Below are 86257 nucleotides of genomic sequence, written 5' to 3'. Positions count from 1 at the left end.
GTCAATTCATCTGTCACTGATCCACCGCATTCGCGAGCAAGCCCGCTCCCACAGTTGACCGCATGCAGTTTTGAATATGAGGTCGGCTGCGGATTTGCATGCACTGAATAGCTGCTTTTCTGTGAGAGCTGGCTTGTCGGGTCGCCGCATCGCTGCGATGCAGACACCTCGGTGTATCAGGTACACGGAGTTGATGCTATCGCAGGCAAGCCAGCTCCCACCTTTGACCGAGTATGGCTCTGCTGTTGCTGTTGCTCCGGCCCTTACATCCTTTTCGATGACGAAGTCAGCGGTCTTTTGATCTGCGCTTGTGATCTTGATCTTGATCTGAAATCGCCCCGTCAAACACGATGGCCGCAATTCGACAGGGATTTGGGGGATAAACCGGCAGAGATGCCGGTTTAGCCGCGCTGGGCCAAGGATGGCCCATCGCGGCGCCCCCCCCCCCCCAAATCACTGGCGGATTGCGGGCATGCCGAGCCTAAGCGAGGCACCGAGTGTTGGGGCGAAGACTTTTTGCTTACTTTTGGCTGGGCCGGCATTCCGGTCTTTACAAAAGTGACCCGCTGTAAGAGCGGAACCATAGGCCGCCGTTACCTAAATAACGGATATGCCCCCAACGCAACACGCCACAATAAAGTGCCATCACTTTGCACCTATCCCCCCGCCCCCGACTAGCGTAAAAAAGTGCCCCTAACTCCGTGAAGTCAGAGGCCTGCTATGCCTGTCGCCGTCATTGATGGACAACCGCTGCACTACGTCGACCAGGGCACCGGCCCGGTCGTTCTGCTGGGTTCAAGCTACCTGTGGGACCGCAACATGTGGGCGCCGCAAATCGAAGCCCTGTCGCAACAGTACCGCGTGATCGTCCCCGAACTCTGGGGCCATGGTGAGTCCGGCGCGCTGCCGGCCCAAACCCAGTCCCTGGACGATCTGGCGCGCCAGACCCTGGCCCTGCTGGACCAGTTGGACATTGCACAAATCAACCTGGTGGGCCTGTCGGTGGGCGGCATGTGGGGCGCACGCCTGGCGTTGCTGGCGCCGCAACGCATCAACAGCCTGGTGCTGATGGACACCTACCTCGGCGCCGAGCCCGAGGCCACGCGCCAGTATTATTTCTCGCTGTTCAAGATGATCGAAGACGCCGGTGCCATTCCTGAGCCGTTGCTGGATGTGATCGCACCGATCTTCTTCCGGCCAGGCATCGACCGCGAGTCGGCGCTGTACCAGGATTTCCGCCGGTCGCTGCAAGCCTTCTCCAAGGAGCGTTTGCTGGACAGCATCGTGCCATTGGGCCGCCAGATCTTCAGCCGCGCCGATATCCTCGACCAACTGCACCGCCTGGACACCGACACCACCCTGATCATGTACGGTGTGCAGGACAAACCACGCCCACCCGCCGAATCCGAGGAAATGGCCGTACTGATCGGTTGCAGCCTGACCCTGATTCCAGACGCCGGGCACATCTCCAGCCGCGAAAACCCGGACTTCGTCAACGAAGCCCTGCTGACCTTCCTCGCCAACAACGCCTGATCGTACGGCTCCGCCTTTGCTCACTGATCAAAGGCGGAAGTGCCCCACCATGCCCTTGAGTTCGGCCCCCAGCTGCGCCAGCTGAATGCTCGACGCGGCGTTGCCTTGCATGCTCAGCGCCGATTGGTCGGCACTCGCGCGGATACTGGTGACACTGCGATTGATCTCTTCGGCCACCGAACTTTGCTCCTCGGCGGCGGCTGCAATCTGCTGATTCATCTGCTGGATCAGGGAGACGGCAGCGGCGATGCTGCCCAACGCGCTCTCGGTTTCCAGCGCATCGCTGACGGCCAGTTTCACCAGCTCGCCGCTTTGCTGAATCTGCTGCACCGAAGACTGCGCCGCACTGCGCAACGTACTCACCAACCGCTCGATTTCCTCGGTCGATTGCTGAGTGCGCTTGGCCAGCGCCCTCACCTCATCGGCCACCACCGCAAAGCCGCGGCCTTGCTCGCCGGCGCGGGCGGCCTCGATGGCGGCGTTAAGGGCCAGCAGGTTGGTTTGCTCGGCGACGCTTTTGATCACCCCCAACACCGTGCCGATGTGCTGGATTTCGGCACTGAGGCTGTCGATGCTGGCGCTGGCACTGGTGCTGGAGGACGCCAGCAACTCAATGCGCTGCAGGCTCTGACGCACCACCTGCTGGCCGCTGTCGACCTTGGCATCGGCGGTCTGCGCCGCTTGCGCGGCTTCTTCGGCGTTGCGCGCTACGTCATGCACGGTGGCGGTCATCTGGTTCATCGCCGTGGCGACCTGTTCGGTCTCCTCTTTCTGGCTGCTGACCTCTACATTGGTTTGTTCGGTGACACTGGAAAGTGATTGCGCAGAGCTGGCCAATTGCTCGATGCCGGCCTGCAGGCCGCTGACCATCTGGCTCAAGCCAGTGCCCATCTGTTGCATCGCTTGCATCAACTGGCCGATTTCATCACGGCGACTGACCTCCATCCGCCCACTCAGGTCTCCTGCGGCAATCTGCTGGGCCACCGCGATCACACTGCGCAGCGGCGCCACGATCAGGCGGGTAATCAGCCAGGCGGCAATCAGCCCCACCAACAACGCCAACGCCGAGGAGCCGATGATCAGCAGCGTGCTTTTGCGCAATTGCGCCTGCATCGACTGGTCTTCGGCGGCATACGCCTGGTTGACCCGGCTGACCACTTGGTCGGCACGCTCATGCAATTGCTTGTAGACGATTTTTTCCTGAGCCAGCAAACCGGTGTACTCACCGAGCTTTTCGCTGAAAGCGGCAATATGCCCGGACACCTCATTGAGCACGGTCTGGTAACCCGCGTCCTTGACCGAGGTTTTCAACTGCTCAACCTGCGCCAGTGCCTGGTCGGCCTGTTCGATCTTGCCCTGCTCGGCGTTGTCGGCATCGGCCTTGCGGCTCTGGTCCAGGCGCACCCGCGCCTCGTTCATGGCTTGCAGCATCAAACGCGAGACCTGGCTGACCTGCCCGGCCTGCTCGATAAACTCGGCGCCCTCCTTGCCCTGGCTTTCCTTAAGGCCATAGGCGCCATCGTCGGCCAGGCCGGCTTGCAGCACATCGAGGTTATTGGCCACGCTGGAAACCGACCAACTGGCCATCTCCAGCGCCAGGTCCTTGGTCTGGGTCAACTCGACAAATTCATCGAACGCCTTGCGATACGCGGCCAACGCCTGCTCAACGTCGCCCATCACCGGCAAATTGGCAGCGGACTGGGCCTTGAGCGTGGCCGCCAGGGCAGCCAGTGCATCGACGCTCGCATGCAAGGCATCGACGGCCTTGGGGTCGGCATGCAACGCGTAGTCCTGCTCGATCAAGCGCACCTTGAGCAAGCCGCTGTTGAGCGAAGACATGGCATTGAGGCCTTCGAAACGCTGGCCAACGGTTTGCAGCGACCACACGCCAATGGCCGCCACCAGCGCCGTCAGCAGCAGCACCAGGGAGAAGCCCAAGCCCAGTTTTTTTGCCATACCGAGGTTGGCGAAACGACGTTGCACGGCCGAAATCATTGCACTTGAGTCCTCTTGCACGGGCACACGCCAGCAAGCCTGGTTGCCATGCAGCGAGATTCGCAACGACACGCCATTGGCACAAGACGTTGGCGTCACAATAATGGCAAAAAGCTACATGCTCGTCGTTTTCAGAATGGTCGAGGTCGATCTGGCAGGCCCCATGGCGCGGAACAACGCCAACGCGCGCTGATCAGCAGCATTGGCCACATTGATGCGCAGCCAGTCACTGGGTTCGCCCCGGGGAGTAAACAGCGCCCCGCTCGAGAGCAGGACGCCGAGTCGACTCGCGCACGCCTGCAGCCGTGAATGATCGCCCAGGCCCGGGCGTGCCCACACAAACATGCCGCCCGCAGGCATGGCAAATACCTCCCACTCTTCATCCTCCAGTACCTGCAGGGTTGCCGCCATTTGCAGGTTCAAACGCTTGCGCAGGCGTTGCACCCACTTACGATAGGTGCCATTGGCCAGCAGCGTGGCGACGACTGCTTCGGCAAACCGCGAGGTGCCGATACCAGTCAGGGTCTTGAGGCTGGCCATTTGCGCAACGATGGCCGTGCTGGCACTGACGTAGCCCACGCGCAAGGCACTGCTCAGGGTCTTGGAAAAGCTTGATACATAGATCACCCGGTCATCATGGGGCAACGCCGCCAGTCGCGTGCAACTGGCGTGCTGCAGGTCGCCATAAACGTCCTCTTCAATGATCAGGAAGCCATCGCGTCGCGAAAGCTCCAGCAACCGTTCAGCCACGGCGCGGCACAGGCTGGTGCCGGTGGGGTTGTGGTAGAGGCAGTTGATGAACAGGCACTTGGGACGGTGCCGTTGCAGCAGTTGCTCAAGCACCGGCATGTCCGGGCCACCCACGACACGCGGGACCTCCAGCAACGTGACGCCATGGCGCTCCAACTGTCGATAGAGGTTGGCGTAGCCCGGCGTTTCAACCACCACCGTGTCGCCGGCCTTGAGCAGCGAGCGTATCAGCAAGTCCTGTGCATGGCTGGCGCCATGGGTGGTGAGGATGCGCTCAAGGCAGGTTGCCACCTTCCTCTGGGTCAGCCGCTTGAGCAGTTGCTCGCGCAATGCCGGCAACCCCAGTGGCGTGCTGTAGTTGAAGAGGCCGGCCGTGTCGGTGCGGCTGATTTCACGTATCGCGTAGCACAAATCATCGCTTTCACGCCACGCGTCCGGCAGCCAGCCGCAGCCCAGTTTCAACTCGCCCAGCGGGCCATCGACATAGGCGCCCCAGCCCAGTTCTGCCCCCTCATACCAGTGGCTTTCCTGGCAAACAGGAGGCTGGGCGACCACAAATCCCGAGCCTTGCCTGGACGCCAGTACGCCCTGGGCCACCATTCGCTCGAAAGCCTCGATCACGCTCGACTGGCTGAGCAGATTGTCGAAGGCCAGTTGCCGGATGGATGGCAAGCGCGTGCCGGGGCTCGCGCCGCTCTTGCGTATCCAATGCGCCACCGCGCTGACGATTTGCTGCACCACCGGTACATGGGCTTGTCGATCGATCCCTAAATCCATGAGCCACTCACTTCAACTGTCTGTTATTCAACCCCAAACAGTTAAGCACAGAAGCTCGCACAAGCCGGTCGCAAACACTTATTAAAGTATTGATTTTATTGACTTATTTACCTGCTGATACACATTCTGACGAGGCCTTGTGCCAGCCGTGGAAACGCCCCACAGCAGCCCAATACTTTTCCAAGAGTGCGTGGCATTGAGTCCTAGATAGCCGTTGCGCCACCGTCCACCGCCAAGGCTTGCCCTGTGGTAAACGCCGCCCCATCACTGCACAGATACAGCACCGCACTGGCGATTTCCTCGACCTTGCCAATACGTCCGACCGGGTGCATTGCGGCGGCAAACTCGGCCTTGCGTGGATCGGCTTCATAAGCACGGCGGAACATGTCGGTGTCGATTACTGCAGGGCACACCGCATTCACACGAATTTTCTTCTTCGCATACTCGATGGCGGCCGATTTGGTCAGGCCGATCACCGCGTGCTTGGACGCCGCATAGATGCTCATCTTCGGCGCAGCGCCCAACCCGGCGACCGAGGCGGTGTTGACGATCGCGCCGCCGCCCTGGGCCAGCAACAGCGGGAGTTGATACTTCATGCACAACCACACGCCCTTGACGTTAACGCCCATGATCGCATCGAACTCATCCAGGCTGCCGTCGGCCAGCTTGCCCTTCTCGATTTCGATGCCGGCGTTGTTGAAGGCATAGTCCAGGCGCCCATAGGCGGCGATGGTCTGTGCCATCAATTGCTGCACGTCGGCGTCCAGCGTGACATTGCAGCGCACGAACAGCGCTTCGCCACCGGCGCTTTGGATTAACGCAACCGTGCTTTCGCCACCCGCCACATCCAGGTCGGCCACCACTACTTTCAAGCCTTCTGCGGCAAATGACAGCGCGGTGGCGCGGCCAATACCGGCGGCAGCGCCAGTCACCAGGGCGACCTGGCCGGAAAACGTCATGCTCATTGAGGATGTCCTATGCGAGAAATAGCCGTGGGCCGAGTCTAGCCAAGCGTACGGCGGGCGCGTCAGCACTATCATATGGCCGGTTGGGGTTGCATGAATCGCAGTGATAAGACGCCCAGGGCAACTATCAGCTCGACCTATCGGCGGGCATTCGCGCCCACCCTTAACCTTGCCCTCACGCGACTGAAGGTCTATCACTCAAAGCTCACTTCCAAAAGAGTCCCTGCCATGACTGCCCAGACCAACCGCCAATTCCTGCTCGCCAAACGCCCGGCCGGCGCGGCCACGCGGGAGACCTTCACCTACCAGGAAGTGCCGGTGGGCACGCCAGCGGATGGGCAAGTGCTGGTGCGCAATGAATACCTGTCCCTGGACCCGGCAATGCGTGGCTGGATGAACGAGGGCAAATCCTATATCCCACCGGTCGGCATCGGCGAAGTCATGCGGGCGCTGGGCGTGGGCAAGGTGATCGCTTCGAACAACCCGAAATTCGCCGTGGGTGAATACGTGAACGGCGCGCTGGGTGTGCAGGACTATTTCCTGGGTGAGCCGCGCGGCTTTTATAAGGTCGACCCAACACTGGCGCCACTGCCGCGCTACTTGTCAGCGTTGGGCATGACCGGCATGACCGCCTACTTCGCCCTGCTCGATACCGGCGCGCCCAAGGCTGGCGATACCGTGGTGATCTCCGGCGCCGCTGGCGCAGTGGGCAGCATTGCCGGGCAGATTGCCAAGCTCAAGGGCTGCCGCGTGGTAGGCATCGCCGGAGGCGCCGACAAGTGCAAGTTCCTCATTGATGAACTGGGCTTTGACGCCGCCATCGACTACAAAAGCGAAGATGTACCCGCCGCCCTCAAGCGCGAATGCCCCAAAGGCGTGGATGTGTATTTTGATAACGTTGGCGGCGATATTCTTGACGCCGTGCTCAGCCGCCTGGCCTTGAAAGCACGGGTGGTGATCTGCGGCGCAATCAGCCAGTACAACAATAAAGAAGCGGTGAAAGGCCCGGCCAACTATTTGTCGTTGCTGGTCAATCGTGCGCGCATGGAAGGGTTTGTGGTGATGGACCACGCGGCGAACTTTGCCGCTGCTGGACAGGAGATGGCCGGCTGGATGGCCCAGGGCAAGCTCAAGAGCAAGGAAGATATTGTCGAGGGGCTGGAGACGTTCCCGGAGACGTTGATGAAGCTGTTCAACGGCGAGAACTTTGGGAAGTTGGTGCTCAAGGTTAACTGACACACTACTGATCCAAATGTGGGAGCGGGCTTGCTCGCGAATACGCAGTATCAGACACACATCAGGTGACTGACACTCCGCTTTCGCGAGCAAGCCCGCTCCCACATTTTAGATCAGTGACAATCAGGCGATTTCGGCGACGACTGCAGCCAATGCCTTGGCCGGATCTGCCGCCTGGCTGATCGGGCGACCGATCACCAGGTAGTCCGAGCCTGCATCCAGTGCCTGACGCGGCGTCAGGATACGGCGCTGGTCATCCTGGGCACTGCCCGCCGGACGAATCCCCGGGGTCACCAGTTGCAGCGACGGGTGCGCGGTTTTCAGCGCCTGGGCTTCCAGCGCCGAACACACCAGGCCATCCAGGCCAGCCTTCTGCGCCAGCGCCGCCAGGCGCAGTACCTGCTCCTGCGGCTCGATGTCCAGGCCGATGCCGGCCAGGTCTTCGCGCTCCATGCTGGTGAGCACGGTCACACCGATCAGCAAGGGTTTCGGGCCGCTGCGCTGCTCGAGCACTTCGCGGCAGGCGTTCATCATGCGCAGGCCGCCAGAGCAATGCACATTGACCATCCACACGCCCATTTCGGCGGCAGCTTTAACCGCCATCGCGGTGGTGTTGGGGATGTCGTGGAATTTCAGGTCGAGGAACACTTCGAAGCCTTTGTCGCGCAGGGTGCCGACAATTTCGGCGGCGCAACTGGTGAACAGTTCCTTGCCGACCTTGACCCGGCAAAGCGTGGGGTCCAACTGGTCAGCCAGCTTCAGTGCGGCGTCACGAGTGGGGTAATCCAGGGCGACGATGATAGGAGTCTGGCAGACGGACATTGGAATGGGCTCTCAGGCAAGTCGAAATCGGCGCGGATTGTAGCGCAAGCAGCGCCGTTACGGGATCCGATGATCGGTAAAATGCTGATCAGGCGCGCAGAACCAAGGATTTCGAGCAATTGTGTCAAGACTGATACATTCCCGACATGCCCTCAACACGCCCCGCGGCTAGCCTCGCGCACATGACCGCTCGCCCAGCACTTCCAGGCATGGAGTTGGGCGCCTATGCTCACCGTAACAACCCAGGCAGATGATCGCACTATGCATACCCCTACCGTCTCTGTAAACGAAGAGCCAAAAGGCGCGGCGATCGCCGAAGACAAGCGGTGGAACACCCGCGCGCTGATCGTCGATGACGACCTGCCGATCCGCGAACTGCTGATCGACTACCTGGCCCGCTTCAATATTCTCGCCACCGGCGTCACCGACGGCACGGCCATGCGCACCGCCATGCAAGCCGAAACCTTTGATGTGGTGGTGCTTGACCTGATGCTGCCGGGCGAAGATGGCCTGTCGCTGTGCCGCTGGTTGCGCACTGAGTCGGACATCCCGATTTTGATGCTCACGGCGCGCTGCGAACCCACCGACCGCATCATCGGCCTGGAACTGGGCGCCGATGACTATATGTCCAAGCCGTTCGAGCCGCGCGAGCTGGTGGCGCGTATCCAGACCATCCTGCGCCGGGTGCGCGATGACCGCACCGAGCAACGCGCCAACATCCGTTTCGACAACTGGCGCCTCAACAGCGTATTGCGCCAATTGGTGGCCGATGATGGCCTGGTAGTGCCGCTGTCCAACGCGGAATTTCGCTTGCTGTGGGTGTTTATCGAGCGCCCGCGCCGTGTGCTGAGCCGCGAACAATTGCTGGATGCTGCCCGTGGCCGCTCCATCGAAGCCTTCGACCGCAGCATCGATCTGCTTGTATCGCGCCTGCGCCAGAAGCTTGGGGATGACCCGAAAGCACCGCAACTGATCAAAACCGTGCGTGGCGAAGGTTACCTGTTCGACGCCCGGGATATCGGTTGATGCGCGCCACCTTCAATACGCTGTTTGGCAGGCTGTTCGGCGTATTGCTGGTGGCCATTGTGCTCGCTCATGTACTGGCGATCTTCTGGTTCCGCCACTACGGCCCACCACCACCGCCGCCCCAGGAAACCTTCGTCGAGCAACCCGACGGCACGATGAAGCCTTTGGCCCGCCATCATCGGCCTTGGTACGGCGGCCCCGTGGTGCCGCTGACCTTTCAGTTTATCTCGCTGATCATCGCCGCCTGGTACGGCGCCAAACTGCTGAGCCGGCCGATCCAGCGCCTGAGCGCAGCGGCCGAACGCTTGAGCCTTGACCTCGACAGCCCGCCGCTCGACGAGTCCGGGCCACGGGAAGCCCGCCAGGCTGCATCGACCTTCAACCTGATGCAAAAGCGTATCCGCGAACAAGTCAGCCAGCGCGCGCGCATGCTCGGCGCCGTCTCCCATGACCTGCGCACGCCGCTGTCACGCCTCAAGCTGCGCCTGGAGCAGATCGAAGACACCAAGCTGCAAGGCCAGATGCGCCAGGACCTGGACGACATGATCGGCATGCTCGACGCCACCTTGAGCTACCTGCACGAACAACGCACCAGCGAGACCCGGCACTGGCTCGATGTGCAGGCGCTGGTCGAGTCCCTCAGCGAAAACGCCCAGGACCAAGGCTCGGACGTACAGTTTTCCGGCTCGTGCGTACCGTTGCAGGTGCAACCGATGGCGCTGCGTTCGTGCCTCAACAACTTGATCGACAACGCCCTGCGGTATGCCGGCACGGCGCGTATTGAGTTGGCGGACAGCCGTGGCGCCCTGGTGATCCGCGTGATCGACCACGGGCCTGGGATTGCAGCCGATAAACGCGAGGCGGTGTTCGAGCCGTTCTTTCGCCTTGAAGGCTCGCGCAACCGCAACTCCGGCGGCGTCGGCCTGGGCATGACGATTTCCAAGGAAGCCGTGGAACGCCTTGGCGGCCACCTCAGCCTGGAGGAAACCCCAGGCGGCGGCTTAACCGCCGTGATGTGGTTGCCGAGAGCTTAAAGGGCTTTGTCTTCGCGACGTTCCTGCGCCTGGGTCGCACTCCAATCCGTCAGCAGGCTGTAGGCCACCGCCAACAAGGTCGGGCCGATAAACAAACCAATAAAACCGAAGGCGATCAAGCCGCCAAACACGCCCAACAGCACGATCACCAGCGGCAGGTTGCCGCCTCGGCTGATCAGGTACGGTTTGAGCACGTTGTCCACGCCACTGATGATGAACGTGCCCCATACACCGAGGAACACCGCATAGGTGTAGTCGCCCTTCCATGCCAGCCAAGCCGTGGCGGGGATCCACACCAGCGGCGGGCCCATGGGGATCAGGCTGAGCAGGAAGGTGACGATGCCCAGCACCAGCGCGCCCGGCACACCTGCAATCAGGAAGCCGATCAGCGCCAGCAGGGCCTGGGCCGCCGCCGTACCAATCACGCCGTTGACCACGCGTTGCACAGTGCCAGCCACCAGCTCGATGTAGTAACCGGCACGCTCGCCGATCAGGCGCTCCAACAGACGATGCACAAACACCGCCAGCCGCGGCCCATCCCGATAAAAGAAGAACACGAACACCAGGCTCAGGGTCAGTTCGAGAATACCGCCGCCAATTTGCGCGCTGCGCGCCAACAGCCAGTTACCCACCTGCCCCAGGTACGGCTTGATGCTGACCATCAACGCCGCGCCCTGTTGGTCGATGCTGTCCCAGGTCGCTACCAGGCGCTCGCCGACAAACGGGATCGAACCCAGCCAGGTCGGCGCCGCGGGCAAGCCGTCAACCTGGATATCCTTGATCAAGCCCACCGCATCGCGCACATGGTCGGCCAGGTTGAACCCCAGCCACACCAGCGGCACCGCCACCAGCAACATCCAGCCCAAGGTGAGGATGCCCGCCGCCAGGGATTCGCGGCCACCCAGCCAGCGCGTGAGCAAACGCATCAGCGGCCAACTGGCAAACGCCAGCACCGCGCCCCAGAACAGCGCCGACCAGAACGGCGCCATCACCCAGAAGCTGGCACCAAACAACACCAGCAGCAGGATTTGCACCAGTAGGCGATCGTTATTGAGCATCGGGTTTCTCGAGAATAAGGCTGTAGGAAGAGAGCTTAGGCGAACGGCGCGGGTCCGTTCGCCTTGATAACGGTCAGCGTATCAGATGCAGGTGCAAACCCTTAGCGTCACCGCTGCCGGTTTCCAGGCGGGCGGCACGCACGCCGCTGTCGATCAGGCCCTGGCGCCAGGCTTCGGCGGTCGGCCCGGTAAGGCTCACGCGCAAGGTGGCGTCGAGGTTCAAGCCACGGGAAATCAAGGTCAGCCAGGTGGCGTCAGGGGCGCTGCCGAGTGCCGGAAAGTCCAGCTCGCCAGTGCTTTTAAGCTCGCGCAGCAAGGTCGCCGACGTGGGCAGCAAGTCACCCAACGGCGCACTGGCGTCCAGTTGCTCCACATGCAGATAAGCACGGCGGTTGCCACGGGTGATGCCGTACAGCGCCACCAACGAATTGCCTTGCGGGGCGGCCAGGCGCAGCAGCAGGTATTCCTGCTGGCCGTCGGCGCCGACCAGCTTGGCATTGCCGAACACTTCATTGGCCCACAGGCTGCTCTCCCCGCAATCACGTGCCTGGCACCAGAACAACAGCTGCGCGCCCTTGGCCTGCAGCGCTTCGCGCGTCGCGGTAAACGCCGCGCTGGACGTGTGCTCGGCAGGCAGTTCATAGGTGATGGCCGTGGTTTGGCCGCGTGCCGTGGCCTGGCCTTCGTAGCGCAGCTGGCCGCTGATCTTGCGGATCGCGCCCATGGGGTAGATGCGTTCTTTTTCTTCAGCGGGGCGGTAATCGACGATTTGCGCATCGACCTGACGGGCCACGGCCGGTAGATCCTGGCTGCCCGGCACGTCGGCGGCGAACACCATAGGGCTCAAACAGCACAGCCCAAGGGCACGGAGACATCCTTTACGCAGGCTCATCGGATGGTTGAGCCCTGGCCATTAGTGGTCGCAGCGGTATTCATAACGTTCATGGTTGACTCCCTTTCAATCCGCCCAGCCTCGGCAGTTGACCCCGCCAAGTCAAGGCGTGGAGAAGAACCGATTGAAACAGTCTGCAACAAGGATCGCACCGGGCTCATCATTCAGGTGTAAATGATGGCCGCCCGGCAGCGTGTTCACCGTAAAGGGTAGCTGAGAAAGCAATTCGGAATGTTTCGCCAGCATGCCGTCAGCCGCGACCACCAATTGTGTAGGGCAACCTACGCGCTTCACGAAAGCCATCGCCTGCTCATCGGTCAGGCGCATCGGCGATGCCAGGGTCAAGCGCGCATCGGTGCGCCAGGTATAGCCGCCCGGCACGGGCATCAAACCGCGCTGGGCCAGCAGTTCAGCGGCTTCACGGCTGACCGCCACCACGCCTTTCATGCGCGCTTCAACGGCCCGATCCAAGGTGCTGTAGACCGGTTTGCGCTTGTCTTGCAGGCTCAATTGCGCCTGCAAGGCCATGCCGAGGCGCTCGGCAGCGTTCTCGCCAGCGGCGGTCGGTGGGATCACGCCGTCGATCAACCCCAGGTGCGTGACGCGTTCCGGCAGCGCCCCGGCCAACACCAGGGAAACGATGGCGCCGAGGGAATGGCCAAGTAATGCAAAACGTTTCAAGCCCAGTTGTTCAGTCACTTGCAGCACATCGAACACGTAATCCCACAAGGCATAACCGGCCCCGGCCGGCCGATGGGCTGAGTGCCCATGCCCGGCCATGTCCAGCGCAACGATGCGCAGGCCCGTAAGCTTGGGCGCCAGCCGTGCAAAGCTGTTGGCGTTGTCCAGCCAGCCATGCAGGGCGATCACCGGCAGGCCGTCTTCGGGCCCGAACAGATGCGCGGCCAATTCTATATGCGGCAGGCTCAGGCGTACTTCTTCGACCGGGTTGCTCATGCGCAACTGCGCTCGCGGGCTTGCCAGCGGGAAAACAAGTTCTTGATCAAGGTCGCGGTGTCCTGAGGGCGTTCAAGAGGGAACATATGGCCGCCCGGCATGGTGAGCATTTCGCCCATGGGCAGGCGGTCGACACCACTGGCATGGTGACGCATCACCACCCGGCTCTGGCGCCCGCGCACCACCGCCAGTGGCACTTTCAGTTGGCGAACCTGACCTGGGCTGGTGTGGGGCACGCCTCGGTAGATACTGATCTCGGTGGCCGGGTCAAAGCGCAAGCGCAGGCGATCGCCCACCTGTTGCAAGCCGTGTTGCAAGTACGCGTCAAAGCACTCCGGGTCGAAGCCGCGAAACAGCGTCTTGCCGGCGAAGTAGCTGCGTGCGGCAGCCAGGTCGCTGAATTCTTCACGCCGACCCAAGGTGCGCCCGGCGGGGGTCAGGCGGTCGATAAAGCCAAAACGTTTGGCGGCGCGAATCACCCAGCGGTCAGCGCGGGTCAACACCGGCGAATCAAGCATTACCACGCCACGGTACAGCTGCGGGCAGCGCATGGCCGCATGCAAGTGCAGCACACCGCCCAAGGAATGGCCCACGCCCCACACCGGCTCCGGTTGCTGTTCCAAATGGTGGATCAGCTCATCCACCAGGTTCTGCCAGTTGTCGTCCACTGGAAACCTGGGGTCGTGACCGTGCTGCGGCAAATGCACCACCGCGTATTCCGGGGCCAGGGCGGCAAACAACTTGCCGTAGGTGGCCGAAGGAAAACCATTGGCATGGGCAAAAAACACGTGCTGCGACATACAGGATCCATCTACAAGAACAGAAGTGAATTGTCACCAGCCTTGAGCCGCAGAGCAATGACTGTAACCGCCAGGAATGATGACACTCACGCCACGCCTATCGTGCCGGCGGGTTCTCGCCCAACGGCACCACGGCCATGGTCAGGCGCGACACGCAGCTGGCCTTGCCATCGTCGCTGGTCAAGCGAATGTCCCACACCTGCGTGGTACGGCCGATATGAATCGCCCGTGCTACCGCGGTCACCCGCCCACTGCGCACACCACGCAAGTGGTTGGCGTTGACCTCAAGGCCCACGCAATAGAACTTGCTGGCATCAATGCACAGGTAAGCCGCCATGGAGCCGACGCTTTCGGCCAGCACCACCGACGCGCCACCGTGCAGCAGGCCGTACGGCTGGTGGGTGCGAGGGTCGACCACCATGCTTGCGGTCAACGACTCGTCGTCGAAGCTTTCGAAACGGATATCCAGCAATTCACCGATGGTGTTTTTCTGGATGGCGTTGAGTTGCTCGATATTCGGTTGGGTGCGCCACAAGCTCATGAAGTTGTCCTTATTGGTTTTATTACGACCCTAATCCTGCCACACAATGGTTTCGCTGCGTTCGCTCCAGGGCGAAAATTGTGCACCGTAAGTCGACTCGATCACGTTGCGTTTTATCTTCAAGGTCGGCGTCAGAAAGCCGTTTTCCACCGCCCAACTGTCTTTGACCACCACCAGTTGGCGCAAGCGCTCGTGCTTGTCCAGCGCGCCGTTGACCTGTTCCAGCCAGCGCTCCAGGCTGCTGCGCAGCGCCTGCCGGTCCTGGCTGCCGGCCGACAGCACGCACAAGCCCATCGGCGCCAACAGGCCATCGCCAACCACACAGACTTGTTCGATGCGTGCATGTTCAGCCAGGCGGTTTTCGATCGGCACCGGGGCCACGTACTTGCCCTTGCTGGTCTTGAAGATCTCCTTGAGCCGTCCGGTCAGGCGCAGGCGCCCATCGGCGTCCTGCTCGCCCTTGTCACCGGTGCGCAGGAAGCCATCCTCGGTGAGGGTTTCGGCGGTTTTCTGCGGGTCCTTGAAGTAGCCGAGCATTGTAGCGCCGCTGCGCACCTGCACTTCGCCCGCCGGGTCGATGCGCACTTCGACGCCAGGGCATGGCAGGCCGATCCAGCCGAGCGTTTGCTGGCCAGGGCGGCATACGTGGGAATAGCCGCAGCTTTCGGTCATGCCATACACCTCCAGCACGTCCAGGCCCAGGCGTTGATACCAGCGCAACAGCGCCTCGGGCACCGGCGCTGCGCCGGACAGCGCGATGCGTAGCGCATCCAGGCCCAGCCCGACCAACACTTTGTGGCCGACGCGCTTGCCGATAAGAGGCAGGCGCAACAGGGTATCGAGGCGTTTTTCCGGGATTTTGGCGTAGACGCCCATCTGGAACTTGGTCCAGATACGCGGTACGCCGAACAAGGCCGTGGGGCGCGCCCGGCGCAGGTCGGTCAGGAAGGTGTCGAGGCTTTCGGCGAAAAACACCGTTTGCCCGGTATAGATCGCCGCCAGCTCGACAAACATGCGCTCTGCCACATGGCACAGCGGCAGGTAGGACAGCAGCCGGTCATCCTCGCCCAAGCCAAATATCTGCGTGCCGCGCGTGGCGGCAAACCCCAGGGCACCGAAGGTTTGCATCACGCCCTTGGGCAAGCCGGTGGTGCCGGAGGTGTAAACAATAGTGGCCAGGCTCGCGGCCTCTGGCAGAGGGTTGTCCTGGATCGGCGAACAGCCTTGCAGGTCTGCCCAACTGAAATCAAACTCACCCGCTGGGCACAACGGCAGGCTGATGGTCGGCAAACCGGCGGGAATCCCCGGCGCCATCGCAGGCCAGTCATCCAGCTTGCCGATTAATACCAGCACCGCCTCCGAATGCGTGAGCACGTGATTGACGGAGTCCGCCGTTAGGTTGGGGTACAACGGCACCGACACATGCCCGGCCATCCAGATCGCCAGGTCGGCAATGATCCAGTGCGCGCAGTTTTTCGAGATCAGGGCAATGTGCGAGCCCTGGGGCAATGCCCGGGCGCGCAGCCAATGCGCGGCGCAACGGGCCTGGTGGCCGACATCGCCCCAGGTGAGCGTCTGCACCTCGCCTCCGCCGATGGGTTGCACCAGAAAGGGTTTGCGCGGGTGTCGCGCTTCACGTTCGAAGAAGACCTGCAACGGCAAACGAAAAGCGACAGGCATGGGACGCGCTCCTTTGTGATCCGATGATAGCCAACCAAGCACTTGCTTGGTTGACTATATAGCACACAAAAAGAAGCGATCCAGCTTATGGGTTTTTTACGCTGACCAGGCTCATCAGCCCCGCCAGCGGAAAATCGCCTTCCAGTTCCGCCAGGCTGGCGGTGTGCATCGGCTCCGGCTGACGCTGATGGCCATGCTGCAAAAAGCTGATCAGGCTGCCCACCAAGGGTTGGTGGCTGACCAGCAGCACGTTGTCATCGGTGTCGAGCTTCTCCAGCACTTGCAGCGGGTTGCCGTCGGGCGTCAGCCACCGCACGGTGCGGACCTGCGGTTCAAAACCCAATGCATCACGCACCAGATGCGCCGTCTGCTGCGCCCGCACATAGGGGCTTGCAAGGATGGCACTGATAGGCTGGCCAATCAGGTGCGCGGCACTGCGCAACACTTCGCCACGGCCATGCTCGGTGAGGTTGCGTTCGGCGTCGGTGCGCGCATGCCCTTCGGCTTCACCGTGACGCAAAATCCATAGCTTCACAGCTTTGGCTCCTCATCACGCGCCGGGTGCGGCGCGGGTGGCACGCTGTGGGCGGCTTCGCCTTCGGGTGCGCGCGGGGTTGGCCAATCGGCAAACGGCCAGGGTTTCTGCTCGGTGTGAAAGCTGCCGAAACGGCCGATCTGCGCCAGGAACTGGCTGAGGCTGTCGCCAACGTTCATCAGGCCCAGGTTCGGCGCGCCGTAGATCAGGCGATAAATCAGCTGCACCACCACCAGCGCACCGAGCAGGAACTGCGCCACTTGCCACACCAGGGCAAACACCAGCATCCACAGGACGCGCAGCAGGATGGACTCGTATTTTGGGCTGTCTTTCGGATCGTTCATGTGCGCGTTCCTCAGTTGAAACCGCTGGTGGAAATAAAGTCGACGTCGGTTTTCGGCTCGGCGCGCATCAGCAGCTCGATCACCTGGTTCAAGGTGCGCCCTTCAAACAGGATCGCGTGCAGCCCGGCGACCAGCGGCATGTACACACCGACTTCCTGGGCCTTGGCCTTCAACACCTTGAGGGTGTTGACGCCTTCGGCGACTTCGCCCAGGCGCGTGACCGCGTCTTCCAGGCTCAGGCCCTGGCCGAGGGCGAAACCGACTTGATAGTTGCGGCTTTTGGGCGACGAGCAGGTGACGATCAAGTCGCCCACGCCCGCCAGCCCCAGGAAGGTCATCGGGTTGGCGCCCTGGTTCACGGCAAAGCGGGTCATTTCCGCCAGCGCGCGGGTGATCAGCATGCTCTTGGTGTTCTCGCCCATGCCCAGTGCCACGGCCATGCCGGCGATGATCGCGTAGACGTTTTTCAGCGCCCCGCCCAGCTCGACGCCAAAACGGTCGCCACTGGCGTAGACGCGAAAGGTGCGGCCATGCAGCACAGCCTGGACGCGCTCGCAGAGTGCTTCGTCTTCGCTGGCAACCACTGTGGCGGTCAGCGCGTGCTCGGCGACTTCCCGTGCCAGGTTCGGCCCGGACAGCACACCGATGCGCGCCTGCGGGGCGATCTCGGCAAGGATCTCGCTCATCAGCTTGAAGGTGTGCGCCTCAATGCCTTTAGTCAGGCTGACCAACAGCTTGCCGGCCAGGCGTTCGGCGTGGGGCGCCAGCACCGAGCGCAAGGCGCTGGAAGGCAGTGCGACGAAGCACAGGTCGCAGTCGGTCAGCGTGGCCAACAGGTCGGTGACCGGTTCCACGGCCGGATGAATCTTGATGCCTTTAAGGTAACGGGGGTTTTCCCGATGCACGCGAATGGCCTCGGCCTGCTCGGGATCGCGCATCCACTGGCGTACCGCGTGGCCGTTTTCAGCCAGCAGGTTAGCCACGGCGGTACCAAAACTTCCGCCTCCCAGGACCGCAATAGGGCGCTGTTCAGTCATATGCAATCCGTTAATCCTTACATGGCGATGGCGGCATTATACGGGGCGACCCGCTTGCGGCCAGCCCCCGCGTCAATTCGTGCGCTTGTCGGAAAATGCCACAATTGTGTGAAGTAATTACAAGTCCCACGACTGGCAAATGGCCCCACCTCAGTTAACATGGGCGGCTATCCGCAATTATCAAGGCTGCACCGTGTATCTGGGCCCTCCTCCTCGCTCATCTCTGTTGCTGATGTTGCTGTGCAGCACACCTGCGCTGGCTGATGACCTGTTCCTCGACAGCCAGCCACTGCCGCAAGTGTTGACCGCCACACGCCTCAAGCAATCGGCCGCGGCCGTGCCCGGCAGCATGACGGTGATCGACAGCGAGCTGATCAAGGCCAGTGGTGCACGCGACATCGCCGAGCTGTTGCGGCTGGTGCCGGGGATGATGGTCGGCTACACCACCGGCAACCAGGCGGCGGTGAACTACCACGGCACCAGCGCCAGTGACGCGCGACGCATGCAGGTGTTGATCGACGGGCGTTCGGTGTACCGCGCGGGCCTGGCCACCGTGGACTGGAGCGACATTCCGGTGGCCATGGAAGATATCGAGCGCATCGAGGTCTTCCGTGGCCCCAACACCGTCAGCTACGGTGCCAATGCACTGATGGCGGTGGTCAATATTCTTACGCGCTCACCGGCCAACAGCCACGGCTCGCGGGTCAAAGTCATCCGCGGCCAGCGCGGCATCAACGACTACTACGCCAGCCAGGGCGTAGGCTGGGAAACCGGTGACTTGCGCCTGTCCTTGTCCGGCCAGCAGGACGATGGCTTTGACAGCAACGCCGTCGGCGCCGACCGTCGCGACAGTCGCCGCCTCAACCGCTTCAGCCTGGCAGTGAGCCAGGCCCTGAACGCGCAGCAGAGTCTCGATTGGCAATTTGATGCCAAGGAAGGCACCAACCAGCGTCCTTATACCTACATGCCGGTGTTTGCCGGGATTACCGAAGGCGGCACCAATTCCGATGTCGTCGCCAAGGACTATGCCGGGTCGTTGCGCTGGAACTTCGATTTCAACCCCGAACACAGCTTGTACATTCAGGGCTCTGCCCAGCAATGGGACCGCCAGCAGGTCTGGAAAGCCTGTGACGCCAAGGTCTCGTTCAGCCCGGAGCTGACGCGGTTGTGGCAGTTGAACCCCAACTATGCCGAACAGCTGGCGCGGCACATGGACACCTACAGCCAGGGTGTCGCACCACCCGGCAGTGCCGCCGAACAAACGCTGGGCAACCAGGTACTGGACCAGTGGCGCAACGGCGCCAACCAGAGCGTCTGTGGCGACATCGACCAAAGCACCCGCGAAAGCCGCTACGACCTGGAGATCCAGGACACCCTGAGCCTGTCCGATAGCCTGCGCCTGGTCAGCGGCATGAACTACCGTTACGACCGCGCCGACTCCGACACCTATTTCAATGGCACCCTCGACGACACCACCTGGCGTTTGTTCGGCCACCTGGAATGGCGCGCCAGCGAGCACTGGCTGCTGCAAGGCGGCGCCATGTACGAAGACACCCACCTGAGCGGCAACTCGCTCACGCCACGGGTGGCGGTCAACTACCTGATCAACCCGCGCCACGGCCTGCGGGCGGTGTATTCCGAGGCGATTCGCTCGCCGGACATGTTCGAGAACAACGTCAACTGGAGCTATCGCGTCACCAATTTGAGCTCCCCGGCCTACGGGCAGAACTCCGGGCAATATTTTGTGGTAACGCGGGGCCCCGGCAACCTCGATAAAGAGTTGATGCGTTCACGAGAGCTGGGCTACAACGGCTTCTTTGCCGACTTCGGGTTGAATGTCGACGTGAAACTGTTCTACGACGAAATCACCGAGATGATCAGCTCACCGCTGCGCAACAACCAATACATTGCCAGCAACGCCAACAGCGCGCGCTTCACCGGCGCCGAATCGCAGTTCGACTGGCGCATGAGCAATACCGACCGCCTGCGCCTGACCTATGCTTACGTCGACGCCGCTTCCAGCAACCCGCTGGACAAGGCGCAAACCGCACGCAACAGCGGCTCGGCCGGTTGGCTGCGCGAGTGGGGCCACGGCTGGTCCAGTGCGCTGTTCTACTATGGCGACGATGCGCTCAACCAATATCGCTTCGAACGGGTCGACCTGCGGGTTGCCAAGCGCATTGCCCTGGGCAAAGCCAATGTGGAGCTGGCCGGCATGTTGCAACAACGCCTCGATAACCAGCCCACCACCTGGGCCGATAACAACTACGACAGTCGCCATGTCCTGTACTTCAGCGCGGAGCTGGAATTCTGACATGGGCGCTCAGTCACGGATGACCCCCTTCTTTATCTTTCAGCTCTGGCGCCGCGCCTTGCTGCTGGTGTGCCTGTTGCTGACCGCGCCAGCGTGGAGCGCCGATATCCTGTTGACCGCCGCCGAAGACGGTGCCGGCGTTCAGGCCTTTACCCAAGCCCTCGCCCAGCAGCGCCCCGCAGACCACGTGAGCTTTGTCGCGCTCAAAGACTTGCCCGCGCCGAGCCAGTTACCGCCCGGCACACGCCTGATCCTGCTGGACTTGCCCGGCCTCGATTGGCGCCTGCAGGATGACCAGGGCCCACCGACCCTGGTGTTACGCATCAGCCGCCTGCAAGCGCGCCAGCGCCTGGGCAGCACCCACCCGGCAAAAATCAGCCTGTTGTGGAGCGACCCGCCGCTGGCGCGCCAGCTCAGCCTGATCGCCAACATCCTGCCGCAGGCCCAACGCGTCGGTGTGCTCTATGGCGCCGACAGTGAGTTTCTACTGCCGCAGTTGCGCGAATATGCAGCGCCCATGGGCCTGCAGATCGTGCCGCAGCGCTGGGACAACATCAACGACAGCCGCCCGCTGCAAAACCTGCTCAAGAACAGTGACGTGCTGCTCGGCCTCGACGACCCGCAGTTGTACAACCCGAAAACCGTGAAGAATCTGTTGCTCAGCAGCTATGCCCAGCAACTGCCGCTGGTGGGGCCCAACGCCGGATTCGTCAAGGCCGGCAGCCTGGCCAGCACCTACAGCGATCAGGCCGACTGGCTGGCGGTGCTCGACCGCCTGCTGGATCATCCGCCCGCCAACTGGCCACGCAGCCTGTACCCGCAACACTTCAAAGTCGTGGGCAACCCGCAGGTCGCGCGCTCACTGGGGATCGAACAGGTGGACGAAGCCGCCGTCGCCGCCCGCTTGGCCGAAGGAGAGAAACGCCCATGACCTTGCGTCGTCGTTGGGACATCAACACCCGCACCCAGCTCATCACCCTGGGCCCGGCGCTGTTGCTGACCTTGCTGTTGATCAGCTTCTTTACCTTCGTGCGTATCCAGGACTTGCGCCAGGAACTGGACCACACCGGCCAGTTGATCGCCAACCAACTGGCCCCGGCCACCGAATACGGGGTGATTTCCGGTAACAACGACGTGCTCGAAAGCCTGCTGCGTGCCACGCTGGCCACCCCGCATGTGCGCTTTCTGGAGATTCAGGACAGCACCGAGAACATCCTGGTGTACGTCGAGCAACCGTCGGAAAAACACGACCGCTCGCTGTCGGTGAAAGTGTTCCAGGCGCCGATTCGCTTGCAGCATATCCAGCTGGGCAATGACTTTTTCCAGGACAACCTCAACGAACCCAAGGCGCCGCGTGCCGATTACCTGGGCCGGGTGATCGTCGGCATGTCCAACGACGCCTTCAGCCAGCGCCAGCAGGAGATTCTGTTCAAGGCCGGGATCCTTGCGCTATTCGCCCTGCTGTTTACCTTCCTGCTCGCACGCCGTCTGGCCGCCAGCCTGTCGCAACCGATCAGCGCCATGGGCCACGCGGTAAAAGCCATCCAGCAAGGCGACTACAAGACGCCGCTGCCGATTGTCGATGACTCGGAGCTGGGCGACTTGTCGCGGCATATCAACAACCTCGCCGAAGGCCTTAACCAGGCCAGCCGCGAACAACACCAGGCCATGGCCCAGTTGATCCAGACCCGCGAAGAAGCCGAACGGGCCAACAATGCCAAGTCGGACTTCCTGGCGATGATGAGCCACGAGCTGCGCACGCCCATGAACGGTGTGCTGGGCATGCTGCAACTGCTGGAAACCACCGAGATGACCGAGGAGCAGACCGAGTACGCGGCGCTGGCTTCGGAGTCCACCGAGCACCTGCTTAAGGTCATCAACGACATCCTCGACTTCTCCCGTATCGAACGCGCTGCGCTGGAGCTGGAACATATCCCCTTCAACCTCGCGGACTTGATCAGCAGTTGCGCCCAGGCCTTCCAGCACAGCGCCCAACAGCGCGGGTTGAGCCTGGAATTGCCGATTCCGCTGGGCATGGACGCCCTGCGCGTGCAGGGTGACCCGACCCGTGTCCGCCAAATCCTGGTGAACCTGATCGGTAACGCGCTCAAGTTCACCGAGCAAGGCAGCGTCACTGTCGAGCCGCATTGGCAAACCCTCGACCATGAGCTGGTGTGGTTCACCTGCACAGTGCGCGACAGCGGCATCGGGATTTCCGCCGAACGCCTGGAGCTGATGTTCGATGCGTTCCAGCAGGCGGACAGTTCCATTTCAAGACGTTACGGCGGTACCGGCCTGGGACTGCCCATTGCCCGCACGCTGGCCGAACGTATGGGCGGCACGCTGCGCGCGCAGAGCCAGGAAGGCCGTGGTTCGGTGTTTACCCTGGAAATCCCACTGGCCATCGACCAGCACAGCGTGCCGGCAATCGCCCTTAACGCCGAGGGCAAGGCCAGCGCGGGTGATGGACGCCATGTGTTGCTGGTGGAGGACAACCCGGTCAACCGCACCGTGGTCGAAGCCATGTTGCGCAGCCTGGGGTTTGAAGTGAGCCTGGCCACCGATGGTGCCGAGGCGATCCGCAGTGCCGAGAGCCTGATTTTTACCGCGATCCTGATGGATTGCCGCCTGCCGCTGATCGACGGCTACGAAGCCACTCGCCAGATTCGCCAACTGCCCGGCTGCGCCGACCTGCCGATTATCGCGCTGACGGCCAACGCGTTGCAGGGTGATCGCGAAGCCTGTCTGGCAGCCGGAATGAACGATTACCTGGCCAAGCCGTTCAAACGCACGGATTTGCAGCAAATACTGCAGCGCTGGGTGCAATAGCGCCGCGCCATCAACCAACTGCGACTGGCGTGAAAGACGAAAGTGCGGCAGTCTTAGGCACCCAAACGGGCCGATAAACAGGCTCGGTTTAAAATTTCAGTGAACAAGTGTACATTGAGTGCCTTGACGCTGTGACTTTCACTACAACGCAATAGTCTATGTGTAGGCTGCCGGTATGAGGCATGAACGCTTCATTCGGTTCGGGAAGATTTACCCTGCCCTGCCGCATGGGATTATTGAGGAGCTCGCATGACCAAACAAAACGCCTTTACTCGGGAAGACCTGCTGCGCTGCAGTCGCGGTGAGCTGTTCGGCCCAGGTAACGCGCAACTGCCCGCCCCGAATATGCTGATGGTGGATCGCATCACCCATATCAGCGAAGAAGGTGGCAAGTACGGCAAAGGTGAATTGGTCGCCGAGCTGGATATCACCCCTGATCTGTGGTTCTTCGCCTGCCATTTCGAAGGTGACCCTGTGATGCCGGGCTGCCTGGGCCTTGACGCCATGTGGCAACTGGTCGGTTTCTACCTGGGCTGGCAAGGCCTGCCAGGTCGTGGCCGTGCCCTGGGTTCGGGCGAAGTGAAGTTCTTTGGCCAGGTCCTGCCGACCGCCAAGAAAGTCACCTACAACATTCAAATCAAGCGCGTCCTCAAGGGCAAGCTGAACCTCGCTATCGCCGACGGTTCGGTCACCGTCGACGGTCGCGAGATCTATACTGCCGAAGGCCTTCGGGTCGGCGTATTCACTTCCACTGACAACTTTTAAGGGTTATCCGCATGCGCCGCGTCGTTATCACTGGTCTGGGCATTGTTTCTTGCCTGGGCAATGACAAAGAGACCGTCACCGCTAACCTGCGTGCAAGTCGCCCTGGCATCCGCTTCAACCCGGAATATGCCGAAATGGGTCTGCGTAGCCAGGTTTCCGGCTCCATCGACCTGCCCCTCGAAGAACTGATTGATCGCAAGATCTATCGCTTCGTCGGCCACGCTGCCGCCTACGCCTACCTGGCCATGAAAGACGCCATCGCCGACTCCGGCCTGAGCGAAGACCAGGTTTCGAACGTACGCACCGGCCTGATCGCCGGCTCCGGCGGCGCATCGACCCTCAACCAGATGGAAGCGCTGGACATCCTGCGCGAAAAAGGCGTGAAGCGCGTTGGCCCGTACCGTGTAACACGGACCATGGGCAGCACCGTTTCGGCCTGCCTGGCCACACCGTTTGCGATCAAGGGCGTGAACTACTCGATCTCCTCCGCCTGCGCCACCAGTGCTCATTGCATCGGTACTGCGGTTGAGCAGATCCAGCTGGGCAAGCAAGACATCGTCTTCGCCGGCGGCGGCGAAGAAGAACATTGGAGCCAGTCGTTCCTGTTCGACGCCATGGGCGCGCTGTCCACCCAGTACAACGAAACCCCGGAAAAGGCCTCCCGCGCCTACGACGCCAAGCGTGACGGTTTCGTCATCGCCGGCGGTGGCGGCATGGTGGTGGTCGAGGAGCTGGAACACGCTCTGGCCCGCGGTGCAAAAATCTACGCGGAAATCGTCGGCTACGGCGCTACTTCCGACGGCTACGACATGGTTGCGCCAAGCGGCGAAGGCGCCATCCGTTGCATGCAGATGGCCATGTCCACCGTGGACACCCCAATCGACTACCTGAACACCCACGGCACTTCGACTCCGGTCGGCGATGCCAAGGAAATGGAAGGTGTGCGTGCGGTGTTCGGCGACAAGGCTCCGGCCATCAGCTCCACCAAGAGCCTGTCGGGTCACTCCCTGGGCGCCGCCGGCGTTCACGAAGCGATCTACTGCCTGCTGATGATGGAAGGCAACTTCATGGCCGGCTCGGCCAACATCGACGAGATCGACCCGGTCGTCGCCGATATGCCGATCCTGACCAAGACCGTTGAAAACGCAAAAATCGACACCGTGATGAGCAACAGCTTCGGCTTCGGTGGCACCAACGCCACCCTGGTACTGAAACGCTGGCAGGGCAAGTAAGCCCTGCAGGTTGATCACCTGAAAAAGCCCCGACTGGTTCGGGGCTTTTTTGTGGGCAATGGAATGAGACCGAGCCGCCTGCTTCGCGAGCAAGTCGAATCGTCGCACCGCTGCTCCCACATTTGGAATGCATTCACCTGTGGGAGCGGGCTTGCTCGCGAAAGGGCCAACTCGGTCTCACGCCCTACACCGAAAACCGCGCCACCATGGTATTCAGGTCCACAGCCAACCGCGACAACTCCTGGCTCGCCGCACTGGTCTGGTTAGCGCCCGTCGACGTCTGATGCGCCAGATCGCGAATATTCATCAAGTTGCGATCCACCTCACGCGCCACCGCCGCCTGCTGCTCCGAGGCGCTGGCAATCACCAGGTTGCGCTCATTGATTAAGGTAAAGGCCGACGCAATCTCCTCCAACGCCGTGCCCGCCGACTTGGCAATATCCAGCGTAGAGCGCGCGCGCGTATTGCTCTGCTGCATTGAACTGACGGCTTGATCCGTGCCCTGCTGAATCCCGCTGATCATCAACTCGATTTCCTGGGTCGACTGCTGCGTGCGATGGGCCAAGGCCCGCACCTCATCCGCTACCACCGCAAACCCTCGCCCCGCATCCCCAGCCCGCGCCGCTTCGATCGCGGCATTGAGCGCCAGCAAGTTGGTCTGCTCGGCAATCGAGCGAATCACATCCAACACCTTGCTGATGCCATAGACCTTCTGCGCCAAGTCCTCAACCTGGGTCGCGTTGGAGGTGACGTCATCGGCCAGCGCTTCGATCGACACCACCGTCTGATGCACCTGCTCGCGCCCATGCTGGGCAATACGATCAGACTCGCGGGACGCCTGTGACGTGGCCACCGCATTGCTCGCCACCTCCTCCACCGCTGCGGTCATCTGGTTGACCGCCGTGGCGGCCTGTTCGATTTCCTGGTTCTGCTGGTGCAAGCCACGGGTCGCGTCTTCAGTCACGCAACTGAGCTCTTCAGAAGCCGAAGCCAATTGGTTCGAAGACTCGGCAATCCGTCGGATGGTGTCGCGCAGGTTCTCCTGCATGCCCTTGAGCGCCTGCTGCAAGCGCGCGGGCTCATCGTTGCCGGTGACGTTGATCTCACCGGTGAGGTCGCCGCCCGCCACGCCCTGAGCGACTTTCAGCGACTGCGCCAATGGCAGCACGATGCTGCGGGTCAGCCAGACCGCCAGGCCAATGGTGATCAATGCCGTGAGCACGATCATGCCGACCACCCACGTACGCGATTGCGTGAACACGCTCTGCGCCAGGTTCGCGGCCTGGTTGGCACTGGCCTTGTTCAAGGCCACCAGGTCGTGCAAGGTCGTGGCCATCTCATCGGCCAGTTGATTCATCTCACCGTTGACGATCCTGATCGCGTCCTCCAGCTGATTGGCCTTGGAAAACCCCATCACCTGCTCCTGGCGTTGCAGGTATTGCTGCTCCTGGTTCTTGAAGCGATCAAACAGGGCACGCTCTTCGGGCAGCACGATCAGCCCTTCATAGAGCGCCTGCGCCTGGTGCAAGCCGTTTTTCAGGTCGGTGAGTTTCTGTTCGTTTTGCGCCAGCGCCTGCGGGTCACGATTGACCAGCAGGCGCAAGGTGAGCGCGCGCACCCGCAGCAGGTCCTGGCTCATCTCCCCCACCGCCATCACGCTGGGCAGCCAGTTGTTCTCCACCTGATCGGACTGCTGGCGCATATTGGCCATCTGCAGCAGAGCGAAGCCGCCCAAGGCAAACACCATCAACGCCAGCACACCAAAGCCTAAACCCGCGCGCGGGGCGATATTCAAACTACGGATACTCATGCCAGGATTCCTTCCTAATGCGCTGCATCCACCTGCAGCAGGTCTCCTCAAAGGTATCGGCCCTTTACTCAGTTTGCGTAAGACGAAAACGCGATATCAACGCGCATTGCAATCGCGCGAGCAGCCATTGGAAAAAACGCGGAACACTGAAGTGCCAGCATGCTCTATAACTGCATGACCTTTTCCTGCCCTTGTGAGGTTTGCCATGCCTGTTACCGTCAATACCCTGAACCACGATAACTTCCGCCATAGCGTGAACATCAACAATCACGAACTGTTCACCGACCTGCCAAAGAGCCTGGGCGGTGACGACTCGGCGCCCTCGCCCCACGACTATTTCGACGCCGCCCTGGCCTCGTGCAAGGCGCTGACCGTCAAGCTCTACGCGCAGAAAAAAAACATTCCGCTTACCGGCGTCACCGTGGAAGTCACCCACGACAGCACCGAGGAGCAAAAAGGCAAATACAAGCTCAACGTCAAGCTGACGCTCAAGGGCGTACTCACCGACGCACAGCGCGAAGAGCTGCATCGCGTCGCCGATAAGTGCCCGGTACACAAGCTGATGACCACCGCCGAAGTCAGCATCGAGACCAAGCTCGCCGAAGGCGCTTTCAGCCAATAGCGCCAACCTCCCGTCGAGCGGGTTATGCTCAGGCTATCTAACCCGCTCAGACAGGGACGCCCCATGACCACCCTTACCTTGATCCGCCCGCGCGCCGAAGACGTCGAAGGCCAGCCGATCCTGCGACCTCTGCCGTCACGCGAATGCCGCAGCGTCGGGCCTTTTGTATTTTTCGACCATATGTTGTCGACCCGCTATGCGCCCGGTACTGGCATGAATATCCGCCAACACCCGCATATCGGGCTATCCACCCTCACCTATCTGTTTGAAGGCGCCCTGCAACACAAGGACAGCCTGGGCTCGGACCAGGTGGTGCAAGCCGGCGACGTCAGCTGGATGACCGCCGGCAGCGCAATTGCCCACGTCGAGCGCACGCCCGAAGCCCTCAAGGCCAGTGGTTTCAGCCTGCACGGCCTGCAAGTGTGGCTGGCCTCGCCCAAGGACCACGAGACCGGGCCGGGCCACTACAGCCATCATGCGGCGGCAAGCCTGCCGGTGAGCGATAACCTTGGCGTGCAGATTCGCCTGATTGCAGGCTCAGGCTTCTGCCTTAAATCGCCGGTGCCGGTGCTGTCGCCTACGTTGTATGCCGAGGTACAGATGCAAACGGCCACCACCTTGCTGATCCCGGATGAGCATGATGAACGCGCGGTGTATGTGCTGGACGGCGAGGTGCAGTTGGAGGGTGAGACAGTGGAGGCGCATAGCCTGGTGGTGTTGCCAGGCGGGCTGGAAATGACCTTGTTTGCCGAAAGCGATTGCCACATGGTGGTGTTCGGCGGCGCGCCGCTGGATGGGCCACGGCGGATCAATTGGAATTTTGTCGCCAGCGACTCGGCGGTGATTGAACAGGCCAGGCAGCGCTGGGCGGCTGGGGATTGGCCGACGGTGCCGGGGGAGTCGGAAAGAATCGAGTTGCCGGTGAGATGATCGTTCCCACGCTCTGCGTGGGAATGCAGCCCGTGACGCTCCGCGTCACCAAGAGCGGACGCAGAGCGTCCAGCGAGGCATTCCCACGCAGAGCGTGGGAACGATCAGTGGGGCTATTTGAACACTTCATCCAGCAAGTTATGCATCGACTGGAACGCACGCTTGGCCGTTTTCGCGTCGTACATCATCTTGCCCGGTACATTGGCATGCGGGTCGGTGAAGGAATGCACTGCGCCGCCGTAGCTCAGCAACTGCCAATCCACACCGGCGGCGTTCATTTCCTGCTCAAACGCCGGCAGTTGCTCTTTCGGGACCAATGGATCGGACGCGCCGTGCAGCACCAGCACCGAACCCTTGACGTGCTTGGCACCGGCCGGGTTTTGTGTGTCGATGGTGCCGTGGAACGATACGGCGGCCTTCAACGGCGCACCAGTACGTGCCAGCTCCAGCGAGCAGAAACCGCCAAAGCAGAAACCGAAGGTCGCCAGCTTCGAAGTATCAACCGCCGCTTCGGTCTGGCTCTGCAATTGCTCAAAGGCCGCCTGCATACGCTTGAGCAGTACAGGGTTGTCATTCTTCAACGGCATCATTGCGGCACCGGCTTCATCGCCATTCGACGGGCGTACGGTTTGCCCGTACAGGTCTGCGATCAACACCACGTAACCTTTGCTGGCCACGCTCTTGGCGATTTCCTCGGCACCCGCACTCACACCCATCCAGTTCGGCGCCATCAGCAGGCCCGGCAGCGGGCCGTTGTGGCTGGCGTCGAATGCCAGGCGGCTTTCATAAGACTGGCCATCAATCTGATAGACCACGGAACGTACAGTGACTTGGCTCATCATTTACTCCAGTTGAGGTGCGTTAGAACGAAAAAACCCGCCGAAGCGGGTTTTTCTACAACGGTGTTAAACCGACAGTTCAACCAACAGCTTGTTCAGCCGGCGCACGTAAGCAGCCGGGTCTTTGAGGCTGTCACCGGCGGCCAGGGCTGCCTGGTCGAAGAGGATGTGCGACAGGTCGCCGAAACGCTCTTCGCTCTGCTCGCCATCGAGTTTCTCGATCAGCGGGTGAGCCGGGTTGAATTCGAAGATCGGCTTGGAATCCGGCACCTTCTGGCCGCTGGCTTCGAGGATCTGACGCATCTGCATGCCCAGGTCCTGCTCGCCGATGGCCAGAATCGCCGGGGAATCGGTCAGACGGTGGGAAACCCGCACTTCGCTGACGGCATCGCCCAGCGCAGTCTTGATCCGCTCAACCAGGCCTTCTTTAGCCTTGGCGACTTCTTCGGCTTCTTTCTTCTCTTCTTCGGAGTCCAGGTTACCCAGGTCCAGGTCACCACGGGCCACGTCGACGAAGGTCTTGCCGTCGAACTCGCTGAGGTAGCTCATCAGCCACTCGTCGATACGGTCGGTCAACAGCAGCACTTCGATGCCTTTCTTGCGGAAGACTTCCAGGTGCGGGCTGTTCTTGACCTGGGCGTAGGTTTCGCCGGTCAGGTAGTAGATCTTGTCCTGACCTTCCTTGGCGCGTGCCAGGTAATCGGCCAGCGACACAACCTGCTCGCCGTCGTCACCCTGAGTCGAGGCAAAACGCAGCAGGCCGGCGATTTTTTCCTTGTTGGCGAAATCTTCTGCCGGGCCTTCTTTCATGACCTGGCCAAAGTTTTTCCAGAAGCCCTTGTATTGCTCAGGCTCGTTCTTCGCCAGTTTTTCCAGCATGTCGAGCACGCGCTTGGTCAGCGCCGACTTCATCGAGTCGATGATCGGGTCTTTCTGCAGGATTTCCCGCGACACGTTCAGCGACAGGTCGTTGGAGTCGACCACACCTTTGATGAAGCGCAGGTACAGCGGCAGGAACGATTCCGCCTGGTCCATCACGAACACGCGCTGCACGTACAGCTTCAGGCCTTTTGGCGCTTCACGCTGGTACAGGTCGAACGGAGCGCGGGCCGGGACGTAGAGCAGCGAGCTGTATTCGAGCTTGCCTTCGACCTTGTTGTGGCTCCAGCTCAGCGGGTTCTCGTAGTCGTGCGCGATGTGCTTGTAGAACTCCTGGTATTCCTCGTCTTTGACTTCGGTACGAGGGCGGGTCCACAAGGCGCTGGCACGGTTGACCACCTCCCATTCCTGGGCAGGTTTTTCTTCACCCTCGACAGCCGCTTGTTCTTTCGGCAGTTCGATCGGCAAAGCGATGTGGTCGGAGTATTTCTTGATGATATTGCGCAGGCGGTAGCCGTCGGCGAATTCATCTTCAGCAGCTTTGAGATGCAGCACGATACGCGTGCCACGATCAGCCTTGTCGATAGTGGCGATTTCGAACTCGCCCTCACCTTTGGAGGCCCAGTGCACGCCTTCGCTGGCGTCAAGGCCGGCACGGCGGCTGAACACTTCAACCTTGTCGGCGACGATGAAGGCCGAGTAGAAGCCCACGCCGAACTGGCCGATCAGGTGCGAATCTTTCTTCTGGTCGCCCGACAGGTTCTTCATGAAGTCTGCGGTGCCGGATTTGGCGATGGTACCCAGATGGGTAATCGCGTCTTCACGGCTCATGCCGATGCCGTTGTCTTCGAGGGTGACGGTCTTGGCGTCCTTGTCGAAGCTCACACGGATTTTCAGTTCGGCGCCACCTTCCAGCAACTCAGGCTTGGAGAGGGCTTCGAAACGTAATTTGTCGACAGCGTCAGAGGCGTTCGAGATCAATTCGCGAAGGAAGATTTCCTTGTTGGAATACAGCGAATGGATCATGAGGTGCAGCAGTTGCTTCACCTCGGTCTGGAAGCCCAGGGTTTCCTTTTGAGTTTCCACACTCATGGTCATCAAACTCCAATTGGATGGCAGTGGCCGCGCCCGAAAGGGTTGGCGGCGGGTTGTCATCAAAGTTGGGGGCTAAGACCAGAATTTCAAGGGCGCACCAATTCCTCAATTTTGAAATGTGCGCGGGCGGTGGCAATCGGCTCGGCTGCGGTGCTTTGCCAGGCGGTGATCGCCACATTCGCCACCCGTCGGCCTTGGCGCCACACCTGGCATTTGGCGTAGGTGTCACGAAACTGCCCGGTGCGCAGGTAATCGAGGGAAAAATCGATGATTTTCGGCAAGCCCGGCGCGCCGGTAAATACCAGCAAATGTAACGCCGCCGACAGCTCCATAAAACCTGCGATCACGCCACCGTGCAGCGCCGGCAATATCGGGTTACCAATGTTGTCCTTGTTGGCCGGCAGGCGAAACAGCAGTTCATCCCCCAGCCTTGAGCATTCAATGCCGATCAGCTTGGCGTAGGGCACCAGGTTGAGCAGCGCCTCATAGTCACCGCGCTCATGGGCCTGTTCGAGACGGGTCTTGAATCGGTGCGTCATGCCTGTTCTCCCTTGATCGAATTGCCGAGTCCTTGCGTGCCTTTGAGGCGCTTGCCCATGCGCATGAAGGTGCCCACCACATGGGCGATGGGCTGTTGGGGATCATCCTGGTAGGCAAAGCCGCGGGTGAAGATCACGTCGGTGGTCACCCGGTAGCACTGTGCAAAGCCATACACCGGCTTATGCGGCTCGGCGGGATGCATGTAGTCGACGCGCAAATCCAGGGTCGGGCACACCTCGAACTCCGGCAGCACGCACAGCGTGGCCATGCCGCAGGCGGTGTCCATCAAGGAGGTGAGTGCACCGCCGTGAATCACGCCGGTCTGGGGGTCACCGACGATATGCGGGCCGTAAGGCAGGGCCAGCGTCATGCCTTCATTGCTGGCGGCATGCACGATAATGCCCAGCACCTGGCAATGGCGCAGGGCCGACACAAAGCGCGTGGCACGCTCTAACAGGGGATTTTCGGTCATGTGTGCAGACTCTTATTAGTGTGGGTTTTCACGGTGCGGGTGTGGGCGCAAAAGTTCCTGGGTGACGGCGTTTTATATATCTTTGAAACAAAAGGAACTAATGCTGGCCGTCTAAGCTCGAAAGGCCAGTAGATATATCCATAAGGAGAAACACCCCATGCGCAAGACTTTAGCTATTTCCATGATGTTGGCCGCTGCCCTCGGTCTCGCTGCCTGCGATAAGAAATCCGAAGACAAAGCCCAAGATGCTCAATCGCATGCTGAGCAAGCTCAGAAAGATATGGCCAAGGCACAGGATAAAGTGAACGACGCTGCAAAAGAAAACGCCGATGCTGCCAAAGCTCAGGCTGATGCGAACGCTGAAAAAGCCAAAGAAGACGGCACCGCTACTCCAACAGCACCTGCCAAGCCTTAATAGCTGGCCATTGCTGCAAAAAGAAAGCCCGCTTATAGAGCGGGCTTTTCTTTGTCTACAATTTAATAAAGCCGCACTAACGCCTTAAGACACTGCGTCTTTAGCCGGCTCCGCCACCGGCATATCGGTCGGCGTATAAACCATCACCTGCAGTACGTCGGAATGAAACTCGCGGCGATACAGCACCAGCACCACCCCAGTGCTCATCAACATGAACAACCAGGGGCTGACAAACCAGGCCAGCATGGTCATGCCGAAGTAATACGCCCGCAGGCCAAAGTTGAACTGGTTGGCCGCCATCGAAATCACCCGCGCCGCCCGCAGGGCAAACGCCTTGCGTTCCTGCTCCGACACATGCCGCTCACCGATCATCGGCGCCGAGCCCACCAGTACGGCGGCAAAGTTGTATTGGCGCATGCACCAGCTGAACGTGAAGAACGCGTAGACGAACACCAGCGCCAGGCACAGCAGCTTGATTTCGGACATGCCCTGAGACACTTGCTGCACCATGGGAATGTCTGCCAGCAAGGATACCGCCCGCTCGGACGCGCCCAACACAGTGAGAATACCGGCGAGAATGATCAACGTACTGGAAGCGAAGAACGAGGCGTTGCGCTCCAGGTTACCGATCACACTGGCGTCGGCAATCCGGTTGTCGCGCAGCAGCATGCGGCGCATCCAGTCTTCGCGATACAGATGCAGCACGCTGGCCAGGCAGGCGGTGTCACGGGCTTTCCAACTGGCATAGCGGGTGTAGCCACCCCAGCACAGGGCAAACCAGAAGGCGGCCAGCAGGTGGATTTGATTGGTTTCGATGAACGACATGCAAGGCCTTATGCTCGGTGTATGGATATTAATGCGATCTAAATGTGGGAGCGAGCTTGCTCGCGAATGCGGTGTGTCAGTCGCCTGTTGCATTACTGATCCACCGCATTCGCGAGCAAGCCCGCTCCCACACTGACCGTGCACCACACTTTAGAGGTTGTGGTCTCACACACAAAAAAATGCCCCGTATCGATTGATACGGGGCATTTCAGTACAGCGTGAAACCGCGGGTCAGGCGATGGCTTCGCTACGCTTGCCGAGCATACGGTCAACCACTACCGCCACGCCCAGCGTCATCACCGATGGCACCAGCCACGCCAAGCCTTGCTCGCTCAGCGGCAGGTGCGCCAACTGCGCAGGCATCCAATCGGCAAGGCCAGCGCCCTTGAGCGCGTCGATGCAACCAAAGATGAACGACACCAGCATCACCGGGCCAACAATGCGGCCCTGCTCCTGCCAGAAGTCTTTGCAGAAGCTCAGGGCCACCAGCACGATGCACGGCGGGTAGATCGCGGTGAGTACCGGGATCGAGAAGGCAATCAGCTTGGTCAGGCCCAGGTTGGACACGAACAGCGAGAACAGCGCCAGGATCACCACCAGCGTCTTGTAAGACAGTGGCAGCACTTTGCTGAAGTACTCGGCGCAAGCGCAGGTCAGGCCCACGGCGGTGACCAGGCACGCCAGGGAGATCAGCACGGCGAGGAAGCCGCTGCCCAGGGAGCCGAAAGTGTGTTGCACGTAGGCGTGCAGCACGGCTGCGCCATTGCTGGCACCCGCCGCCACCGCGTGGCTGCCCGAACCCAGGCGGAACAGGCTGATGTACACCAGCGCCAGGCCCACGCCGGCAATCAGGCCGGCAATGATCGCATAGCGAGTGATCAGCTTTGGCGACTCAACACCACGGGAGCGAATCGCGTTGACGATGACGATGCCGAATACCAGCGCGCCGAGGGTATCCATAGTCAGGTAACCATTGATAAACCCCTGGGAGAACGGTGCAGCGACGTATTCCGGGGTGGCGACACCGACATCACCGGCCGGCAAGGCAAACGCAGCGATGCCCAGCACGGCCAGGGCGATGATCTTCAACGGTGCGAGAAAACGCCCTACCGTGTCCAGCAGACGCCCTGGGTACAGGGAAATGAAGAACACCAGCAGGAAGTACACCGAGCTGTAGAGGAACAGCGCCAGCGGGCTCTCGCCGGTCAGCGGTGCCAGGCCGACTTCAAACGAAACGGTCGCAGTGCGCGGAGTGGCGAACAGCGGGCCTACCGCCAGGTACGCCGCGGCCGCCAGCAAGCCACCGGCGATCTTGCCGATCGGGCTGCTCAATGCATCCATGCCGCCGCCGACTTTGGCCAGCGCGATCACGGTGACCACCGGCAAACCGACTGCGGTGATCAAAAAGCCCAGCGCTGCCATCCAGACGTGAGGCCCGGACTGCAAACCAACGATAGGCGGGAAGATGATGTTGCCGGCGCCCACGAACAGGGCAAAAGTCATAAAGCCTAACGCCAGGATGTCCTGGCTTTTCAACACTTTCATTTCAGGAAATACCACACTACTGAATCGGAATTTAGAGAGGGATTCCCTGTGGATGAGGGAACTGCTGCCGGCCCTGATGGGGACCGACCGGTCTAGCGCGCAGCTTCCTTTTGGGAGGCGGACGCATAAAGAGGCGGCTAGAGTACAGAATTAAGCCGACAAACGCACTGTTGCGGGGCGGACTGTCCGATAAGCGACATCCAAATGTCGCGTTTTCGTACTTAAATTTGGCAATACAGGCCCATTTTGATCTTCACCAACCTCCAGAATGCACAAAGGCCACCCGAAGGTGGCCTTTGTGTGGTGAAGCGTCAGCTAAGCGCGAGGCTTACTTGACAGCCCAACCGGTCAGCTCGGACAAAGCCTTGCCGATGTCTGCCAGCGAACGCACGGTTTTAACGCCTGCGTCTTCCAGGGCAGCAAACTTCTCGTCTGCAGTGCCCTTGCCGCCAGAGATGATTGCGCCAGCATGGCCCATGCGCTTGCCTGCAGGGGCAGTCACACCAGCGATGTAGGAAACAACCGGCTTGGTCACATTGGCCTTGATGTAGGCAGCCGCTTCTTCTTCAGCCGAACCGCCGATCTCACCGATCATCACGATCGCTTCGGTCTTCGGGTCTTCCTGGAACAGTTTCAGGATGTCGATGAAGTTCGAACCCGGGATCGGGTCACCGCCGATGCCGACGCAAGTCGACTGACCGAAACCGGCGTCAGTCGTTTGCTTGACAGCTTCGTAAGTCAGGGTGCCGGAACGCGAAACGATACCGACTTTACCTGGCAAGTGAATGTGACCTGGCATGATGCCGATCTTGCATTCGCCTGGGGTGATCACGCCTGGGCAGTTAGGGCCGATCAGGGTAACACCCAGCTCGTCGCACTTAACTTTAGCGTCCAGCATGTCCAGGGTAGGAATGCCTTCGGTGATGCAAACGATCAGCTTGATGCCGCCGAAGGCTGCTTCCAGGATCGAGTCTTTGCAGAAAGGAGCTGGAACGTAGATAACGCTGGCGGTGGCGCCAGTTTTTTCTACAGCATCTTTCACAGTGTTGAACACTGGCAGGCCCAGGTGCTCAGTGCCGCCTTTACCAGGAGTAACGCCACCCACCATCTTGGTGCCGTATTCGATGGCTTGCTGGGTGTGGAAACTACCTTGCGAACCGGTAATACCCTGGCAGATAACTTTGGTGTCTTTATTGATCAGGACGCTCATTATTTGCCCTCCGCAGCTTTGACAACTTGTTGAGCAGCGTCGGTCAGGCTGGTAGCCGCGATGATGTTCAAACCGCTTTCTGCCAGTACTTTAGCGCCCAGTTCAGCGTTGTTACCTTCAAGGCGAACAACAACCGGGATTTTAACGCCAACTTCTTTCACTGCGCCGATGATGCCTTCGGCAATCATGTCGCAACGAACGATGCCGCCGAAGATGTTGACCAATACTGCTGCGACGTTGGAGTCGGACAGGATGATCTTGAACGCTTCGGTAACGCGTTCTTTGGTAGCACCGCCGCCCACGTCGAGGAAGTTGGCTGGTTTGCCGCCATGCAGGTTGACGATGTCCATGGTACCCATGGCCAGGCCAGCACCGTTGACCATGCAACCGATGTTACCTTCCAGGGCTACGTAGTTCAGTTCGAACTTGGCAGCGTGCGCTTCGCGCGGATCGTCTTGCGATGGATCGTGGAAAGTTTTCAGCTTAGGCTGACGGTACATGGCGTTGGCGTCGATGTTGATCTTGGCGTCGAGGCAGTGCAGATCGCCGTCAGCCTTGATCACCAGCGGGTTCACTTCCAGCAGGGCCAGATCGTGATCCTGGAACAGTTTGGCCAGACCTACGAAGATCTTGGCGAACTGGGCAACTTGCTTGCCTTCCAGGCCCAGCTGGAAAGCCAGCTCGCGACCCTGGAATGGCTGAGCGCCAACCAGTGGATCGATAGTGGCTTTCAGAATTTTTTCTGGGGTTTCTTCGGCGATCTTCTCAATGTCCACGCCACCTTCGGTGGAAGCCATGAACACGATGCGACGGCTCGAACGGTCAACGACAGCGCCCAGGTACAGCTCTTTAGCGATATCAGTGCACGATTCAACCAGGATCTTGGTGACTGGTTGGCCATTGGCATCAGTCTGGTAAGTCACCAGACGCTTGCCCAGCCACTGCTGTGCGAAGGCCTTGGCGTCTTCTTTGCTGCGAACCAGCTTAACGCCGCCCGCTTTACCGCGACCACCGGCGTGGACCTGGGCTTTGACAACCCACTCACTGCCACCGATTTTGTCGCAAGCTTCTGCTGCTGCTTCCGGGGTGTCTACTGCGTAGCCCTTGGATACTGGCAGGCCGTATTCAGCGAACAGCTGCTTACCCTGATACTCGTGAAGATTCATGCTTTTTACCGTCTTCGTTAGGTACTGCGCATTCGGCGCTGCGCTCATTATGAGTGCCGCGCCACCTGTGACTGCTGCTTGCACACCTTGCGGGGCTTAAGGCCCGTAAAGCTGTGCAAGGCTGCGTCCAGCGGATATTCCGCGGTGAGCTTTGCGCGCAAGGCTCACGACGGGCAACTCCGCCGTGGTTTCTTATTATCTCGCTTAGCGCTTCTTGCGGTTGGCGATGTGGATGGCGCCGCCATTCACTGCCAACGCTGCTTCGTGCAACGCTTCGGACAGGGTCGGATGGGAGAAGACCATCATGCCCAGGTCTTCGGCACTGGTGCCGAATTCCATACCGATCGCGCCTTGCTGAACCAGTTCTGCAGCGCTTGGGCCAATTACGTGAACGCCCAATACGCGGTCAGTCTTGGCATCAGCGATGACTTTGACAAAACCACCGGTGTCGTTAGCTGCCATGGCACGGCCAGAAGCGGCAAACGGGAAGGTGCCGACGTTAACTTCAACGCCTTCAGCTTTCAACTGCTGTTCGTTTTTACCGACCCATGCAATTTCCGGATGGGTGTAGATAACCGATGGGATCAGGTCGTAGTTCATCTGGGTTTTGTGGCCCTTGATGCGCTCGACAACCATGATGCCTTCTTCGGAAGCCTTGTGCGCCAGCATCATGCCGCGCACCACGTCGCCAATGGCGTACACGCCTGGCACGGTGGTAGCGCAGTGATCGTCAACGTGGATGAAGCCACGCTCGTCGATGTTCACGCCGCTGTCGGAAGCCAGCAGGTCAGCAGTCACTGGACGGCGACCCACGGCTACGATCAGCTTGTCGAAGGTGATGGTCTGCTCGCCTTCTTTATCGGTGTAGGTCACAACGACTTCTTCGCCGTTGACCTTGGAACCGGTAACACGGGCGCCCAGCTTGATGTCCAGACCTTGTTTGGTCAGGGTTTTCAGCGCTTCTTTAGACACGGCGGTGTCAGCAGCCAGCAGGAACGTGTCCAGAGCTTCCAGCACAGTCACTTCAGAACCCAGACGCGACCATACCGAACCCAGTTCCAGGCCGATTACGCCAGCGCCGATCACGCCCAGACGCTTGGGAACCGATTGGAATTCCAGGGCGCCGGTCGAATCAACGATCACGTTCTGGTCTACAGGAGCAGGCGGGATGTCGATTGGACGCGAACCTGGTGCCAGGATCACGTTCTCGGCTTCGATGACTTCAACCGAGCCGTCCGGCTTGGTGATTTCAACTTTCTTGCCGGCCAGCAGCTTGCCGTGGCCTTGCAGGGAAGTGACCCCGTTGGCCTTGAACAGGGTGGCAACGCCGGAAGTCAGGCCTTTAACAATGTTGGCTTTACGGCCGACCATTGCTGGCACGTCCATGGTCACGCCAGCATGGTTGATGCCGTGGATCGCGAAACCGTCTTGGGCTTCGTGGAATTTCCAGGAGCTGTCCAGCAGCGCCTTGGAAGGAATGCAACCAACGTTCAGGCAAGTACCGCCCAGCGCCAGTTTGCCTTCCTTGTCGGTGTATTTTTCGATGCAAGCAGTCGAGAGGCCCAGTTGTGCGGCCTTGATCGCGGCAACGTAGCCGCCAGGCCCTGCACCAATCACTACAACGTCAAATTTCTGTGTCATAAAAAGGTTCCCTTTTTAGCTGCAAGCTACAAGCTGCAAGCCTCAAGTTGAAAACACCGTTCGCCCGCTTGGCGCTTGGCGCTCGCAGCTTGAGACTTGCAGCTGCTTTTTAGATATCCAGAAGAAGACGAGCCGGGTCTTCCAGCAGGTTCTTGATGGTAACCAGGAAAGTCACGGCTTCTTTACCATCGATCAGGCGGTGATCGTACGACAGCGCCAGGTACATCATCGGGCGGATCACGACTTGGCCGTTGATGGCCATCGGACGCTGGATGATGTTGTGCATGCCCAGGATCGCAGCTTGCGGCGGGTTGACGATCGGGGTCGACATCATCGAACCGAAGGTACCACCGTTGGTGATGGTGAAGGTACCGCCGGTCATCTCGTCGATGGTCAGCTTGCCGTCACGGGCTTTCTTGCCGAAGCCGGCGATGCCGCCTTCGATTTCAGCCAGGCTCATCAGCTCGGCGTTACGCAGAACCGGTACTACCAGGCCACGGTCGCTGGACACGGCAACGCCGACGTCTGCATAGCCGTGGTAAACGATGTCGCTGCCATCGATGGAAGCGTTGACTGCCGGGAAGCGTTTCAGCGCTTCGGTGGCCGCTTTCACGAAGAACGACATGAAGCCCAGGCGCACGCCGTTATGGGACTTCTCGAACAGGTCCTTGTACTTCGAACGCAGGGCCATGACTTCGGTCATGTCGACTTCGTTAAAAGTGGTCAGCATCGCCATGTTCGACTGTGCTTCAACCAGACGCTTGGCCACGGTGGCACGCACGCGGGTCATCGGCACGCGCTTCTCGGTGCGGTCGCCAGCAGCGAACACAGGCGCGGCAGCAGCAGGGGCTGCAGCCTTGGCCGGTGCGGCAGCTGGAGCGTTTTTCTTGGATTCAACAGCCGCAACCACGTCTTCCTTGGTCACGCGGCCGTCTTTGCCGGTGCCTTTGAGGGACGCCAGGTTGATGCCGTTTTCTTCAGCCAGCTGACGCGCAGCCGGTGCAGCGATCGGGTCTTCACCACCCGCAGCCGGAGCGGCAGCGGCAGGTGCGGCAGCTGGAGCAGCAGCAGCGGCGGCCGGAGCAGGGGCAGCAGCGCCGCCCGCTTCGATCGAGCCCAGGATCTGGTTCGACAGGACGGTAGCGCCCTCTTCAGCCACGATCGCGCCAAGCACGCCGTCAGCTTCGGCCAACACTTCCAAAACGACTTTGTCGGTCTCGATGTCGACGATCAGGTCGTCACGCTTTACAGCGTCGCCTGGTTTCTTGTGCCAGGTGGCAACGGTGCCATCGGCAACCGATTCCGGGAATGACGGGGCTTTGATTTCGATAGCCATTATCTGTGGGTCCTTAAAATTCGGTTTCAGTCAGCGCGAAGGCGTTAAACAGTGAAAGCATCTTGCAGCAGTTTTTCCTGCTGCTCGGCGTGCATCGACGCATAACCACACGCAGGTGCAGCAGAGGCATCACGACCGGCGTACTCCAGGCCCAGGCCTGTTTTGTGGTTACCGATACTGCGACGCAAATGATGCTGGCTGCTGTACCACGCGCCCTGGTTCATCGGTTCTTCCTGGCACCACACGGCATTCGTGAGGTTGGTGTAAGGCGCGATGGCCTCCATCAGGTCGTCTTCCGGGAACGGGTAAAGCTGCTCGATACGCACGATGGCGATGTCTTCGCGGCCTTCGGCACGGCGTTTTTCCAGCAAGTCGTAGTAAACCTTGCCGCTGCACAGGATCAGGCGAGTGACCTTGGCTGCGTCCAGGGTGTCGATTTCTGGAATCACGGTCTGGAACGAACCGTCGGCCAGATCTTCCAGGGTCGAGATGGCCAATTTGTGACGCAACAGCGATTTCGGGGTCAGCACTACCAGCGGCTTGCGCAGCGGGCGGATCACCTGGCGACGCAGCAAGTGGTAGATCTGGGCCGGGGTAGTCGGCACGCACACCTGGATGTTGTGCTCGGCGCACAGCTGCAGGTAACGCTCCAGACGGGCCGAGGAGTGCTCCGGACCCTGACCTTCATAACCGTGTGGCAGCAGCATGGTCAGACCGCACAGACGGCCCCACTTGTGCTCTCCGCTGGTGATGAACTGGTCGATAACCACCTGGGCACCGTTGGCGAAGTCGCCGAACTGGGCTTCCCAGATCACCAGCGCCTGTGGTGTGGTGGTCGAGTAACCGTATTCGAACGCCAGTACGGCTTCTTCGGACAGGAACGAATCGTACAGATCGAAACGTGGCTGGCCTTCGTACAGGTTCTGCAAGGGGATGTAGGTGCCCGCGTCTTTCTGGTTGTGCAATACAGCGTGACGGTGCGAGAACGTACCGCGGCCGATGTCCTGGCCGGTCATGCGGATCGGGTGACCTTCGAACGCCAGGGTCGCGTACGCCATGGTTTCGGCGTAACCCCAGTTGATCGGCAGGCCGCCGGCTTGCATTTTCTGACGGTCTTCGTAGATCTTCGCAACCTGGCGCTGTACCACGAAACCATCTGGAATCTCCAGCAGCTTGGCGGACAGTTCCTGCAGGGTCTTGAGGTCGAACGAGGTGTCGTGACGCGCCGTCCAGGCGTGGCCCAGGTATGGGCGCCAGTCCACAAACAGCTCTTTGTTCGGCTCTTTAACCAGGCTTTTTACTACATGCAGGCCGTTGTCCAGCGCGTTGCGGTATTCATCGATTTTCGCCTGAACACGCGCATCGTCAACCACGCCGGCCGTAATCAGGCTGTCAGCGTACAGTTCACGGGTGGTGCGCTGCTTGGTGATCTGCTGGTACATCAACGGCTGGGTGCCGCTCGGCTCATCCGCTTCGTTGTGACCGCGACGGCGATAGCAAACCAGGTCGATGACCACGTCACGCTTGAACTGCATGCGGTAGTCGATGGCGAGCTGGGTCACGAACAACACGGCTTCCGGATCATCCCCATTCACATGGAGGATCGGCGCCTGGATCATCTTGGCAACGTCGGTCGCGTACTCGGTAGAGCGCGCGTCCAGTGGGTTGCTGATGGTGAAACCGACTTGGTTGTTGATGACGATGTGAACTGTACCGCCGGTCTTGAAGCCGCGGGTCTGCGACATCTGGAACGTTTCCAGGACCACGCCTTGACCGGCGAAAGCCGCGTCACCGTGGATGGAAATAGGCAGGACTTTCTCACCGGTGGAATCGTTACGACGATCCTGACGGGCACGCACCGAACCCTCGACCACTGGAGAAACGATTTCCAGGTGGGACGGGTTGAAGGCCATGGCCAGGTGAACTTCACCGCCGGTGGTCATTACGTTGGACGAGAAGCCCTGGTGATACTTAACGTCACCGGAACCCAGCTCGACCTTCTTCTTGCCTTCGAACTCGTCGAACAGTTCACGCGGGTTCTTGCCGAAGGTGTTGACCAACACGTTCAGGCGACCACGGTGAGCCATGCCGATCACGATTTCCTTGGTGCCGTAGGAACCGGAACGCTGGATCAGCTCGTCGAGCATTGGAATCAGGCTTTCGCCGCCTTCCAGGCCGAAACGCTTGGTGCCCGGGTATTTGGTACCCAGGTATTTCTCGAGACCTTCGGCCGCGGTCACGCGCTCCAGCAAGTGGCTGCGCACGTCGGCGGACAAAACCGGACGGCCACGCACACCTTCCAGACGATGCTGGAACCAGTGGCGCTGCTCGGAATCGGTGATGTGCGTAAATTCAGCGCCGATGGTGCGGCAATATGTCTGCTGCAACGCTTCGTGAATTTCGCGTAGGCTCGCTTCCTCTTTGCCGATGAACAGGTCGCCGGCACGGAAGGTCGTATCAAGATCGGCATTGGTCAAGCCGTAATGATTGATCGACAGGTCAGCAGGTGCAGGACGCTTCCAGAGCCCCAGCGGGTCAAGCTGGGCCGCCTGGTGGCCACGCATCCGGTAAGCCTGGATCAGTCGCAATACTTCAACTTGCTTCTTCTCATGCTCGCTGCTCACGCTACCGGCGGAAACCGGTTGGGCGCGGCGCTGGTTCTTTGCCAGCAGCACAAATTGATCGCGAATTGTTGCGTGCGATACATCGGTGGCAGCGTTGCCGTCTGAAGACAACGTCTGAAATTTGGTGCGCCATTCTTCTGGCACAGCGTTAGGGTCGTGCAGGTAGAGCTCATAAAGCTCTTCCACATAGGCAGCGTTACCACCTGAAAGATAGCCGCTGTTCCACATGCGCTGCATCACGCTTTCTTGCATGCTTGGTCACCCTCGATTTGGGGACACCACCGGCGAAAACACCGAGTTTGCTTGCAAAAGGCCAAGTGCAGCGACCAAAACAAGCCACTTAGGATCACGCTGATAGTTCGGGTACCAACCCGAATGCCCCTGCTTGTCTCATTTCTTCAAAATAAGAGCTGCGGCTTTGTAAGTCGCTGCTCAAGTTAAAACTACGGCGCCGGTTGAAGCCTGCGCCGTAGCATTTACGGGCACAACGGTCCTGCTTTGCTACAACGTCGCTTACACGCCGCTTTGCAGCAGCATGTTACGGATGTGACCAATGGCCTTAGTCGGGTTCAGGCCTTTGGGACATACGTTGACGCAGTTCATGATCCCGCGGCAGCGGAATACGCTGAACGGGTCATCCAGTGAAGCCAGACGCTCGGACGTCTTGGTGTCACGGCTGTCTGCCAGGAAGCGGTACGCTTGCAGCAGGGCAGCTGGACCCAGGAACTTGTCCGGGTTCCACCAGAAGGACGGGCACGAAGTCGAGCAGCAAGCGCACAGGATGCACTCGTACAGACCGTCGAGCTTTTCACGCTCTTCTGGGGACTGCAGACGCTCGATGGCCGGAGCCGGCGTGTCGTTCTGCAGGAACGGCTTAACTTTCTCGTATTGCTTGTAGAAGATGCTCATATCGACCACCAGGTCACGGATAACCGGCAAACCTGGCAGTGGACGAACGATCAGCTTGTTACCTTTAACCACGGCGGACAGCGGCGTGATACACGCCAGGCCGTTTTTGCCGTTGATGTTCATGCCGTCGGAGCCACAAACACCCTCACGGCAAGAGCGACGATAGGAGAAACCTTCGTCCTGCTCTTTGATCAGTGCCAGTACATCCAGCACCATCAGGTCTTTACCACCGGTATCGACCTGGAATTCCTGCATGAACGGCGCGGCGTCCTGATCAGGGTTGTAGCGGTAAACACTGACTTTCAACATGGCAGCCACCCTTAGTAAGTCCGAATCTTCGGTTCAAACGTCGGCACCGTCTTCGGCGAGAAGTTCACGGCACGCTTGGTTACGCGCTTGTCACCCGGGAAGTACAGGGTGTGGCACAACCAGTTTTCGTCGTCGCGATCTTCAAAGTCTTCACGAGCGTGAGCACCACGGGATTCTTTACGAACCTCGGCGGCAATCGCAGTCGCTTCAGCCACTTCCAGCAGGTTTTGCAGCTCAAGGGCTTCGATACGAGCGGTGTTGAACGCCTGGCTCTTATCGTTGATCTTGACGTTGGCGATGCGCGTGCGCAGGTCAGCCAGCTGGGCAATACCCTTCTGCATGTATTCGCCGGTACGGAATACACCGAAGTAGTTCTGCATGCAGCTTTGCAGCTCGCGACGCAGGGTTGCCACGTCTTCACCATCGGTACGCTCGTTCAGAGCGTTCAGGCGCGCCAGGGCGGCCTCGATGTTGGCGTCGGTGGCGTCATCGTATTCAATGCCGTCGGTCAGGGCTTTTTCCAGGTGCAGGCCGGCCGCGCGACCGAATACCACCAGGTCGAGCAGCGAGTTGCCGCCCAGGCGGTTGGCGCCGTGAACCGATACGCAAGCCACTTCGCCTACAGCGAACAGACCGTGGATGATCTCGTCCACGCCTTCGGCGTTCTGGGTGATCGCCTGGCCATGAATGTTGGTCGGCACGCCGCCCATCATGTAGTGGCAGGTTGGAACAACCGGTACCGGAGCAACCACCGGGTCAACGTGAGCAAAGGTCTTGGACAGCTCGCAGATGCCTGGCAGGCGGCTGTGCAGGACTTCTTCACCGAGGTGATCGAGTTTCAGCAGTACGTGGTCGCCGTTCGGGCCACAGCCGTTGCCGGCGATGATTTCTTTAACCATCGAGCGAGCAACTACGTCACGACCGGCGAGGTCTTTGGCGTTCGGAGCATAACGCTCCATGAAACGCTCGCCGTGCTTGTTGATCAGGTAACCACCTTCACCACGGCAACCTTCTGTAACCAGTACACCGGCGCCGGCGATGCCGGTTGGGTGGAACTGCCACATTTCGATGTCTTGTACCGGCACGCCTGCACGCAGGGCCATGCCGACGCCGTCACCGGTGTTGATCAGGGCGTTGGTAGTCGACGCGTAGATACGACCTGCACCACCGGTTGCCAGCACAGTAGCCTTGGCGCGGATGTAGGTGGTTTCACCGGTTTCGATGCAGATGGCGATTACACCAACGAAGGCGCCGTCGGCGTTCTTCACCAGGTCAACCGCGTAGTATTCGTTCAGGAACGTGGTACCGGCTTTCAGGTTGCCCTGATAAAGGGTGTGCAACAGCGCGTGACCGGTACGGTCGGAAGCGGCGCACGTACGGGCAGCCTGCCCGCCTTTACCGTAATCCTTCGACTGGCCGCCGAATGGACGCTGGTAGATACGACCTTGCTCGGTACGCGAGAACGGCAGACCCATGTGGTCCAGCTCGAACACGGCGGCCGGGCCTTCCTGACACATGTATTCGATTGCGTCCTGGTCACCGATGTAGTCGGAACCCTTGACGGTATCGTACATGTGCCAGCGCCAGTCATCGTTCGGGTCGGCGGAGGCGATGGCGCAGGTGATGCCACCCTGGGCGGATACGGTGTGGGAACGAGTCGGGAACACCTTGGTGATCACGGCAGTCTTGTGACCGCCCTGGGCCAGCTGCAGCGCTGCGCGCATGCCGGCACCGCCGCCACCAATAATGATGGCGTCGAAGGAAATAGTAGGAATGTTAGCCATGAATCAGATACCCCAAAGAATCTGCACACCCCAGACGAAGTAAGCGAACATCGCGACGCCGCAGACTGCCTGGAAGAGAAAACGTACTGCAGTCGCGGACTTGCCCAGCGCCATCGGCGTCAGGTAGTCGGTCGCGATGGTCCACATGCCGACCCAGGCGTGAGCGCCCAGGGCTACAAGGGCCAGCAGACTGAAGATTCGCATCGCATTGTGGGAAAACAGGCCGTGCCATTGCTCATAGCCGATGCCCGGGTTTGCGACGAGGTATCCGATCAGGAAAATGAAATAAGCCGCGAGAACGACCGCAGACACACGCTGCGCCATCCAGTCATAGAGGCCCGAACGCGAAAGGTTCGTAACGCTGGTTACCATATCCAAACTCCTGCCAGAACGATCAGCACCACGGAAATGGCGATGATGATTTTCGAGCCCAGGCGGCCGCCTTCCAGCGTCTCACCGATACCCGCATCCATGATCAAGTGGCGCACACCGGCTACCAGGTGATACAGCAGAGCGGACAGGAGGCCCCATGCTACGAACTTGGCCAGCGGGCTGGTCAAGCATGCCTTCACCTCGGCGTATCCTTCCTCGGAACCCAGGGATTTGCTCAATGCATAAAGCATGATGCCCAAGCCCAGGAACAGGATGATGCCGGAAACACGGTGCAGGAACGACGTAACGCCGGTGATGGGGAGTTTGATGGTCCTTAGGTCTAGGTTTACAGGTCGTTGGCTATTCACGGCTTTTTTTCACACTGAAGAGCCCCTAACAATCAGGGCAAAGTTGTTGGGGAGTGCACTGGTCAGGTAAGCACCACCCAGGGAGTGCGACCCCCAATGAAAGCAAGCCCAAAAGCCCTTGGCGGTCGGTGGCCGAGTATAGACAGTTAGGTTACTAATGACAACGCGCACTCCTCACCCTAATAGCTGATTGCGCTGGCGGTATAAAAGGCGTAAATGGCAGTCAATTTCGACGAAAAAGTATGGTTAAAGCCTTCTGGAGCAAGACTTTAGGCAAATTGACATCTGGATTTATATCAATATAGTGGTGCGGGCCCTGCGTGGGGGGTCTGTCTGATGATTTGAAGCATAAATAGGAGGCCACATGGCTGACAAAAAAGCGCAGTTGATCATCGAGGGCGCAGCCCCCGTCGAGCTGCCCATTTTAACCGGCACCGTTGGTCCCGATGTTATCGACGTACGGGGCCTGACGGCCACGGGCCGTTTCACATTCGACCCAGGCTTCATGTCGACCGCCTCTTGCGAGTCGAAGATCACCTATATCGATGGTGACAATGGCATTCTGCTGCACCGCGGCTACCCGATCGAACAGCTGGCTGAACAGTCGGACTACCTGGAAACCTGCTACCTGCTGTTAAATGGCGAATTGCCAACAGCCGAGCAGAAAGCCCAGTTCGTCAGCACCGTGAAGAACCACACCATGGTTCACGAGCAGTTGAAGACCTTCTTCAACGGCTTCCGTCGCGACGCCCACCCGATGGCCGTCATGTGCGGCGTAGTCGGCGCCCTGTCGGCCTTCTATCACGACTCCCTGGACATCAATAACCCGCAGCATCGCGAAATTTCCGCGATCCGCCTGGTTGCCAAGATGCCCACCCTGGCCGCAATGGTTTACAAGTACTCCATGGGCCAACCCATGATGTACCCGCGCAACGACCTGACGTACGCGGAAAACTTCCTGCACATGATGTTCAACACCCCGTGCGAGATCAAACCGATCAGCCCGGTGCTGGCCGCTGCGATGGACAAGATCTTCATCCTCCACGCCGACCACGAACAGAACGCCTCCACCTCTACCGTACGCCTGGCCGGTTCTTCGGGTGCCAACCCGTTCGCCTGTATTGCCGCCGGCATCGCCGCACTGTGGGGCCCTGCCCACGGCGGTGCGAACGAAGCCGTATTGACCATGCTGGATGAAATTGGCGATGTGTCCAACATCGACAAATTCATCGCCAAGGCCAAGGACAAGAACGATCCGTTCAAGCTGATGGGCTTCGGTCACCGCGTTTACAAGAACCGTGACCCACGCGCCACCGTGATGAAAAAGACCTGCGACGAAGTGTTGAAGGAACTGGGCATCAAGAACGATCCGCAACTCGAACTGGCCATGCGCCTGGAAGAGATCGCCCTGACCGACCCGTACTTCATCGAACGCTCGCTGTACCCGAACGTCGACTTCTACTCGGGGATCATCCTCAAGGCGATCGGCATTCCAACCAGCATGTTCACCGTGATCTTCGCCCTGGCACGTACTGTCGGCTGGATCTCGCACTGGAAAGAAATGCTCTCCAGCCCGTACAAGATCGGCCGTCCGCGCCAGCTGTACACCGGCTACGAGTCGCGTGATATCACCAAACTGGAAGATCGCAAGTAAACATCTGATGGCTTGGTAATAAAAAACGGCCTCCTTATCCAAGGAGGCCGTTTTTATTTGTGCAGCCTGATGATCGTTCCCACGCTCTGCGTGGGAATGCCTCCCGTGACGCTCCGCGTCACATTGCGCAAGACCTGAGGCCTACGCGAACCGGGACGCAGAGCATCCTTGGCTGCATGCCCACGCAGAGCGTGGGAACGAGCGGCGTAGAGACAAAAATGCCCCGTTCTCACGACCCGATAATGATCGTTCCCACACTCCGCGTGGGAATGCCTCCCGTGACGCTCCGCGTCACACAGCACAAAACCTGAGGCCAGTGCCAACCGGGACGCAGAGCGTCCGTGGCTGCATTCCCACGCAGAGCGTGGGAATGATCGGCGTAAAGGCACTTTATTGATGCAAGTGTTGAGAAACTGTTTTGTGAAATCCGTTACCAATAAAAGCAAAAAATACCCCGACCTCACGACCGGGCAATGATCGTTCCCACGCTCCGCGTGGGAATGCCTTCCGTGACGCTCCGCGTCACACAGCACAAAACCTGAGGCCTACGCGAACCGGGACGCAGAGCGTCCGTGGCTGCATTCCCACGCAGAGCGTGGGAACGAGCGGCGTAGAGACAAAAATGCCCCGATCTCACGACCGGGGCATTTTTTTATAACCGTTACAAATCTTAGTGGTTAACCGCCCCACTCGCCCCCAGGCCAGTCTGCGAACGCACAAACTGCGGGAAGTACAGCGCACGCTCTTTCTCTGCCGCCGCCGACTTGTCGGTGATCGAGAAGAACCAGATGCCGACGAACGCAATGATCATCGAGAACAGCGCCGGGTATTCGTAAGGGAAGATGGCTTTTTCATGGTGCAGGATCGAGACCCAGATGGTCGGGCCGAGGATCATCAGGCCAACGGCACTGATCAAGCCCAGCCAGCCGCCAATCATGGCGCCACGGGTGGTGAGGTTTTTCCAGTACATGGAAAGCAGCAGTACCGGGAAGTTACAGCTGGCAGCAATCGAGAATGCCAGGCCGACCATAAACGCGATGTTCTGGCTTTCGAACAGGATACCCAGGCCGATCGCCAACACGCCCAACGCCACGGTGGTGATCTTCGACACGCGAATCTCATCTTTCTCGTTGGCCTTACCCTTCTTGATCACACTGGCGTACAGGTCATGGGACACCGCCGAAGCACCGGCCAGGGTCAAACCGGCAACCACGGCCAGGATAGTGGCAAACGCCACAGCCGAGATGAAGCCCAGGAAAATGCTGCCACCCACCGCGTTGGCCAGGTGCACCGCCGCCATGTTGTTACCGCCGAGCAAGGCGCCTGCAGCATCCTTGAACGCCGGGTTGGTGCTCACCAGCAGGATCGCGCCAAAGCCGATGATGAACGTCAGGATATAGAAGTAGCCAATGAAGCCGGTGGCATACAACACGCTCTTGCGCGCTTCCTTGGCGTCGCTGACGGTGAAGAAGCGCATCAGGATGTGCGGCAGGCCCGCGGTGCCGAACATCAGCGCCAGGCCCAGCGAGAATGCCGAGATCGGATCTTTCACCAGGCCGCCGGGGCTCATGATCGCCTCACCTTTAGGGTGAACCTTGATCGCCTCGGCAAACAGCATGTTGAAGTCGAAGTTGACGTGCTTCATCACCATCAGCGCCATGAACGAGGCACCGGACAGCAACAGCACCGCCTTGATGATCTGCACCCAAGTGGTCGCCAGCATGCCGCCGAACAACACGTACATGCACATCAGGATACCCACCAGGATCACCGCGACGTGGTAGTCCAGGCCGAACAGCAACTGGATCAGCTTGCCCGCACCCACCATCTGCGCGATCAGATAGAACGCCACCACCACCAGCGAACCGCAGGCCGACAGGCTGCGGATCTGGGTTTGCCCGAGGCGATAGGACGCCACGTCGGCAAAGGTGTACTTGCCCAGGTTACGCAGGCGCTCGGCGATCAGGAACAGAATGATCGGCCAGCCCACCAGAAAGCCGATCGAGTAGATCAGGCCATCGTAGCCGGAGGTGAACACCAGCGCGGAAATCCCCAGGAAGGACGCCGCCGACATATAGTCACCGGCAATCGCCAGGCCGTTCTGGAAACCGGTGATCTTGCCGCCGGCCGCATAGTAGTCAGCCGCCGACTTGTTGCGCTTGGACGCCCAGTAAGTGATGCACAGCGTGGCGCCGACAAACGCGACAAACATCACGATGGCGGAGACGTTCAGCGGTTGTTTGTGCACTTCACCGGTCAATGCATCCGCCGCCCAAACGGCCGGAGCAAACAGCGAAGCGCCGAATATAGCCAATAGACGCCGGATCATTGCGCAGCCTCCTTGAGAATCGCATTGTTCAGGTCGTCAAATTCGCCATTGGCCCGACGCACATAGATCGCGGTCAGGATGAAAGCGGACACAATCAGTCCGACGCCCAGGGGAATACCCCAGGTAATCGAAGACCCAGGGCTGAGCTTGGCGCCCAGCACTTGTGGCCCGTAGGCAATCAACAGGATGAAAGCGGAGTAAAGCCCTAGCATGATCGCCGAGAGAATCCAGGCGAACCTTTCCCTTTTTCTGACCAGCTCCTTGAAACGCGGGCTGTTTTGAATCGAGAGGTAAATGCTGTCGTTCATTGTTTTTATCCTCGCAGCACAGCTTTTTATTATTTTGGAACATATCCACTGTATGCGGCTGCGGAACAGGTTCCAGACGACCTTAGTAGTAGATCGAGATGGCCACTTAGCAAGTTTTGCGGTCAACAAATAAACAGCAGCCTGAATACAGGCAAAAAAATGTGGGAACGGGCTTGCTGTGGCGAGCAAGCTTGCTTGCGCTGGGGTGCGAAGCGCCCCCAAAAAGCCGGAGACGGCTGCGCAGTCAGCGGGAGCAAGCTCCCTCGCCACAGCAAGCCCGCTCCCACAGTAGGGTTGTGGTGGGGCATCTAAAGGGTCAGTGCTTTATTTGGCGGTCCACTCGGCCACACGCTCAGGGTGCTTGGCGACCCAATCCTTGGCCGCTGCATCAGGCTTGGCGCCCTCTTGAATCGCCAGCATGACTTCGCCGATTTCATCCTTGGAGGCCCACTGGAACTTCTTCAGGAAAGCGGCGACTTCCGGCGCTTTCTTCTCCAGGCCCTTGCTGCCGATGCTGTTGACGGTTTCAGCAGCACCATAAATACCTTTTGGATCGTCGAGGAAACGCAGTTTCCACTTGGCGAACATCCAGTGCGGCACCCAGCCGGTCACGGCAATGGATTCCTGCTTGTCTTCGGCGCGGGTCAGTTCGGCGATCATCGCTGCACCCGAGCTGGCCTGCAGTTTGTAGTCCAGGCCATAGGCCTTGATCGCTTCGTCGGTCTTGAGCATCACGCCTGAACCGGCGTCGATGCCGACGATCTTGTTCTTGAAGGTGGTGTCGGTCTTGAGGTCTTCGATGGACTTGGCTTTAACGTACTCCGGCACGATCAAGCCGATCTTCGCATCCTTGAAGTTGGGGCCATAGTCGACCACCTTGTCCTTGTTCTTGGTCCAATACTCACCGTGGGTCACAGGCAGCCAGGCGGACAGCATGGCGTCGAGTTTGCCGGTGGCCACGCCTTGCCACATGATTCCGGTGGCGACGGCCTGCAGTTTCACGTCATAACCGAGCTTTTGCTTGATCACCTCTGCCGCCACATGGGTGGTGGCAACGCTGTCGGACCAACCATCTACATAGCCGATGCTCAGGGTTTTGCTGTCGGCGCTGGCCAGTGTGGAGCCCATCGCAACTACCAGAGTGGCAGCTGCGCCCAAGAGTCGTCGCATCTTCATAGTACTTCCCCGAAAGTGCTGCGCCCGACGGATGCCGAGCGACGTCAACCTGTTGTTATAGGGTGCATCGCGCCCCCTTCACGCGCGTCGATCACGGTGGTGCGCCGCCAGTGGAGTGCTGACACTTCGATCATCAACCTGCCGGGGCCTTGGACCTGCTCTGTCAGCGACCTCGGGTAAGCAAGAAACGACATCACATCGCCAGCAGGACAGTTCCTAGGACTTGGCGTCAATTTCCCGCCCGAACTTTGCATGTCTAAATTATGCAGCCCCACTGGGACGGGCTAAATCCGGGTAAGATGCGCGCCTTTGCTCCCCCAGATAAGCCGACCATGCCCGCGACTGCCCGCTTCCCTGCCCTGCCCTATTTCTGCGCCTTGATCCTCGGCGTGCTTGCCCTTGCCGGCTATTGGTACGGCCTCGGCCGGCCGGTGGTGCTGCCGGATGTGGCCAGTGCCAGCCACAAGATGCAATGCGCGTCCTACACGCCGTTCGACAAGGACCAGTCGCCGTTCGACCAGCCGTTCAAACTGCGCCCCGAGCGCATGGACGCTGACCTGGCGTTGCTGGCCACCCGTTTTGAATGCATCCGCACTTATTCCATGACGGGCCTGGAAGACCTGCCCGGCATGGCGCGCAAGCATGGTTTGAAGGTGATGGCAGGCGCCTGGGTCAGCAGCGACCCGGTGGCTACCGAAAAAGAAATCAACGAGCTGATCGCTGCCGCCAATGCCAACCCCGATGTAGTCACCTCGGTGATCGTCGGTAACGAGGCGCTGCTGCGCAAGGAAGTCACTGCCAAGCGGCTGGTAACGCTGATCCACCAAGTCAAAAGCCAGATCAAGCAACCGGTCACTTATGCCGATGTATGGGAGTTCTGGTTGCAACACCCGGAAATCGCCCCGGCGGTGGATTTCCTCACCATTCACCTGCTGCCCTATTGGGAAGATGACCCGTCGGGCATCGATCAAGCCCTCAAGCATGTGGGTGATGTGCGCCAGACCTTCGGCAACAAATTCGCGCCTAAAGATGTACTGATCGGCGAGACCGGCTGGCCCAGCGAAGGCCGCCAGCGCGAAACCGCGGTGCCAAGCCGGGTCAACGAGGCCAAGTTCATGCGCGGTTTTGTGGCCATGGCCGAGGCCAATGGCTGGCGCTATAACCTGATCGAAGCGTTTGACCAGCCGTGGAAACGCGCCAGTGAAGGCGCAGTTGGGGGTTACTGGGGCTTGTTTGACGCCGACCGCCAGGACAAGGGCATCCTTGCCGGGCCGGTGAGCAACGTGCCGTATTGGCCGCTGTGGCTGGGCGTCGGCGGCCTGATCCTGCTGGGCACTCTGGCACTCGGCGGCCGGGTGCGCAGCGCGCGTGCCGCATTCATGCTGCCATTGCTCGGCGCAGTCGCCGCCTGCTCCATTGGCACCTGGGCCGAGCTGACCCGTGTCACTGCGCGTTTCAACGATGAATGGGTGTGGGCTGGCTTGCTGGTGGTGTTGAACCTGTTGGTACTGGCCCATGCCGCCCTGGCTTTAAGCGCCCGCGAAGGTTGGCGCGAGCGGGCGTTCAACTGGCTGGAACAACGCGCCGGCTGGCTGGTGGCAATTGCCGGGTTCGCAGGGGCAGTAATGATGCTGGCGCTGGTGTTTGACCCGCGCTATCGCAGCTTCCCAAGTGCGGCGCTGGTGTTGCCGGCCCTGGTTTACCTGGTTCGTCCGGTCACCGGCCCGCGTCGGGAAATTGCGCTGCTGGCCTTCATTATTGGCGCCGGCATTGCGCCGCAGCTGTATCGCGAAGGCTTGCTGAACCAGCAGGCGTGGGGTTGGGCGCTGGTCAGCGGGTTGATGGTGGTGGCTTTGTGGCGGTGCTTGCGGGTGCGTAAGGCATAAGACCGCTTTCGCGAGCAAGCCCGCTCCCACATTCGAGCGCATTCCAAGGGATGCATCCAATCTAATGTGGGAGCGGGCTTGCTCGCGAAGAGGCCCTGTCAGACGCCCCGAGGCTTCCTGACCAACCGCAACCCCGCAATCACCACCGCAAACACCGCAAACGTGGTGTTGTACAACGCCAGTGCCGGCAACCCGAACACCATCCCCAACACCGCCAAACCCCAGCCCGCTCGCCCAGGCACAAAAAACCCCAGCACCGACGTCACCAACGCGGCCCAGCCCAATACCTTGAAGTGAATCATCAGCCCCAGGTTCGAGCGCAGTTGGCATTCCCAGCGGCTGGCCTCGTCAACGCAGACCCCCACCCACTGGCCGTCTTCCATAAAACCGTAGCGGGCGCCATAACTGGCGGCCAGCCATACCGGCAAGGCGATAAGCAGCAGGATAAGTGGCAAACGACGGGACATGGCGAACTCCGATAGGCAAAAACGGCGCTCAGCTTAATCCCACGGCGGCCGTTAGCAAGGTGTGTACGCAGATAACTGTTCATCAAGGCGCAGCAAAGTGTATCTTCTGGCTACTATTACCCCGAATCCGTGGTTTTTTTCCGACTTTTAGTGCCGAGGGCTGGCACTTCGGTGGCAACGCGGTGGTCATAGCCTGCGAACTTCATTCAGCACGTTTCCTCTTAGGGATTAAGTCATGCTCCGTTCCTTGCGCTGCGCTGCCTTGCTGGGCAGCCTATTTTTGAGTGCGTCAGCACTGGCCGTCGATGTCGACCAGGCCACTTATGGCTTCCCTTTGACGAACCCGTTCGAGGCGACCATTGCCACCACCCCGCCGGACCTGCGGCCTAAATTGCCCAGCAACGACGAGATCAACCAGTCCGATTACACCCTCAACATGCGCCCTGAGCGGGAATTCAGCCTGCCGGACAACTTCTGGGCAGTGAAGAAACTCACCTACCGCATCGCCAAACAGGACCACGCCGCGCCGCTGATTTTCTTGATCGCAGGCACGGGCGCCCGGTTTGACAGCAGCATCAACGAATACCTGAAAAAACTCTATTACCAGGCCGGCTACCACGTGGTGCAGCTGTCATCGCCCACCAGCTTCGACTTCATCAGCGCCGCCTCGCGCTTCGCCACCCCGGGTATCACCCAGGAAGACGCCGAAGACATGTACCGCGTGATGCAGGCGGTACGCGCGCAGAACGCCTCGCTGCCGGTGACCGACTTCTACCTCACCGGCTACAGCCTCGGCGCACTGGATGCGGCGTTTGTCAGCAAGCTCGACGAGACCCGCCGCAGCTTCAACTTCAAGAAAGTGCTGCTGCTCAACCCGCCGGTCAACCTCTACACCTCGATCACCAACCTCGACAAGCTGGTACAGACCGAGGTCAAGGGCATCAACAACACCACGACTTTCTATGAGCTGGTGCTGGCCAAACTGACGCGCTACTTCCAGCAAAAGGGCTACATCGACCTCAATGACGCCCTGCTCTACGACTTCCAGAACTCCAAGCAGCACTTGACCAACGAACAGATGGCCATGCTGATCGGCACCTCGTTCCGCTTCTCGGCCGCCGACATTGCCTTTACCTCGGACCTGATCAACCGTCGTGGCCTGATCATCCCGCCGAAATACCCGATCACCGAAGGCACCAGCCTCACGCCGTTCCTCAAGCGTGCACTGCAATGCGACTTCGACTGCTACCTCACCGAACAAGTGATCCCGATGTGGCGCGCGCGCTCCGACGGCGGCAGCCTGCTGCAACTGGTCGACCAGGTCAGCCTGTACGCACTCAAGGACTACCTGCACGACAGCCCGAAAATCGCCGTCATGCACAACGCCGACGACGTGATCCTCGGCCCAGGCGACCTCGGCTTCCTGCGTAAAACCTTCGGCGATCGCTTGACCGTCTACCCGCTGGGCGGCCATTGCGGCAACCTTAATTACCGCGTCAACGCCGACGCCATGCTGGAGTTCTTCCGTGGCTAAATATCTTCTGCTGCTCGCCGCGCTGATGTGCGCAGGCGTAGCCAATGCCGACAACAGCAAGGCCCACGAACCGGTCAAGGTTGACTCCGATGGCTTCAAGGAGCCGCTGACCAAACTCAAGTTCAACCCTGGCCTGGACCAGCGTGAGTTCGAGCGTTCATCGCTAACCGCACTTAACGTCTATGACCCGCTGGAGTCGTGGAACCGTCGCGTCTACCACTTCAACTACCGCTTCGACCAATGGGTGTTCCTGCCCGTGGTCAATGGCTACACCTATGTCACCCCAAGCTTCCTGCGCACCGGCGTGAGCAACTTCTTCAACAACCTGGGCGATGTGCCCAACCTGTTGAACAGCCTGCTGCAACTCAAGGGCCACCGCTCCCTGGAAACCACCGGGCGCCTGCTGCTCAACACCACCATCGGCATCGCCGGCCTGTGGGACCCGGCCACCGCCATGGGCCTGCCGCGCCAGAGCGAAGACTTCGGCCAGACCCTGGGCTTCTACGGCGTGCCTGGCGGCGCCTACCTGGTGTTGCCGATCTTCGGCCCCTCGAACCTGCGTGACACTACCGGCCTGATCGTCGACTACGGCGCCGAGACCGAGATCAACTTCCTCAACGTCTCCAAAGTCAGCGAAAACCACCCTGAAATCTGGGCTTTGCGCGCCGTCGACAAGCGCTACCAGACCAGCTTCCGCTACGGTCAGATGAACTCGCCGTTTGAGTATGAAAAGGTGCGCTACATCTATACCGAGTCGCGCAAGTTGCAGATCGCCGAGTAAAGTTAACCTTGCTGACACAAAGGCCATACGAGTGATCGAATGGCCTTTTTTGTTTCAATCGACTATTCGTGGCTAGCGCGTCTGCCCAGTAGCGGCGCGGTCTCCAAAACTGTAGGCTTCGGATCAGCGAACCCCCTCCGCCAATCAACGAGGTTCGGACATGTTGATGTCGATCGATCTAAAAAATTTTAAGAGCTACGACAACGCCACACTCCCACTGGCAGCCCTGACATTTTTGATCGGAGCAAATGCTTCCGGTAAAAGCAACGTGCTTGAAGCTATCCGCCTTCTCAATTGGCTGGCAAAAGGCTCCCGCCTGGATGACATTACACGCACTATCCAGAGCGGTGATGCCGTTGTTCGTGGCCAAGCCAATGACCTGTTTCGAGACCTCAAGGCCAGCGTCAGCCTAGGCGCCCATTTTGGAGAAGCTAAAGAAGGATGGGACGACTTTGAAATTTCAATTGACCTCATTGCAGACCAATTAGTTGTTACCGGAGAAAAAGTAGAAAAGAAAGGTGAAAAATTTCCGTTGTATCAGGTGGACGGTGTTTCAAGCCCACACACTGACGAAATCAGTGTGGCCTATAACAACTTCGCCCGCGGTCGAAATAAACCCCATATTTCATGTTCCAACCGGCAAGCTATTTTTTATCAGATTGAAACGCCTGGCAGATTTAAAGCCAGTCATATTGAGTCCCAGAGAGTTATACCGCTGGTGACAAAAGCGGTGCGTGAAACCTTACGAAATGTCGTATTCCTTGATCCCAGGCCCGCCCTCATGCGGGATTACGTGTACCTGAAAGATGATCAAATAAAGGAAGACGGCAGCAATCTTTCCGCAGTTTTATATGGACTGTCACAAACTTCAGAAGAGAAAAAAAGGCTACTTGCTTTTATTAAATCATTGCCCGAACAGGATATTACCGATATCCAATTCATCGAAACTGATCGCAGTGATGTAATGGTCCGCCTCGTAGAAACCTTCGGCCAGTCGAGCCGCAATGTCGATGCTCCTTTGCTTTCGGACGGAACATTGCGCGTACTGGCAATAGGTGCAACGCTGCTGACAGCGCCGACAGGCTCGTTAGTCGTCATTGAAGAAATCGATAATGGTGTTCATCCCAGCCGCGCCGAGACGCTCGTACGCCAACTTCAAACCATAGCTTCTGAGCGAAAACTACGCGTGTTGCTGACCTCGCATAATCCCGCCCTGCTGGATGCATTACCTGATAGTGCTTTAGCGGACGTCGTCGCCTGCTATCGCGATCCTGATGAAGGTGACAGTCGTCTTGTACGGTTGGGCGACCTTGAACGCTACCCAGAACTCGTGGCCCAAGGCCCGCTGGGCCAACTGATGACAAGACGCGTCCTGGATCGCTTCCTTAAAGATAAAACCACAGTGCAGGAACGAGAAACCGAGGCGATGGATTGGTTTGAAAAATTGGAAGCGAGCACTTCGGGGGTGCAGGAATGACAGCGGTATGCCTTCTGGACACCTCCATTTTCATAGAAATCCTTAACGTTCCTTCCAAGGCACTGCAGCATGAGGCAATCATGGCGCAACTCAGAGAGCGCCTGAAGGAAACCTTGTTTCTGCCCATGGCGACTATTTTGGAAACGGGCAACCATATTGGTCAGAACGGTGATGGCCGGGAGCGACGTGCCTGCGCACAAAGATTTGTAAAGCAGGTCAGTGAAGCACTCAAAGGAGGATCACCGTTCAAACCGATCAGTTTTTTGAGCGAGAAAGAAATGGCTGCCTGGCTATCTGAATTTCCACATCACGCAGCTACAGGCAGCGGTCTTGGAGACCTCTCGATCATCCATGATTGGAAACGCCTTTGCTCATTGCATCGCGGACAGCGCGTTTACATCTGGTCATTGGACGCGCATCTGAGTGCATTCGACAGAGCGCCAGAGCTGTAAGTCCAAGGCCGCAACGCCTTTGCATTGCGGCCTTGATCACTACCCCCTTAGTGACTTCAGAACTCTACTCACAATTATTACAACTGCACATACCAGCGCCCCCGCGATAATCCCCGCCACCGCATTCAGCAACGTCGGCATCAACCACGCCACCCCGCCAACGTTCTGACTGACGCTCTCGATCCAGTGATGCACCGCCGGCACGCCGTGGGTGAGAATGCCGCCGCCGACCATGAACATCGCCGCTGTGCCGATCACCGACAGGCTTTTCATCATATAAGGCGCGGCGCGCAAGATCGCCCCACCGATACTGCGAGCTGCCTGGCCGGGCTTTTGCGTCAGCCACAGGCCCAGGTCATCGAGCTTGACGATACCGGCCACCAGCCCGTACACACCGATGGTCATGACGATGGCAATGCCCGTCAGCACGACCACCTGCTGCATCAAAGGCGCATCCGCGACGGTGCCCAAGGTGATGGCGATGATTTCCGCCGAGAGGATGAAATCGGTGCGAATTGCACCTTTGATCTTGTCCTTCTCAAATGCCACCAAGTCAGTCGCCGGATCGGCCACGGCTTCAACCAGGTGAGCCTGTTCTTCAGTGCGTTTATGCAAAAAGGTGTGCGCAAGCTTCTCAAAGCCCTCGAAACACAAATACGCGCCACCGAGCATCAACAACGGCGTGACCGCCCAGGGCGCGAACGCGCTGATCAACAGCGCAGCCGGCACCAGGATCAGTTTGTTGAGAAACGAGCCTTTGGCCACCGCCCACACCACCGGGATTTCCCGCTCGGCGCGCACACCCGACACCTGCTGGGCGTTAAGCGCCAAGTCGTCACCCAGTACGCCAGCGGTTTTCTTGGCGGCCATTTTGGTCATCAGCGCCACATCGTCGAGGACGGCGGCGATGTCGTCGATCAGTACCAGTAAGCTGCTTCCTGCCATGACGCGTTCATCCTGCGGTTAAAGTGCCGCGAATATAACGCGAGCGGTGCGACGGTATATAGATATCCGCACAATCGCCAGCCTCTCTGAGGGACGTAGATCCAAACTGCGGGGGCATCAAAGATGTTGGTCGGCTCGGGCGGCGCCATCGCAGGCAAGCCAGCTCCCACCTTTTGAATCCCGGTGTGTCAGGGTTGCCAGCCGCCACCCAGGCTCTGGATCAGCGCCACACTGCCCTGACTCAACTGCCCCTGCGTATCGCGCAGATTCTGCTCGGCTTGCAATAGCACAAGCTGTTGAGTCAGCACCGCCTCCCGGCTGACCGTACCGGCGCGCAACTGCGCCTCCTGGCTGCCGAATAGTTGTTGATTGCGCTGGTAGACCTGCTGGAAGGCATCGGCCTGGGTGTGCAGATGATTGATCGCCGACAGATTGTCCTCGACGTTCTGCAAGGCACTGAGCACGGTCCCGCGATAGGTTGCGGCAATCTGGTCATAACTGGCCTCTGCCTGCTTCACCGCCGCCTCCCGCGCGCCACCGTCAAAGATGGTCTGCGCCAACGCCGGCCCCAAGGTCCAGATGCGATTCGGTAAAGAGAACAACCCACCCAACGCGCTGCCGCGATAGCCCAGCTCGGCGGTAAGGTCCAGAGACGGAAAGAACGCCGCCTCAGCCACGCCGATTTTGGCATTGGCCGCTGCTGCCGAACGTTCTGCCGCCACCACATCCGGGCGGCGTTGCAACAGGGTCGAAGGCAAGGTCAGCGGTGGCCGTGGCACCACGAACGCAAAATCCGTGCGCGGTGCCACGCTGAACCCGCTGGGCGCCACGCCTACCAGCACCGCCAGCGCATGCTCGTATTGCTCACGGTCGCGTAGCGACGTCTGCAAGCCGGCAATCGAGGTGGTCAGTTGGTCCTGGGCCACCAGCAATTGGTCATTAGTGGCGACTCCTTGGGTGAACTGGGCCTGGATCATGTCGAGCAATTGCTGGTTGATGGTCTGTTGCTGTTGCAGCAGGCGCACATCGATGTCCATCTGGCGCAATGCCAGGTAATTACTCGCCACACTGGAACTGATGGATAAACGCACCCCGGCCAGCAACGCATCGGATTGCTGCGCTGCGGCCTGACTCGACTCGATGCCTCGGCGCACCTGGCCCCACAGGTCCGGTTCCCAACTGGCGGTCAGAGTGGCGCTGACACTGTTCTTCACGCCGGTCGACGCGGTGCTGCTGGAGCTGGTGCCGTCACCGCCCTCGCCGCGCGAACCCGACAGCCCGACGCCCACCGTCGGCCACAACCCGGCGCGACCCGACGCCACTTGCGCCTGCGCCAACCGATACGCCGCCTCAGCCGCGACAATCGACTGGTTGGCCTTGGCCGAACGCGCTACCAAATCGTTCAGCACCGGGTCCTGATAGGCCAGCCACCACTGGCTGTCCATGGCACCTTGCGGGTTGGACGCGGCGCGCTGCCACTGCGCACCTTCCTTGAACGACTGCGGCAGTTGCATCGCCGGTTTCTGGTAATCCGGCCCGACCATGCAGCCGCCAAGCATCAGGCTGATAAACAGCACGCTGAATCTGAGTTTCATGACCTTGCTTCCTTGTGGCGCCCCAGGCGTTGGGACGCCCGGTCGAGCCAGAGGTAAATCACCGGAGTGGTGTAGAGCGTCAGCACCTGGCTGAACAGCAGCCCACCAATAATCGAAATCCCCAAGGGTCGGCGCAATTCCGAGCCGTAGCCTGAGCCGAGCACCAGCGGCAGCGCGCCGAGAATCGCTGCCAAGGTGGTCATCATGATCGGCCGAAAGCGGATCAGGCACGCGCGGCGGATTGCTTCCTTGGCGCTGAGGCCGAACTCACGTCGTTCGGTAATCGCGAAGTCGATCATCATGATCGCGTTCTTCTTCACGATACCAATCAACAGGATCACGCCCACCAGCGCAATGATCGACAGCTCGGTGCCGGTCAGCAGCAAGGCGATCAACGCGCCGACACCCGCCGAGGGCAAGGTCGAGAGGATGGTCAGCGGGTGCATCAGGTTTTCATACAAAATGCCCAGCACGATATACACCGACAGCAACGCGGCGACGATCAGCAGCGGCTCGCTGGCCACCGACGACTGGAACACCTGGGCCGTACCGGCAAACTGGCCAGTTACGCTGGCCGGCATGCGTAGCTGCTTCACGGCATCCTCCACCTGCTCAGTGGCCTGGCCGATGGACGTGCCGGGGGCCAGGTTGAACGACACCGTCACCGCCGGGAACGTGCTTTGGTGGCTGATAGAGATCGCGGTGCGCGAAACGCCGTTATCCGCCAAGGCCGACAGCGGCACGAGCGCAGGCGGGTTGGCCAGGTTCGGCGCAGCGGTGGTGCCTTTGGCGGCCGCCGCCGTACTGCCCGTGGGCACGTAAATACCTTTGAGCGCGGTAGGATCGGTCCAGTATTGCGGCGCGATTTCCATCACCACATGGTACTGGTTGGCAGCACGATAAAGCGTCGAGACCTGGCGCTGGCCAAAGGCGTCGTAGAGCGTCTGGTCCACCGCCGACATGCCCACGCCAAGCCGCGCCGCCGTATCGCGGTTGATGGTGACGTTGGCCAACAGGCTGTTGTCCTGCTGGTCGGTGTTCAGGTCAGTGAGTTGCGGCAGTTTGTGCAACACGGCCACCACCTTGGGCACCCACTCATCCAGGGATTGCTGGTCATCGGCGGTCAGGGTGTATTGGTATTGCGCGCCGCTTTGCCGCCCGCCCACAGTGATGTCTTGCGCCGCCTGCAAAAACAGCTTGGTGCCGGGCATATCACCAAGGGTGCGGCGGATTTGCCCGATCACATCGGTGGCACTGTCTTTGCGCTGATCGATGGGTTTAAGCAACACGAACAGTTGCGCACTGTTGACCGCCCCGCCGCCACCGCCCCCGCCGCCGACAAACCCGGCAGCGGTTTCCACATTGGGGTTTTGCATCACCTTGTGGTTGATCGCGGTGAAGTCCTTTTGCATCGCCCCGTAGGAGATACTCTGCGCGGCAATGATGCTGCCTTGCAGGCGCCCGGTGTCTTCCTGCGGGAAGAAGCCCTTGGGCACCAGCACATACAGCACGCCGGCGAGCACAATCACCAGCACGGTGACCAGGCCCATCAGGATCGAATGATCAATCACCCAGCCCAAGGTGCGGTCGTAGAAACGGTGAAAGCGTGAATCCGGGTGTTCGTTGCCTTCATGGACTGCCTTCGGCGCACGCAGCAACACACTGGCGAGCATTGGCGTGACGGTCAGCGAGATCACCATCGAGATAACGATGGCCACCGACAGTGACACCGAAAACTCGCGAAACAGCCGCCCGACGATCCCGCCCATCAGCAGCAGCGGAATAAACACCGCCACCAGCGACACACTGATGGTCAGCACGGTAAAGCCGACTTCCTGCGCCCCGGCCAACGCGGCCTCCACCCGCGTTTTGCCGCGCTCCAGGTGGCGCATGATGTTTTCCACCACCACGATGGCGTCATCCACCACAAAGCCGGTGGAAATGGTCAACGCCATCAGCGACAGGTTATTCAGGCTGTAGCCAAGGAAGTACATGGCGCCAAAGGTGCCCAGCAACGACAACGGCACCACCACCGCAGGCACCAGCGTGCTGCGCCAGTCTCGGAAGAAACCGAAGGTCACCAGCGTCACCAGCAGGATCGAGGCCAGCAACGTCACTTCCACGTCATGCAGCGACGAGCGAATGGTGGTGGTGCGGTCCATCAGCAGGTTGAGCTTGATTGACGCCGGGATCGAGCTTTGCAAAAACGGCAGCGAGGCTTTCACGGCGTCCACGGTTTCGATCACGTTGGCGCCCGGCTGCTTGAACACCACCAGCAGCACCGCCGGCTTGCCGTTGGACAGGCCGAAGTTGCGCAGGTCCTGCACGTCTTCACGCACGTAGCCCAGGTCCGAGATATGGATCAAGTCGCCGTTGTGCGCCTTGACCACCAGCGGCCCGTAATCGTGGCTGTCGAGCAACTGGTCATTGGCCCCAATGCCATAGGAGCGGTCACCCACCGCCACATTGCCCTTGGGCAGGTTGGCGTTGGACGCGCCGATCACCTGGCGCACCTGCTCCAGGCTCACGCCGTACTGGTTGAGGCGGTCCGGGTTGAGCTCGATGCGCACCGCCGGCAGCGCGCCGCCGCCCACCGTCACGTCGCCGACGCCGGTGGTTTGCAGCAGGCGCTGCTCCAGTACCGTCGAGGCGGCGTCGTACATTTGCCCTGGCGTGGCGCTGTCGGAGGTCAGGCTGATAATCAGGATCGGCGAATCCGCCGGGTTGACCTTGCGGTAGGTGGGGTTGCCGGACAAGTCGCTGGGCAAGTTACTGCGCGCGGCGTTGATCGCCGCCTGTACGTCCCGCGCGGCGCCGTCGATGTCGCGGCTCAGATCAAACTGCATGGTGATGCGCGTCGAGCCGAGGCTGCTGGCCGAGGTCATCTGCGTGACCCCGGCGATCTGCCCGAACTGGCGCTCCAGCGGCGTGGCCACCGAGCTGGCGACGGTGGTCGGGTCGGCGCCGGGCAACGAGGCGCTGACGCTGATGGTGGGGAAATCCACCTCCGGCAGCGGCGCCACCGGCAGCAGGTTGAAGGCCAATAGGCCAAACAATGCCAGCCCGGCCGCCAGCAGCGTGGTGGCAATGGGACGATGGATAAACGGCGCGCTAAGGTTCATTGCATTAATCCACCGCCACCGGGCGACGGCTGAAACGCTGCCCCAGGCTATGCATGGCGAGGAAGATCACCGGCGTGGAAAACAGCGTAAGCAACTGGCTCAGCAATAGCCCGCCGATGATCGCGATGCCCAGCGGGTGGCGCAGCTCCGAGCCGATGCCGGTGCCCAGCGCCAGCGGCACCGCGCCGAACAGCGAGGCCATGCTGGTCATCAAAATCGGCCGGAACCGCAGCTCTGCCGCCTGGCGAATCGCCTGCACCGGGCTCAAGCCGCCATCGCGTAAAAGCTCCAGCGCGAAGTCGACCATCATGATGCCGTTTTTCATGACGATGCCGATCAGCAACACAATGCCGATCAAACCGATAATGTCGAACTGCGTGCCGGTCAGCAGCAACGCCAGCAAGGCGCCGAGAGCCGCCGACAGCAGGGTCGAAAGAATCGTCACCGGGTGTACGAAGCTCTCGTACAAAATGCCCAGCATCAGGTACACCACCACAATCGCCGCCAGCACCAGAAACACCTGGTTGGACAGTGAAGCCTGGAACGTCGCCGCGGCGCCTTCGAGGTTGGCCTGCACCGACAGCGGTAGGCCGACCTTGACTTCAATCTGCTGCAAGCGCGTGACTGCCGCGCCCAAAGTCTGGCCGGGCGCGAGGTTGAACGACACGTCCGCGTAGGGGAACTGCCCCAGGCGATTGATAGTGACCGGCGAACGTACAATCTCCATGGCCGCCATGCTCGACAGCGGCGCCACGCCGCCGCCAGGAATATCCACGTACAACCCAGTGAGCAAGTCCGGCAGGTTACGCGGCGGGTGGTCGGTGGCGATCACCACGTGGTACTGGTTGAGCTGCGTGTAGATAGTCGAGACCTGGCGCTGGCCGAACGCGTCGTACAGCACATCGTCGATAGCCTGCGGCGTGATGCCCAGCCGCGAGGCGGTGGCGCGGTCGAAGGTCAGCTTGATCTGGTTGCCGAACTGCATGGCCTGGCTTTGTACATCGGTGAACATCGGGTCTTGCTTGATCGCGGCGAGCAGCTTGGTGGTCCACTGTTCCAACTCATCCGGGTCAGTGGCTTGCAGGCCAAAACGGTAGCTGGTGGTCGACACCGTGGCGTCCAGGGTCAGGTCTTGCACCGAGTGCAGATACAGGCGGATGCCTGCGTCATCGGCGTTGGCGTCGGCCAGGCGGCGGATCACTTCAGTACTGCTGTCACGTTCGCCACGCGGCTTCAGGTTAATCAGCAAATTGCCCTGATTGATGGTCGGGTTAGTCTGGTCAATGCCGACGAACGACGACAGGCTTTGCACTGCCGGATCCTTGAGGATGCGGGCCGCCAGGCGTTGCTGCTCGACTTGCATCTGCTGGAACGAAATGGTCGGTGAAGCCTGGGAAATGCCCTGGATCAGGCCGGTGTCCTGGTCGGGAAAAAAGCCCTTGGGCATGATCACCAGCGTGAACAAGGTCAGTGCTGCGGTGAGCACCACCGAAATCAAGGTCAAGGTACGGTGCGCCAACACCCAATCCAGGCCGCGCACGTAATGGTGGTTGATGCGGTCGAAGAAATCCGCCCGGCGTTGCTCATGCCGGGACTTGAGCATGCGTGCGCACATCATCGGCGTAAGCGTCAGGGAAATGAACGCCGAGATCACGATGGTCACTGCCACGGTCATGGCGAACTCACGGAAAAGCCGCCCGACCACATCGCCCATGAACAGCAGCGGAATCATCACCGCAATCAGCGCGATGGACAGCGAAATAATGGTAAAGCCGATCTGCTCCGCGCCCTTGAGCGCGGCTTGCAGTGGCGTGTCACCGGCCTCCAGGTAGCGCGTGATGTTTTCGATCATCACGATGGCGTCATCCACCACAAAGCCGATGGCAATCGTCAGCGCCATCAGCGTCAGGTTATTCAGGGAAAAGCCCAGTGCGTAGGCCACTGCTAGAGTGCCGATCAGCGTCAACGGGATGGTGACGGCCGGAATAATCGTGGCCGGCACGTTGCGCAAAAAGACAAAAATCACGATCACCACCAGCAAGATCGCCAGGCCGAGTTCGTACTGCACATCGGTGACCGAGGCGCGGATGGTCTGGGTGCGGTCGGTGAGCACCGCGACTTTCAAGGTGCCCGGTAGGCTCGCGCGCAGTTTGGGCAGCAGTTGCTGCACGCGGTCGACCACTTCGATCACGTTGGCGCCCGGTTGGCGCTGGATGTTCAGCACGATCGACGGCGTGTCGTTGGTCCAGGCGGCCTGGCGTGGGTTTTCCGGGCCTTGGGTGGAGCTGGCAATTTGCGAGAGGCGAATCGGCGCGCCGTTTTTGTAGGCGATCACCAGGTCGCGGTATTCCTCGGCCGATTGCAGCTGGTCGTTGGCGCCGATGGAATAGGCCTGAAATTTGCCGTCGATATTGCCCTTGGCCTGGTTGACGTTGGCAGTGCCCAAAGAGGTGCGCAAATCATCCAGCGACAGGCCGAGGCTGTTCAGCGCCGAGGTGTTGGCCTCGACCCGCACCGCCGGGCGCTGGCCGCCGCTGATGGTCACCAGGCCGACGCCGGTGATCTGCGAGATTTTCTGCGCCAGCCGTGTGTCGGCCAGGTCTTCGACCTTGGTCAGCGGCAGCACGTCGGAGGTCAGCGACAGCGTCAGCACCGGCGCATCCGCCGGGTTGACCTTGCTGTACACCGGCGGGTACGGCAGGTTGGCGGGCAGGAACGTCCCCGCCGCGTTGATCGCGGCCTGCACTTCCTGTTCGGCCACGTCCAGGGACAGCGACAGCTCAAATTGCAGGGTCACCACCGAAGCACCGTCGGAGCTGGTGGAGTTCATCGACTTGAGCCCCGGCATTTCGCCGAGCTGACGCTCCAGTGGCGCGGTGATCGAGGAACTGACCACATCCGGGCTGGCGCCGGGGTATTGGGTGAACACCTGGATGGTCGGGTAATCCACTTCCGGCAGTGCCGACACCGACAGCAAGTGATAACCCAACAGGCCAAGCAGCAGCACCGCGACCATCATCAACGTGGTGGCCACGGGGCGTTCGATAAAGGGCCGCGAAATATTCATGTTCGGCGACTCCTTACTGGGCGACGACTTTTACGGAGGATCCATCATCCAGTTTGTCGGCGCCCTCGGTGATCACCTGCTCACCGGCCTTGACCCCATTGTCGAGCACTGCCGAGACTTCCCCGGTGCTTGGGCCGGTCTTGATCGTGCGCAGGCTGGCCTTGTTGCCGTTGACCACAAAAACGAAATCGCCCTTGCTGCCGTGCTGAATCGCGCGGGTCGGCACCACGGCGATCTGGCTCAAGGTGTCGGCCTTGAGGCGCGCATTGACGAATTGGTTGGGGAACAGCGCAGTGCCCGAATCGTCGAACTGCGCCTTGACCTTGAGGGTGCCGGTACTGGTGTCCACCTCGTTATCCAACGCCAGCAACGTGCCGGTGGCAAGCAGGGATTGCTTGTTACGGTCATACGCCAGCACGCTGACGCTGCCATGGGACATGGCCTGGTTGATTGCGCCCAAGTCGTCCTCAGGCACGGCGAACACCACAGTGGCCGGGTTCATCTGGGTGATCACCACAATCGCGGTGGTGCTGGCGGTGGTCACGTAGTTGCCGGGGTCGACCAGGCGCAAGCCGACCACACCATCCACCGGCGAAGTGATGGTGCAATAGCTCAATTGCACTTCGAGGTTTTGCACATTGCCCTGGTCGGCGGCGACGGTGCCTTGTTGCTGCTGCACCAGGGACGCCTGGGTGTCGAAGGTTTGCTGGCTGGTGGAACCGGCTTTGACCAAGTCGCGATAACGCGCCAGGTCGCGTTGGGCGTTGCTCAGTACCGCCTGATCATGGGCCAGGTTGCCCTTGGCTACTGCCAGTTGCGCCTTGAGTGAGCGGTCGTCGATACGGGCGATGACCTGGCCTTTGCTGACGTGCTGGCCTTCCTTGAATTCCACGCCGGTGAGGATGCCATCGACCTGGCTGACCACCGTAACGCTGCGGGTCGGGGTGACGGTGCCGAGGGCGTCGATGTACACCGGCACGTCCTGCAACACCACCGGCACCACGGCAACCGGTTCACCCAGGGACGGCGGCTTGCCCTTGTGTTGCCCGCTGAAGAAGTGAATCCCTGCCAAAACCGCCAGTACCACCAAGACTACGCCGACCATCCAGGCGAACGTACGACGTCTGCTTTTCTCCACGGTTTCTCACTCACAAAAGCCAAAAACAGGATGAAGCGATGCAGCTTTGCACCGAATCGCTGCCCTGAACTCTAGCAGCGCGCCCGGTGCGTGCCTGTACAACCGTGAATGCGTTCAGCATCAAGACAGACAAACTCCGCTGTAACGCCCGGTGTGCAAGGGTTGCACCTGCATTCTTGAGCGCTGCGTCAAGCCGGTGCTACCATGCCCGACCGCCTGTCTTGGCAAGGAACCTGTTGGTTTATGAGCACCATTCGCGAGCGCAACAAAGAAAAGATCCTGCGGGCGGCAAGCGAGGAGTTTGCCGACAAGGGCTTCGCCGCGACCAAAACCAGCGACATCGCCGCCAAGGCCGGGCTGCCCAAGCCCAACGTCTATTACTACTTCAGGTCCAAGGACAACCTCTACCGCGAGGTGCTCGAAAGCATTATCGAGCCGATCCTGGCCGCCTCCACACCGTTCAACCCCGAGGGCGAGCCGTCGGTGGTGCTGAGCAACTACATCCGCTCGAAAATCCGCATCTCCCGCGATTTGCCATTTGCCTCCAAGGTGTTTGCCAGCGAAATCATGCACGGCGCCCCGCACCTGAGCCCTGAGCAGATCGAGCAACTCAACGCCCAGGCCAAACACAACATCAACTGCATCCAAAGCTGGGTAGATCGCGGCCTGATCGCCAACATTGACCCCAACCACCTGATGTTCAGCATCTGGGCGGCGACGCAGACGTATGCCGATTTTGACTGGCAGATATCAGCGGTGACCGGCAAAGCCAAGCTGGATGAGGCGGACTATGAGGCGGCGGCGCAGACGATTATTCGGTTGGTGTTGAAGGGGTGTGAGTTGGGCTGATGGGCCGTGGTGCCTGTGCTATTCGCGAGCAAGCCCGCTCCCACACTTTGAACCGCGCCAGACATAAATTGAATGAACACCACAGAGCCCATGTGGGAGCGGGCTTGCTCGCGAAAGCGCCCATCCAGACACATCCTGCCAAAAGCCTGCCAATCAGCATCAGCCGTCGAGATCTAGCCTCTCAGAACCCCAACTGAAGAGAGGCCATGGAATGCCTGATCTAGCCACTTCACACCGCCTGCGCATCGGGCGATTCAGCGAACCAAACCGCATCTACCTGATTACCACCAACACCCACGAACGAGTCCCACTGTTCGGCGACTTTCACCTCGGCCGCCTGGTGGTCTGGCAGTTCAGACTGGCCCAATACCAAGGCCTGGCTAATTCCCTGGCCTGGGTAGTGATGCCAGACCATTTCCACTGGCTGATCGAACTGCAAAAAGGCTCGCTGGGGGATTTGATGTGTCAGGTGAAATCCAAAAGTACCCGGACAGTGAATGGTGCAACCGGACGCAAGGGCCGGCTTTGGCAAACCAGTTTTCATGATCGGGCACTGCGCAGGGAGGATGATTTGGTGAAGATGGCCAGGTATGTGGTGGCCAATCCATTGCGAGCCGGGTTGGTAGAGCGGATTGGCGATTATCCGTTGTGGGATGCTGTTTGGGTTTAGAGCCAAGACCGAGTCGCCGCCTTCGCGAGCAAGCCCGCTCCCACACTTGATAGAGTTCCAGCTGTGGAATGCAGTCAAAATGTGGGAGCGGGCTTGCTCGCGAAGGGGCCCTTACAGTCACCACATAATCAAGCCGAACCCCCCGCATCCGCCAACAACCCCACCCCCTCGATCGCCGTAATTGCGCACTGCTCATCAATATCCGAGGTATCCCCGCTGATCCCGATCGCCCCCAGCACCAGCCCATCCTGATTCCGTATCAACACCCCACCCGGTGCCGGCACCACGCTGCCCTGGCCCAGGCTGTTCAACGCGGCGATAAACGCCGGGCGCTGCTGTGCGTCCAGCGCCAACAGGCGCGAGCCCTTGCCCAATGCAATCGCGCCCCAGGCCTTGCCGATGGCGATTTGCGGGCGTAACAGGCTGGCGCCGTCTTCGCGTTGCAGGGTGATCAAGTGGCCGCCGCTGTCGAGCACCGCAATGGTCAGCGGCGCAGCCGAGATCGTGCGGCCTGCGGTGAGGGCCTGGCTGGCCAGTTGGGTGGCGAGTTTCAAGGTTAAAGCGCTCATGGTGCCGTCCTTCTTTTGTTATTGGGAATGCGCTGGAGGTCTGTTTGATCAGATGCTCGATTACACAAATAGAACACAATGATATTTAATTTTGTATACAATATTTTCGCACAAAGGCTCCATACGTCGAAAAAAGTGCTTCCGACGAACGCCAGGACCACTTTGCAAAATGCATTGACCTGCGGCGCTTGCCGTGAATACACTTTGTCCAGACACCACTTGTATACAATTACAAAACGCAAGAGGCACCAAAACCATGAGCAAAATGAGAGCAATCGAAGCCGCCGTCCTGGTAATGCGCCGTGAAGGCGTGGACACCGCCTTCGGTATCCCGGGCGCCGCGATCAACCCGCTGTATTCGGCCTTGCAGAAGGTCGGTGGCATCGATCACGTCCTTGCTCGCCACGTTGAAGGCGCCTCGCACATGGCCGAGGGTTACACCCGCACCAAGGCCGGCAATATCGGCGTGTGCATCGGCACCTCCGGCCCGGCGGGCACCGACATGGTCACCGGCCTGTACAGCGCCTCGGCCGACTCGATCCCGATTCTGTGCATCACCGGCCAGGCGCCGCGTGCCCGCATGCACAAGGAAGACTTCCAGGCCGTGGATATCACCAGCATCGTCAAGCCGGTGACCAAGTGGGCGACCACCGTTCTGGAGCCCGGCCAAGTGCCCTACGCGTTCCAGAAAGCCTTTTATGAAATGCGCTCCGGCCGCCCTGGTCCGGTGCTGATCGACCTGCCGTTCGACGTGCAAATGGCCGAGATCGAATTCGACATCGACGCCTATCAGCCACTGCCGCTGGCCAAGCCATTGGCCACGCGCATCCAGGTGGAAAAAGCCCTGGCCCTGCTCGATGCGGCTGAACGCCCCTTGCTGGTCAGCGGTGGCGGCGTAATCAATGCCGACGCCAGCGAGTTGCTGGTGGAGTTTGCTGAACTCACCGGCATCCCGGTGATCCCGACCCTGATGGGCTGGGGTACGATCCCGGACGATCACCCATTGATGGTGGGCATGGTCGGCCTGCAAACCTCGCACCGTTATGGCAACGCAACGATGCTCAAGTCGGACGTGGTGCTGGGCATCGGCAACCGCTGGGCCAACCGCCACACCGGTTCGGTGGAGGTGTACACCGAAGGCCGCAAGTTCATTCACGTCGACATCGAACCGACGCAGATTGGCCGCGTATTCACGCCGGATCTGGGCATCGTTTCCGACGCCGGTTCTGCGCTGACGATGTTCATCGAAGTGGCCCGCGAGTGGAAAGCCGCCGGCAAGCTCAAGGATCGCAGCGCCTGGCTGCATGACTGCCAGCAGCGCAAGGCCACCCTGCACCGCAAGACCCACTTCGACAACGTGCCGGTCAAGCCGCAACGCGTGTACGAAGAGATGAACCAGGTGTTCGGCAAAGACACCTGCTACGTCAGCACCATCGGCCTGTCGCAGATTGCCGGCGCGCAATTCCTGCACGTGTACAAGCCACGCCACTGGATCAACTGCGGCCAGGCCGGCCCATTGGGTTGGACCATCCCGGCGGCACTCGGTGTGGTCAAGGCCGACCCGAGCCGCAAAGTGGTGGCGCTGTCCGGCGACTACGACTTCCAGTTCATGATCGAAGAGCTGGCGGTGGGCGCGCAGTTCAAACTGCCGTATATCCACGTGGTGGTGAACAACTCCTACCTGGGCCTGATTCGCCAGGCCCAGCGCGGGTTTGAGATGGACTACTGCGTGCAGCTGTCCTTCGACAACCTCAACGCGCCGGAACTCAACGGTTATGGCGTGGACCATGTGGCCGTCGCTGAAGGCCTGGGTTGCAAGGCCCTGCGCGTATTCGAGCCTGGCCAGATCCAACCGGCGTTGCGCAAGGCGCAGGAAATGATCGAAGAATTCAAGGTTCCGGTGATTGTTGAGATTATTCTGGAGCGCGTGACCAATATTTCCATGGGCACCGAGATCAACGCCGTCAACGAATTCGAAGATCTGGCCCTGGTCGGCAACGATGCGCCGACTGCCATTTCCCTGCTCGATTAAGGAGAACCCTATGCCGCGTTTTGCCGCCAACCTGTCCATGCTGTTTACCGAGCAGGACTTTCTCGCCCGTTTCAAAGCGGCCGCCGACGCCGGCTTCCAGGGTGTGGAATACCTGTTCCCGTATGAGTTCAGCTCCGCCGAGATCAAGGCGCAGCTGGATGCCAACGGCCTGACCCAAGTGCTGTTCAACCTGCCGGCCGGTGACTGGGCCAAGGGCGAGCGCGGTTTGGCGTGCCACCCGGACCGGGTCGAGGAGTTCCGTGCCGGGGTCAAGCTGGCCATCGCCTACGCCCAGGTGCTGGGCAATACCCAGATCAACTGCCTGGCCGGGATTCGCCCCGCCGGTGTGGATGACGAAACCGTAGAAAAGACCTTTGTCGCCAACCTCAAGTACGCCGCCGACAAGCTGCAAGCGGCGGGCATCAAGCTGGTGATGGAGATGATCAATACCCGCGACATCCCGGGGTTCTACCTGAACAACACGGCGCAGGCCCTGTCGATTCGCGAACAGGTGGGCAGCGCCAACCTGTTCCTGCAATACGACATCTACCACATGCAAATCATGGAAGGCGACCTGGCCCGGACCATGGCCGCGCACCTGGGTGAGATCAACCACATCCAGCTGGCCGACAACCCTGGGCGTAACGAGCCGGGGACCGGGGAGATCAACTATCGCTTCCTGTTCGAGCATCTGGATCGGATTGGTTACGCCGGTTGGGTCGGCTGCGAGTACAAGCCGCTGACCACCACCGAGGCGGGACTGGGTTGGCTCAAGACCCATAACGCCATCTAACTCAACACACAGGACCCAATGTGGGAGCGGGCTTGCTCGCGAAAGCGGTGAGTCAGTCGACGAAGATGTTGAATGAAAGACCTTCGCGAGAAAGCCCACTCCCACATTTGGATCTTCGGTGTTTGGCAGACCGTGTCCGCCCTGCACATAGAATAAAAAGAGGATTTTGATCATGGCTAAAATCGGATTTATCGGCACCGGCATCATGGGCCAACCCATGGCCGCCAACCTGCAAAAAGCCGGACACCAACTGTTCCTGTCCGAGCATCACGGCAAGGCGCCCGAAGCCCTGATCGCGGCCGGCGCGGTGGCCCTGGCCAACCCGCAGCAAGTCGCCCAGGAAGCCGAGTTCATCATCGTGATGGTGCCCGACACCCCACAGGTGGACGATGTGCTGTTCCGCGCCGACGGTGTTGCCGCCGGCCTGTCACCCAACAAAGTGGTGATCGACATGAGTTCGATCTCGCCCACCGCCACCAAGGCGTTCGCCGCGAAGATCAACCAGACCGGCGCGCAATACCTCGACGCGCCGGTGTCCGGCGGTGAAGTCGGCGCCAGGGCTGGCACCTTGAGCATCATGATCGGTGGCGAGCCGCAGACGTTCGAACGCGCCCTGCCGCTGTTCCAGGCCATGGGCAAAAACATCACCCTGGTCGGCGGCAATGGCGATGGCCAGACCGCCAAGGTGGCGAATCAGATCATCGTCGCGCTGAACATCCAGGCAGTGGCCGAAGCACTGCTGTTCGCCTCCAAAAACGGCGCCGACCCGGCCAAGGTGCGCGAAGCGCTGATGGGCGGGTTTGCTTCGTCGAAGATCCTGGAAGTGCATGGCGAGCGCATGATCAAGGGCACCTTTGATCCGGGCTTTCGCATCAACCTGCACCAGAAAGACCTCAACCTGGCGCTGGCCGGGGCCAAGGAGCTGGGCATCAACCTGCCGAACACGGCCGGTACACAGCAGGTATTCAGCACCTGCACGGCGATTGGTGGCGGCAATTGGGACCACTCGGCGCTGATCAAGGGCTTGGAACACATGGCGAATTTTTCGATTCGCGATAAGTAACAAACACCACTGATCGTACTGATCGTTCCCACGCTCCGCGTGGGAATGCAGCCCAGGACGCTCTGCGTCCCAAAGCATGACGCAGAGCGTCACATGAGGCATTCCCACGCAGAGCGTGGGAACGATCGCTGCACCTCTAATAACAAAAAATCCCCGGGAGCCCGCTTATGTCGGTCGATCCGCAACACCTGCTTCGCGAGCTGTTTGCCACAGCCATCGACGCCGCCCACCCCCGACAAGTCCTTGAACCTTATCTGCCCGCCGACCGCAGCGGCCGTGTAATCGTGATCGGCGCCGGCAAAGCCGCGGCCGCCATGGCGCTGGTGGTCGAGAACTGCTGGCAGGGCGAAGTCTCGGGCCTGGTGGTCACCCGTTACGGCCACGGCGCACCGTGCAAGAAAATCGAAGTGGTCGAGGCCGCGCATCCGGTGCCCGATGCGGCCGGCCTGGCCGTCGCCAAGCGCGTGCTGGAACTGATCAGCAACCTCACCGAAGACGACCGCGTGATCTTCCTGCTCTCCGGCGGTGGTTCGGCCTTGCTGGCCCTGCCCGCCGAAGGCATCACCCTGGCCGACAAACAGACCATCAACAAGGCCCTGCTCAAATCCGGCGCGACCATTGGCGAGATGAATTGCGTGCGCAAGCACCTCTCGGCCATCAAGGGCGGCCGGTTGGCCAAGGCCGCATGGCCGGCGACGGTGTACACCTACGCCATCTCGGATGTGCCGGGCGACCAGGCCACGGTGATCGCCTCCGGCCCCACCGTCGGCGACCCAAGCACTTCGCAGCAAGCCCTGGCGATTCTCAAGCGCTACGGCATTGAGGCGTCGGCGTCGGTGCGCAACTGGTTGCAGAACCCAGCCTCGGAAACCGTCAAACCCGGCGACCCGGTGCTCGCCCGCAGCCACTTCCAATTGATCGCCCGCCCGCAGCAATCGCTGGAAGCGGTAGCGGTGAAAGTTCGCCAGGCCGGGTTCAGCCCGTTGATCCTCGGTGACCTGGAAGGCGAAGCACGCGACGTGGCCAAGGTACACGCCGGTATCGCGCGGCAAATCGTGCAGCACGGCCAACCCTTGGCGGCGCCGTGCGTAATTCTCTCGGGCGGTGAAACCACCGTCACCGTGCGCGGCAATGGCCGTGGCGGGCGCAATGCCGAATTCCTGCTGAGCCTGACCGACAGCCTCAAAGGCCTGCCCGGCGTGTACGCGCTGGCCGGTGACACCGACGGCATCGACGGCTCCGAAGACAACGCCGGCGCAATCATGACCCCGTGCAGCTACCGACGCGCCGAAGCCCTGGGCCTTAGCGCCAGCGACGAGCTGGACAACAACAATGGCTACGGCTACTTCGCCGCGCTCGACGGTTTGATCGTCACCGAGCCGACCCGCACCAATGTCAATGACTTGCGCGCCATCCTGATTCTTGAGACTGCCAAACATGACGCCTGACAAGAAAGTCAAAATCCTCGCCACCCTCGGCCCGGCCACTGACGGCATCGATGACATCCGCGAGCTGGTGGAAGCCGGGGTGAATATCTTCCGGCTGAACTTCAGCCACGGCGAGCATGCCGACCACGCCCAGCGCTACCAGTGGATTCGCCAGGTGGAGCGCCAGCTCAATTACCCGCTGGGCATCCTCATGGACCTGCAAGGGCCGAAGCTGCGCGTCGGGCGCTTTGCCGAGGGCAAAGTGCAACTGGTGCGCGGCCAGGCGCTGCGCCTGGACCTGGACCCGACCCCGGGCGATCAACGCCGGGTCAACCTGCCCCACCCCGAGATTATCGCCGCGCTGGAGCCGGGCATGGACCTGCTGCTGGACGACGGCAAACTGCGCCTGCGCGTGATCACCAAACATGCCGATGCCATCGACACTACCGTGCTCAATGGCGGCGAACTGTCCGACCGTAAAGGCGTGAATGTGCCGCAAGCCTTGCTGGAACTCAGCCCGCTGACCGCCAAGGACCGCCGCGACCTGAGCTTCGGCCTGGAGCTGGGCGTGGACTGGGTGGCGCTGTCGTTTGTGCAGCGCCCGGAAGATATCCGCGAAGCCCGCGAGTTGATTGGTGACAAGGCGTTCCTGATGGCCAAGATCGAAAAACCCTCAGCCGTGCTGCGCTTGCAGGAGATCGCCGAACTGAGCGACGCGATCATGGTTGCAAGAGGCGACCTGGGTGTGGAAGTGCCCGCCGAGAGCGTGCCGCAGATCCAGAAAGACATCATCAGCACCTGCCGCCAATTGGGTAAACCGGTGGTAGTAGCCACGCAGATGCTCGAATCCATGCGCTTCTCACCGGCACCGACCCGCGCCGAAGTGACCGACGTGGCCAACGCCGTGGCTGAAGGCGCGGACGCGGTGATGCTCTCGGCCGAAACCGCCTCGGGCGAGTACCCGCTGGAAGCCGTGCAGATGATGAGCAAGATCATCCGCCAAGTGGAAAACGGCCCGGATTACCAGATGCAACTGGACGTAAGCCGGCCCAAGGCGGATGCCACGGTGTCGGACGCGATCAGCTGCGCGATCCGGCGTATCAGCAGCATTCTGCCGGTGGCGGTGCTGGTGAACTACAGCGAGTCCGGCAGCTCCAGCCTGCGCGCAGCGCGGGAGCGGCCAGTGGCACCGATCCTCAACCTCACGCCGAACCTGTCTACGGCCAGGCGTTTGAGCGTGGCCTGGGGCGTGCACTCGGTGGTCAATGACCGGCTGCGCCAGGTCGATGAGGTGTGTTCCACGGCGCTGGAAATTGCCCAGGCGCAAGGCATGGCGCAGCGCGGGGACACCCTGGTGATTACGGCGGGGGTACCGTTTGGGCAGCCGGGGTCAACGAACTCGTTGCGTATCGAGACGTTGATTTAGCGTCTGTAAGGGCCTTTTCGCGAGCAAGCCCGCTCCCACATTTGGAATGCATTCCCCTGTGGGAGCGGGCTTGCTCGCGAAGGGGGCAACTCGGTCTCACTGACTAACCACCATGCACAACCCAACCTGCCCCGACTGGGCCGAAGCCCTGCTCAATGGCTTCAGCCAGATATTCCTGCAACGCCAGCCGCTGTGCGGCCTGCTGTGCCTGTTGGCCATCCTGATCGGCGCCCCGGCCTTGCTCGGCGGGGCGTTGCTGGGTGGCCTCGCCGGGTTGCTCACGGCCCAGCGCCGGGGCTATCCCAAGGCGGAACGCCAGGCTGGCTTGTACAGCTACAACGGCGTGCTGCTGGGTGTGTTGATCAGCCAGCACTTCGCCTGGTCGGCGTTGCTGCCGCCGTTGATTCTGGCGTGCGGCGGCCTGAGTGCGATGCTCACGCGACAATGGTTGAAACATGCCCGCCAGCCGGATGACTTGTCTGCGTACACCGCGCCCTTTGTCGGCCTGGGCTGGCTGCTGATCGGCAGCGTGCCTGAGCCGACGTTCGCGCTGGTCGAGCCCGACGTTCTGTCTGTGCTCAGTGCGCCGTTTACCGGCCTTGCGCAAGTCATGCTGCTGGACCAACCCCTGGCGGGAGTCTTGATTGCCGTCGGCCTGTTGTTGGCCAACCGTCGCGCCGCCCTGTGGGCTTTGATCGGCGCTACTGCTGGCGTGCTGGTCGCTCTACTGCTCGACGAACCCGCCAGCGCCCTCCTCGGCCTGCACAGCTACAACCCGGCCCTGGCGGCACTGGCCTTGAGCCAATCACGCCGCCAGCCGTGGCTGCCAGTGGTGGGCATCCTGCTGGCGATCATCCTCACGCCCGGTTTTGCCGCCCTGCACCTGCCCGCGTTGACCGCGCCGTTTATCCTCGCCTGCTGGCTGGTGCGCGCCACACAGCGGATGTTCAAAGCCCGCGTGGACAGCCCGTTCGAATCCCCCTAGGCTTGCTCGATATTCGATTCAGGCGGGTTTTATGGACAGCAACAGCGACTGGCGTCAGCGCCTCTATGTCATGGTATTCCAGAGCGACACCGCAGCCGGGCGGCGTTTTGACGGCATCCTGCTACTGATCATCCTTGCCAGCATTGTGATCGTGATGCTCGACAGCATCGACGACATCCACCAGAACTACGCCAATGTGCTGGCCTATATCGAATGGGGCTTCACGCTGATCTTCGCGATTGAGTACGGCTTGCGGCTGTACTGCTCGCCCAAACCCTTGCGCTACGCCTTCAGCTTTTATGGCCTGGTGGACTTGCTGGCCATCGTGCCCGGCATCCTCGCGCTGTATTACAGCGATGCCCAATACCTGCTGATTATCCGCATCATTCGAATGCTGCGGATTTTCCGCGTGCTCAAGCTCAGCCCGTACCTCAAGCAAGCCAACTACTTGATGGCGGCGCTGCGCGGCAGCAAACAGAAGATCGTGGTGTTCCTGGTCAGCGTGTGCACCCTGGTGACGGTATTCGGCACCCTGATGTATGTGATTGAAGGCCCGGAGCACGGGTTTACCAGCATCCCCAAGGGCATCTACTGGGCGATCGTGACCCTCACCACCGTAGGCTTTGGCGATATCGTGCCGAAGACGCCGCTGGGCCAGGTGATTTCGTCGCTGGTGATGATCACCGGTTACTCGATCATCGCCGTGCCCACCGGTATTTTTACCGCTGAACTGGCCAGCGCCATGCGCGGTGAACAGCTGGAACACGATTGCCCGGTGTGCAAGAAAAACAGCCACGAACCCAACGCGGCGTTTTGCTCGCGCTGCGGCAGCAATCTGTTTCATAAAGTGGAATAAGCACAGTACGTTTTAATCTTTAAACGCCTATGCAGGCCCGGCTATAGTTGCTGGCAAATTGCCCCCAGTCTTCTCTCGAACAACAAGGAATGAGCAGTGAAAAAAATCCTCAGCGCCTCTCTCCTGGCCGCGGGCCTGGCCCTGGCCGGTGCCGTACAAGCCGCACCGGTCACACTGCTTAACGTCTCCTACGACGTGATGCGCGACTTCTACAAGGACTACAACGCCGCCTTCCAGAAGCACTGGGAAGCCGAGCACCCGAACGACAAGCTGACCCTGCAAATGTCTTTCGGCGGTTCCAGTAAACAAGCGCGCTCGGTGATCGACGGCCTGCCGGCCGATGTGATCACCATGAACATGGCCACCGACATCAATGCCCTGGCGGACAACGGCAAACTGGTGCCGGACAACTGGGTCACGCGCCTGCCGAACAACAGCGCGCCGTTCACCTCCGCCACGGTGTTTATCGTGCGCAAGGGCAACCCCAAAGCCCTGAAAGACTGGCCGGATCTGCTCAAAGATGGCGTGCAAGTGATAGTGCCCAACCCGAAAACCTCGGGCAATGGCCGCTACACCTACCTGTCGGCCTGGGGTTATGTGCTGAATAACGGTGGCGATGAAGACAAGGCCAAGAAGTTCGTCGGCAAATTGTTCAAACATGCACCGGTGCTGGACACCGGCGGCCGCGCCGCCACCACCACGTTCATGACCAACCAGATCGGCGACGTGCTGGTGACCTTTGAGAACGAAGCCGAAATGATCGCCCGTGAATTCGGCCGTGATCAGTTCGAAGTGATCTACCCAAGCGTTTCCGCCGAAGCTGAACCGCCGGTGTCGGTGGTCGACAAAGTGGTCGACAAGAAAGGCACCCGCGTTGCCGCCGAGGATTACCTGAAGTACCTGTGGTCGCCCGAAGGCCAGGAAATTGCCGCCAACAACTACCTGCGCCCGCGTGATCCGAAAGTGCTGGCCAAGTACACCGACCGTTTCCCGAAAGTCGACTTCCTGTCGGTGGAGAAGACCTTTGGTGACTGGCGTACCGTGCAGAAGACCCACTTCAATGATGGCGGGGTGTTTGACCAGATCTATTCGGGTCAATAACTGAAGGTACGCGGTAAAAAAATGTGGGAGCGGGCTTGCTCGCGAATGCGGTGGTTCAGTCGATTGATTCGGTGACTGACACTGCGCATTCGCGAGCAAGCCCGCTCCCACATTTTGGATCTGTGTTTTGCAGTTACATCGGCGGTGTCACGCCATCCTTGCCGGCTGAGATCGCCTGGGCCGTAATGGTCCCATCCGCGCCCTGCGCCGCAAACAACACCACCTTCACACCCGCCTTGAGCAAGCTGCGATCGCCCGGCTCCAGGTTCACGATCGGCACATCCTCCGGCACCACAATCTTCTGCTCGCCGCCTTTGTACTTCACGGTCAGGGTGCGCCCGTTGCTCACCACCAGGTCGCCAACCGTGCCATTGGTCATGCTGCTGCCTTCTTTCAAATCGAACGCGCGGTGCCCGTCGCCCGTGCCGGCCATGGCCGGTGGGAATACGTGGACTTCCAGCGCAGTCAGGGTGCCATCGGCGTTCGGCATGGCGGCCGAGCCGATGTAGCTGCCGGGCTTGATCTCATCGATCTTGGCCAGGGTAACGGCGCGTACCTGGGTGGCCGGCGTCAGATGCACCACAACCTCTTCACCACTGTTGACCTTGACGTGCATCGCGTCGCCGTCCATCGCAGTAATGGCGCCGCGCACGCCGACCCGTGGGGCTTCGGCGGCATTCGCCAACCCAATGGCCATGGCCGCAGCCAGGGTGGAGGCCAGGAGCATCTTGTTCAGCGTGATTTTCATCGCAATGGATTTCCTGTTTCGACAGTTATGTCTGAATGTATCATTGGCGTTCGACGCAAAAGTTAACGATTCAGTCATTAATTTGCGGCATGAGTGATATCAATGCGCGCGCCCTACACCGGCGCAGGCGTTGTCTTTACTCTCGCACGCCACCTTCCTTCGCTTGAATGAGAACACCATGACCGCTACCTCACACGCTTCAAGCACCATGACCCGAGGCATGGTGATGCTGTTTGCGTTCTGTTGCGGCGCCATTGTTGCCAACATCTACTACGCCCAGCCGATCATCGAGTTGATCGCGCCGGACATCGGCCTGACCCCGGCACTGGCCAGCCTGATCGTCTCACTCACGCAAATCGGCTATGCCCTGGGCCTGTTCTTTCTGGTGCCGCTGGGCGACCTGCTGGAAAACCGCAAGCTGATGATCATCACCAACCTGGTGGCCATCGTCAGCCTACTGGGTGCAGCGTTTGCTGAGCAGCCGAATGTGTTCCTGCTTGTGTCGTTGCTGATCGGCTTCAGTTCCGTCTCGGTGCAGATTCTTATCCCGCTGGCCGCGCACCTGGCGCCCGCCGAGTCCCGAGGCCGTGTAGTCGGCAGCATCATGGGTGGCCTGTTGCTGGGCATCCTGCTGGCGCGGCCGGTGTCCAGCCTGGTGGCTGACCACTTTGGCTGGCGGGCGATGTTCATGGCGGCGGCTGCGGTGATGGTGTTTATCAGTGCGGTGCTGATGCTGACCATCCCCAAGCGCCAGCCCGACCATAGCGCCAGTTACGGCCAACTGCTGGGCTCGCTGGGCACCTTGCTGCGCAAGCAACCGCTACTGCGTCAGCGTGCGTTCTACCAAGGCTGCATGTTCGCCACCTTCAGCCTGTTCTGGACCGCCGCACCGTTGGAACTGGCGCGTAACCATGGCCTGAGCCAAAGCGAAATCGCCCTGTTTGCCCTGGTCGGCGCCCTGGGTGCCATCGCCGCGCCTATCGCCGGGCGCCTGGCCGATGCCGGGCACACGCACCGCGCCTCGCTGCTGGCCATGGTGTTTGCCGCGTTGAGCTTCCTGCCGGCTTTTGTACACCCGTTGTACAGCGTGATCGCCCTGGCGTTGACCGGCGTGGTCCTGGACTTCTGCGTGCAGATGAACATGGTGCTCGGCCAACGTGCCATCTACGCCCTCGACGCCAACAGCCGCAGCCGCCTGAACGCACTGTACATGACCAGCATTTTCATCGGCGGTGCCTTCGGCTCGGCGATTGCCAGCAGCGTGTATGAACACGGCGGCTGGCTGGGCGTGATGCTGGTGGGCAGTGCATTCCCGCTGGTGGCATTGGTGCGGTTCCTGAGCGCTTCGCGCCAGGCCGCAGTGGCTACCGCTTAAGAACGCACCAACTTCTCCAACGCCGCATCCGCCAGAAATGACGAGCGGCTTTTGACCTTGTGCTCGCGCACATAACGGTCGATACGCTGGATGACATAGCCGGGCAAGGTCACATTGACCTTCTCGGTCTTGCCCAGATAGGGCGAGATATCCAGCTCCAACATGCCCCAGCCCATGCCTGCGTAATCTTCGTGGGCATGGTGGTTGGCCACCGATGTCGGCATCGGAATTGTGCCGCCTTCAGCTGCGATCTCCTGCAGCATGATGTGGGCGATTTCTACCGCAGCGTTGTAGGCCTCTTCAAAACTGTCCCCGGCGGTGACCGCGCCTGGAATATCGGGGATCTGGATACCGGTGGCGGTGAAGTCATCGCCCCATTCGATACAGATTGGGTATTGCATGCATGCTCTCCTTAAAACTGAAACAGCCCGGCGCGCTTTCTGATACTGCGGACGGTGCCCAGAGGCAGGTCCTTTTTGGGATGAGGCACCGGGATCGTGTACGGGTTATAGCGGTGGGTAAAAATATGATGACTGCCCGTGACCCGATCCAGCACCCAACCCGCCTCTTGCAGCTCCTTGATCAATAACCTGCTTTGCACCCCAGCCTCCTTGGCTTGGCCTGAATAAAAGTAACCCTAGAGTTATCTTTACTCAAGCACAGATTTCGCTGGTCGGACTGGCGGCTGTATTGCTGAATATTGAACACGCCCGATTTTTCAACCCCGATTACACTCAACGCCCAGAACCCTCAGCCATGCTCGAGGGCCTCACCCGCTAACCCAAGGACCTTTGATGGACCGCCTCAGCGCAATGGAAACCTTCGTCCACGTGGTCGAAACCGGCTCATTCTCCGCGGCAGCCAAACGCTTGGGCATAGGCCAGCCCGCCGTGTCAAAAAGCATCGCGCAATTGGAGGCGCGCCTGGCGGTGCGGTTGCTGTTGCGCTCCACACGCGGCCTGACCCCGACCGAAGCGGGCCTTGCCTATTTCGAGCGGGCCAAGCGCGCCATCGATGAAACCAACGAGGCCGACGACGCTGCACGCGGCGCCGGGGCCGGGCTGTCGGGCAACCTGCGCGTCAGTGCTGCAACCACCTTTGCGCGGTTGCACGTCATCCCGCACCTGGGGCCATTTCTGGAGCGATATCCCGCCGTCAATATTGAAGTGGTGCTCAATGACCACTCGCTTAACCTGGTGGAAGAAGGCATCGACGTGGCCCTGCGCATGGGCAACCTGGTCGACTCAGGCCTTACCGCGCGCAAGATTGCCCAATCCCACCGGCAAATCCTCGCCACCCCAACCTACTTCGAACGCTTCGGTGAGCCCGCCACCCCGGCGGATGTGCTGCAACATCAAGCGATCATCTACAGCCTGGGCGGCGGCGCACGCTGGACCTTCAGCAAGGGCGACAGCCACTACCCGATCGTCGCCAGTGGCCGCATACGCGTGACCTCGGCGGAAGGCGTGCGCGCCGCCGTGCTCAACCATTTGGGCCTGACCATGGCGTCGACCTGGATGTTTGCCCCGGAGTTGGCCAGCGGCGAAGTAAAAGTCGTGCTGAACGACTGGCGGCTGCCGCCCCTCGATTTATGGGCCGTATTCCCCACAGGCCGCATGGCGAGTGCCAAGGCACGGGCGTTTGTGGAGTATGTAGAAGGGTTACTGACTTAGTGCAGTTTCATCAAACCTGGGAATACGGCCGTTAAGCGATGGCCAGTAGCTGAACCGGCCAGCGCCCGCCAGCAAAGCCGGCTGACGACGCAGCAAGGCCAACACAGCTTGCGCGGCGATCGTCAGCGCCAGCTGTTGGCCTGGGCACTGATGGCGCCCGCTACCAAAGCTGAACAGACGCCGTTGCGTGCGCGCCAGCACAAAACTGTCGGGATCGGTGTTGGCCTCAGCGTCGCGATTAGCCGACGCCAGCAGGACTAAAATACTTTCTCCCGCCGCCAACACCTGGTTGCCAATGGTGCAGCGCGCCGCCACGAATCGCCGTGTGTTTTGCACCGGTGAATCGTAACGCGCCACCTCCTCCACCAGCGCCGTGGCGAGGGCTGGCGTGCGCACAATCTGCGCAACCAACTCAGGTTGCCGCGCGAGCATCACCAGTGAGTTGCCGATCAACCCGGCGCTGGCTTCACAGGTCTGCGACAACAGCCCGATCAGATTGGCGGTCAATACCTGCGCATCCTCCCAGTTGCCGCTGCGGATATGGGCCAGCAGCGCTGTATCTTCCAGCACCGCACAAAACATCTGCTGCAACTGCGACGCGCCGGTATGCGCATTGCACAGTTGCGCTTCACTGCTCAGCGGTGAAAGGCCGGCGACCAACGCCCGCGTCAGCCCGGCAACACATGCCAGTTGTGGCGCCGGGCATCCCAGCAGCGACGCAACCACCGCGACGGGCAAGGTAAACATCAGCGCATCCAGGCTCTGCACGCTGTCGATCAACCGAGCGACCCGCTCGGCGACGGCCGACGCCCCAACCGCCGCCAACGCAGGCTCAATCGCCGCCCGTGGGCATTGATGCGCCGGGCCTTCGTTCATGCGCATCCACCGCGCAAAAAGCTGTCCTGCCGCACCCTGTGCTATCGCCTTGGGCACCGGTTCGTGTAACGGGCGTACGTGACAGTCCGGGTGTGCCAGCACTGCCTCTACCGTCTTGGCGCGACTGGCGACCCACAGGCCCAGCTCGGCATCGAACAGCAGTTCTTCATGGCGCCGCAGGCTGGCGTAATACGCATAGGGATCAACATGGGTAGCAGCTTGCAGCGGTGTCATCCGGGACGTCCTGTGCTTAAAGAAGCGTTACTATCGGCGCTCCCACGCGGCAATGATTCGTTCAGGAACGAAATATGAACGCCTTTGATGATGACGCGGCACTCTCACAAATCGCCGGGGCGATAGCAGAGCCTGCGCGCACAAAAATGCTCTGCGCGCTGATGGATGGCCATGCGCGCACCAGCACCGAGATGGCTGTGATTGCCGGCGTCAGCACCTCCACGGCCAGCGCCCACTTGGCCAGGCTCAAGGACGATGGCCTGCTCACGCTGCACACCCAGGGCCGACACCGTTACTACAGCCTTGCCGGCGCGCACGTGGCCCAGGCCATCGAAGGGTTGATGGTGATCAGCCGTACTACCGCCCAGGTGTTTGTCCCCAGCACGCCCAACCGTCTGCAGCTCGCACGCACCTGCTACGACCACATGGCCGGCACGCTGGCGGTGCACCTGCACGACCATTTCATCGCCTCTGGTTGGCTGGTTGGCGACGGCACCTATGCGCTGACGGCGCCCGGCGAAACCGCGATGATCGCGCTGGGGCTGGATATGCCTGCGTTACGCGCGCAACGTCGGCGTTTCGCCTGTGCCTGCCTGGACTGGAGCATGCGCCGGCCGCATTTGGCAGGGGCATTGGGCGCGGCGGTTTTGCAGTGCGTGATTCGTCGTGGGTGGGTGACTCAGGATCTGGACAGCCGGGCGCTGGGGGTCACCGCGAAGGGGCGCAAGGCGTTTGCAGCGCGCTTTGGAATACACACTGCCGAACAATAAAGACCAAAGGTGAGAGCGGGCTTGCTCGCGAATGCGGTGTGTCAGTGACAGATGAATTGACTGACC

The 86257-nt window shown here is 60.4% G+C and carries 74 protein-coding genes and 1 pseudogene; 31 read left to right on the top strand and 44 right to left on the bottom strand.

Going from position 1 to position 86257, the window contains the following annotated elements; genetic code table 11:
* Positions 1 to 720 precede the first annotated feature (720 nt).
* Positions 721 to 1533 carry an alpha/beta fold hydrolase gene (locus ACTD9P_RS07780; protein ID WP_438867243.1) on the top strand — a complete coding sequence of 271 codons (813 nt, stop codon included), beginning with the start codon at positions 721 to 723 and terminating at the stop codon, positions 1531 to 1533.
* A 27-nt stretch (positions 1534 to 1560) separates the two neighbouring features.
* Here ACTD9P_RS07780 and ACTD9P_RS07775 read toward each other — a convergent pair whose 3' ends face one another.
* The 4 genes and pseudogenes from ACTD9P_RS07775 to ACTD9P_RS07760 all read right to left on the bottom strand — a co-directional run bounded on the left by ACTD9P_RS07775 (position 1561) and on the right by ACTD9P_RS07760 (position 6020).
* Positions 1561 to 2403 (bottom strand): methyl-accepting chemotaxis protein, encoded by an 843-nt coding sequence (locus ACTD9P_RS07775; protein WP_425540602.1) that lies wholly within the window; start codon positions 2401 to 2403, stop codon positions 1561 to 1563.
* A 15-nt stretch (positions 2404 to 2418) separates the two neighbouring features.
* Positions 2419 to 2646, bottom strand: a pseudogene (locus tag ACTD9P_RS07770) (HAMP domain-containing protein); the annotation flags it as partial.
* 996 nt (positions 2647 to 3642) lie between these two features.
* Positions 3643 to 5055 carry an aminotransferase-like domain-containing protein gene (locus ACTD9P_RS07765; RefSeq protein ID WP_438867242.1) on the bottom strand — a complete coding sequence of 471 codons (1413 nt, stop codon included), beginning with the start codon at positions 5053 to 5055 and terminating at the stop codon, positions 3643 to 3645.
* A gap of 203 nt (positions 5056 to 5258) precedes the next feature.
* Positions 5259 to 6020 carry an SDR family oxidoreductase gene (locus tag ACTD9P_RS07760; RefSeq protein WP_438867241.1) on the bottom strand — a complete coding sequence of 254 codons (762 nt, stop codon included), beginning with the start codon at positions 6018 to 6020 and terminating at the stop codon, positions 5259 to 5261.
* A 228-nt stretch (positions 6021 to 6248) separates the two neighbouring features.
* On the opposite strand from ACTD9P_RS07760, the gene ACTD9P_RS07755 reads away from it, so the two are divergent.
* A complete protein-coding gene (locus ACTD9P_RS07755; protein WP_438867240.1) occupies positions 6249 to 7256 on the top strand; it encodes an NADP-dependent oxidoreductase in 1008 nt (335 codons plus the stop codon).
* A gap of 123 nt (positions 7257 to 7379) precedes the next feature.
* Here the strand turns inward: ACTD9P_RS07755 and pyrF are convergent, their stop codons facing one another.
* A complete protein-coding gene (gene pyrF, locus ACTD9P_RS07750; RefSeq protein ID WP_056859708.1) occupies positions 7380 to 8078 on the bottom strand; it encodes an orotidine-5'-phosphate decarboxylase in 699 nt (232 codons plus the stop codon).
* A gap of 261 nt (positions 8079 to 8339) precedes the next feature.
* Here pyrF and ACTD9P_RS07745 point away from each other — a divergent pair, with 261 nt between their 5' ends.
* On the top strand, positions 8340 to 9104 hold the full coding sequence (locus tag ACTD9P_RS07745) for a response regulator (protein WP_438867244.1): 765 nt from the start codon (positions 8340 to 8342) through the stop codon (positions 9102 to 9104).
* Positions 9104 to 10138: a sensor histidine kinase gene (locus ACTD9P_RS07740; protein ID WP_438867239.1), complete on the top strand. Its 1035-nt coding sequence runs from the start codon at positions 9104 to 9106 to the stop codon at positions 10136 to 10138. Before ACTD9P_RS07745 ends, ACTD9P_RS07740 begins: the two co-directional genes overlap by 1 nt.
* On the opposite strand, the gene ACTD9P_RS07735 is transcribed toward ACTD9P_RS07740, so the two are convergent.
* The 9 genes from ACTD9P_RS07735 to ACTD9P_RS07695 all read right to left on the bottom strand — a co-directional run bounded on the left by ACTD9P_RS07735 (position 10135) and on the right by ACTD9P_RS07695 (position 17982).
* A complete protein-coding gene (locus ACTD9P_RS07735) occupies positions 10135 to 11196 on the bottom strand; it encodes an AI-2E family transporter (RefSeq protein ID WP_138816015.1) in 1062 nt (353 codons plus the stop codon). The two genes, ACTD9P_RS07740 and ACTD9P_RS07735, sit on opposite strands and share 4 nt — an antisense overlap.
* A gap of 73 nt (positions 11197 to 11269) precedes the next feature.
* Complete coding sequence (locus tag ACTD9P_RS07730; protein ID WP_438867238.1) at positions 11270 to 12088, bottom strand: DUF4892 domain-containing protein; 819 nt, start codon at positions 12086 to 12088, stop codon at positions 11270 to 11272.
* A 102-nt stretch (positions 12089 to 12190) separates the two neighbouring features.
* Positions 12191 to 13045, bottom strand: a complete 855-nt coding sequence (locus tag ACTD9P_RS07725) for an alpha/beta hydrolase (protein WP_438867237.1) — start codon at positions 13043 to 13045, stop codon at positions 12191 to 12193.
* On the bottom strand, positions 13042 to 13845 hold the full coding sequence (locus ACTD9P_RS07720) for an alpha/beta fold hydrolase (RefSeq protein WP_438867236.1): 804 nt from the start codon (positions 13843 to 13845) through the stop codon (positions 13042 to 13044). Before ACTD9P_RS07720 ends, ACTD9P_RS07725 begins: the two co-directional genes overlap by 4 nt.
* 97 nt (positions 13846 to 13942) lie before the next feature.
* Positions 13943 to 14386: a hotdog fold thioesterase gene (locus tag ACTD9P_RS07715; protein WP_438867235.1), complete on the bottom strand. Its 444-nt coding sequence runs from the start codon at positions 14384 to 14386 to the stop codon at positions 13943 to 13945.
* Between the two features lie 30 nt (positions 14387 to 14416).
* Positions 14417 to 16066, bottom strand: coding sequence for an AMP-binding protein (locus ACTD9P_RS07710; RefSeq protein WP_438867234.1), 1650 nt, complete (start codon positions 16064 to 16066; stop codon positions 14417 to 14419).
* An 85-nt stretch (positions 16067 to 16151) separates the two neighbouring features.
* The gene (sixA, locus tag ACTD9P_RS07705; protein ID WP_438867233.1) at positions 16152 to 16601 is read right to left on the bottom strand and encodes a phosphohistidine phosphatase SixA; all 450 of its coding nucleotides are present in this window, start codon (positions 16599 to 16601) and stop codon (positions 16152 to 16154) included.
* Positions 16598 to 16945, bottom strand: coding sequence for a DUF4389 domain-containing protein (locus tag ACTD9P_RS07700; protein ID WP_438867232.1), 348 nt, complete (start codon positions 16943 to 16945; stop codon positions 16598 to 16600). The genes sixA and ACTD9P_RS07700 overlap by 4 nt, the downstream gene beginning before the upstream one ends.
* An 11-nt stretch (positions 16946 to 16956) precedes the next feature.
* On the bottom strand, positions 16957 to 17982 hold the full coding sequence (locus tag ACTD9P_RS07695; RefSeq protein ID WP_200434258.1) for an NAD(P)H-dependent glycerol-3-phosphate dehydrogenase: 1026 nt from the start codon (positions 17980 to 17982) through the stop codon (positions 16957 to 16959).
* 193 nt (positions 17983 to 18175) lie between these two features.
* Here ACTD9P_RS07695 and ACTD9P_RS07690 point away from each other — a divergent pair, with 193 nt between their 5' ends.
* From ACTD9P_RS07690 to fabB, 5 genes are all read left to right on the top strand, one after another.
* Entirely contained in the window at positions 18176 to 20296 is a 2121-nt protein-coding gene (locus tag ACTD9P_RS07690) for a TonB-dependent receptor plug domain-containing protein (RefSeq protein WP_438867231.1), read from the top strand.
* 1 nt (position 20297) lies between these two features.
* A complete protein-coding gene (locus tag ACTD9P_RS07685; protein ID WP_438867230.1) occupies positions 20298 to 21227 on the top strand; it encodes an ABC transporter substrate-binding protein in 930 nt (309 codons plus the stop codon).
* Positions 21224 to 23125: an ATP-binding protein gene (locus tag ACTD9P_RS07680; RefSeq protein WP_438867229.1), complete on the top strand. Its 1902-nt coding sequence runs from the start codon at positions 21224 to 21226 to the stop codon at positions 23123 to 23125. The genes ACTD9P_RS07685 and ACTD9P_RS07680 overlap by 4 nt, the downstream gene beginning before the upstream one ends.
* Positions 23126 to 23374: 249 nt before the next feature.
* Entirely contained in the window at positions 23375 to 23890 is a 516-nt protein-coding gene (gene fabA / locus ACTD9P_RS07675) for a 3-hydroxyacyl-[acyl-carrier-protein] dehydratase FabA (RefSeq protein ID WP_003210552.1), read from the top strand.
* Between the two features lie 11 nt (positions 23891 to 23901).
* Positions 23902 to 25122 (top strand): beta-ketoacyl-ACP synthase I, encoded by a 1221-nt coding sequence (fabB, locus tag ACTD9P_RS07670; RefSeq protein ID WP_012723103.1) that lies wholly within the window; start codon positions 23902 to 23904, stop codon positions 25120 to 25122.
* Positions 25123 to 25306: 184 nt separating this feature from the next.
* On the opposite strand, the gene ACTD9P_RS07665 is transcribed toward fabB, so the two are convergent.
* Positions 25307 to 26932 carry a methyl-accepting chemotaxis protein gene (locus ACTD9P_RS07665; protein WP_438867228.1) on the bottom strand — a complete coding sequence of 542 codons (1626 nt, stop codon included), beginning with the start codon at positions 26930 to 26932 and terminating at the stop codon, positions 25307 to 25309.
* Positions 26933 to 27137: 205 nt separating this feature from the next.
* Between ACTD9P_RS07665 and ACTD9P_RS07660 the strand changes: the two genes are divergently transcribed.
* Together ACTD9P_RS07660 and ACTD9P_RS07655 are read left to right on the top strand one after the other, a co-directional pair.
* Positions 27138 to 27554, top strand: a complete 417-nt coding sequence (locus ACTD9P_RS07660) for an OsmC family protein (protein WP_438867227.1) — start codon at positions 27138 to 27140, stop codon at positions 27552 to 27554.
* 63 nt (positions 27555 to 27617) lie between these two features.
* Complete coding sequence (locus ACTD9P_RS07655) at positions 27618 to 28484, top strand: pirin family protein (protein WP_438867226.1); 867 nt, start codon at positions 27618 to 27620, stop codon at positions 28482 to 28484.
* A gap of 113 nt (positions 28485 to 28597) precedes the next feature.
* On the opposite strand, the gene ACTD9P_RS07650 is transcribed toward ACTD9P_RS07655, so the two are convergent.
* The 4 genes from ACTD9P_RS07650 to ACTD9P_RS07635 form a co-directional block, all read right to left on the bottom strand.
* On the bottom strand, positions 28598 to 29323 hold the full coding sequence (locus ACTD9P_RS07650) for a dienelactone hydrolase family protein (protein WP_438867225.1): 726 nt from the start codon (positions 29321 to 29323) through the stop codon (positions 28598 to 28600).
* 66 nt (positions 29324 to 29389) lie between these two features.
* Positions 29390 to 31294, bottom strand: a complete 1905-nt coding sequence (gene htpG, locus ACTD9P_RS07645; protein WP_438867224.1) for a molecular chaperone HtpG — start codon at positions 31292 to 31294, stop codon at positions 29390 to 29392.
* An 89-nt stretch (positions 31295 to 31383) separates the two neighbouring features.
* Complete coding sequence (locus ACTD9P_RS07640; protein WP_438867223.1) at positions 31384 to 31836, bottom strand: PaaI family thioesterase; 453 nt, start codon at positions 31834 to 31836, stop codon at positions 31384 to 31386.
* Positions 31833 to 32309: a PaaI family thioesterase gene (locus ACTD9P_RS07635; RefSeq protein ID WP_438867222.1), complete on the bottom strand. Its 477-nt coding sequence runs from the start codon at positions 32307 to 32309 to the stop codon at positions 31833 to 31835. Before ACTD9P_RS07635 ends, ACTD9P_RS07640 begins: the two co-directional genes overlap by 4 nt.
* A gap of 157 nt (positions 32310 to 32466) precedes the next feature.
* On the opposite strand from ACTD9P_RS07635, the gene ACTD9P_RS07630 reads away from it, so the two are divergent.
* Positions 32467 to 32724, top strand: coding sequence for a hypothetical protein (locus tag ACTD9P_RS07630; RefSeq protein WP_056859728.1), 258 nt, complete (start codon positions 32467 to 32469; stop codon positions 32722 to 32724).
* A gap of 84 nt (positions 32725 to 32808) precedes the next feature.
* Here ACTD9P_RS07630 and ACTD9P_RS07625 read toward each other — a convergent pair whose 3' ends face one another.
* From ACTD9P_RS07625 to sdhC, 11 genes are all read right to left on the bottom strand, one after another.
* Positions 32809 to 33549, bottom strand: coding sequence for a DUF599 domain-containing protein (locus ACTD9P_RS07625; protein ID WP_200433556.1), 741 nt, complete (start codon positions 33547 to 33549; stop codon positions 32809 to 32811).
* A gap of 231 nt (positions 33550 to 33780) precedes the next feature.
* Positions 33781 to 35094, bottom strand: coding sequence for a branched-chain amino acid transport system II carrier protein (gene brnQ / locus ACTD9P_RS07620; protein WP_056859730.1), 1314 nt, complete (start codon positions 35092 to 35094; stop codon positions 33781 to 33783).
* Positions 35095 to 35422: 328 nt separating this feature from the next.
* Positions 35423 to 36304 carry a succinate--CoA ligase subunit alpha gene (gene sucD / locus ACTD9P_RS07615; protein WP_438867221.1) on the bottom strand — a complete coding sequence of 294 codons (882 nt, stop codon included), beginning with the start codon at positions 36302 to 36304 and terminating at the stop codon, positions 35423 to 35425.
* Complete coding sequence (gene sucC, locus ACTD9P_RS07610; protein ID WP_016979559.1) at positions 36304 to 37470, bottom strand: ADP-forming succinate--CoA ligase subunit beta; 1167 nt, start codon at positions 37468 to 37470, stop codon at positions 36304 to 36306. Before sucC ends, sucD begins: the two co-directional genes overlap by 1 nt.
* A gap of 204 nt (positions 37471 to 37674) precedes the next feature.
* Positions 37675 to 39111 (bottom strand): dihydrolipoyl dehydrogenase, encoded by a 1437-nt coding sequence (gene lpdA, locus ACTD9P_RS07605; protein ID WP_065929497.1) that lies wholly within the window; start codon positions 39109 to 39111, stop codon positions 37675 to 37677.
* 109 nt (positions 39112 to 39220) lie between these two features.
* Positions 39221 to 40447, bottom strand: a complete 1227-nt coding sequence (odhB, locus tag ACTD9P_RS07600) for a 2-oxoglutarate dehydrogenase complex dihydrolipoyllysine-residue succinyltransferase (protein ID WP_438867220.1) — start codon at positions 40445 to 40447, stop codon at positions 39221 to 39223.
* A gap of 44 nt (positions 40448 to 40491) precedes the next feature.
* The gene (locus ACTD9P_RS07595; protein WP_200433554.1) at positions 40492 to 43323 is read right to left on the bottom strand and encodes a 2-oxoglutarate dehydrogenase E1 component; all 2832 of its coding nucleotides are present in this window, start codon (positions 43321 to 43323) and stop codon (positions 40492 to 40494) included.
* Positions 43324 to 43584: 261 nt separating this feature from the next.
* Positions 43585 to 44289 (bottom strand): succinate dehydrogenase iron-sulfur subunit, encoded by a 705-nt coding sequence (locus ACTD9P_RS07590; RefSeq protein ID WP_003172807.1) that lies wholly within the window; start codon positions 44287 to 44289, stop codon positions 43585 to 43587.
* Positions 44290 to 44300: 11 nt separating this feature from the next.
* Positions 44301 to 46073: a succinate dehydrogenase flavoprotein subunit gene (sdhA, locus tag ACTD9P_RS07585; protein ID WP_017134444.1), complete on the bottom strand. Its 1773-nt coding sequence runs from the start codon at positions 46071 to 46073 to the stop codon at positions 44301 to 44303.
* Between the two features lie 3 nt (positions 46074 to 46076).
* The gene (sdhD, locus tag ACTD9P_RS07580; protein WP_003172805.1) at positions 46077 to 46445 is read right to left on the bottom strand and encodes a succinate dehydrogenase, hydrophobic membrane anchor protein; all 369 of its coding nucleotides are present in this window, start codon (positions 46443 to 46445) and stop codon (positions 46077 to 46079) included.
* Positions 46439 to 46813, bottom strand: a complete 375-nt coding sequence (gene sdhC, locus ACTD9P_RS07575) for a succinate dehydrogenase, cytochrome b556 subunit (protein WP_016979564.1) — start codon at positions 46811 to 46813, stop codon at positions 46439 to 46441. Before sdhC ends, sdhD begins: the two co-directional genes overlap by 7 nt.
* 364 nt (positions 46814 to 47177) lie before the next feature.
* Between sdhC and gltA the strand changes: the two genes are divergently transcribed.
* A complete protein-coding gene (gene gltA / locus ACTD9P_RS07570; RefSeq protein ID WP_003210575.1) occupies positions 47178 to 48467 on the top strand; it encodes a citrate synthase in 1290 nt (429 codons plus the stop codon).
* Between the two features lie 670 nt (positions 48468 to 49137).
* Here the strand turns inward: gltA and ACTD9P_RS07565 are convergent.
* The 3 genes from ACTD9P_RS07565 to ACTD9P_RS07555 form a co-directional block, all read right to left on the bottom strand.
* On the bottom strand, positions 49138 to 50796 hold the full coding sequence (locus ACTD9P_RS07565) for a cation acetate symporter (RefSeq protein ID WP_438867219.1): 1659 nt from the start codon (positions 50794 to 50796) through the stop codon (positions 49138 to 49140).
* Complete coding sequence (locus ACTD9P_RS07560) at positions 50793 to 51104, bottom strand: DUF485 domain-containing protein (protein ID WP_110624991.1); 312 nt, start codon at positions 51102 to 51104, stop codon at positions 50793 to 50795. Before ACTD9P_RS07560 ends, ACTD9P_RS07565 begins: the two co-directional genes overlap by 4 nt.
* A gap of 324 nt (positions 51105 to 51428) precedes the next feature.
* On the bottom strand, positions 51429 to 52280 hold the full coding sequence (locus ACTD9P_RS07555) for a glycine betaine ABC transporter substrate-binding protein (RefSeq protein WP_056859736.1): 852 nt from the start codon (positions 52278 to 52280) through the stop codon (positions 51429 to 51431).
* Positions 52281 to 52612: 332 nt separating this feature from the next.
* Between ACTD9P_RS07555 and ACTD9P_RS07550 the strand changes: the two genes are divergently transcribed.
* Positions 52613 to 54166, top strand: a complete 1554-nt coding sequence (locus ACTD9P_RS07550; RefSeq protein WP_438867218.1) for a glycoside hydrolase family 17 protein — start codon at positions 52613 to 52615, stop codon at positions 54164 to 54166.
* Between the two features lie 98 nt (positions 54167 to 54264).
* Here the strand turns inward: ACTD9P_RS07550 and ACTD9P_RS07545 are convergent, their stop codons facing one another.
* Complete coding sequence (locus tag ACTD9P_RS07545; RefSeq protein ID WP_438867217.1) at positions 54265 to 54633, bottom strand: hypothetical protein; 369 nt, start codon at positions 54631 to 54633, stop codon at positions 54265 to 54267.
* Between the two features lie 235 nt (positions 54634 to 54868).
* On the opposite strand from ACTD9P_RS07545, the gene ACTD9P_RS07540 reads away from it, so the two are divergent.
* The 4 genes from ACTD9P_RS07540 (at position 54869) to ACTD9P_RS07525 (ending at position 58877) form a co-directional block, all read left to right on the top strand.
* Positions 54869 to 56167, top strand: coding sequence for a serine/threonine protein kinase (locus ACTD9P_RS07540; protein WP_138816042.1), 1299 nt, complete (start codon positions 54869 to 54871; stop codon positions 56165 to 56167).
* Entirely contained in the window at positions 56160 to 56948 is a 789-nt protein-coding gene (locus tag ACTD9P_RS07535; protein WP_056857109.1) for an MlaA family lipoprotein, read from the top strand. The genes ACTD9P_RS07540 and ACTD9P_RS07535 overlap by 8 nt, the downstream gene beginning before the upstream one ends.
* A gap of 160 nt (positions 56949 to 57108) precedes the next feature.
* Positions 57109 to 58425, top strand: a complete 1317-nt coding sequence (locus ACTD9P_RS07530) for an AAA family ATPase (protein WP_438867216.1) — start codon at positions 57109 to 57111, stop codon at positions 58423 to 58425.
* Positions 58422 to 58877: a hypothetical protein gene (locus ACTD9P_RS07525; protein WP_438867215.1), complete on the top strand. Its 456-nt coding sequence runs from the start codon at positions 58422 to 58424 to the stop codon at positions 58875 to 58877. Before ACTD9P_RS07530 ends, ACTD9P_RS07525 begins: the two co-directional genes overlap by 4 nt.
* 39 nt (positions 58878 to 58916) lie before the next feature.
* Here ACTD9P_RS07525 and ACTD9P_RS07520 read toward each other — a convergent pair whose 3' ends face one another.
* From ACTD9P_RS07520 to ACTD9P_RS07500, 5 genes are all read right to left on the bottom strand, one after another.
* Complete coding sequence (locus tag ACTD9P_RS07520) at positions 58917 to 59822, bottom strand: DUF808 domain-containing protein (protein ID WP_438867214.1); 906 nt, start codon at positions 59820 to 59822, stop codon at positions 58917 to 58919.
* A gap of 188 nt (positions 59823 to 60010) precedes the next feature.
* A complete protein-coding gene (locus ACTD9P_RS07515) occupies positions 60011 to 61417 on the bottom strand; it encodes an efflux transporter outer membrane subunit (RefSeq protein WP_438867213.1) in 1407 nt (468 codons plus the stop codon).
* Positions 61414 to 64539, bottom strand: coding sequence for an efflux RND transporter permease subunit (locus ACTD9P_RS07510; RefSeq protein WP_438867212.1), 3126 nt, complete (start codon positions 64537 to 64539; stop codon positions 61414 to 61416). The genes ACTD9P_RS07515 and ACTD9P_RS07510 overlap by 4 nt, the downstream gene beginning before the upstream one ends.
* 4 nt (positions 64540 to 64543) lie before the next feature.
* The gene (locus ACTD9P_RS07505) at positions 64544 to 67606 is read right to left on the bottom strand and encodes an efflux RND transporter permease subunit (RefSeq protein ID WP_438867211.1); all 3063 of its coding nucleotides are present in this window, start codon (positions 67604 to 67606) and stop codon (positions 64544 to 64546) included.
* A gap of 13 nt (positions 67607 to 67619) precedes the next feature.
* On the bottom strand, positions 67620 to 68744 hold the full coding sequence (locus ACTD9P_RS07500; RefSeq protein WP_438867210.1) for an efflux RND transporter periplasmic adaptor subunit: 1125 nt from the start codon (positions 68742 to 68744) through the stop codon (positions 67620 to 67622).
* Positions 68745 to 68987: 243 nt separating this feature from the next.
* Here ACTD9P_RS07500 and ACTD9P_RS07495 point away from each other — a divergent pair, with 243 nt between their 5' ends.
* Both ACTD9P_RS07495 and ACTD9P_RS07490 read left to right on the top strand, forming a co-directional pair.
* Positions 68988 to 69593, top strand: coding sequence for a TetR/AcrR family transcriptional regulator (locus ACTD9P_RS07495; RefSeq protein ID WP_438867209.1), 606 nt, complete (start codon positions 68988 to 68990; stop codon positions 69591 to 69593).
* Positions 69594 to 69804: 211 nt separating this feature from the next.
* Positions 69805 to 70263 carry an REP-associated tyrosine transposase gene (locus ACTD9P_RS07490; RefSeq protein ID WP_219268134.1) on the top strand — a complete coding sequence of 153 codons (459 nt, stop codon included), beginning with the start codon at positions 69805 to 69807 and terminating at the stop codon, positions 70261 to 70263.
* A 128-nt stretch (positions 70264 to 70391) separates the two neighbouring features.
* On the opposite strand, the gene ACTD9P_RS07485 is transcribed toward ACTD9P_RS07490, so the two are convergent.
* Complete coding sequence (locus ACTD9P_RS07485; RefSeq protein ID WP_438867208.1) at positions 70392 to 70832, bottom strand: GlcG/HbpS family heme-binding protein; 441 nt, start codon at positions 70830 to 70832, stop codon at positions 70392 to 70394.
* 256 nt (positions 70833 to 71088) lie between these two features.
* Here ACTD9P_RS07485 and gcl point away from each other — a divergent pair, with 256 nt between their 5' ends.
* From gcl to ACTD9P_RS07445, 8 genes are all read left to right on the top strand, one after another.
* Positions 71089 to 72864, top strand: a complete 1776-nt coding sequence (gcl, locus tag ACTD9P_RS07480; RefSeq protein ID WP_017136240.1) for a glyoxylate carboligase — start codon at positions 71089 to 71091, stop codon at positions 72862 to 72864.
* Between the two features lie 10 nt (positions 72865 to 72874).
* Positions 72875 to 73657, top strand: coding sequence for a hydroxypyruvate isomerase (gene hyi / locus ACTD9P_RS07475; RefSeq protein ID WP_056857114.1), 783 nt, complete (start codon positions 72875 to 72877; stop codon positions 73655 to 73657).
* Positions 73658 to 73829: 172 nt separating this feature from the next.
* Entirely contained in the window at positions 73830 to 74720 is an 891-nt protein-coding gene (locus tag ACTD9P_RS07470; RefSeq protein WP_438867207.1) for a 2-hydroxy-3-oxopropionate reductase, read from the top strand.
* A 167-nt stretch (positions 74721 to 74887) separates the two neighbouring features.
* A complete protein-coding gene (locus ACTD9P_RS07465; protein WP_138453077.1) occupies positions 74888 to 76168 on the top strand; it encodes a glycerate kinase type-2 family protein in 1281 nt (426 codons plus the stop codon).
* Positions 76158 to 77573: a pyruvate kinase gene (pyk, locus tag ACTD9P_RS07460; protein ID WP_438867206.1), complete on the top strand. Its 1416-nt coding sequence runs from the start codon at positions 76158 to 76160 to the stop codon at positions 77571 to 77573. The genes ACTD9P_RS07465 and pyk overlap by 11 nt, the downstream gene beginning before the upstream one ends.
* A 112-nt stretch (positions 77574 to 77685) precedes the next feature.
* Positions 77686 to 78558: an urea transporter gene (locus ACTD9P_RS07455; RefSeq protein ID WP_438867205.1), complete on the top strand. Its 873-nt coding sequence runs from the start codon at positions 77686 to 77688 to the stop codon at positions 78556 to 78558.
* 31 nt (positions 78559 to 78589) lie between these two features.
* A complete protein-coding gene (locus tag ACTD9P_RS07450; protein ID WP_200433536.1) occupies positions 78590 to 79414 on the top strand; it encodes an ion transporter in 825 nt (274 codons plus the stop codon).
* A 96-nt stretch (positions 79415 to 79510) separates the two neighbouring features.
* The gene (locus ACTD9P_RS07445) at positions 79511 to 80515 is read left to right on the top strand and encodes a sulfate ABC transporter substrate-binding protein (protein ID WP_438867204.1); all 1005 of its coding nucleotides are present in this window, start codon (positions 79511 to 79513) and stop codon (positions 80513 to 80515) included.
* A gap of 133 nt (positions 80516 to 80648) precedes the next feature.
* Here ACTD9P_RS07445 and ACTD9P_RS07440 read toward each other — a convergent pair whose 3' ends face one another.
* Positions 80649 to 81263, bottom strand: coding sequence for a DUF5666 domain-containing protein (locus ACTD9P_RS07440; protein WP_138816051.1), 615 nt, complete (start codon positions 81261 to 81263; stop codon positions 80649 to 80651).
* Positions 81264 to 81441: 178 nt separating this feature from the next.
* Here ACTD9P_RS07440 and ACTD9P_RS07435 point away from each other — a divergent pair, with 178 nt between their 5' ends.
* Positions 81442 to 82638 (top strand): MFS transporter, encoded by a 1197-nt coding sequence (locus tag ACTD9P_RS07435; protein ID WP_438867203.1) that lies wholly within the window; start codon positions 81442 to 81444, stop codon positions 82636 to 82638.
* On the opposite strand, the gene ACTD9P_RS07430 is transcribed toward ACTD9P_RS07435, so the two are convergent.
* Both ACTD9P_RS07430 and ACTD9P_RS07425 read right to left on the bottom strand, forming a co-directional pair.
* Positions 82635 to 83039 carry a type II toxin-antitoxin system HicB family antitoxin gene (locus ACTD9P_RS07430; RefSeq protein WP_438867202.1) on the bottom strand — a complete coding sequence of 135 codons (405 nt, stop codon included), beginning with the start codon at positions 83037 to 83039 and terminating at the stop codon, positions 82635 to 82637. The two genes, ACTD9P_RS07435 and ACTD9P_RS07430, sit on opposite strands and share 4 nt — an antisense overlap.
* Positions 83040 to 83050: 11 nt before the next feature.
* Positions 83051 to 83239, bottom strand: a complete 189-nt coding sequence (locus tag ACTD9P_RS07425) for a type II toxin-antitoxin system HicA family toxin (protein ID WP_065901605.1) — start codon at positions 83237 to 83239, stop codon at positions 83051 to 83053.
* 193 nt (positions 83240 to 83432) lie between these two features.
* Here ACTD9P_RS07425 and ACTD9P_RS07420 point away from each other — a divergent pair, with 193 nt between their 5' ends.
* The gene (locus tag ACTD9P_RS07420) at positions 83433 to 84311 is read left to right on the top strand and encodes a LysR family transcriptional regulator (RefSeq protein ID WP_438867201.1); all 879 of its coding nucleotides are present in this window, start codon (positions 83433 to 83435) and stop codon (positions 84309 to 84311) included.
* Here ACTD9P_RS07420 and ACTD9P_RS07415 read toward each other — a convergent pair.
* Positions 84300 to 85421: a cytochrome P450 gene (locus ACTD9P_RS07415; protein WP_438867200.1), complete on the bottom strand. Its 1122-nt coding sequence runs from the start codon at positions 85419 to 85421 to the stop codon at positions 84300 to 84302. The genes ACTD9P_RS07420 and ACTD9P_RS07415 overlap by 12 nt on opposite strands.
* Positions 85422 to 85495: 74 nt before the next feature.
* Between ACTD9P_RS07415 and ACTD9P_RS07410 the strand changes: the two genes are divergently transcribed.
* A complete protein-coding gene (locus tag ACTD9P_RS07410; RefSeq protein WP_438867199.1) occupies positions 85496 to 86191 on the top strand; it encodes an ArsR/SmtB family transcription factor in 696 nt (231 codons plus the stop codon).
* The last annotated feature ends 66 nt before the right edge of the window (positions 86192 to 86257 follow it).

It is taken from the genome of Pseudomonas onubensis, assembly GCF_965653655.1.
In the GTDB taxonomy this organism is placed as follows: domain Bacteria; phylum Pseudomonadota; class Gammaproteobacteria; order Pseudomonadales; family Pseudomonadaceae; genus Aquipseudomonas.
The sequence above is the reverse complement of the archived record's forward strand: the minus strand, read 5'-3'. Positions and strand labels throughout refer to the sequence as shown.

Excerpts from the sequence above, each read along its gene's own strand:
- ACTD9P_RS07780 (WP_438867243.1), top strand. The coding sequence starts at position 721 with ATGCCTGTCGCCGTCATTGATGGACAACCGCTGCACTACGTCGACCAG.
- ACTD9P_RS07775 (WP_425540602.1), bottom strand. The coding sequence starts at position 2,403 with ATGGTCAGCGGCCTGCAGGCCGGCATCGAGCAATTGGCCAGCTCTGCG.
- ACTD9P_RS07765 (WP_438867242.1), bottom strand. The coding sequence starts at position 5,055 with ATGGATTTAGGGATCGATCGACAAGCCCATGTACCGGTGGTGCAGCAA.
- ACTD9P_RS07760 (WP_438867241.1), bottom strand. The coding sequence starts at position 6,020 with ATGAGCATGACGTTTTCCGGCCAGGTCGCCCTGGTGACTGGCGCTGCC.
- ACTD9P_RS07755 (WP_438867240.1), top strand. The coding sequence starts at position 6,249 with ATGACTGCCCAGACCAACCGCCAATTCCTGCTCGCCAAACGCCCGGCC.
- pyrF (WP_056859708.1), bottom strand. The coding sequence starts at position 8,078 with ATGTCCGTCTGCCAGACTCCTATCATCGTCGCCCTGGATTACCCCACT.
- ACTD9P_RS07745 (WP_438867244.1), top strand. The coding sequence starts at position 8,340 with ATGCATACCCCTACCGTCTCTGTAAACGAAGAGCCAAAAGGCGCGGCG.
- ACTD9P_RS07740 (WP_438867239.1), top strand. The coding sequence starts at position 9,104 with ATGCGCGCCACCTTCAATACGCTGTTTGGCAGGCTGTTCGGCGTATTG.
- ACTD9P_RS07735 (WP_138816015.1), bottom strand. The coding sequence starts at position 11,196 with ATGCTCAATAACGATCGCCTACTGGTGCAAATCCTGCTGCTGGTGTTG.
- ACTD9P_RS07730 (WP_438867238.1), bottom strand. The coding sequence starts at position 12,088 with ATGAGCCTGCGTAAAGGATGTCTCCGTGCCCTTGGGCTGTGCTGTTTG.
- ACTD9P_RS07725 (WP_438867237.1), bottom strand. The coding sequence starts at position 13,045 with ATGAGCAACCCGGTCGAAGAAGTACGCCTGAGCCTGCCGCATATAGAA.
- ACTD9P_RS07720 (WP_438867236.1), bottom strand. The coding sequence starts at position 13,845 with ATGTCGCAGCACGTGTTTTTTGCCCATGCCAATGGTTTTCCTTCGGCC.
- ACTD9P_RS07715 (WP_438867235.1), bottom strand. The coding sequence starts at position 14,386 with ATGAGCTTGTGGCGCACCCAACCGAATATCGAGCAACTCAACGCCATC.
- ACTD9P_RS07710 (WP_438867234.1), bottom strand. The coding sequence starts at position 16,066 with ATGCCTGTCGCTTTTCGTTTGCCGTTGCAGGTCTTCTTCGAACGTGAA.
- ACTD9P_RS07700 (WP_438867232.1), bottom strand. The coding sequence starts at position 16,945 with ATGAACGATCCGAAAGACAGCCCAAAATACGAGTCCATCCTGCTGCGC.
- ACTD9P_RS07695 (WP_200434258.1), bottom strand. The coding sequence starts at position 17,982 with ATGACTGAACAGCGCCCTATTGCGGTCCTGGGAGGCGGAAGTTTTGGT.
- ACTD9P_RS07685 (WP_438867230.1), top strand. The coding sequence starts at position 20,298 with ATGGGCGCTCAGTCACGGATGACCCCCTTCTTTATCTTTCAGCTCTGG.
- ACTD9P_RS07680 (WP_438867229.1), top strand. The coding sequence starts at position 21,224 with ATGACCTTGCGTCGTCGTTGGGACATCAACACCCGCACCCAGCTCATC.
- fabA (WP_003210552.1), top strand. The coding sequence starts at position 23,375 with ATGACCAAACAAAACGCCTTTACTCGGGAAGACCTGCTGCGCTGCAGT.
- fabB (WP_012723103.1), top strand. The coding sequence starts at position 23,902 with ATGCGCCGCGTCGTTATCACTGGTCTGGGCATTGTTTCTTGCCTGGGC.
- ACTD9P_RS07665 (WP_438867228.1), bottom strand. The coding sequence starts at position 26,932 with ATGAGTATCCGTAGTTTGAATATCGCCCCGCGCGCGGGTTTAGGCTTT.
- ACTD9P_RS07660 (WP_438867227.1), top strand. The coding sequence starts at position 27,138 with ATGCCTGTTACCGTCAATACCCTGAACCACGATAACTTCCGCCATAGC.
- ACTD9P_RS07655 (WP_438867226.1), top strand. The coding sequence starts at position 27,618 with ATGACCACCCTTACCTTGATCCGCCCGCGCGCCGAAGACGTCGAAGGC.
- ACTD9P_RS07650 (WP_438867225.1), bottom strand. The coding sequence starts at position 29,323 with ATGAGCCAAGTCACTGTACGTTCCGTGGTCTATCAGATTGATGGCCAG.
- htpG (WP_438867224.1), bottom strand. The coding sequence starts at position 31,294 with ATGAGTGTGGAAACTCAAAAGGAAACCCTGGGCTTCCAGACCGAGGTG.
- ACTD9P_RS07640 (WP_438867223.1), bottom strand. The coding sequence starts at position 31,836 with ATGACGCACCGATTCAAGACCCGTCTCGAACAGGCCCATGAGCGCGGT.
- ACTD9P_RS07635 (WP_438867222.1), bottom strand. The coding sequence starts at position 32,309 with ATGACCGAAAATCCCCTGTTAGAGCGTGCCACGCGCTTTGTGTCGGCC.
- ACTD9P_RS07630 (WP_056859728.1), top strand. The coding sequence starts at position 32,467 with ATGCGCAAGACTTTAGCTATTTCCATGATGTTGGCCGCTGCCCTCGGT.
- ACTD9P_RS07625 (WP_200433556.1), bottom strand. The coding sequence starts at position 33,549 with ATGTCGTTCATCGAAACCAATCAAATCCACCTGCTGGCCGCCTTCTGG.
- brnQ (WP_056859730.1), bottom strand. The coding sequence starts at position 35,094 with ATGAAAGTGTTGAAAAGCCAGGACATCCTGGCGTTAGGCTTTATGACT.
- sucD (WP_438867221.1), bottom strand. The coding sequence starts at position 36,304 with ATGAGCGTCCTGATCAATAAAGACACCAAAGTTATCTGCCAGGGTATT.
- sucC (WP_016979559.1), bottom strand. The coding sequence starts at position 37,470 with ATGAATCTTCACGAGTATCAGGGTAAGCAGCTGTTCGCTGAATACGGC.
- lpdA (WP_065929497.1), bottom strand. The coding sequence starts at position 39,111 with ATGACACAGAAATTTGACGTTGTAGTGATTGGTGCAGGGCCTGGCGGC.
- odhB (WP_438867220.1), bottom strand. The coding sequence starts at position 40,447 with ATGGCTATCGAAATCAAAGCCCCGTCATTCCCGGAATCGGTTGCCGAT.
- ACTD9P_RS07595 (WP_200433554.1), bottom strand. The coding sequence starts at position 43,323 with ATGCAAGAAAGCGTGATGCAGCGCATGTGGAACAGCGGCTATCTTTCA.
- ACTD9P_RS07590 (WP_003172807.1), bottom strand. The coding sequence starts at position 44,289 with ATGTTGAAAGTCAGTGTTTACCGCTACAACCCTGATCAGGACGCCGCG.
- sdhA (WP_017134444.1), bottom strand. The coding sequence starts at position 46,073 with ATGGCTAACATTCCTACTATTTCCTTCGACGCCATCATTATTGGTGGC.
- sdhD (WP_003172805.1), bottom strand. The coding sequence starts at position 46,445 with ATGGTAACCAGCGTTACGAACCTTTCGCGTTCGGGCCTCTATGACTGG.
- gltA (WP_003210575.1), top strand. The coding sequence starts at position 47,178 with ATGGCTGACAAAAAAGCGCAGTTGATCATCGAGGGCGCAGCCCCCGTC.
- ACTD9P_RS07565 (WP_438867219.1), bottom strand. The coding sequence starts at position 50,796 with ATGATCCGGCGTCTATTGGCTATATTCGGCGCTTCGCTGTTTGCTCCG.
- ACTD9P_RS07560 (WP_110624991.1), bottom strand. The coding sequence starts at position 51,104 with ATGAACGACAGCATTTACCTCTCGATTCAAAACAGCCCGCGTTTCAAG.
- ACTD9P_RS07555 (WP_056859736.1), bottom strand. The coding sequence starts at position 52,280 with ATGAAGATGCGACGACTCTTGGGCGCAGCTGCCACTCTGGTAGTTGCG.
- ACTD9P_RS07550 (WP_438867218.1), top strand. The coding sequence starts at position 52,613 with ATGCCCGCGACTGCCCGCTTCCCTGCCCTGCCCTATTTCTGCGCCTTG.
- ACTD9P_RS07545 (WP_438867217.1), bottom strand. The coding sequence starts at position 54,633 with ATGTCCCGTCGTTTGCCACTTATCCTGCTGCTTATCGCCTTGCCGGTA.
- ACTD9P_RS07540 (WP_138816042.1), top strand. The coding sequence starts at position 54,869 with ATGCTCCGTTCCTTGCGCTGCGCTGCCTTGCTGGGCAGCCTATTTTTG.
- ACTD9P_RS07530 (WP_438867216.1), top strand. The coding sequence starts at position 57,109 with ATGTTGATGTCGATCGATCTAAAAAATTTTAAGAGCTACGACAACGCC.
- ACTD9P_RS07525 (WP_438867215.1), top strand. The coding sequence starts at position 58,422 with ATGACAGCGGTATGCCTTCTGGACACCTCCATTTTCATAGAAATCCTT.
- ACTD9P_RS07520 (WP_438867214.1), bottom strand. The coding sequence starts at position 59,822 with ATGGCAGGAAGCAGCTTACTGGTACTGATCGACGACATCGCCGCCGTC.
- ACTD9P_RS07515 (WP_438867213.1), bottom strand. The coding sequence starts at position 61,417 with ATGAAACTCAGATTCAGCGTGCTGTTTATCAGCCTGATGCTTGGCGGC.
- ACTD9P_RS07510 (WP_438867212.1), bottom strand. The coding sequence starts at position 64,539 with ATGAACCTTAGCGCGCCGTTTATCCATCGTCCCATTGCCACCACGCTG.
- ACTD9P_RS07505 (WP_438867211.1), bottom strand. The coding sequence starts at position 67,606 with ATGAATATTTCGCGGCCCTTTATCGAACGCCCCGTGGCCACCACGTTG.
- ACTD9P_RS07495 (WP_438867209.1), top strand. The coding sequence starts at position 68,988 with ATGAGCACCATTCGCGAGCGCAACAAAGAAAAGATCCTGCGGGCGGCA.
- ACTD9P_RS07490 (WP_219268134.1), top strand. The coding sequence starts at position 69,805 with ATGCCTGATCTAGCCACTTCACACCGCCTGCGCATCGGGCGATTCAGC.
- ACTD9P_RS07485 (WP_438867208.1), bottom strand. The coding sequence starts at position 70,832 with ATGAGCGCTTTAACCTTGAAACTCGCCACCCAACTGGCCAGCCAGGCC.
- gcl (WP_017136240.1), top strand. The coding sequence starts at position 71,089 with ATGAGCAAAATGAGAGCAATCGAAGCCGCCGTCCTGGTAATGCGCCGT.
- hyi (WP_056857114.1), top strand. The coding sequence starts at position 72,875 with ATGCCGCGTTTTGCCGCCAACCTGTCCATGCTGTTTACCGAGCAGGAC.
- ACTD9P_RS07470 (WP_438867207.1), top strand. The coding sequence starts at position 73,830 with ATGGCTAAAATCGGATTTATCGGCACCGGCATCATGGGCCAACCCATG.
- ACTD9P_RS07465 (WP_138453077.1), top strand. The coding sequence starts at position 74,888 with ATGTCGGTCGATCCGCAACACCTGCTTCGCGAGCTGTTTGCCACAGCC.
- pyk (WP_438867206.1), top strand. The coding sequence starts at position 76,158 with ATGACGCCTGACAAGAAAGTCAAAATCCTCGCCACCCTCGGCCCGGCC.
- ACTD9P_RS07455 (WP_438867205.1), top strand. The coding sequence starts at position 77,686 with ATGCACAACCCAACCTGCCCCGACTGGGCCGAAGCCCTGCTCAATGGC.
- ACTD9P_RS07450 (WP_200433536.1), top strand. The coding sequence starts at position 78,590 with ATGGACAGCAACAGCGACTGGCGTCAGCGCCTCTATGTCATGGTATTC.
- ACTD9P_RS07440 (WP_138816051.1), bottom strand. The coding sequence starts at position 81,263 with ATGAAAATCACGCTGAACAAGATGCTCCTGGCCTCCACCCTGGCTGCG.
- ACTD9P_RS07435 (WP_438867203.1), top strand. The coding sequence starts at position 81,442 with ATGACCGCTACCTCACACGCTTCAAGCACCATGACCCGAGGCATGGTG.
- ACTD9P_RS07430 (WP_438867202.1), bottom strand. The coding sequence starts at position 83,039 with ATGCAATACCCAATCTGTATCGAATGGGGCGATGACTTCACCGCCACC.
- ACTD9P_RS07420 (WP_438867201.1), top strand. The coding sequence starts at position 83,433 with ATGGACCGCCTCAGCGCAATGGAAACCTTCGTCCACGTGGTCGAAACC.
- ACTD9P_RS07415 (WP_438867200.1), bottom strand. The coding sequence starts at position 85,421 with ATGACACCGCTGCAAGCTGCTACCCATGTTGATCCCTATGCGTATTAC.
- ACTD9P_RS07410 (WP_438867199.1), top strand. The coding sequence starts at position 85,496 with ATGAACGCCTTTGATGATGACGCGGCACTCTCACAAATCGCCGGGGCG.